The following is a 115,343-nucleotide window of genomic DNA, read 5'->3' as shown; positions in this document are numbered from 1 at the left end:
GTCGTAGCCGTCGCGGATCAGGCGGATGGCCTTGGCGATGCGGTTCATCTGGCTATCCTGCAGCACGGTCTGGCGCAGCAGCGCGCCCTGGCCGTTCATCAGCAGGCGATAGAGGATCTCGCGCCGTATCATCGGCGCCAGGATGGGGACGTCGCGTGGCGTCTCGTGCAGCCGCAGCAGTCGCAGCACCGCGTCCAGCAATTGCACGTCGAGCCGGTTCACATACAGGCCGCGCGCGGCGCTGTCGGTGCTGACCGTACTGGCGGCCAGCGGCAGGTTCTCGTCGCCGATCAGGGCGCCGATTTCCAGGGTATCGAGTTCCAGCCGCAAACCCAGGTAGGGTTCCTCGGGGCTGCTCACCATCACCTTGCCCACCACCGGCAGGTCCACCGAGGCCACCAGGTAGTGCATGGGATCGTATTCGTAGACCTCGTCGCCGATCAGCAGGCGCTTGGAGCCTTGCGCAATGACCGCGAAGACCGGGTTCTGCACTGCGTGCTTGGGGCCGGTCGGGCAGGTGATGCGGTAGATGGCCATGCCGGGAATGGCCGTATCGAGGATGCCCTCGGTGCCGGTGGTATAGCGGTCCAGCAATTGCAGCAGTTCCTGCTGCATGGCCTCGAAGCGGGGATCGTCGCCGGCCTGGGCAGGCGGCGTGGTAGCCGCGGCAAGGTCCAGGGCAGGATCGGCCAGCGGGGCAGTGTCGTGGACGGCGTGCAGGTTCAGATCCATGTGGCTCTTTCAGTCAGGGGGTGGCGCGAGCTTAACGCGGCCACCGGCTTGCCTGATTCTCCACCCGGCACCCCTGGAGGATCAGGCAATAAATCAGCAGGATTAGGTATGCCGCCATGCCTGCCCGGCAAGCCGACCGCTGCAAATCCACCACGCTGGCTGGCACACCCGGTGGTGCAAAGCAGCATCAACGGAGAATCGGGCAGGAAATCGGCAGCTTTCGGCACGCGAAAAATGCGACTGGCGTCGCATAATCCACAGCATCACGACAAACCCATCCCACTCAGAACACGCTCTCGGCGATGTTGTACTGCTCGACCACGGTACGCACCGTGGTCTGCTCGGACTTGTTGACGAAGCGGCACTCGTCGTCTTCCATGCCCATGGTGCAAGCCTTGTGCAGCGGGCAGGTGGAGAACAGCTCGGCCACCCAGTCGACGAAGGCACGCACCTTGGGCGAGAGATGGCGGTTGTGCAGATAGACCACCGAGATCGGCAAGGGCGCCGGCTTCCATTGCGAGAGCAACTCGACCAGGCGGCCTTCCTCGATGTGACGCGTGACCATGTAGAGCGGCGCCTGCACCATGCCGAATCCCTGCAGGGCGCATTCCACATAGGCATCGCCGTCATTGACCGAGAGCTTGCCATCCATCTTCACCTCGCGCGTGACGCCATCGACCACGAAATCCCAGTCGATGGTGCGGCCGGTGCGGCTGGAGAAATAATGGACCGACTTGTGCTGCGCCAGGTCCTCGATGGTATGCGGCACGCCATGGCGCTCTAGGTAGGACGGCGCGGCACAGGTGACGGTCTGGAAGGTGCCGATGCGGCGCGCCACCATCGACGAATCCTGCAGCTCGCCGATGCGGATCACGCAGTCGACCGCCTCCTGCACCATGTCCACCGGGCGATCCCCCATGCCCATGACCAGTTCGATGTCGGGGTACTTGGTATAGAAGTCGCACAGGTTGGGCAACAGCAACAGGCGCCCCACCGAGCCCGGAACGTCGATGCGCAGTCGCCCTTGCGGGCCGCGCGTGACGTTGCGGAAGGATTGTTCGGTTTCATCGACGTCGGCCAGGATGCGCACGCAACGCTCGTAGTAGGCCGCGCCATCGGGGGTGAGGCTGATGCGGCGGGTGGTGCGGTTGAGCAGGCGCACCTGCAGCATGCTCTCCAGTCCCTGGATCAGGGTGGTGACGGTGGTACGCGGCAAATTCAGGTTGTCGGCAGCTCGTGTGAAGCTGTTGGCATCCACCACGGCGGTAAATACCTGCATGGCCTGGAAACGGTCCATCGCTCTCTCCTTGGTGCCATCTCCCCGGAGATGACCGGGGCGGCAGACGGGGGCAGGACAAAACGCGGTATGGAACGAGGCGCCGCCCCCGGCGCGCCGACTTGCCATGCTGGATGGATACGGCAAAAAACCGCCAAATCCACTTCAATTTAAACCAAATTACATCAATTCCAAGGAAATTCGCTGTATCGCCCCAATACCGGGACTGCCTTTTCACAGGCCACCCGGACGGGCTGCAGCGGCATTTCCATCGCTATCGGGAGCCCTATTGTGAAGAATTTCCTGGCCTTGATTGTTCTGAACTACCGAACAGTGTTGTTGGATTATAGGTGTTTATTTGAGTCCCTGCTGTGGCGCACAATCCGGTTCAATCTTGGACAAGTGGCTTCGGCCCAGGCGCACATCATGCAAGGCTCGCATTCCGTCAACATCCGCAATTTCTTCGTTCCCGGCCCGCTGGGGCGCATTCCGGTGCGCCTCTACCAGCCGGCGCGGGAGGCCGCCGATGACAGCAAGTTGCCGCTGGTGATGTACTTCCACGGCGGCGGTTTCGTCAGCGGTTCGCTGGACGACGCCGATACTCCGGCACGCTTCATCGCCCAGCACGGCCAAGCCGTGGTGTTGTCGGTGGGCTACGCGCTGGCCCCGGCCAAACCCTTCCCGGCCGCGCCCGAAGATGCCTTCGCCGCCGCCACCTGGGCCTGCAAGCATGCCGCCGAGATCGGCGTGGACCTGGCCCGCATGGTGGTCGCCGGTGACGACGCCGGCGGCGGCCTGGCCGTGGCCCTGACGCTGATGACCCGCGACCGCTGCGGCAAGCCGCTGGCCGCGCAGATCCTGATCAGCCCCATGCTGGACCCGAGCATGCGCATGATCGGCGACGCCGGCCGCCTGCAATCGGACCTCACCGCCGAGAAGTGCGCCGCCAGCTATCGCCAGTACCTGCCGCAGACCATGCAGCGCCTGCATCCCTATGCCGCGCCGCTGGAAGTGAGCCGCCTGGCGGGCTTGCCAGCCGCCTTCATCGCCACCGCCGAACGCGACGTGCTCTGCCCCGAGGCGGAGAAATACGCCTCCAGCCTGATCCGCGCCGGCGTGCCGACGCAGGTCTCGCGCTTTGCCGGCATCACCCATGGCGCCTTGAGCACGCATCTGCCCCTGCTCAAGGAAGTCGTCAATTTCCTGCGTTGCCGCTTCGCCAGCCTGCAAGGCAACGATGACCACCACCCTTACCTGCCCTTCAAGCTCACCCCCTCCACTGCCCTCTGAGGATAAGAACATGCAAACTCCAGCTCCCCTGCGCAAGCGTTTCGCCCTTACCGCCACCGTCCTGGCCGTCATCGCCCTGTCGGTCGGCGGCGCCATCTCGGTGGTCGGTCTCTCGGCCAATGCCAGCACCGGTCCGGCCGCCGCCCCGGCGGCACCGGTCGATGTGGCCGAAGTCGTCAACCGCCAGATCATCGACTGGCAAGCCTATTCGGGCCGCATCGAAGCGGTCGACCGCGTCGAGGTCCGTCCCCTGGTGGGCGGCACCCTGACGGCCGTGCATTTCAAGGATGGTGCCCTGGTCAAGAAGGGCGATGTGCTCTTCACCATCGACCCGCGTCCCTATGAGGCCGAAGTGGCCCGCGCCGAAGCGCAACTGGCCGGTGCCGAAGCGCGTGCCGGCTATACCGCCTCCGACCTGGCGCGTGGCCAGCGCCTCTTGGGCGACAACGCCATCGCCAAGCGCGACTTCGAGGAAAAGCAGAACGCCTCCCGCGAAGCCAGCGCCAATGTCGCCGCCGCCCGCGCCGCCGTACGCGCCGCCCGCCTGAACCTGGAATACACCCGCATCACCGCCCCGGTCTCGGGCCGCATCTCGCGCGCCGAAGTCACGGTGGGCAACGTCGTCAATCCGGGCGCCGCCAATGCCCCGCTGACCACGCTGGTCTCGGTAGCCAAGGTGTATGCCTCCTTCGATGTGGATGAGCAGAGCTTCCTGAAATACGTCAACCCGGCGCGTGCTGCCGGCACCACCGTCCCGGTGGAGCTGGGCCTGGCCAATGAAGACGGCTACTCGCGCAAGGGCCGGGTCGGCTCGGTGGACAACCGCCTCGATACCGCCTCCGGCACCATCCGCGTGCGCGCCGTGTTCGACAACGCCGACGGCCAGCTGGTCCCGGGCCTGTACGCCCGTGTCCGCCTGGGTGGCGGCGAGCCGCATGCAGCCGTGCTGATCGATGAAAAGGCTGTCGGCACCGACCAGGACAAGCGCTTCGTCATGGTCGCCGACAAGGACAACCACGCCAACTATCGCCAGATCCACGTCGGCGCCGGCCAGGATGGCCTGGTGGTGGTCGAGAGCGGCCTGAAGGCCGGTGAGCGCATCGTCGTCAACGGCCTGCAGCGCATCCGTCCGGGCGACGCCATCACCCCGACGGTGGTCCCGATGCAGCCGCAGGCAGCGGCCACCCCGGCCGCCAACACCGCCGCCGGCAAGGCCTGATACCGCACCAGCCCTTTCGCATTCAAGCAAGAACAGGTCGCAGGGGATGCAACGCCCGCTGCAAGGGCGCTTGCATCCTGACGACTGACAAGGAACCTACATGAACATCTCAAAATTCTTTATCGACCGCCCGATCTTCGCGGGCGTGCTGTCGGTACTGCTATTGCTGGGCGGTGTGCTGGCCATGTTCCAGCTGCCCATCTCCGAGTACCCGGAAGTGGTGCCGCCCTCGGTGGTGGTGCGCGCACAGTATCCCGGCGCCAACCCCAAGGTGATCGCCGAAACGGTGGCCTCGCCGCTGGAAGAGCAGATCAACGGTGTGGAAAACATGCTCTACATGCAGTCGCAGGCCAATAGCGACGGCAACCTCACCATCACCGTCAACTTCCGCCTGGGGGTGGACCCCGACAAGGCCCAGCAGCTGGTGCAGAACCGCGTCTCGCAAGCCCTGCCGCGCCTGCCGGAAGACGTGCAGCGACTGGGCGTGACTACGCTCAAGTCCTCGCCGACGCTGACCATGGTGGTGCACCTGATCTCGCCCGACAACCGCTACGACACCACCTACCTGCGCAACTACGCGGTCCTGAACGTCAAGGACCGCCTGGCGCGTATCCAGGGTGTGGGTGAAGTGGGCCTGTTCGGCTCGGGCAACTACGCCATGCGCGTCTGGCTCGACCCCAACAAGGTGGCCCAGCGCGGCCTGACCGCCTCCGACGTGGTGCGCGCCATCCGCGAGCAGAACGTGCAGGTGGCCGCCGGTGTGATCGGCGCCTCGCCCAGCTCGCCGGATACCCCGCTGCAGCTGTCGGTGAACGCACAAGGTCGCCTGAAGACCGAAGGCGAATTCCGCGACATCATCCTCAAGGCCTCGCCGGATGGCGCCACCACCCGCCTGGGCGACGTCGCCCGGGTGGAACTGGCGGCCTCCGAATATGGCCTGCGCTCACTGCTGGACAACAAGCCGGCCGTGGCCATCCCCATCTTCCAGGCACCGGGCGCCAACGCGCTGGATGTCTCGACCCAGGTGCGCGCGGCGATGAAGGAACTGTCGGCCGACTTCCCCGCCTCGGTCAGCTACAGCATCGTCTATGACCCGACCCAGTTCGTGCGTGCTTCCATCGAAGCGGTGGTGCATACCCTGCTGGAAGCCATTGCCCTGGTGGTGATCGTGGTGATCATCTTCCTGCAGACCTGGCGCGCCTCGGTCATTCCACTCCTGGCCGTGCCGGTGTCCATCATCGGTACCTTCTCGCTGATGCTGGGCTTCGGCTACACCATCAATGCGCTGTCACTGTTCGGCATGGTGCTGGCCATCGGTATCGTGGTCGATGATGCCATCGTGGTGGTGGAGAACGTCGAGCGCAACATCGGCGCCGGCCTCTCCCCGCGTGACGCCACCTATCGCGCCATGCAGGAAGTGTCTGGGCCCATCATCGCGATCGCCCTGACGCTGGTGGCGGTGTTCGTGCCGCTGGCCTTCATGACGGGCCTCACCGGCCAGTTCTACAAGCAGTTCGCGATGACCATTGCGATCTCTACCGTGATCTCGGCCTTCAACTCGCTGACGCTCTCGCCGGCGCTGGCGGCCATGCTGCTCAAGGGCCATGGCGAGAAGCCGGACTGGCTGACGCGCCAAATGGACCGCTTCCTGGGTGGCTTCTTCATCCGCTTCAACCGCTTCTTCCAGCGCGCCTCCGACAGCTACGGTGGCGGCGTGACCGGCGTGATCAAGCGCAAGGGCGCCACCATGGGTGTGTACGCCGTGCTGCTGGCAGCGACCCTGGGCGTTTCCTACATCGTCCCCGGCGGCTTCGTGCCGGGCCAGGACAAGCAATACCTGGTGGCCTTCGCACAACTGCCCAACGGTGCTTCGATCGACCGCAGTGAAGACGTGATGCGCAAGATGAGCGAGATCATGTTGAAGGAACCGGGTGTGGCCAGTGCCATCGCCTTCCCCGGCCTGTCCATCAACGGCTTCACCAACAGCTCCTCGGCCGGTATCGTCTTCGTGGGCCTGAAGCCCTTCGAGGAACGCAAGAGCAAGGAACTGTCGGGCAATGCCATTGCCGCGTCGCTGAACAAGAAGTTCGGTGGTATCAAGGAAGCCTTCACCGCCGTCTTCCCGCCGCCGCCGGTGATGGGCCTGGGTACGCTGGGTGGCTTCAAGATGCAGATCGAAGACCGCGATGCACTGGGCTATGCCGAGCTGGACAAGGCCGCACAGGCCTTCATGAAGGCCGCCGCCAAGGAACCGGCACTGGGCCCGATGTTCTCCAGCTACCAGATCAACGTGCCGCAGCTGGACGTGGAACTGGATCGCGTCAAGGCCAAGCAGCTGGGCATCCCGGTGACCGACGTCTTCAACACCATGCAGATCTACCTGGGTTCGCTGTATGTGAACGACTTCAACCGCTTCGGCCGTGTCTACCAGGTCCGTGCCCAGGCTGACGCGCCCTTCCGCGCCAAGGCCGAGGACATCGCCCAGCTGAAGACCCGCAACGATGCCGGCGAGATGGTGCCGCTGTCCTCGGTGGTGAAGGTCAAGCAGACCTTCGGCCCGGAAATGGTGGTGCGCTACAACGGCTACACGGCCGCCGACATCAACGGTGGTCCGGCCCCGGGCTACTCGTCCGACCAGGCCCAGGCCGCCGCCGAGCGCGTGGCTGCAGCGACCCTGCCGCGTGGCATCAAGTTCGAATGGACCGACCTGACCTACCAGAAGATCCTCGCAGGCAATGCTGGCGTGTGGGTGTTCCCGATCAGCGTGCTGCTGGTGTTCCTGGTGCTGGCAGCGCTCTATGAAAGCATGACCCTGCCGCTGGCCGTGATCCTGATCGTGCCCATGAGCATCCTGGCGGCGCTGACCGGTGTCTGGCTCACCCGTGGCGACAACAACATCTTCACCCAGATCGGTCTGATGGTGTTGGTGGGTCTGTCGGCCAAGAACGCCATCCTGATCGTGGAGTTTGCCCGCGAACTGGAGATGCAGGGCCGCACCGCCGTGCAAGCCGCCATCGAATCGAGCCGCCTGCGTCTGCGCCCGATCCTGATGACCTCGATCGCCTTCATCATGGGTGTGGTGCCGCTGGTGACGTCCTCGGGCGCCGGTTCGGAAATGCGTCATGCGATGGGTATCGCGGTGTTCTTCGGCATGCTGGGCGTGACCCTGTTCGGCCTGTTCCTGACACCCGTGTTCTACGTGCTGCTGCGTACCATCAACCGCCGCAAGCTGCACTCGGCCTCGCATCACGAAGCCCCGATGACCGCTGGCTCGCACGTGGCACCCACCACGCACGCCCTGCCCGGTTCGCAGGATGACCGTTGATCCCCGCGATCAGCCAATGAATGGAGCAAGAAAAATGATGACTCAATCGATGACCCGCCTGCTGCGCCCCGTGCGCATCGGCTCGGCCCTGCTGGCAACGCTGCTGGTGCTGGCCGGTTGCTCGGTGGCACCGACCTACGAGCGCCCGTCGGTGGATACACCGGCCGCCTTCAAGGAAGCCGCCCCCGCCACGCAAGCCGGCGAGAACGGCAGCCAGTGGAAGACCGCCCAGCCCGCCGAAGACATTGCCCGTGGCCAGTGGTGGAAGATCTTTGGTGACGACCGCCTCAATACCCTGGAAGAGCGCGCCCAGCAAGCCAACCAGGACCTCAAGGCCGCCGCTGCCCGGCTGGGCCAGGCCCGTGCCCTGACCCGCGATGCGCGCTCGGGCTACTTCCCGCAGGTCGATGCCGGCGTGGGCGCTACCCGCCAACGTCCGTCCCCGGCCTCGCAAAGCCTGCCGGCCGATGCCAACACCCAGCCCTTCACGCTCTACCGGGCCCAGGTCAACGTGGCCTATGAAGTGGACCTGTTCGGCCGCGTCGCCTCCACGGTGGACGCCGCCACCGCCGACGCCCAGCGCAGCGAAGCGCTGTTCCACTCGGTGCTGCTGGCCCTGCAGGCCGACGTCGCCCAGCAGTACTTCCTGGTGCGCGAACTGGATGCCGCCGCCGCGCTCTACCGTGGCACCGTGGATCTGCGCCAGGAATCGCTGCGCCTGGTACAACGCCGTTTCGATGAAGGCGACATCAGCGAAGTGGACGTGGCACGCGCCCGTTCCGAACTGGCCTCGGCGCAATCGGAAGCACTGGGCATCGCCCGCCAGCGCGCCATCGCCGAGCATGCCCTGGCAATCCTCCTGGGCAGCACCCCGGCCGAGTTCTCGCTGGCGCCACAAGCGCTGGTCCGCATGACGCTGTCGGTCCCGGCAGGCCTGCCCTCGACGCTGCTGGAACGTCGTCCCGACATCGCCGCCGCCGAGCGCGCCATGGCCGCGGCCAATGCCCGCGTGGGCGTGGCCAAGTCGGCCTTCTTCCCCAGCCTGAACCTGACGGGTGGACTGGGTTACGAATCGGCGCAACTGGGTGATCTCTTCAACTGGTCCAGCCGCACCTTCCTGCTGGGTCCGCTGGTGGGCACGGCGCTGTCGATGCCGCTCTTCGATGGCGGCCGCCGCCAGGCCGGTGTGGATCGCGCCCGCGCCAGCTATGAAGAGCAGGTGGCGACCTATCGTGGCACGGTCTTGAACGCCTTCCGCGAAGTGGAAGACAACCTGGCCAACCTGCGCATCCTGGACGACCAGAACCGCGCCCAGGACGAAGCCGTCGCCGCCTCGGCACGTGCGGCCAAGCTGTCGCATACTCAGTATCAGGAAGGCGCAGTCAGCTACTTCAGCGTGATCGACGCCGACCGCACCGTGCTGCAACAGCAGCGCGCCTCGGTGACCCTGGATGGCGAACGCGCCCGCTCCACCGTCAACCTGATCCGCGCACTGGGCGGCGGCTGGGGTACACCCGCCCCGCAGGCGACACCGGGTACGCAATTGTCATCCACGCAGTAAGAAGTACAGCAGCAAGCGATGCCCGTTCCCCTGACCGGGGGCGGGTACCGATCCAACCACTCCCGGAACAATCGAGAACGCCATGTCCATCACGCTCTATCAAGTCAGCATTCCGCTGCTGATCCGCGGTCTGAACAACCTCTCCAGCCTGCTGGAAAAAGCCGAACAACACGCCGATGCGCAAGGGCAGGAACACGCTGGCCTGCTGTCGGCCCGCCTGTACGAAGACATGTTCCCGCTGACCTCGCAGGTGCAACGCGCCAGCGACACCGCCAAGGCCACCGCCAGCCGTCTCTCCGGCGTAGCCGCGCCGCCCTTTGCCGACGACGAGACCAGCTTCGACGAATTACAGGCACGCATCAACAAGACCATCGTCTTCCTGGAGAGCATCCCCGCCGAGGCCATCGATGGCCAGGAAGCACGCCCGGTGACGATGAAGCTGCGCGGCGAGGAACGCACGCAAAGCGCGCAGCAATACCTGACGGAGTTCGGCCTGCCCAATTTCATGTTCCATGTCACCACGGCCTACGACATCCTGCGCCACAAGGGCGTAAAGCTGGGCAAGATGGATTTCCTGGGCCTGTGATGCCCATGCGCTAGCACCGACAAACGAAAACCGCCCGGCATCCTGCGATGCGGGGCGGTCTGCGGAAATGATTTCCCGTGGTACTTCAACCCGCCTCGCTCCCCCGATGGCGGGTTTTTTTCGCTCCTGCGCGTCAGGCCAGCTGCGGCAATCCCGCCCGCGCCAGCAACTGGCCGCAGCGTTGCGACAAGGCCGTCACGCGCAACTGTTTGCCGGCACGCTCGTAGCGCGTGGCCAGCGTCTGCACGGCGGCGATGGCCGAATGGTCGGCCAGGCGCAGGTGGCGGCAATCCAGCGTGACCTGCTGCGGATCGCGCTGCGGGTCGAACAATTCCAGGAAGTGCGTGGTCGAGGCAAAGAACAGCGTGCCGTGCGGCAGGTAGGTGCGGCTGCCATCGTCCTCGTCGGCGACGTCGGCGCGTATCTCGCGCGCATGTTGCCAGGCGAAGTTCAGCGCGGCGATCACGATGCCGCACAGCACCGCCACGGCCAGGTCGGTCATCACGGTGATGATGGTAACGGCGATGATGACCAGCGCATCATTCCTGGGTACCTTGCCCAGCACCCGCAGCGAACCCCAGGCAAAGGTCTCCTGTGCCACCACGAACATCACCCCGGCCAGTGCCGCCAGCGGAATACGCTCGATGGCCGGCGACAGGAACAGGATGAACAACAGGATCATCCCCCCCGCCACCACGCCCGACAGGCGCGAGCGCCCGCCCGAGCCGAGGTTGATCATGGTCTGGCCAATCATGGCGCAGCCCCCCATGCCACCGAACAGGCCCGAGACGATATTGGCCGCGCCCAGCGCCAGGCATTCGCGGTCCGGCTGGCCACGGGTGGCGGTGATCTCGTCGGTGAGGTTGAAGGTCAACAAGGTTTCCAGCAAGCCGACGATGGCCATCAGCACCGCATAGGGGCCGATGATGCGCAGCGTCTCCAGGTCCAGGGGTACCACCGGCAGGTGCCATTGCGGCAGGCCACCGGCGATGGCGGCCATGTCTCCCAGCGTGCGCGTGTGCAGGCCGCTGGCGTAGCTCAGTACCCCCACGCCCAGGATCGCGGCCAGCGCCGGCGGAATGGCGCGCGTCACGCGTGGCAGCAGCCAGACGATCAGCATGGTGGCCAGGGTCAGGCCGGCCATGATCAGCAAGGGCGTTCCCTGCAGCCATTGCGGGCCACCCGGACCGTTGGTACGGAAATGCTCCAGCTGCGCGGTGGCAATCACGATGGCCAGGCCGTTGACGAAGCCCAGCATCACCGGATGCGGCACCATGCGCACCAGCTTGCCCAGCCGCAGCGCGCCGAAGGCCAGCATGATCAGCCCCGACAGCACTACCGTGGCCAGGAAATACTGCGGCCCATGCTGCACCACCAGCGCCACGATCACCACGGCCATCGAGCCGGCCGCGCCGGAAATCATCCCCGGCCGGCCACCGAACAGGGCCGTGATGGTGCAGATGAAGAAGGCACCATACAGGCCCATCAGCGGATTCAGTTGCGCCACCAGGGCGAAGGCGATGCACTCGGGGACGAGGGCAAAGGAAGTGGTCAGGCCGGCCAGGACGTTCTGGCGCAGCGCGCGCAGGCGCGAAGAGGTGGTGGTCATGGTGCTCATGGGCTGGACAAGCAGGCAGGCTCGGCAGGCCTGCCGGAACGACGGATGCTTCAGGGAAGGGCCTGGCGCCAGGAACCGCCAGGGGAGCGGCGCGCAAGCAGGGATGGCGCTATTTTACCGCATCGCAACATCGACTGCTGGCCGCCTCGCCGGGCTCACTGCCGCGAGTACAGCACCCGCAGCGCGACCCGGCGTGTCTCCGGTGGCAACTGGTTCAATGCACGCAGGTAGGCGATGGAGGCGTCGCAGGTCCCTTCCGGATCCTGGGCCCGGCGCATCGGCGAGGACAACAGCTTGAGCTGCTCCTGGGTCAGCGGCGCCAGCGCCTGGCGGATCACGCGGGTACGCTCGGCCAGCGTGAAGCGCGCCGCATTGGCGGGATCGGCGTCGCGCATGAGGTGCTGGGTCATCACCTGCTCGCGGTTGGCGAACTCCTGCGGCAGCACCGCCTGCGGTGCCTCGCGCCCGGCGGCGGCGTCGGCCCGCGAACGCGGATAGATCAGTTCGGTGCAGGCCGCCACGCTGATGCCACGCAGGGCCACCGCCTGGTCCAGCAGCAATTGCTGGAATTCGGCCAGCGATTCGTCGGAGGCTATCGGCAACAGCCGGCGGCTAAGGATGCCGACCTGCTCGCGCCCGACCGCCAGGATCGCCGCATCCGAGGCGTGCGCCTGGACCTTGGCCCAGGCCAGGTCGATGGTGTGGGCAAATTCCCTGGGGTGGTAGCGCGCCATGATGTCGAACAGCGCGCCCTTCTTGAATTCGGCTTCCAGGATGTCACGCGAGGTGGCGATGGTGGCGATCTGCGCCGTCTCCCCGCCCGGTGCCAGGCGGGTGAGCACGCCGGCCTGCAGCAGCTGGCCCAGTTCCGGATACCAGCTCTGGCTGGCCGGCGTATCGGCGATGCGTGCGATGAAGTCATGCGGCAAACCCAGCTTGCCGTAGGTATCGAAGGTCAGCTTGCGGTCGAAGCTCTTGTTGATGCGATCGTCGCCGCCCACCGTATAGAGCGTGTGGAATCCGATATGCGCGCGCGGATCCATGGCACGGTCGCGCCCGGCCATGAAGGCCAGGGTGCAGGAGGACGAACATTCCTGCTCCACATAGGTATTGAGCTGGTGACGGCGGATCACGTCACCCACCAGACGGCCTTCGCGCACCCAGCCACCGGCCGAGTACAGCACCACCGTCTTCACCGAGGGCGACTGCTGCAGCATGCGCTCCAGGCCATCGGCAGCGCCGTCGTTCATGCCCCCCTGCAGGAGGATGGACTTGCCATCCACACGTAGCTGATACACCACCGGCGGTCCCAGCTGCCGGCCCAGGGCGATGTCCAGCTGCTCGTGCAGCGAGGGAATCGCGCGCAGGGTGCTGGTGACCATGCTGATGACGCCGCAGACGATGAGAAACTTGACCGCTACTTCGGCCCAGCGCCGGCCGCCGCGCGCCACATGGTGACTGGCCGAGCGCCAGCAGCCGCATACCCCCCAGGTCCAGGCCAGGTAGCTGAAGGCGGCGATGCCCAGCACGCCGGCCATGCCGTAGCGCGCCGGCATGTCGTTGGTCAGCCGTGCCAGTACCGAGATGGCCAGGGCCGGCACCAGCGAACTGAGCAGCACCGTATGCAGCCAGTAGGAGCGGCCCAGCGAGTAGTCGCCGCGCCAATGGCGGCGGAAGAAACTGGCGGAAGGGCCGGCGGGGGGAGATGTGCGGATTACTGCCTCAGACACGTGTTGCTTTTCCTCGATGCGCTGTCATGCCCGCGGCCAAGGCCGCTGGTCCAGGCACAAGCATACCCCATGTCGGCCGCCCGCTTCAGGGCGCATGCCCCGGGATGCGCGACAGGTCGACTTCGTCGATCTGGCTGGGATGCATGAATTTCTCGGCGTACTTCTCGTAGATACGCTCGCGCACGAACAGGTCGAAGAGGTCAGGATCAATGTGGTCGCGGGCCTTGAAACCGGCCAGGATCTGCACCGCCTCGTTGAGCGAATTGCCACGCTTGTAGGGCCGGTCGGCGGCGGTGACGGCCTCGAAGATATCGGCCACGGCCATGATGCGCGCCTGCACCGACATCTGCTCGCGCGTGAGTCCCTTGGGATAGCCCTTGCCATCCATGCGCTCATGGTGGCCGCCGGCGAACTCGGTGACACGGGAAAGCTGCTTGGGCCAGGGCAGCGACTCCAGCATCTTGATGGTGATCACGATGTGGTTGTTGATGATCTGGCGCTCGGCATCGTTGAGGGTCCCGGCGCGGATGCGCAGGTTGCCCGATTCCTCATCGTCCAGCAGTGCGCGCAACTGGCCGTCCGGACCACGCCACTGGCGTGCGGCGATCTCCAGGACGCGTTGCTGGTCTTCCGGCTTCATGCCTTCGGTACCGATGTTGATCTTGCGCAGGAAGGCACGCTCGTCGTCCAGCTGCAGCAGCTGCGCCTGCAGGCGCTCATCCAGTGCGCCCGCCTGCGCCGGCGTCAGCGCCGCGCCCAGGGCCAGCTTCTCCTGCAACACAGCGATCTCGGCATCGCGCTTGAGGACTTCGATACGGGTATCGACCAGGTGGATGCGATCGAAGATGGTTTCCATCTTGGTCGACTTTTCCACGATATGGGTCGGCGTGCTGATCTTGCCGCAATCATGCAGCAGCCCCGCCAGCCACAGTTCGCGGCGGTCGGCCTCGTTCATGCGGAACTCCGCCAGCGGCCCCTCGGTCGCCGCGTGGGCGGCTTCGGCCAGCATCATGGCCAGTTGCGGCACCTGCTCGCAGTGACGGCCGGTGTGCGGCGATTTCTCGCCGATGCCGATGTTGATGAGCTTGATCAGGCTTTCGAACAGATGTTCCAGGCGCTGGATCAGTTGCTGGTTGGTCATCGCCATGGCCGCCTGCGAGGCCAGCGCTTCGATGAAGTGCTGGTCGGTCTCGGAGAACGGCACCGCCTCGCCGCTGGCCGGATCGATGGCGTTGATCAGCTGCAGCACCCCCACCAGCTCGCCCTCGTGGTCCTGCATGGGGACCGTCAGGATGGACTTGGAGTGGTAGCCATACTTCTCGTCGAACAGCCGCATGCCGTTGAAGTTGAAGCCGCTGGCCTGGTAGACGTCGGCGATGTTGACCGACTTGCGGGTGTTGGCTGCATACGCCGCCACCGCCGCCAGGTTGGGCTGACCATCGGGCAGCGTCAGGGCGATGTCGGGAATCGAGATCGGCTTGCCACTGCTGCCGCCCTGGTGCATGCCCAGGGTATCGTTGACCGAGATATAGAAGCGCAGGCTGCGGCCGCTGTCGTCGGCGCGGTAGAGCGTGCCGCCATCGGCTTGCGTGATGTCCTTGGCGGTCAGCAGGATGCGTTCGAGCAGCAGCGGGATATCGCGACTGCTGCCCAGCTCCCGGCACAGTTCGGTGAGGCGTTCCAGCCGGAAGGCGATATCGCGCTGCGGGCCGGGAGTCGAAGTCTGGTCGGGATGGTTCATGCAGCAATCTCCGCAACGCGGCAGGAAGCGCGAAGGCAGGCGTAAGCGGCGTCATTGACTGCTAACAACATTCTGCTCCTGATGCGTTGACGTGGGCAAAGTGGACTGCGCGGTCACGCCCGGACTACGGCAGACCTGCGCTTTTGACAGATGCTTTTTCGGCATTGTCGCGATTCTAAGGCGAGCCAGCAGAGCGTCTTGCCGCGAGCTTGAGGGGATTTGGGCTGCAATTCTGCGCTTGCAACAGCCCCGCAGAATGGCTGGCGGAGACGGCAAGGCAGGCCCGCGAGAACCCGATTGATTTGAATGCCTGAATCCCTTAACATCCCGAGCTGTTGCATAATTCGCCACATTTCCCGACAACGCAGCACTGGCGCGGGTTTTCAGGCTACCCCCGGGCGCTGCAGGTGGATCCCACGGAGCGCTGGCGGGCAGGTCCAACCATTTGAGTGGCATTGATGATGCGTGTAGAAATTCTCGGCTGCAGTGGCGGCATTGGTGGCAATGGCATGCGCACCACCTCGCTGCTGGTCGATGGCGATATCCTGATCGATGCCGGCACCGGCGTGGGCGACCTGTCGCTGGAGCGACTGGCTGCCATCGACCATGTCTTCATTACCCATGCCCACCTCGACCATATTGCCTGCCTGCCCCTGATGATCGACAGCGTGGGCGACATGCGCAGTACCCCGCTCACCATGCATGCCACGCCGGCGACGCTGGAGATCATCCGCAAGCACATCTTCAACTGGCACATCTGGCCTGATTTCAGTGTGATCCCGACGGCCGAGCAGCCCTTCCTGCGCTTTGCCACCATCGAACCCGGCCAGACGGTGAGCATCGGCCAGCGCAGCATCACACCGCTGCCGGCCCTGCATACCGTACCGGCCGTGGGCTACCAGTTGCGCAACGACGCCAGCGGCGCGTCGCTGGCCTTCACCGGCGACACCACGGCCTGCCCGCCGCTGTGGACGGCACTCAACCAGATCGGGCAATTGCGCCACCTCATCATCGAAGCCGCCTTCGCCAATCGCGAGCGCGAACTGGCGCTGCTGTCCAAGCACCTGTGCCCCAGCCTGCTACTGGACGAATTGCAGCAGCTGCAATCCCGGCCGGAGGTATGGATCACCCATGCCAAGCCCGGCCAGTTGCAGCAGATTGCCGACGAGATCGCATCCGGCAGCGGACCACACCGCCCCCGCATGCTCGACACCGGTACCATCCTGGAATTCTGATCCGGGCCCGGTGGGCCCGGACGACAAGGGCGCCGGCACGCAAGTGCAGGCGCCCTTTCTCATGGCGCTGGCCGTGCCGACTGGCCTACTGGGTCACGCACGCATCCAGCTTGGCCGCACCGATCTTCTGGGTGCCGTTGTTGCCATTGCTGCTGATGGCCTGGGGCATGGTCACCGAGAATCCCTGGCCCTGTGGCAGGATCACCGGCGGCTGCGTCGGTCCCGGCACAAAGCCGAACTGGCCTGCGCTGAATATCGCACTGCCACCGGCATTGCTGACCAGGATCGCCCCCGTCGCCACATCCACATGCAAGCCATTGTTGAGTGGCTGGCCGTTCGGTGTTGGAATACCGCCGCAATCGTTCTGGCAATACAGCGCCCCGAAATGGGTGCCACGGATGCCGATGGTGGCCGTGGGCGTATCGAAGTTGACCGCATCGTGGTTGCGCTTGCCGACCAGACCGGTCACCGCGCGCAAGCCGCCCTTGACCAGGCCGATGGCCACCGAGTCGTTCTGCGGCTTCTTCTCGTCATAGACATACTTGCTGACGGCCACTTCGGTCCCCGGGCGCAGCACGATCTCGGCATCGTCCACGAACTTCACGCGGGCATAGGTCTCGCGCTCGGTGATGAGGCTGTCGCCTTGCTGGATGGCCGACTTCACCGCCAGCACCGCGCGCGTGCCATCGGCATGACGCGCGGTGAGCACGCCCGAGAGATGGGTCACCTGCCCCACCACCTGGGCCTGCGCCAGTTGTGCTGCACCCAGCATGAACAGGGCCAGGCCCAGGGAAAGCAGGCCATGACGGAGCGCCTGCGACAGCTTCGGTATAAACGAATTCATGGTGTCGTCAATCTCACTGGCTCAGGTGCACATGGGCAGGGGTTTCTTGGCTTGCTTCTTGTCGCTGCCCTCATCGCCGAAATTGCCCGAGGTACCGCCCACGGTCTGTCCACCGACACTGTTCTGCTGCACCACATTGCCCGCCGACTGCGCTGCCGTATCGGACAGCTGTGCACCGTTGAGCGTGCTCTGCAGGTTCTGGGTCTGCTGGTTCTGTTGCTGCTGCACCGCCTGGTCGGTCTGGCTGGTGCTGCCGGTCGTACTGAGCGGCACCGGAATGCGCGTACCGTTGGCATCGGTGATGCTCACGCCCTGGGCGTAACCGATCACTGCTCCCGAATCCACCGACAGCAGCGCCACGCCCGGTGGCGAGGTGGAGATATTGGCGTTGATGGTCATGGAATCGCCGGCACTGAGCGTGATGTTGCCGCCCAGCGAGACCAGCACGCCATTGACCACCAGGTTGTCATTGGTGCCGTTGGAACTCCCCGCCGTGAGCACGATATTGCCCGAGGCGCTGACGCCACCGCCACCGATGGTCAATGGGCTGTGCGTGACCAGGCTGACCGAACCGTTGGCGCTCTTGACCTGGCCGTTGGTCGTGATCCCCAGCATGGCAAGCCGGCTGGCGACCGTCACGGCAGACCCATCGGGATTGGAGGGCAGGCTGCCCAGGAAGTTGGCGCTGCTGCCCAGCGCCGCCGTCGCCATGCCGCCGGTATTGTCGACCGTGATATTGCCGCGCGCCGTGTAGAGGCCATTGAGCGTCACCACGCTGGCATCGGTGGTGTTGAGGTGATTGGTCAGCGTGATGTCACCGGTGCCACGGTTGTAGGCGGCAAAGCCTGCGATCTGGTTGCCGGACTGATTCAACGAGATGCCGGTGGAGGCCGAGGCCAGCAATTGCGTCGTCACGTGCAAGCTGGTTCCGCTGTTTTGCGTGATGTTGCCGTTCTGCGCCTCCAGCACCAGATGGTTGGCGCTGATGTTACCCACTGCCAGCGCGCCGCTGGACTGCGACAGGGCCGCATCGGCCAGGGTCAGGGTGCCACCGGTCTGGGTAAAGCTCTCCGAGACCGACAGTTGCGAGCCGGTATTGCCGGTGACCGTACCGTTAGCCACGTTCAGGGTGGCGAAACGGGCGCCGCCGGCCAGGGTCAGGTTGCCATTGTTGAGCTGCACGTTCAGGCTGGCCTGCGAGGCATTGGCGATGGTGACATTGGCGTCGCCTACCGGCATCTCCACGTTCTGGGCATTGGGCCCGTCATCGTTGTTGTTGGGCACACTGCTGCTGCCGATCGTAATGGTGCCATTGCCGGTGCTGTTGCCGTTGAGCGTGACATTGCCGGCGGACACATTGAGCGTCCCGGTGATGTTGGTGGTACCACTGGTGGTCAGCGAGCCGCCGCTGAGGATCACGCTGCCGGCCAGGGCGTTGACGCCATTGAGGGTCAGGGCGCCACCGCTGACATTGGCGGTCCCCGCGATGGTGGAGTTGCCCGACACCGTGAGGTTGCCGGCCTGCTGCTGCAATTCACCGCCGCTGTTGACCTGCAGCCCGCCAATCACGTCGTTGCCGGCGTCGTGCACGGCCACCACGCTGCTGTTGACGACGACCGTATCGACCTGGGTCGGGAGGTAGGTACTGATGCGCTGGCCGTTGGCATCCTGCCAGGATGCGCTGCTCCCCCATCCGCCCTCGGAGTTGACCGCGTAGAAGTTCTGGCCGGCCATCAAGGACAGGCTCAGTCCGCCGTCGCCACCGTAGACCGCCTTGAACATGCTGGCCGCGCCATTGGCGGTGACCACATCGCCGGTCACATAGCGGAAATAGCTGCTACCGAAACCATTGGTGGAGAGTAGCGGCCTGACACTGACAGCCAGGGTCGGCACATAGTTGGCCAGCAGGCGCGTCTTCAGGGTGCCACCCAGATTGACCGAGGCGCCCGTGAAGGTGATCCGGTCGGTGATGTCGTCGGGTGCGATGTCGATCATCATCACCCCCGTGGCGCCCTGGCTAAAGTTGCCGGCGATGGTCATGTTGCCGGTGGTGCCGTCGCCACCGGGAGCCAGGTTGCCATTGTTGCTCACCAGGTCCGACGCCACCAGGGTGCCGTTGCCGGCGATGGTCGCGTTCTGGTTGTTGGTGATGTCATAGAAGGACAGCGTGCCGCCGCTCAGGGTGACCGTGCCATTGTTGGTCAGGCTGCCGGTGTCGGTGGCCAGCAACGTCGCGCTGTTGCTCACGGAGAGGTTGCCGTTGTTGATCAGCCCCCCCTTGCTGGACAGGCTCACCGTCTGGCCGCTGCCACTGACGTTGATGGTGCCGTTGTTGACCCACTGGCCATTGCCCGCGGTCGTGAAGGTGGTATCGGCGCCGTTGAAGAGGATCTGGCCGCCGCCATTGTTGTTCACGCCCAGGCTGGTCTGCAGCCGGCCACTGGCATTGACGTAGATGGTGCCGTTGTTGTCCAGGCTGTTGGCCACGCTGATGTTGTTGTAGCCACTGGCCAGGCGCACGGTGCCGTCATTGCTCAGCGAATTGAGGCTGACCTGGGCGTTGTCCAGCGTCAGCGTGCCGGCGCTGCCCACTTGCAGGCTACGCGCCGTCAGCGCGCCACCAGTTCCCAGGCTGAGCGTGCCGTTGGCGATGGACAGGTTGCCCGAGCCCTCGATGCCATCCCACACATTCAGGGTGCCGCCATTGAGCAGCACCCGCGCGCCGTTGCCGATGGTGCTGATGCGCGTGGGGTCATAGCTGACATCCTCGCCGGCGCCGGTATGCAGGGTCAGGCCCAGCGTACTGTTGGTGCTGGTGATGTTGGCGTTGATGCTGATGTTGTTGGCGGCATTGAGCGTGAGCGTGCTGCTCACGTTGCCGGTCTTGGCGATGTCGGCACTGACGGTGATGTTGCCCGCCTGGCTGCCGCCGGCCCCGGTAGCCAGGGTCACGTTGACGCCGGCATTGAGCTGACCGGTGATGGTGTCGGCACCGATCTGGGAGACGCTGCCCGAGGAGCTGACGGCGTAGCAATTGCAGTCCTCCTGGGAGGCATCCACGGAGGCGCCGCCGGCCACGACCTGCAGGTCATAGGGGTCGATCAGCCAGCTACCGCCCGAACCGACCTTGGGTACCTTGACCACATCGAGCTTCTTCAGGCCGGAGGTCTCCACGTAACCACCCTGGCCCGCTGCGCCGGTGGCCGAAACGTCGCCGTCGATGAAGGCCTGGTTCTGCGCCACCAGGCTGATGTTGCCACCGCTGGTGCCATCGGCGCTGATGTTGGAACTGGCCGTGGTCGTGAGGTTCTGCGACGCGCGCAGGAAGATCCGTCCACCCTCGCGCACCACGCTGGAGGCGTTGATGACGCCGCTATTGGTAATCAGGCCGGCGGCCACGCCAATACGGCCGGCCTCTGCGGTGATGCTGCCCAGGTTGGTGACGGAGGCTGTGCTACCGGTCACATTCACCGTCACGCCGGGCGTGGCCGTGTCGGCCAGGGTCACGGTCTGGCCCGCGGCCAGGATGACCTCGCCCTGGGGGCTGCGGATCACGCCGCTGTTGGACACGTTGGCGCCGATCAGGTAGACGCTGCCACCGGTGGCCGACTGGATGGTCCCCTGGTTATCCACCAGGCCGGCGCCGCCCTGGCTGGCGAAATTGAGCTTGCCGGCCAGGAAGTCGCTATCGCTGATGGCCAGCGAGGTAGCGATGAAGCGCCCCGCATCGATGGTCCCGCTGGGACCGACCACCACGCCATTGGGGTTGTACAGCACCACGGTGCCGTTGGCACTCAGGCGGCCATAGATCTGCGAGATATCACCGCCGCTCACCTTGGCCAGCAAGGCCGAGGTCGTGCTGGGCTGACTGATGTTGACCGCCGCGCCCGAGCCGATGCTGAAGGAGACGAAGCCGGCAATGGCCTGCGGCGAAAGCTGGTTGATATTGAGCGTGGTGCCGTTCTGGGTGAAGGTGACATTGCCATTGATCACGCTCCAGCCGGTAGGCAGGGTGCCGGCAGCAGGCGCGGCCGCCAGCACCGGCGCCTGCCAGGCGCCACACACGGCCGCTGCCGCAATCGATATGCGCAGGGCCGGCGCCAGCAGGCTACGCCATGAACGACGCAACAGGCCCGCCAGCAATTGCGGCAAGGGCTTGCGCGCACGCCAGGACAAGGTCAGCCGACGCCTGCCCACGCGCACGATCATGGACGGCGGCAGCAGCTCCACCACCGGCGGTGACTTTGGCTGTGGCTGGAGCAAAGTGGATGTCGGTGTCATGTCAGAACCCCAGGGTTGCACTCAGGTGGGCGTTGAGATCGCCTCTCTGTTCGGTCGCGGAATTACCATTGAGCAGTACCCGCGCCACGTCCAGGCGCAGGTTGAAATCGCGTCCCAGTGCATAGCGCAGGCCCGCGCCGATGCTGGCCAGCGTCAGCGTGGAGGGGACCGATGAACTGGCCGTGACATTGTTGTTGGCGCCACGACCAGCATCGACGAAGGCCAGCAGGCGCATCGAGCCCTTCAGGTCGCGCTTGGCCAGCAGGTCGGGCGTATAGAGTTCGCTGTTGATCACCACGCCGCTGTCGGCCGCCACCGCGCGCTCGGTGAAACCGCGCACCGCATTGGCGCCGGCCAGGCCGAACTGCTCCACCGGCGGCAGCGCATGAGGCGACACCTGCATGGTGCTGGCCAGGCGCATCTGCCAGTCATCGGCCAGGCCCTTGAACCACGACGCCCCGCCACGGATGACGATGAAGTTGTCCATCGATTGGCGCCCACCGGTAAAGAGCGAATAGCGATCGGTGACCTGCAGGGTATCGCTGTAGCGCGCCTGGCTGATGGCCATGTTGCGGGCGATGCCGATGTTGTAGTCGATGATCTGGCCCACGCCCTGGCGCTGCGCGCTGTAGGCCACCGACAGGGGCAAGGTGGAATACGGCTGGCAGGTATTGATCGATGCCCCCGTCAATGCGCCGCCATTGATGGCGCAGGACGAATCGACCTTCTTGTAGTCGGCCCCGAAGACCAGCTTGCTGCCCCACTCGCCGCTGCGGGCGAAGTAGTGGTTCCAGCGCAGCGCATAGACCTCGCCGCGGCCGGTGATATCGAGGGTGGAATTGACGGCCAGGGTCTGGCCCGAGCTGACGTTGGACTTGCCGTAGATGAAGTCGATGCTGTCGCCCATCGCATAGAGCGGTACGCGATAGCCCAGCGAGTACAGGTCGACCTTGGCGCCGGAGGGGCTATCGGGCGAGGTGGTATAGGCCACGGTCGCCACCTGGTCGCGATCGAACAGGTTGGAATGTTGCAGGGCCACGCCGGTGCGCCAGTGGCCGGTGTCACCGGTACCGGTATTGTCGATGTTGACCATCAGCCGTACTGGCGGGTCATCCTTGACCGACACGGTGGCATCGATCTGGTCGGTCGCCTCGACGGCAGTCAGCGTGACATTGAGCTGCTTGGCCGGATTGTCGTTGGCCAGTTGCACCGACTCGGAAATGCGCCGCAGGTTGGGCGCCTCGCCCTCCTTCAGACTGGGGATGCTGGCGCGGATGTTCTTTTCGCTGAAGTGGTGGTTGTCGCTGACGATCACCTTGCCGATCACGGTCTCGACCACGTCCAGGCGCACGTCGCCCGAGGTCAGCTCCTGTTCCGGCACGCGTACCTGCACGGCGGTATAGCCGGCACTGCGATAGGCGTTCTCCAGCGCCTCCAGCGCGCGCTGGATGTCACCGTAGACACGCCCCTTGCCGCTGAAGGGTGCCACTGCTTCCTGTACCTGCGCGGCCGACAACAGGGTATTGCCCTGGACGACGAAAGCACGGATATCGAAACGCTCTTCGGTTGTGGCTGTCACCGCCGGTGCGGGCTGCGCCGCCACACCTGCGGTCGTGGCGAGCAAGACCATGCCCACCACGTAATGCTGCAAACATCGTTTCATCTGCTATGCGGAGCCGCCCCGGCGCGGCCCTCCCCCGATTATTCAATCTCCCCACGCACCGCCGGAAAGCGATGCACCTGCCCTTGCGATCTCCCTGCGCCCCCTGACGCGAAGATGGAAAGATCGCCAAGAATCCCCTGCCACCACCTTGTCCCGATGTCGATGCGCCTCTTCTTGGAGAGGGACATGCAGTCACCGGAAAAGCCTTGTCAGCCGCCCGTCAGTTTCGGTCAGACTATGTCAGCTTGATGGCAATTAAAGCTTGTAAAGTATAGTGATTCAGCCTGTGTGCGTCGATAATAATTGCTGGAAAACCGCCTCCAGTGGGCGTTTGCGCGATATTCCCCACACTTCGATTTCCACCTGGAAATAATTTTGCATGCGGGTGTATGCAATTTCAGCGCAAGGCCATCGAGCTGCACACTTGTCCAGTCGGCAGTCCCCGCGCTTCAGCAACAAGCGGGGGGAATGACCCGGCGAAAGCTGCTTACCCCCTGCGGCATCACTTGCTCTCGAACGTCGTCACCCCATCCCAGTCCGCCGGCGGCGGCGCATTGCGGTAGTGCGCGATGCGTTCCAGGTAGAGCACATACAACCCGCGCGGCTGGCGCGCCTGCAAGTCCTGCAGGGCCGCTTGCGCCTGATCCCATTGCTGCGCGCGTACCTGCACCAGCGCCGCATGCCATTGCGCCACTTCCTCGCGCAGCGCGGCGTCGAGTTCATTCTCCAGGGCCAGCGGCTCATAGATGGGCACCGGCTCGTTCTTGCCCTTGACCCGGACCCGGTCCAGTTCGCGATAGGCAAATTGCGGCGCGGCCTGGCGCGTGGCCTCGCCAACCAGCACGCCCACGCCATAGACCTTGGTGATCGACTCCAGGCGCGATGACAGGTTGACCGCGTCACCCATGACCGTATAGGCCCGACGGATCTTGGAACCCATGTCGCCCACGCGCATCTGGCCGGTGTTCAGGCCTACGCCTATCTTCAGCGGCGGCCAGTTGCGGCGGATGAATTCCTCGTTCAACAGCAGCGTGGTCTGCTGCATCTTCAGGGCGGTGGCGACCGCCCGCGCGGCGTGGTCGGACAGTTCCAGCGGCGCGCCCCAGAAGGCCATGACGGCGTCGCCGATGTACTTGTCCAGGGTGCCGCGGTTGCCGCGAATGTCTTCCGACATCGCGGTCAGGTAGACGTTGATGTATTCGCGCAGCTCGTTGGGCTGCAGGCTCTCGGAGATGGTGGTGAAGCCGCGCACGTCCGAGAACATCACGGTCAGCTCGCGGATCTCGCCATCCATGTTGTAGCTGGCCGGATTGGCGGCCATCTCGGCGACCAGTTCAGGCGCCACGTATTCGCCGAACAGGTTGACGATGGCTTTGCGGTTGCGATATTCGAACAGGTAGCCCCAACCCAGGTTGCAGATGAACAGCAAGCCCACCAGCAACAAGGCAGTGGCCAGCGGCAGCACCAGGCCGGCACTGTTGTAGAGCCAGAAGTTGAGACCACCCAGCCCGGCCGCCGTGGCCAGGGTCAACACGATGGACCACAAGGGCCCCAGCATGGGCAGCAGCAAACCCAGCACCAGCCCCACCGCCAATACCTGCAGGAGATCGAAGCCCTGGGCGAAATCGGGGCGGGCCTTGAAGTCTTCGTCGAGGATGGAAGCCACCAGGTTGGCGTGGATCTCCACGCCCGGATAGACCGGGCTGACCGGCGTGGCCCGCAAGTCGTTCAGGCCCGGCACGGTGGTGCCGACCAGCATGATGCGGCCATCGAGCTGGTCGTGCGGATAGGTGCCGCGCATCACGTCGATGGCCGACACGTAGCGGAAGGCCCCGCCATTGGGACCACCATGTCCGCGATAAGTGACCAGCGTGGTCAGCTTGCGCTCGACCGGGATGAACAGCGGCTGCGGCCTGACCTCGACGGCAATGCCGGCCAGCGCGCCGTAGTCGCGTACCTGGTCGCCGGAGAACACGGTTTCGTCCTGCAGGAAGATGGGCTTGACGCGCTTGCCGTTCAAGGCCACCCGCGCCGTGGCCAGGGCCAGCGATTCATAGAAGTGCTCGCCCAACTGGGAGATCAGCGGCACGGCGCGGATCACGCCATCGTCGTCGGTCACCGGATTGAAGAAACCACCGGCGCGCGCCGCTGCCTGCAGTTGCGGCAGGTTGGCGCCGTAGGCGCGCCAGCCGATCGCTTCCAGCCTGCGTCCGCCCAGGTCGGCAAGATTGAAGACGGGGGCAGGCAATTGCCCCTTGGCGATGGCACCGGGATCGTTGGAGAGGTTGTAGCCCAGCACCACCGGCTGGCCTTGCAAGGCCTCGGCCAGGCGCGCGTCGTAGTCCATCTCGGGCTTGAGCCGCTGCAGCTGGCGGGCCAGTTGCGGCACGTCCTTCAAGGCCCCGTGGGCCAGGTCTTGCAGGCGGCCATAGCCGGAACTCGTATCAGGCTCGGCAAAGACCACGTCGAAACCGACCGACTGTGCCTGGTAGGTCTGCGTCATCTGCCGCACCAGTTGCGCCACCACATCACGGCTCCAGGGCCAGCGCCCCAGTGCGGCAATGCTCTTCTCGTCGATGTCGACGATGACGATGCGCGGATCGAGGTCGGGCTTGGTTACCCGCATGCGCAGGTCATAGAAGAACAGGTCCAGCCGCTCCACCAGTGCACGGGGCAACATGCCCGTGACTTCGGCCCCCGCCACACCGGTCAGCACCAGCGCCAGCAGCCAACGGGCCCAGTGCCTGGCAAAGGCGGTACGCAGACGACGCAGCATGGATTTCCCCCCGGAATCTGATAGTGGCAGCGATCATGCCAGTAGTTGCCGCCCGCCACAATGTACCGGCGAAGCGGGTCGCCGCATTGCCATCGGGCATCATCTGGTCACTATGTGCGCTGCGTGATGATGCGAAGGCAAAAATGCGTTCTAATGATCCCCCGCCCTGTCCACGCCGAGAAGACTCATCCATGAAGCCGATCCCGCTGATCACGCTGCGCAATGGCGACCGCGTGCCTGTCCTGGGACAGGGTACCTGGAACATGGGGGAATCCCCGGCGCAGGCCGCCGCCGAGGTGCGCGCGCTGCAAGCCGGGATGGCGCTGGGCATGACCCTGATCGATACGGCCGAGATGTATGGCGAGGGCGGGGCCGAGCGCATCGTCGGGCGCGCCATCGCCGGGCGCCGTGATGAGGTCTATCTGGTCAGCAAGGTCTTGCCGCACAACGCCAGCAAGCGCGGCACCATCGCTGCCTGCGAGGCCAGCCTCAAGCGCCTGGGGACCGAGCGCATCGACCTCTACCTGCTGCACTGGCGTGGCACGTATCCGCTCGCGGCCACCATCGAGGGCATGCAGGCGCTGCAGGCACAGGGCAAGATCGGTGGCTGGGGGGTGAGCAACCTCGATGGCGACGACATCGATGAATTGCTGGAAGAACCGCAGGGCGACAAGTACCTGTGCAACCAGGTGCTCTACAACCTGTCGCGGCGTGGCATCGAATTCGACCTGCTGCCGCAGTCGCTGGAGCGGGGAGTGGCCGTGATGGCCTACTCGCCCATCGAACAGGGCCGCATCCTCGGCAACGCCGCGCTGGCGGCGGTGGCGCAACGGCACGCAGCGACGCCGGCCCAGGTGGCGCTGGCCTGGGTGCTACGCCGGCCGGGGGTGATCGCCATTCCCAAGGCCGCCGACGAGGCGCATGTGCAGCTCAATCGCGGCTGCCTGGACATTGCACTCACCGATGCCGATCTCAAGGCACTGGACGCCGCCTTCCCGCCGCCCCGGCGCAAGCAGCCGCTGGCAATGCTGTAGGCGCGCGGCCTCAGGCGGCCTGCTGCCTCTGCAAGGCCTTCAATACATGGCGCACGGCGGCCGGGATGGGGGCAATCACCGGCACCGTGAAGCGCCGCGCCAGCGCAATGGCCGCCTGGCCCAAAGGCCCGCCGCCGATCACCACGGCCTCGGCGCCATCGATTTCCACGCACTCCCGCACCGCCTGGGCCAGCGCGTCTTCCAGGGCTTGTGGATCACCCGCCAGCACGCGCGGATCACCCGCGGTCAGGCGGATGCCGGTATAGAGATGGCCCACACCGGCCTGTACCGCCTTTTCGCCAATGACGCCGGCCAGCTCCGGCGTCACCGTCGCCACGCCGAAGCGGCGTCCGCCCTGCGCTGCCTCCAGCATCGACGCTTCGCACAGGCCGGCTATCGGTCGGGCATCGAGTGCACGCAGCCGCTCGATACCGGGGTCGCCAAAAGCACTGATGATCGCTCCCGCACTCTGCCGCCCTGCCTCGCGCCAGTTACGCTCGACCTCGGACGCGGCGGCGTCGAGCTCGGCGGCATTGACGATCATCCCCGGCCCCTGCCCCGCGCTCACACCGGTGATGCGATAGCCCGATGGCAGTTCGGCGCTGGCGATGGCCACCATCATGGCGGTGGTGGCCTCGGACGAATTGGGATTGATCAGCAGGATATGCGGCATGCCAGTCTCGGTAGAAAAAAGGGATCAACTGCGCGCCGCGACCACCTGCACCGGCGCGCTCGGGGCGTCGTCCTGCAGGGGCGCGTCGGGCGACTTGCCGTAGGTTTCAGGCACGGTGCGCACAGCCAGCGTGAAGATGCAATACATGGCGGCGATCATGCCGAACACACCCGCCAGGCCGAAGGCATCGAACAGGCGCCCCGCCACCAGCGGCATGAAGGCGCCGGCAGCAGTCCCGGTGGCCAGGATGAAGGCCGTGCCGAAGGCGCGCACCCGGGTCGGATAGAGTTCCGGCGCATAGATCCAGATGGTGGTGTTGAGCAGCAGCACGAAGAACTGGAACACCGCACCGGCAGCCAGGATCAGCACGATGCTCTTGGCCAGGAAACCGATGATCAGCGCCGCCAGGCAAGCCCCGATGGCACCCGCCGTCAGCACGGGCTTGCGCGGCAGGTGGAAGCCAAAGGCCGAGGCCGCCAAGGCGCCCAGGAGGCTGCCGCTCTGCATCACCATGGTAAACAACAGGCTCTTGGACATGCTGTAGCCCAGGCTCACCAGGATGGTGGGCATCAGGGTCAGCACCGAGATCTGCGCGCCATAGGTCATCCAGATGGCGATGCACAGCGGCAGCGTGCGGCGTGCCAGCGGCCCCCGGAAGATTTCCATGGAGCGCACCTTGACCGGCGCGGCCTGTTCGCGGCGGCCATCGTCGCTGATCCAGGCCTGGCCTTGCGGTGCCGGGCCAGAGAGCCTGCCGCTGGCCAGGCGCGCCAGCACCTGATTGGCTTCGGCGATCTTGTGACGCGACAGCAGGAAGCGCGGGGTCTCCGGGATGTAGCGGCGATAGAAGGCACCCAGCAGGGCCGGCAACATCAGGCAGAAGAACAGCCAGCGCCAGCTGCTCTCCCCCGGGAAGAGGGTAAAGACCAGGAGGCCGAAGGCCGGCGCCAGGAAATTGCCCATGCCGCCGGCGCCGACATTGACCAGGCCCACGGCCGTGCCACGGAACTTGCTGGAGCAGAACTCGGCCAGCATGGTCACGGCAATGGCGATCTCGCCGCCCAGGCCGAAACCGACGATGGCGCGACCGATGGCCATCACCGTCAGGTCCGGCGCCAGCGCGCAGATGCCCGCGCCCAGCGTGAACAGCAGCAGGTCCAGGCTGAGCATGACGCGACGGCCATAGCGGTCGGCTACCAGACCCGAGACGATGCGGCCGATGGCCGCGCTGGCGAAGGTGACCGTATTGAGCAAGCCGATGTCGGTGGCGGTGAGCCCCCATTGCTGCTTGAGCAGCGGGCCGACCAGGCCGATGGCGTTCTGTTCGAAGCTGTCGAACAGGCAGCCGATCAGGATCAGGAAGATGATGGTGTGGTGCGAGCGGGTGACGCCGATCTTCTCCAGCGCGCCATCCAGCTCGGCGACGCGCGGCGAATTCGGAATATCCGGTGACGACAGTGTGGGTCCAGCCATGGTCTGCTCCTCTTGCGTGGGGACGGCAAATGAATGCTGCTCGTTGGGCGGATGGTGCAAGGCTGTGGAACCCGGTGGGTGTTGTACGTCACCGTATTGATAGCGTAGTCCAGCATGCCCATGAATGGAATAGAGATTTCAAATTATATTAATCATTGAAATCGTAATTTCACTCTGCAGAGGCATTAGCAATCGTCATGCCAGCACAGGATGCAGTCGGACATCAACATGGCATGGCAAGATCCGTCGGCCGCAAACCGGCCATGGACAAGGGAGAAGCCGCATCGCCACCGTCTTGTAGCGGCCAGCCGGCACTTGTCTATCAATCCACTGCGCGACCGCTGGACGCGCCTTGACAGGGAGGCTTCAGGGATAGACGCACCGGCAAGGAGCGCCGCGCGCATGAAAACAGGGCGCCAGGAAGATTGCCATCACGAAATCAGGATTTCCTGCTTGCATGCCGGCAAGTCAATCGAAATCGCCCAGCTCTTCGTGCTCCTGCTCCACCGCCGCCAGGCGTTTGCGTCCCGCCGCACCACTGGCGTCGATCACCAGCGTGGACAGCAGGTCGCACAGGGCCATGACGGCAACGTGGTTGTCCAGCGGTCCCGGGCCACGGCACTGCGCCTGCAGTGACCAGGTGGCATCGGCATAGTCCGGCGAGGCCTGGTCGCTGATGTAGAGGACGCGGGCGCCGGCCCGCGTGGCTGCCTGCAGCAGGCGCTCCATCTGGCCGGTCTGGCGCCGCGTGCCGAAGACGATGACGCAATCGCGCTCGCCCAGGCCGGCCGTGTATTCGGCCAGGGTCTCGCCGGCGCCGGGCAAGGTCGTCACGCGCGGCAGGACCTGGATGATCTGCCAGCGCAGGTAGAGCGCAAAGGCCTGGCTGCTGCGGCTGCCGAAGATCAGCACATGGGGCGCGCCGGCAATGGCGCGGGCGATCTCGGCCATGACGGCATCGGACAGGCGCTCGAAGGTCGCTGCCAGGTTCTGCTGGGATTGCTGGAAGTGCGTCGTCACCGAGCGCAGCTGGCGTGCCGTCCCGGTGCTGCTGCTGTGGAACAGCGGCGAGCCCGCCTCCTGTTCCTCGCGCACATGGCGACGTGCCTCATCGTAATTCTCATAGCCGATGCGGCGGATGAAGCGACTCACGGTAGAAGGGGATACCCCGGCCAGCTGGGCCAGTTCGTTGCCCGCGTAGCTGGCCAGCTCGCCCGGAAACTCCAGCAGGAAGTCGGCCAGCTGGCGCTCGGTGCTCGACAACTCGTCCAGCTTGCTGCGCACGCGGCGCACAAAGGATTCGGAAGAAGGTCTCATGGTGGTGCGGGCCGGGCCCGCGCTGTCGTTCGGTTCGGTCAGGATCGCCGCATTGTATAGCAGCGGCCCGCCTCAGCCGAACTTGCGCGCGGCATCGATGGCCAGGCCACTGCCGATGCTGCCGAACAGGTCGCCTTCCACATGGCGCGCGTTGGGGGCCAGTGCCGCGATGCGTTCGCGCAGCAGGCGCACGCCGCTGGAGCCGCCGGTAAAGAAGACGCTGTCGACATCGTCGGCCTTGAGACCGGCCTGCTGCAGCAGCGACAGCACGGTCTGCTCCACCGATTGCACCAGGTGATCGACGGCGGCATCGAAGTCGGTGCGCTGCAATTGCAATTGCTCGGGCTTGCGCAGGCGTTCCAGGTCCAGCAGGGTGCTCTCGGCGCTGGACAGTGCGATCTTGCCGCTCTCCACCTGCAGCGCCAGCCAGTGGCCGCAGCGTTGCTCCACCACGTCCAGCAGGCGCGCAAAGCGCTCGCGGTCGGCCACTTCGCGGCCCACATCCTGCAATTGCTGCCAGACCTTGCGGGTATAGAGCTGGTTGATGGTGTGCCAGGTGGCCAGGTTGTAGTAGTAGCTGGAGGGGATCTCGGCATTGCCCTGCAGGCGGCCGCCCAGGCCCAGCAGCGGCATCACGCAGGCCAGGCTGAAATACTTGTCGAAGTCGGTGCCGCCGATGTGCACGCCGCCATTGGCGAGGATGTCGTCGCGGCGCTCCTGGCGTGCGGCACGCTGGGGCGAGAGGCGCACCAGCGAGAAGTCGGAGGTACCACCGCCGATGTCGACGATCAGTACCAGTTCTTCCTTGCTGATGCGCGACTCGTAGTCGAAGGCGGCGGCAATCGGCTCGAACTGGAAGGCGATTTCCTTGAAGCCGACGTCGCGGGCGATCTCTTCCAGGGTGTCCTGGGCCAGCTGGTCGGCGGCGGCGTCGTCATCCACGAAATGCACGGGACGCCCCAGCACCACCTTGGAGAACGAGGTGCCGGCGGCACGCTCGGCGCGTTTCTTGAGTTCACCGATGAATTGCGAGAGCAGACCGCGATAGGGCAATGCCCGGCCGCCCACCTCGGTCTGGCCATCGATGGCGCCGGAGCCCAGCAGGCTCTTGAGCGAGCGCATCAGGCGGCCCTCGTAGCCCGCCAGGTATTCGCCCAGGCCGGCACGGCCATAGCTGAATTCGTTCTCGTCGGCGTTGAAGAACACCACCGATGGCAGCGTCGCACGGCCTTCTTCCAGCGGCAGCAGCAGGGAATCCCCGGCATCGGGGCGCAGCCAGCCGACGGTGGAGTTGGAAGTGCCGAAATCCACACCGCACGCATTCGCCATCGATTACTCCTTCTTTTTGGGCCGGCAATCATATAGAAAAGCACCGTGCTTGTCTGCACGGCGCACTGGCAGCGTTTGAAGCAAGCAACATGCCTTGCGGGAATCATTGCCTAACAGACAACGCAGACAATTCAGACAATGCAGACGATGCCAGAACGACAAAAAACGCCGGGCGGCATCGCTGCCGTCCCGGCGCCTCTGCGGCAGCCTGTGGAAAACTTAGAATTCCTGGGCCACCGGGCGCAGTACCACCTCGCTGATATCCACGTTGGCCGGCTGCTCGATGGCATAGGCGATGGCGCGTGCCACCGAGTCCGAGGAGATCTGGTTGGCCTCGTACCAGGCCAGCACGGCGGCGGAGGTCTCGGCGTCGCTGCTGTGGGTCTTCAGTTCGGAGTCGACTGCACCCGGCGAGATGATGGTGGTCCGCACGCCCTGCGGTGCCTCGGTACGCAAGCCTTCGGTCAGGGCGCGCACGGCGAACTTGGTGGCGCTGTAGACCGTGCCCATGCCGGCGAAGACCTTGATCCCGGCCACCGAGGCCAGGTTGATCACATGTCCCGAACCCTGCGCGGCAAAGCGCGGCAGCACGGCGGCCACGCCATAGAGCAGGCCCTTGATGTTGACGTCGATCATGCGGTCCCATTCATCGACCTTGGTCTTGATCATCGGTGCCAGAGGCATGATGCCGGCATTGTTGACCAGCACGTCGATACGGCCGAAGTGCTGCTCGCCCTTGGCCACCAGGGCTTCCACATCCTCGCGGCGCGCCACGTCGGTGGTCACGGCGATGGCCTGGCCGCCGGCGGCGGTGATCTCGGCCACCAGTTGCTGCAGGCGTTCGGTGCGGCGTGCACCCAGCACCAGGCGGGCGCCCCGGTCGGCGAGATGGCGTGCGGTGGCTTCGCCCAGGCCGCTGCTGGCGCCGGTGATGACGACGACCTTGTCCTTGATGTTGTTGCTCATGATGTAGTCCTTTCCAGTGGATGAATGCAGCGCGCCATCGGCAGTGCCGCGGGTTGATGGAAAGGATTATGGGGAGCGCAACTATGCCAAACAATGGAAATGTTAGACTTTCACAATTCCATTTTCTGGAACCATCATGCTGAACCGACTGGAAATGTTGCGCATCTTCTGTACCGCCGCCGAGACCGGCAGCTTCAAGGATGCGGCCATCCGCCTGGGCATTTCACCGCAGGCCGTCACCCGCGCCATCCAGGAACTGGAGCGTCTGCAGGGCGAGATGCTGTTCCACCGCAATACCCGCCAGGTGCGCATCACCAGCTTCGGCGAGGCCCTCGCCGAGCGCGCCCGCGCCAGCCTGCGCGAACTCGACGGGCTCTTCGACGACCACTCGCCCGACCCCGCCGATGAGATGAGCGGGCTGGTGCGGCTGGCCGCGCCCTCGGCATTGGGACGCAATCGCCTGTTGCCCATCGTGGAAAGGCTGGCCAACGAGCATCCCGGCCTACGCTTCGACCTGCGTTTTACCGACCAGCGTGCCGATGTGGTGGGCGAAAAGATCGATATCGGCATCCGCGTCGGGGCGCTGCGCGACAATCGCTTCGTGGTGCGGCGGCTGGGCAAGACCCGCTTCCACGTCGTGGCCACGCCGCGCTTCCTGCGCCAGCATGGACGGCCATCGACCATCCAGGAACTGCAGGCCCTGCCCTGCACCGGCATGCTCGATCGCGGTACCGGCCGGCTGTGGCCGTGGATGTTTTCAGGGGAGCGCCAGATGAGTGCCGAGCAGGCCCGCTTCCAGTGCGACGACTCGGACGCCGAATACCGGCTGGTGCGCGATGGCGTGGCCATCGGCCAGATCGCCGGTTTCCTGTGCGACGACGACATCGCCGCCGCACGCCTGGTCCCGGTCATGAGCGACCACGAGCCCGAACCCTGGGACATGTATCTCTATCGTCCCCAGCGCGGCCCGGTGCCGCCACGGCTGCGCCTGGTGTTCGACCGGCTGGTGCAGGAACTGTCGGACTGACGCCACGGCGACAGGGCGTGCGCCTACCAGCGGCAGTCGTGATCCATCAGCACTTCGGCGCTGCCCTGCTCCTGCTGGTCGAAGTTCACCGGCATGTTGATGAGGAAGAAGCCGGCGCTGCCATCGGCGAAGCGCGCCCCGGTCAGCAGCAGCGATTGCGAAGCCATGTTGGCCGCCGCATAGTCGCTGCGGCCGGCCGCCAGCTTGAAGGGATCCTCGTGCGCCAGCGCATCGGCGGGCAGGCGCATGACCCAGTAGCGATGGCCTTCGAAATACCAGGCACGCCATTGTCGCCAGGGATCATCGCGATGGTCGCCCAGGCTGGCCGCCACATCGCGGCGCATGCAGTCGATGTGCAGGTGCAGGTGCAATTGCGAGCGGCCGGCGGCGGAATTGACCTCCACGCCCAGTTGTTCATCGCTGCGCGCACGCCCCAGTGTCTGCGCCACGCGCGTGCGCTGCTGCCAGGCATAGGCCCAGTAGTTGGGCGCATCCGGCGCCAGCAGTTCGGGACTCTCGATACCGCTCAGGCGGCGGGTGGGCATGAGCAGATACTGCGCCGGGCCGATGATGTCCTTGAGGATCACGAAGCCATGTTCCAGGTCGACCAGCGCGCAGGGCCTCGGCTGGCCCTGGGCCTGCATGCCAGGCACGCATTGCTGGCTGACGATTTCCCACAGCTTGTGCGGATCGGCGGCGCGCGCCGGCAGCACCAGGGCGGAGAGGGCCAGCAGGCCGGCAAGCAGGAACAGGTGGACGATGCGCATGGAAAAATCCGGTGGCAGCCCGCCGGTGCGGCAGGCCAGGCCGCAGCTTAGCGGCCTTGTGTGTCCGGGTGATGACAGCCCCGGTCGTGACGGACCAGGATTACTTGTCGCGCGTGGCCTGCAACAGGCACTTGGAGAGCTTGTCGAAGTGCAGCCACGCGGCCTGGCTCAGCTCGACCTGCTTGCGGCGCGGGTCTTCGGTATCGGCCAGCACGATCCAGCCCTTCTCGCGCATGGATTTCAGGCGGGCATGCAGCATCGCCGGCGAACCGAACTCGCTTTGCGCCATCAGGTCACGCACCGACAGGCGCTGCTGCTCCTGGCCGGCGCGGGCGATGAAGGCCAGGATCCGGTCTTCCAGCGGGTCCAGCTTGGGCAGCGATGGCAAACCCCGCAATGCTTCGGCGAGTTGCAGAAAACGCAGATAGATATCTGCCGGCCTCTTGTTTTTACCCATGGCGATGGCGTTGGTTGTCGTTATCTTTATCGTTTCGCTCCGCGCATCAGCGCTTCAGCGATGGGACAACCTGGAGTCAAATTCACTGTTCCAGATTTGATAGCGAATCATACGCCCAGCCTGCCCGAAAGCGCAATATCCCGGCGCACGGGAGGCCTGCGCGACACACTGCGACGAGGCCGGCGCACCACACTTGCAAAATGGCAAGCTGCACAGCCGGGAGGAAATGGGTAACATACGCGCCGTTCCGAATGCTCCGCCATCGTCGCCATCGCAGCTACCGTCGTCAACGCCGCCAACGCCGTCATGCCAGCCCAGCCCGACTCCCGCACCACTCTGCGCACCCATCTTGCCGCCGCGGCCGGAACGGCACTTTGCTATTTCATTTTCTACACGCTCAACGAGTGGTTGTTCCGCCAGACCGAATTCTCCGAGGGCATTGCCTGGGTCTACCTCCCGGCCGGGGTCAGGCTGATCTGCACGCTGCTCTTCGCCGAAGCCGGTTGCCTCGGTCTGCTGGTGGGCTCGCTGCTCACCGCCGCCACCTATCGCCTGTTCCCGCATGATATGGTCACGGCGGCCGGCTATTGCATCATCTCGGCCATCGCCCCCTACCTGGCCTATCGCCTCACCCTCTCGGGCATGGAACTGGGACGCAACCTGGGCAAGCTCACCGCCACCCGCCTGATGGCCTGCATCCTCCTCTACGCGCTCTCCAATCCGCTGCTCCAGCTGACCTGGTTCGTCATGCGCGGTGTCTACCCCCACTTCTGGAGCGGCCTCATCGTCATGTCCATCGGCGACCTGTGCGGCTCGCTGCTGGTGGTCTACCTCTGCAAGATGCTGCTGTCGCTGCTGCCCCTGCCACGTCGTTAACAGCGTGACAAGCACGCCTGTCGCAAGGACAGGTGCCTCCCCTCGCAATCCGAACTTCTTAACAAAATCCCGCAAGGTGTAATACGCACGACACAATTCCTCGTTACGCTGCGCATCGCTATAAAAACTATAGCGCTATGAATCGTATAACGAAGCTTAGAGGAGTTGCAGCATGCGCAGCTGGGATGAACCCAAGAAACGTAAGGCCCGCGTCGAGATCATTCCCATGATCGACGTGATGATGTTCCTGCTGGTCTTTTTCGTACTGATCAGCCTGAACGTGATTCCGGCATTGGGCCTGAAGACCCAGCTGCCCAGCTCGTCCACTGCCCAGGATCTCAAGCCGCAGAGCAAGGCCGTCATCACCATTGCCAAGGATGACGTGATCCAGGTCGATGGCGAGAACACGCCCCTGGACGCGCTCACCACGCACCTGGACAAGCTGCGCAAGGAGGGCGAAAAACTCAACCTCATCATCAACAGCGACCGCGGCGTGGAAGTGCAACGCCTGGTCGACGTGATGGACACGCTCAAGAAGGGCGGCTTCGATTCCATCTCGATCGCCACCCGTAAGCCGTGATCATGGGAACACCTTTCCTTTTCCGCTTCCGTGAGCCGCTGGCGACCCTGCCCTCGCTGCTGGTGCTGCTGACCCTGGTCATCGCCGGGGTGCAAAAGGCCACCGAGCTGCAGCGCCGCCAGGAGCCGCAGCCGGTACAGATCGCCCTCATGGAGTTGCCACCACCGCCGGTGCCCCAGCCCAAAGTGGAGACCCCACCGCCGCCCAAGCCGGTACCACTGCCCAGGCAGCAGGAAACACCCAAACCGGTCAGCAGACCCACCCCGGCCAAACCGGTGAGTGCGCCCGTCGAGCCAGCCACGCCATCCACCGAGGCCCCGATGCTGTCTGCAGCCAAGCCGCAGCCCAGTGCACCGGCCACGCCATCGGCCGCACCGGTGGCAACACCCGCGATGCCGGCAGCACCGGCACCACTGACACCACCGGCGCCGCCGCCCAGCACCGCCAATATCGAATCGCAGTACGTGGCCCAGTTGCGCGCCCATCTCAACAGCATCAAGCGCTATCCCACCGGTCGCGAAGCCAGCCAGTTGCGCCCGCAAGGCCGGGTGCGTGTGTGGTTCGTGCTGCGTCGTGACGGCAGTGTGGTCGAGCAGGGCATCGACAGTTCGTCGAACTCCATGCTGCTCGATGACGCCGCCCGCAAGACCATCAACCGCGCCAGCTTCACCGGCTTCCCGGACGGCGCATTCGGCGGTGCCGCCACGCACCGCTTCACCGCGGACCTGGAATTCGTTCCGGGCTGATGCCGGGCCGACCGCGCCGCCCATACCAGGCATCACTACGTTCCATCACGCAGTCCAATAAACTCAGGGGAATTCACATGCAATGCAAACTCACCCGGTTATCCTTGCTGATATCCGGGCTATTCGTGGCCGGTGCACCGGCCTTCGCACAGACCACCGACGTCGGCACCGTGACCGTACAGGGCAGCAGCGGCACCGCTGCCGCCACCGGCCTGATCCAGGCCGAGGAATCGCCCAAGGCACGCAGCTCGGTCAATCGCGACTACATGGACAAGCAGTCGCCCACCGGCAATCCGTACCAGATGATCAACCTGCTGCCGGGCGTCAATACCTACGACAACGACGGCAGCGGCCTCTTTGGCGGCAACATCCGCGTGCGCGGCTTCAACAGCGACCAGCTCGGCTTCACCATCAACGGTGCACCGGTCAACGACTCGGGTAGCTACGCGGTCTATCCGCAGGAATACACCGACGCCGAGAACCTGTGCAACATCTTCGTCACGCAAGGCTCGACCGATACCGAAGCCCCGCACGTGGGCGCCACCGGCGGCAACATCGGCATGACCACCTGTGCACCGGAAGACGAGCAGCGCATCCGCGTCACCAACGCCTTCGGCTCCAACAGCCTGTGGAAGCGCTTCGTGCGCTTCGACTCCGGCAAGCTCCTGGACGGCCGTCTCAAGTTCTTCATCTCGTATTCCAAGACCACCGCCGACAAGTTCAAGGGTGCGGGCGGTGCCATCAAGGACCACGTCGACGTCGGCGCCAACCTCGATCTCGGCCAGGGCAGCTTCATCAACGGCAGCCTGCTGTACAACAAGGCCATCAACAACAACTACCGCTCGCTGACCAAGGCGCAGATCGCCCAGTACGGCACCGGCTATGACTTCGGCACCAAGGCGCCGGTGCACCAGCCGGCAGTCGCCGGCACGGCGCAGAACGACACCACCTATGGCCCCAACGCCAGCATCGCCAACGACAACTACTACGCCTACAGCCTGAACCCGTTCAAGAACTGGCTGGCCACGGTCAATGGCCACTTCCAGCTGAGCCCGACCTCCAGCATCGATGTCGATCCCTACTTCTGGTATGGCTTCGGCACCGGCGGCAACCAGCTGCAGACCGTCAAGGAAGGTGGCGTCGCCGGCGCCAGCCAGGTCGGTGGCGGCGTACGTGACATCAATGGCGATGGCGACCGTCTCGACACCGTCTACGCCTACGAAGGCAGCCGCACCAAGACCTTCCGCCCGGGCGTGACCTTCAAGTTCAACCAGCAGCTGGAGAACCACAAGCTCATGGCCGGTTACTGGTACGAGCGCGCGCGCCACCAGCAGACCGGCCAGTTCAGCCCGATCGACAGCAACGGCAACATCGCCGACCTGTGGCAGGAAAACTCCGACGTCTGGCTGCGCAACGCCGATGGCTCGGTGCTGCAATACCGCGACACCATGACCATCAGCACGGCCCAGTCGATCTTCCTGCAGGACAGCATCAACCTGATGAACGACAAGCTCAACGTGCAGGTGGGCGGACGCTACTCCTCCATCGACCGCGACTTCACCAACTATCCGAGCACCGGCTCCACCAGCGGCACGGCCAGCAACGCCAGCGCCGGCTACTACAAGGTCAAGAAGTCCTATGCCGACTTCCTGCCCAGCCTGGGCCTGCGCTTCCAGCTCGACGAGAAGCAGTCGGTGTTCTTCAACGCCGCCAAGAACTTCAAGGCGCCGGGCAACTTCTCCTACTTCGGCCTGCTCTCGGGCGGCACCATGGTCAACGGCCAGCTGGTCGGCGCCACCCAGCGCGCCGTACCGGTGGACAAGGAAACCTCCTGGAACTACGACCTGGGCTATCGCTACAACACCGACAAGTGGATGTTCTCCAGCTCGGTGTTCTACATCGACTATCACAACCGCATCGCCAGCGCCTTCAACGCCGACACCAACAGCAAGACCGACTACAACGTCGGCGACTCGACCTCCAAGGGCTTCGAGCTGGAGTCTGGCTATGCGCTGACCCGCAACCTGTCGATGTACGGTTCGCTGTCCTACATCAAGAGCAAGATGAAGGATGACATGCGCAACAGCGCCACCCAGGTGCTGCCGACCTCGGGCAAGGAATTCCCGGATACCCCGAACTGGCTGTCGGCCCTGTCGCTGCAATACCAGCGGGATGGCTGGTATGTGTTCGGCCAGGCCAAGTACACCGGCAACCGCTACACCACGCTGGTCAACGACGACAGCATTGGCGGCTACACCGTGTTCAACGCCGGTGCCGGCATCACCCTGCCGTCGACCTCGTGGATGAAGAAACCGACCATCCGCCTCAATGCCTACAACCTGTTCGACAAGCAATACCTGAACCTGAGCAGCGGTAGCGGCAGCCAGTTCACCACCAATGCCAACACCGTCAATGGCATCAGTGGCAGCGCACCGTCGTTCTATGTGGGTGCCCCGCGCACCTTCACCGTCACCCTGACCGCGGACTTCTGATCGCGGCAAACCCCGGGGGCGGCGCCAAAGGCAAGCGGTGCCGCCCCGTTACTGCAAGAGAGGCAAGCATGAACATGCAACTACTCCACGAACTGGCTTTCTACCTGATGTACGCCTGCGCCGCGCTGGCCATCTTCGTCATCGCCGAACGCGGTCTGTTCTTCGGCTACACGATGCGCCAGGCCACCGGTCTGGAAAAGGCCATGACCCACGCCGTGCAGCACGTGCAGGAACTGCCGGCCGAGCTGACCGCGCGTCCCAGCCTGCCGCTGGCGCTGGTGACCGACATCCTCTCCGAGAAGCACCACCTGCATTCGGAGAAGGACCTGGAAGACTTCAGCGAATCGGTCTACATCGCCAAGCGCGGCGAAGTCCAGCAACGCCTGTGGATCCTGGACACCATCGTCACGGCAGCGCCCCTGCTGGGTCTGCTGGGCACCATCCTGGGCATCATCGACACCTTCAAGGCACTGGCCGTCTCGGGTGTGTCCGATCCCGGCCAGGTGTCGCAAGGCATCGGTACGGCCCTGTATGCCACGGCGCTGGGCATCGGTATCGCCGTGATCGGCATGTTCTTCTTCAACCTGTTCCAGGAACGCATCGAACGCATCAACGATCATCTGAAAGTGTTGATGCTGCGCGCCTGCGTGGGTCGTGGCGGCCAGCCGCAATCCAGTCCGCAACCCCACAGCAAGCTGCACGTCGCCTGACTCATTTCCATACCCATCATGACCGCTCCCCGTCGCATGACCCTGCGCCTGGCCGCTGCCGTCGGCCTGACGCTCTCCCTGCATGGCACGGCCCATGCCGAATTCGCCATCCCCGGCTTCGAGCTGGTGCACACCGTCCCGCGTGAGACCACGCTGGCCACCCCCGACCTGCGCGATGCCGCCCTGGTCTGGAAGGAAATGTTCGACAGCGCCCGGCGCGAGATCGTCTTTGGCCAGTTCTATGTGGCCGGCCAGGATGGCGAGGCGCTCGACGACATCATGGCCCACCTGGACGCCGCCGGACGGCGCGGCGTGAAGATCCGCTTCCTGATGGAAAAGAAGGGCGAGTTCGCCTCGGTGCCAGCCACGATAGACAAGCTCAAACGCATTCCCAACCTGGAATTCCGCCAGATCGACTACGCCAGGATGACCGGCAACGGCATCATCCATGCCAAGTACTTCGTGGTCGATGGGCAGAGCGCCTTTGTGGGCAGCCAGAACTTCGACTGGCGCTCCTTCTCGCACATCCACGAGACCGGACTGAAGATCAGCGATGCCGCCATCGCCGCGCAGGTGCAGGCGATCTTCGAGATCGACTGGGCGGCACAGGCCGCCATCGCCGCTGGCCAGCCGCCGACCCTGACCAACCGGAGCATCGTGCCGGCCGATCCCAAGGCGGGCAACTACCTGGTGGCCAGTCCGAACGCCTTCAATCCGCCCGGGGTGGGTGATTCGCAGAGCGAGCTGGTGCGCCTGATCGGCCAGGCCCGGCAGGAAGTACGGGTGCAGTTGCTGGACTACGCGCCGCTGTCCTACGGGCCCAGCCATACCCGCCCGTACTACGCGGTGATCGACGACGCCCTGCGGGCGGCGGCCACGCGTGGCGTGAAGATCAAGCTGATGGTATCGAACTGGAACACCGAGCAACCGGCCATCCGCTACCTGCAGAGCCTGGCCCTGCTGCCCAACGTGGAGATCCGCATCGTCACGCTGCCGCAGGCTTCCAGTGGCTTCATCCCCTTTGCCCGGGTGATCCATACCAAGGCCATGAGCATCGACGGCGAAGTGGCCTGGATCGGCACCAGCAACTGGGCCGGCGGCTACCTGGACAACTCGCGCAATCTCGAAGTGGTCCTGCACGACGCGAAGATGGCACGGCGCGTGGCCGAGTTGCATGAGCAGACCTGGAGCTCTTCCTACGCGCAGCCCATCGATGTGCTGCGGGTCTATCCACGCCCGGCCAAGGGCAAGCCGGCCTCGGAATAAGACGAGACCCGGCCCGAAAAGCGGCGTCTCCTGCGGGCGCCGCTGATGTTTTCCGCTTCCTGGACTACACTGACGCAATGTAGCGACATTTCGTCATTGTGTAGCATCTACTGGGGAGAACGGACATGATCAGGCTGGACCAACTGGACGACATCGACCGCCAGCTCCTCTCCATCCTGCAGCTGAACGCCCGCGAGCCGGTGGCCGAGATCGCCCGCCGCCTGGGCGTGGCGCGTACCACGGTAATCGCCCGCATCGCCCGCCTGGAACAGGCCGGCGTCATCGGCGGCTATACCCTCAAGCTGGGACGCGACCTGGTCGATCCCAGCCTGCAGGCCTATGTCGGCATCACCGTGCAGCCCAAGGCCGGGCGCGACGTCATCCGCCGCTTCAGCCGTATTCCCGAAGTGCAGCAGCTGTGCGCCGTCAGCGGCGAGTTCGACTACGTGGCCTGGCTGCGCGTGGGGACGCCGGAACAGCTGGACAAGATCCTCGACCAGATCGGCGAGATGGAGGGCGTCATCAAGACCACCACCTCCGTGGTCCTGGCCCGCAAGATCGACCGGGGCGATGTGGCACGAACCGGCTGAACCTGCCGACGCTACATAGCGTCAGTGAAGCACTGCAGATCGTCGAAAAATCCCCTACTTTCTGACGATTTGCCAATTTATTCTGTCGTGCCTGCTCCCTAGAATGAAGCCATGGTCCGCCACGCGACCACGACTTCGGGAGAATCATCATGCGCACCGTCCTGCTCGGCGCCGGCCACATCGGCCAGACCATCGCCCGCCTGCTCTCCGAGAGCGGCGACTACAACGTCACCATCGCCGATCGCGACGCCCGGGCGCTCCAGGCTGCCGCATCGCTGCATGTGGAAAAGACACTGCTGGACTCCACCGACCCGGCCTCGCTGGCTGCGCTGCTGGAGCGCGCCGACATCGTCATCAATGCCCTGCCCTATCACATGGCGGTGACAGCAGCCACGGCCGCCTACCTGACCGGAACCCACTACTTCGATCTGACCGAAGACGTGCACGCCACCCAGGCCATCGCGGCCCTGGCGGCCGATGCGCGCGTTGCCTTCATGCCGCAATGCGGCCTGGCGCCGGGCTTCATCGGCATCGCCGCGCATCACCTGGCGGCCGGCTTCGACGAGGTACACGACATCAAGATGCGGGTGGGCGCGCTGCCGCAATTTCCCACCAATGAATTGAAGTACAACCTGACCTGGAGCGTGGATGGCCTCATCAACGAGTATTGCCATCCCTGCGAAGCGCTGCGCGATGGCGAACGGGTCAAGGTCGATGCGCTGGCCGACCTGGAGCACTTCTCCCTGGATGGCGTGGAGTACGAGGCCTTCAATACCTCCGGCGGCCTGGGCAGCCTGTGCGAGACGCTGGCCGGACGGGTCCGCAACCTGGACTACAAGTCGGTGCGCTATCCGGGCCACCAGGAGCGGATGAAGTTCCTGCTGGCCGACCTCGACCTGCGCCACGACCAGGAGTTGCTCAAGACCATCCTGCGCCGGAGCGTGCCCTCGACGATGCAGGATGTGGTGCTGGTCTTCGTCACCGTCAGCGGCTTGCGTGAAGGCAAGCTGATGCAGGAAGTATTTACCCGCAAGATCTTCGCCAACCACGAGGGCGGGCACGAGCAGAGCGCCATCCAGCGCACCACGGCCGCCGGCGTGTGCGCAGCGGTCGATCTGTTTCGCAGCGGCAAGCTGCCCCGCCACGGCTTCATCCGCCAGGAACAGATCGCCTTGCCGGATTTCCTGGCCAACCGCTTCGGCCAGGTATATGCCTGATCCGGCCCGGGCCGCCAGGTGAGCAGGTGGCCTGTGGATAAATCAGCACTTGCCAGGCAGTGAGGGGCGGGATTTTCTATACATAAAGTCTAAATTTAGATAATATGTATTTCATGAAATCCCGCCCCCGCCAGAAAAAAGTCACCCGTCCCGACCATGAACTGCTGCTGTCCCAGCTGCAACAGGTGGCCCAGGGGCTGGGCGATACCTTCGCGCCCTTCTGCGAGGTGGTCCTGCACGACCTGCGCGACGCCGACCATTCCATCGTCGCCCTGCACAACAACCTGTCCGGCCGCGCGGTGGGCGACGCCACCACCGAACTGGGACTAGCACGCATCGCCGACCACAGCTATCCGCAAGTGCTGTCCAACTACGCCAACACCCTGGCCGACGGTCGCCAGGCCAAGAGCACCTCGATCGGCATCAAGGATGCCGATGGCAAATACGTGGCGGCGCTGTGCATGAACATCGACCTGACCCTGTTCGGCGCGCTGCAAGGCATGCTGCGCCAGTTCGGCGGCATCGACGGCGCGGTGCGCGTGGCCGAGACGCTGGAGCCGGCCGGGGCCGACGCCCTGCGCAGCCGCATCGATGCCTTTGCCGCGCGCCTGTCGACCACCCCGCGCAGCCTGAAGGCCGATGACCGCCGTAGCCTGATGCGCGAACTGCGCCAGGCCGGCTGCATGGATGTACGACGCGCCGCCGAGATCGTGGCGGCGCATCTGGGCGTCTCGCGCGCCACTGTCTACAACGACGAGAAGCCCTGAGCCGGCTCGTCACCCGGTTCCCGATTTTCCATTGCCCTCCTCTTTGCCCATCCCCAAGGAAGCCCCATGATACCTCTCTCCTCCGCCACCGAATCCCCCACCTTCGCCGACGTCCTGCTGGCCGCCGAACGCATCAAGCCCTGGGCGCACCGCACCCCGGTGCTGCGCTCGCGCACGGCCGATGCCGAGGTCGGCGCGCAACTGTTCTTCAAGTGCGAGAACTTCCAGCGCATGGGTGCCTTCAAGTTCCGTGGCGCCATGAATGCGCTCTCGCAGTTCAACGAGACCCAGCGCAAGCATGGCGTGATCACCTTCTCCTCCGGCAACCACGCCCAGGGGACGGCGCTGGCGGCGCAGCTGCTGGGCATCCCGGCAGTGATCGTCATGCCGCTGGACGCCCCTGCTGCCAAGGTGGCGGCCACGCGCGGCTATGGCGCCGAGGTGGTGACCTATGATCGCTACACCGAAGACCGCGAGGAAATCGGTGCGCGCCTGGCCGCCGAACGCCAGATGACCCTGATCCCGCCCTACGATCACCCGCACGTGATGGCCGGCCAGGGCACGGCCACGCTGGAACTGCTGCAGGAAACCGGCCCGCTGGATGCCCTCTTCGTCTGCGTGGGCGGCGGCGGCCTGCTCTCGGGTGCGGCGCTGGCCGCACGCGCCCTGTCGCCCGCCTGCAAGGTCTATGGGGTGGAACCGGAAGCCGGCAATGACGGCCAGCAATCGCTGCGCAGCGGCGAGATCGTCAGCATCGCCACCCCCAAGACCATCGCCGACGGCGCGCAGACGCAACACCTGGGCCACTACACCTTCGATGTCATCCGCCGCAACGTGGACGACATCCACACCGTCAGCGACGCCGAACTGATCTCCTGCATGCGCTTCTTCGCCGAGCGCATGAAGATGGTGGTCGAGCCGACCGGCTGCCTGGGCCTGGCAGCGGCACGCAAGCTCAAGGACCAGCTGCAAGGCCAGCGCGTGGGTGTCATCATCAGCGGTGGCAACGTCGACCTGGGCAAGCTGGCGGGATTCCTCGCCGACTAATTGTTTCTACCGATTACGCCCTCGGGCGTTTTGGCTTACATTGCCCTTTTTCACTCAACAACAAGGACTGGAACCGCCATGCCTCATCTTGTTCTGGAATACAGCAGCAATCTCGCCCTGGAAGTGCAGCCCACCCTGCTCAGGCTGAACCAGGCCCTGGTGGCCAGCGGCCACTTCGAGGAGAACGCCATCAAGTCGCGCGCAGTGCGCCGGGAAGACTACCTGGTCGGTACCCAGCCGCAGGCACGTCGTGCCTTCCTGCACCTGCGCCTGGCCATCCTGACCGGCCGTACCCTGGAAGAAAAGAAGCAGGTCGCCGACATCCTCGGCGCAGCCGTGCAGAAGGAACAGCGCTGGCCCCAGGATACCCAGGTACAGGTAACGGTGGATGTGGTCGACATGCAGCGCGAGACCTACTTCAAGCTCAGCCTGCCATGAGTGGATGCGACTGCTAGCGCCGGCCAGACGGCCAGGCGCACGCATGCGAGCCGACCGGTGCTATCCCGGTCGGCTTTTTTTTCTGCGGATGAAAAAGAGGGAGGCTCAGGAAGCCAGGGCGACCTCGGGCAAGGCTTCGCGGAACTGCACCACATTGCCTTCCGGATCGAAGCCATCGCAGGCCCGGAAACCCGGACCATCCCAGGCTGCCGCTTCCGCTTTCATGCCACCGCCCAGCCGCTCGGTGCTCAGGCGCGCCTGCGCCAGCGAGCGCACCGGCAGGAACAGCTTGACCGGTACATTCTCACGCAACACCGGGGGCGTCGTGATCTCGACACCGGCGGACACGGCCGGGGGAACGGCATGGATCACCAACAGGAAATCCCCTGTCTCGATCACCACCTTCTCGGGATGGGCATGCTTGGGAACCACCGCCAGCACCTGCGCGTAGAACGCTGCAAGGCGGGCGACATCTTTGGCGAACAGGACTGCGCCTGCTTTGGGCTGGGTCGACATCTCTGCTTTCAAAAACGTTGAACGGATCACATACGGAACGGCAGAGTTTATTTTCCATGGCAGCGCTTGGCAAGCACTAATCGTCACCTGGCGGCGACAGCCTTTTGTCGCCATGCGGCGACGCCCATCGACCACCTGGTGCGGGGCTATGTAGGAAAGCGCTGACAGGCCAAACCGGCAGTCTCCGATATTAGTTTTCAGCGCATTTCGCTTATCCTCATGACGCCAGCAGGCGACGCTGCCAGCTCATCAATTGTCATCATATTCACTCAAGATCGGTCATTGTGATCTTAATGGCATTATTTGCTGGCAGAAGGCGATCTAAATTGTAAGAGGATGTTCCAAAGGTGTTTACTTAGGAACCCGATCTGCTAACTTGATGTCGCAGGGCAACAGGATGTGCGTGTGACGAAGAACAAGAACAATACCGGACATGTGCATCGAGATGCCACGCCGTCCTCCCTCAGCATTGCGCGGTACGCGTGATGCGGACGACACCTCATGACAACGACTCGACACTATCGAACAACACGCGCCATGACCATTCGAGACCTGCACACACCGTACAAGCCCGGATCCTCCTCACTGCGACGAGCGATGACCGGCTCGCGCGTCACGCTGGCCCCCGTCGACAGCTCGGCCGATGCCTGGCTGGAGCCGACCCTGGCCGACTTCATCTCGCTGGCCACCAGCCTGTGCGACATGCCCATGGGCATGATCAGCCAGCTGCACGCCGACATCGGCCTGCAGCATCCCAGCATCTCGGTGGTCAATGGCCACGGCGACCTGCGCAACCAGTGGTGGCGCTTCCCCGGCCAGAATGGCGTGGCGCGCACGGTGGTCGATTTTGCGCTGTGCCAGTACGCGGCAACGCACCCGCGCGAACTCACCGAACTGACCGACCTGCAAGCCCATCCGCGCTTTGCCGAAAGCGCGCTGGCCAATGGCAATCCGCGCGTGCGCTTCTATGCGGCGGTGTCGCTGGTGTCGTCCAATGGCGACGTGCTCGGCACCTTGTGCGTGATGGATACCCGGCCGCGCATGCTGACCGCGCCGCAGCGCGATGCCTTCCTCAAGCTCGGCCGCCAGCTCGAAGCGCAGCTGGACAGTCGCCGCGCCATGCAGAAGCTGGAGCAGCAGACGCTCACCGATGCCTTGACCGGCATCGGCAACCGCCGCAGCTTCGACCTGCGCCTGCGCGAGGAATGGACGCGCCATCTGCGCAATGCGCAACCGCTGTCGCTGCTGATGGTGGACGTGGACTATTTCAAGCAATACAACGACACCTACGGCCACCCGGCCGGCGATGCGCTGCTGTCGCGACTGGCCGGGGTGCTGCGCTCGCCGCTGCGCGCCAGCGACTTCCTGGCGCGGTATGGTGGCGACGAGTTCGCACTGATCCTGCCCAATAGCGACGAGCTTGGCGCCCACCACGTGGCCGAGCGCATCAAGCAGGCCGTGGCGCGGGCGAAGTGGCCGCATACCGACATCGAGATCAGCCTGGGCGCGGCCACTGTCACGCCATCGGCGATGTGCGATTTCAGTGCCTTGCTGCAGGCCGCCGACCAGGCCATGTACCAGCGCAAGCACGGGCGTAACCCCGGACATGCCTGAGCCTCTGGAGCTATCGGCCTGCTGGTGACACACTGGACGAACCCGAAAAAGCGCCGCTGTCATCCTCGATGACGGCGGCGCTTGCATTCAGGGCAGGTTCATCGGCCTGGCTCACCTGGCGCGGCACTGCGCATGAGCTGCAAGGCCACCACCATGGCCAGGCCGACCGCGACCGTGCCGAGCAGATAGACCGCCGCTACCCCACGGGCGCTGGCCAGCGCACCGGCCAGGGGACTGGTAATGCCCAGCGAGAGATCGAGGAAGGCGACATACGCGCCCATGGCCAGACCGCGGGTCTGGGGCGGTGCGCGGCGCATCGCCTCCACGCCGAAGCCGGGGAAGGCCAGCGAATAGCCGAAGCCGGTCAGCGCAGCGCCAAGGTAGGCGATGGCCGCCGTATCGGCCTGCCAGATCAGCAGCTGGCCCAGCGCTTCGATGACCACGCACACCAGCGCCACGCGCGCACCGCCCAGCTGGTCGGGCAGGTGGGCAAACAAGAGCCGGGCGACGATGAAGGCCACACCGAAGGCCGAAAAGGCCAGCGCGGAATCACCCCAGGACCTGGCCGCAAACAGCAGCGCAATGAAGGCCGTGATGACGCCAAAGCCGACACTGGCCAGCGCCAGTCCCATGCCCGGCACCCACACCGCCCCCAGCACCTGGTAGAAGGGCGTGCGACGACTGGCACTGGGTGGCAGCGGTCGCAGACCGGCCACCACCAGCAGGGCCAGCAGCGGCAGCAACAGGCTCACCGTCGCAATGCCGGCAAATCCATAGGCGCGGCTGATTGCCACGCCCACCGGTGCGCCTGCGCCGAAGGCCGCATAGATGGCAATGCCCAGCCAGGCCATCACCTTGCCGCCATGCTGTGGACCGACCAGGCCGATGCCCCAGCTCATGGTGCCGGTGACGATCAGGCTTTCACCCAGTGCCAGCAACAGGCGTCCGACCAGCAGCACGCCCACCGAGGCGCCAGGATGATCCAGCAGCCTCAGGGAAGCCAGGTACACCAGCCCCGACAAGGAGGCGGCGATGAAGCCGGCGACCACTGCACGCTTGGCGCCGCGCAGGTCGGCGAAGTTGCCTGCCCAGGCGCGCGTGAGCAGGGCGGCGGCAAACTGGGCGCCTACCACCGTGCCGATCACGGTGGCATCCATGCCCAGGGCATCGTGCAGATGCAGGGGCAGTACCGGCAACTGCAAGCCGATGGTGAGGAAGGCGACGAAGACGGCCAGCGTCAATGGCGCCAGCTTGAGGAAGACAGTAACGCCGGGACTGGCCAGCGGCGTTACGGGAGAGGGCTTGTCAGCCGGTTGCGTGCTCATGGGAATCCTGTGGAAAAAATGCGGAAACGGGAGATCGATGGATGCCATGGCACCGATCCGGTTAGAATGCGACGAATTCGTCACATCGCGTCGAACGGCAGTATGCGACGAATCCGTCAGGTTTCCTATTCGCGTTCCTTATGGCCAATTCCATCCCCATGTCCAAAGCCCGCCGCCCCCAGATTTCCCTGCGCAAGCAGCCACAGCAGGCCCGCTCCACCGAGCTGGTCAGTGCCATCCTCGAAGCCGCTGTTCAGGTTTTGACCAAAGAGGGCGCGCAGCGCTTCACCACGGCCCGCGTGGCTGAGCGGGCCGGTGTATCGGTCGGGTCGGTGTACCAGTATTTCCCCAACAAGGCGGCCATCCTGTTCCGCCTGCAGGCCGACGAGTGGCAACAGACCACCGCGATGGTGCGCCGCCTGCTCGCCGACGACAGCAAGCCACCGCTGACGCGGCTGCGCGAACTGGTACACGCCTTCATCCGCAGCGAGTTCGAGGAAGCCCAGGTGAGGCTGGCACTCAATGACGCCGCGCCGCTTTATCGCGACGGGGTCGAGGCCCAGGAAATGGACCATGCCTGGGATGACATCATCGCCAGGTTCATGCGCGAGGCCTTGCCAAAAGTCGCGCCCGGTCGGCGCAAGCTGGCCGGTGAGCTGGTGCTGACCAGCCTGGCCACGGTGGGTGAGCATCTCTCGCGCACCGAGCGCACGCCACGCGCCATCACGGCCTATGGCAACGCCATGGCCGACATGTTCTGCGCCTACTTCGCCAGCCTGCAGGCCGGCTGACCTGCCTACCGGCGTGGCGCCGCCGTGGAGGCACGCTCCACCAGCTGCGGCGTGGCGGTGACGCGCATCACCGGCGAAGCGCTGCGGCGCTCGATCAGCGCCAGCAGCAGTTCGATGGACATGCGGGCCGCCTCATCGGTGGGCACCGCCACCGTAGTCAGGGCTGGTCGTGAAAACCTTGCCCACTGGATATCGGTGATGCCGATGACCGAGATATCGCCCGGCACATTCAAGCCCAGGTCGGCGATGGCATTCATCGCCCCCAGCGCCGGCAAGTCGTTGCTGGCGAAGATGGCGGTCAGTTGCGGATGCTCGCGCAGCAGCTCCATGGTGGCCTGGTAGCCGGCTTCCACGGTATCGCGGATGTAGCGGGTGCGCTGCAATGGGTGCTTGTGGCCAGCGTCGGCACAGGCCCCGGCAAATCCACGGTAGCGCTCGGCGTGGATGCCGCTCTTCTTGCTGCCGACCAGCGCGCCGAACTGGCGATGTCCCAGCGCCAGCAGGTGGCGCCCGGCAATCGCGCCGGCCTGGTGGAAGTCCACCGCGATGCAGGGCAGCTCGGGTGGGGCATCGGGCTTCTCCCACATGCACAACACCACCGGTGCGCCACGCTGCTCGGTCTTCTTCAGCTCATCCATGGGCAGGTTGGCATTCATGATCAGCATGCCGTCGGACAGCGTGCCGGCGATCTGGTCCAGGTAGGCGCGGCCAGTATCGGGATCGTCGTTGGTATTGCAGACAATCAGGAAGCGCCCATGCGCCCGCGCGGCGCGCTCGGCCGCCAGCGCGAACTCGGGATAGAAGGGGTTGGCGATGCTGGAGACCACCAGCGCCAGCGTCGGCGCCCGCCCCTCGGCCAATGCGCGGGCCGTCAGGTGCGGACGGTAGCCCAGTTGCGCCACGGCATCGAGCACGCGCTGGCGCGTCTGCTCGCCGACCTTGCCGCGCTGGCGCAGGACGTTCGATACGGTGGCCGAGGTGACACCGGCCAGACGGGCGACTTCGGATAGGGTAGTCATGGAGGCATGGAGTTGGAAGCCCTCGCATTCAATCCTCTAATGCAGGGCTTGTCAACGCACCGGCAGCGCGTAGCCACAGGGCGCTCGTGCCGCGCCGACGCCTGTGGACGCGGCTTCCCTGACAAAATGCTGGCACCTTCCCGTTACAGGATTCTTGTTGCGCGCCCTATCCAAGATGGGTATGATCAATCCACAAATTTTGCCGCCCCGATGTGGCAACACGATCAGAACAACGACGTGGAGACAACCCCGATTGCACTCAGGAACACCCAGGCGATCTTTTTTTTGGGTCGATTGATTAAGCGCTTAACCTTACGCCAGCCCTGCCTTAGCGGCTGCCTGATGTGTGATTCTTCTTGTTAGGAATACGTGATGGCCAGCATTACCTTGCGTGCAGCACAAAAAGCCTACGGCGATGCCCCGCCGGTGATCCGCGACGTCGACCTCGCCATCGGCGAGCATGAATTCTGCGTCTTCCTCGGCCCTTCCGGATGCGGCAAGTCCACGCTGCTGCGGGTGATCGCAGGACTGGAAGACCTCAGCAGCGGCGACCTCTACATTGGCGACAAGCGCGTCAATGACATCCCCTCGGCGCAGCGTTCGGTAGCCATGGTGTTCCAGAGCTATGCGCTGTTCCCGCACATGACGGTGTACGAGAACATGAGCTTCGGCCTGACGCTGGCCAAGCTGCCCAAGGCCGAGATCGAACAGAAGGTGCGCGAGGCCGCACGCATCCTGCAGCTGGAAGAGCTGCTGCAGCGCAAGCCCAAGGAATTGTCGGGCGGCCAGCGCCAGCGCGTGGCCATCGGCCGTGCCATCGTGCGCCGTCCCGGTGTGTTCCTCTTCGACGAACCGCTCTCCAATCTCGATGCCACCCTGCGCAGCCAGACCCGCGTGGAAATTGCCCGCCTGCACCGCCAGTTCGAACAGGCCAGCGTGGTCTATGTCACCCATGACCAGGTCGAGGCCATGACCCTGGCCGACCGCATCGTGCTGTTGCACGCCGGTGCCGATACCCAACGCTTCGGCAGCATCGCCCAGGTCGGCACGCCCATGGAGCTCTACCATCATCCGCGCAATCGCTTCGTGGCCGGCTTCATCGGTTCGCCACGGATGAACTTCATGCCCGCGCAGGTGGTGAGCCTCCATGACAACGGCATCCTGGTACGCCTGCCCGCCACCGGTGAAACCCTGCTGGTGGCCGCGCAGGGCAATGGTGTGTTGCCCGGCCAGGAGCTGACACTGGGCGTGCGCCCCGAGCACATGGAGATCGGCCAGCAAGGCAGCCACGCCATCACCCGCGAAGTGGTGCTGGTGGAACGCCTGGGCGAGCAGACCTATGTCCATCTCGATGAGCCCGCCGGCCAGCCGCTGGTGGCCAAGGCGCCGGGGGATGCCCGCATCGCCCGGGGCGAACGCTTGCGCGTAGCCATTGCACCGGCCTGCGCCTACCTGTTCGATCGCGACGGCGTGGCGCTGACGCGCACGCAAGTCCACGGCGCACTGGCGGTGGCGGCCTGAACGCCGCAACCACTCCCCCCTCTTCCACGCATCACCAGACAAAGGAATCAACATCATGTCGTTACGATTGGGCGTTTGCTATTACCCCGAACACTGGCCCGAGACCATGTGGGACAGCGACGCCCAGCGCATGAAGGCGCTGGGCATCAAGCAGGTCCGCATCGGCGAATTCGCCTGGAGCCGCATCGAACCCTCGCCCGGCGACCTGCGCTGGGACTGGCTGGACCGCTCCATCGAGGTGCTGGCCCGCCATGGCCTGGAGGTGGTGATGTGTACGCCCACCGCCACCCCGCCCAAGTGGCTCATCGACCGTCATGACGACGTGCTGGCCATCGATGCCAACGGCCGCGCGCGTGCCTTCGGCTCGCGCCGCCACTACGATTTCTCTTCCGACTCCTACTTCGAGGAATCGCAACGCATCGTGCGCCTGCTGGGCGAGCGCTATGGCAAGCATCCCGCCGTCACCTCCTGGCAACTGGATAACGAATACGGCTGCCACCAGACCGTGGTCAGCTATTCGCCCTCGGCACTGCGTCGCTTCCGCCTGTGGCTGCGCCAGCGCTATGGCAGCATCGACGCCCTCAATAGCGCCTGGGGCACGGTGTTCTGGAGCATGGAATACCGCAGCTTCGAGGAGATCGACGCACCGGTGGGTACCGTCACCGAAGCCCATCCCTCGCATCGCCTGGACTATCGCCGCTTTGCCTCCGACGAGGTGGCGCGCTACAACCGCATGCAGGTCGAGATCCTGCGGCCCCTGTCGCCGGGCCGTCTGATGGTGCACAACTTCATGCAGATGTTCCTGGACTTCGACCACTACCCGGTGGCGGCCGACCTCGACGTGGCCAGCTGGGACAGCTATCCGCTGGGCGCACTCGAAGTGATGTGGTTCGACCAGGAGACCAAGGCGCGCTGGCTGCGCACCGGTCATCCCGACTTCGCCACCTTCAACCACGACCTGTATCGCGGCATGTCGGCCCAGCCCTTCTGGGTCATGGAGCAACAGCCGGGGCCGGTGAACTGGGCGCAATGGAACCCGCATCCGCTGCCGGGCATGGTGCGCCTGTGGAGCTGGGAAGCCTTTGCCCACGGCGCCGGTTGCGTCTCCTACTTCCGCTGGCGCCAGTGCCCGTTCGCCCAGGAGCAGATGCATGCCGGCCTGAACCGCCCCGACAACCGCCTCGACGTGGGCGGCAGCGAAGCCGAACGCGTGGCCCGCGAGATCATCGCCGTCGAACAAGCCAATGGCGCACTGGCCCAGCCGCGCGGCAAGGTGGCCCTGCTGTTCGACTACGATGCCAAGTGGCTGCTGGACATCCATTTCCAGGGCATCGATTTCGAATACCAGCGCTTCGCCTTCTCCTACTACTCGACCCTGCGTGGCCTGGGCCTGGACGTGGACATCCTGCCCCTGCACGCCAACCTGGAGGGCTACGCCATGATCGTGGTGCCGCCTCTGCCCATCGTGCCGGACGACCTGCCCGGTCGCATCGCCAGGAGCGGCGCGCAAACGATCTTCGGCCCGCGCAGCGGCTCCAAGACGGCGTCCCTGCAGATCCCCGCGACACTGCCGCCCGGCCCCCTGCAGCAATTGCTGCCCATGCGCGTATGGCGGGTGGAATCGATGCGCCCCAACATCAGCGAGCCGGTCTCGCTGGGTGGCCATGGCCGCCACTGGCGCGACCTCATCGAAAGCGATGGTCCCGGCCTGCAGACCGTGGCCAGCTTCGCCGACGGCCATCCGGCCATCGTGCGCAAGGAGCGCGTACACTTCCTGGCCAGTATCTTTGATGCGGCCCTGACGACCACTTACTTCGAACAGGTCGCCCGCGAAGCCGGCCTGGCGCCGCAACGCCTGCCGGACGGCCTGCGCCTGCAGCAGCGCGGCGGCCTGCAGTTCGCCTTCAACTATGGCGATGCACCGGTCACGCTGCCGCAGTCGGAAGGCGCGCAGTTCCTGGTCGGACAAGCCAGCCTGGAAGCGCAGGGCGTGGCCATCTACCGGATCGCGCAGCACTAGAAAAAAGCAACAAGCCGGCCTCACTCTGGAAGACTGCACGGCGGCTGACGCCGCCGCTGCACAAGCAGGCAATAGAACCTGCCAGGAACACCAATGACCAAGCTGTTTTGAACCCAACATTCGGAGACAACAATGAACAAGATGATTCGCATGGGTGTGATCGCCGGCTGCCTGGCCGCCACGGCCGCCTGGAGCACCCTGGCCAGCGCCGGCACCCTGGCTGTCAACATCGCCTACAAGGGCGCCGTGCAACGCGCCGTCTGGCAATCCACGCTGGATGAATTCAAGAAGGCCAATCCCGACGTCGACATCAAGGTCTCCTTCGTCGAGGAAGAAGCCTACAAGGTACAGCTGCCCGGCTGGCTCTCGACCCAGGCCCCGGACATCATCAACTGGCACAACGGCGAGCGCATGGCCTTCTATGCCAGCCGTGGCCTGCTGGAAGACCTGAGCGACGACTGGAAGAAGAACAACTGGGACAGCACCTACGCCTCCACCAAGGAAGCCTCGTCCTGGCAGGGCAAGCAATACTCGACCCCGACCGTCTATTACTCGTGGGGCATGTTCTATCGCAAGGACCTGTTCAAGAAGGCCGGCATCGCCGCCGAGCCCAAGAGCTGGGATGAGTTCATGGAGGCTTGCAAGAAGTTGAAGGCCGCCGGTATCGCCCCGGTCGCCGTCGGTGGACGCGACGCCTGGACCCTGGCCGGCTGGTTCGACTACCTGGACCTGCGCATCAATGGCAATGCCTTCCACCAGCAGTTGATGGCCGGCGACATCGCCTACACCGATGCCCGCGTCAAGAAGGTCTATACCGCCTGGAAGAGCCTGATCGACAACAAGGTCTTCATCGACAACGCCCTCTCCTATGACCTCGACGGCGCCCAGCCCTTCCTGTTCCAGGGCAAGGCCGCCATGATGCTCATGGGCACCTTCATCGCCAAGGGCTTCCCGGCCAAGCTGGCGCCGGAGATGGGTTACTTCCAGTTCCCCATCATCGATGCCGCCGTGCCGACCGCCGAGGAAGGTCCGACCGAATCCATCCACATCCCCGCCAAGGCACGCAACAAGGCCGAGGCCCATCGCTTCATCGCCTTCGTGGGAACGCCCGCCATCAGCGCCAAGCTGGCCGAGGGCCTGGGTTCGCTGCCGGCCAACAGCCAGTCGCCAGCCCCGACCGATCCGATCTCGCGCACCGGTTTCGAGATCCTCTCCAATGCCAAGGGCGGCATCGCGCAGTTCTATGACCGCGACATGACCAAGGAGATGGCCGACGAAGGCATGAAGGGCATGCAGAAGTTCATCAGCGATCCGAGCAAGATCGACGACGTGCTCAACGACCTGGAACAGAGCCGCAAGCGCATCTACAAGAAGTCGTGATCCCTGCCCGCCCATCCTGCCCCGGGCGGGGTGGGCGGCATGCCTGAACACCGCTGGCGTCTCGACGCGGTGAGATACAAGGAGTACCCGTCATGCTCTCTCCCAGTTCCACGATGCAGCCATCCACCGAGACCGTCGAAAGTCCGCCTGCCAGCACGACGGCTGCCCGCCAGACCGGCGGCCGCAGCGCCGCGCGCCGCAACCGCGCCGCCTTCTGGTTCCTGGCACCGGCCTGCCTGATGACGCTGGTCTATGTGCTGTACCCCATCCTCTACACGATCTATCTCAGCTTCTTCAGCTGGGATGGCATGACCACGCCCCAGTTCGTGGGCCTGGCCAACTATGTCGAGCTGTTCCATGCGCCGACCTTCTACACGGCCTTGAAGAACAACCTTGCCTGGCTGCTGATGTTCCTGCTGGCGCCACCCATGGGCCTGGCCATCGCCCTGTACCTGAACCAGAAAGTACGCGGCATGCGCGTGATGAAGTCGCTCTTCTTCGCCCCCTTCGTGCTCTCGGGGGTGGTGGTGGGGCTGATGTTCAGCTGGTTCTATGACCCCAGCTTCGGCCTGCTCACGCTGCTGCTGGGGCATGGCATCCCGGTGCTGGGCGATGCCCGCTACGCCACCTTCGGCATCATCTTCGCGGCACTCTGGCCGCAGACCGCGTATTGCATGATCCTCTTCCTCACCGGCCTGACCGCACTGAACAACGACCAGGTGGAAGCCGCGCGCATGGAAGGCGCCCGCGGCTGGAGCATGCTGCGCTACGTGATCCTGCCGCAGTTGCGCTCGACCACCTTCATGGCCTTCGTGGTCAGCATCATCGGCGCGCTGCGCAGCTTCGACCTGATCTCGGTGATGACCAGCGGCGGCCCCTATGAAAGCTCGACCGTGCTGGCCTACTACGCCTACGACCAGGCCATCAAGTATTACCGCCAGGGATACTCGGCAGCGGTGGCGGTGACGCTGTTTGCCATCATGCTGGTGTATATCATTTATCAATTGCGCCGCATGCTGCGCGCCGAACGCTGAGAAGAAAAGGGATCGCCATGTTTCCGATGCCGATAGAAAAATGGACGCCAACCCAGCGCCTGCTGTATCGCCTCTCCCTGCCGGTGGCGCTGGGGATCTGGCTGCTGCCGATGCTGGCCGCGCTGGTGACCTCGATACGGTCCAACGACGAACTGATGGCCGGCAACTACTGGGGCTGGCCGCAGGACTTCGCCATGCTGGAGAACTACCGCGAAGCGCTGACCGCCTCGCCCATGCTGCATTACTTCTGGAACAGCTGCCTCATCACCGTCCCCTCAGTGATGGGCGCCATCGCCCTGGCGGCCATGGCCGGCTTTGCGCTGTCGACCTACCAGTTCCGTGGCAATACGGTGCTCTTCGCCACCTTCGTGGCCTGCAACTTCGTGCCGCAACAGATCCTGATGATCCCGGTGCGCGACCTGTCGCTGTCGCTGGGCCTGTTCAACACCATCACCGGGATGATGCTGTTCCACATCGCCATGCAGACCGGCTTCTGCACCCTGTTCCTGCGCAACTTCATCAAGCAGCTCCCCTTCGAGATGATCGAGGCGGCACGCATCGAAGGTGCCAGCGAGTGGACGGTGTTCTACCGCATCGTGCTGCCGCTGATCCGCCCGGCGCTCGCCGCGCTGGCGGTGCTGGTCTTCACCTTCGTCTGGAACGACTACTTCTGGGCGCTGGTGCTGACCCAGGGCGATGACGTGGCCCCCATCACGGTGGGCGTGGCCGCCCTGCGCGGCCAGTGGACCACCGCCTGGAACCTGGTCTCGGCCGGCTCGATCCTGGCCGCGCTGCCCTCGGTGATCCTGTTCTTCGTGATGCAGAAACAGTTCGTGGCCGGGCTGACCTTCGGCGCCAGCAAGGGCTGAACCCGTCACCCACGAAAAAAGGGGATCGATGCTGCCATCGATCCCCAGGGAGAGCCACCACACAGAGGCAGCGTACTACTCAGGTCAAACAACAAACTACACAGAGAGAGACAACATCGGTGCTCAAGGCATGGGCTGGAACTTCAGTTCGCTCAGGGGCGCGATCTTGTCGCTGCGGGTGATGCCGTAGCGGGTGTCGGGACCGAGCCAGCGGTTCCAGATCTTGTCGAATTCGCCGCTGGCGTCCATCGCCATCAAGCCCTTGTTGACGGCGGCGGCAAAGGCCGGCTCACCCTTGCGCATGCCCGCGCCGATCGGCTCCAGCGCCATCGGTTCGCGCAGGATGGCCAGCTCGCCCGGCGTTCCCTTGGTCTCCTGCGAGTACTGGATGGCCGTCATCAGGTTGGTGACGAAACCGCTCACCTTGTTCTGCTGCAGGGCCAGGTAGGCCGAACCGGAATCCTGGAAGGTCACCGCCGCGCCATTCTTGACCGACATGTAGATCGACTGCTCCGAGGTCGATCCCTTGGCCGCGCTAATGCGCTTGCCTTCGAAATCGGCCAGGGTCTTGGCGGCATCAGCTTTCTTGACCAGCAACACCTCCTTGGTGCTGTAGTAGGCGTTGCTGAATTCGATCTGCTCGCCACGCGTCTTGGTATAAGCCAGGTTGGCGATGACCAGGTCGACCCGGCCCATCTTCACTTCCGAGATACGCGCTTCCACCGACAGCGGCTTCAGGGTCGGCTTGAGGCCCATTTCCTTGGCCAGGGCATTGCACAGGTCCACGTCCATGCCCACCAGCGCACGCGTCTTGGGATCGGGATAGGAGAACGGCACCACATCGGCATAGACGCCGCAGACGAGTTCCTTGCGCGCCATCACGTCCTGCAGCTGGTCGGCGTGCGCCTGCGCGATGAGGCCAAGGCCAAGCGGGCCGCTGAACAGGAAGGCACAGGCGATGCGTTTGAATTTCATGGGTAAGACTCCTCGGTTTTTTCTTGGAACGGTCTTGATGAATGCCCCGGCCCGGCCAGGGCTGCAGATGCGAATTCGCTTGATCAGGTCGAATCCCCAGATTTCTTGGTGTGCAAAAAATGACCTCAGTGCGAACGCAGGTCCGACAGGAAGCGCTGCGCACGCGGATGTTCGGGACGAGAGAAGAATTGCGCCGGCGCGGCTTTCTCCAGGATGGTGCCGGCATCCATGAACCAGACCTGGTCGGCCACCTCGCGGGCAAAGCCCATCTCATGGGTCACGCACATCATGGTCATGCCCTCGCGCGCCAGGCTCTTCATGACGTTGAGCACTTCGCCCACCATCTCGGGGTCGAGCGCCGACGTCGGTTCATCGAACAGCATGGCCGGCGGATCCATGGCCAGGGCGCGGGCAATCGCCACGCGCTGCTGCTGGCCGCCCGAAAGCTGGCCGGGATAGGCATCGGCCTTGGACGACAGACCCACCCGCTCCAGCAGGCCCATGGCCTTCTCGCGCGCGGCGGCGCGCTTGAGGCCATTGACGCGGGTGGGCGAGAGGATGATGTTTTCCATCACCGACAGGTGCGGGAACAGGTTGAACTGCTGGAACACGAAGCCGACGCGGGTGCGGAACTTGTTGAGATCCAGGCCCGAGGCATTGACGTCCTGGCCGTCGAAGGCGATCTGGCCCTGCTGGATGTCTTCCAGGCGGTTCACGGTGCGGATCAGGGTGGACTTGCCGGAACCCGACGGGCCGCACACCACCACCACCTCGCCGCGCTTGACCTGGGCACTGACATTGACCAGGGCGTGATAGTTGCCGTACCACTTGTTGACATCGCTGAAGATGATCATGAGTTTTCCTTGCTTGCCGCCGTTGCCGGCAGGGTGACGAAAGGCAGGCCGCCGGTGGCGTTGCCGCTGTTCTTGCGGGCCCGGCCGGCACGCTTGCGGGTGATGCGCCGCTCGATGTAGTCGGCCAGCTCGGTGAAGGAGAAGCACAGCACGAAGTAGATCAGCGCCAGCAGCGAGAACACCGCCAGTGGCTGGGTGAGCAGCTGGTTGTTGACCTGGTTGGCGGCGAAGGTGAGCTCGGGCACGTTGATCACATAGCCCAGCGAGGTTTCCTTGATGGTGGAGACGAACTGGCTGATCATGCTGGGCATCATGTTGTAGAGCGCCTGCGGCAGGATCACGAAACGCAGCGTGCGGAAGTAGCCCAGGCCCAGCGCCCGCGAGGCTTCCAGCTGGCCCTTGGGCAGCGCCTCGATGCCGGCGCGGATCACTTCGCACAGGTAGGCGCTCTGGTAGATCACCAGCGTACAGAGCATGGTGGTGAAGCCGGTGATGGTGCGGCCGATCAGCAGCGGCAGGAAGAAATACACCCAGAAGATCACCATGATCAGCGGGATGCCACGGATGGTATAGACCAGCATCGTGGCCGGCACGCGGAACATCGCCATCGGGCTGATGCGCGCCAGCGCCAGCAGGATGCTCACCGGGAAGGCCAGGCCCAGCCCCAGCAGCGACAGGATCAGCGTGATCGCCAGGCCGCCCAGCGCGCCGTGGGGGTATTGCCCCATCAGCAGCAGCTCCCAATAGTTATGCAGGATATCGAACATGATTTAGCGGCTTCCTGGAATCTTGTAGTGGCGGGAGAGCAGCGCGCCGGCACCCATCAGGGCCAGCGACAGCGCGAGATAGCCCAGGCTGGCAATCAGGTAGGCCTCGAAGGTACGGAAGGTGTAGTTCTCCAGCTGGCGCGTGGCGTAGGTCAGCTCGGCCACACCGATGGCCATGGCCAGGCTGGTGTTCTTGAACAGCAGCACGGTATGGTTGATCAGTGGCGGCACGGCGATGCGCATGGCCTGCGGCAGGATCACGAAACGCATGCTGCCGATATAGCTCAGCCCCAGCGCGCGCGAGGCCTCGAACTGGCCATGCGGGATGGCGCGCAGGCCGCTGCGGATATCCTCCGACACATAGGCCGCCATGCACAGGCCGATGGCGATGACCGAATACAGGAATTCGCCATTGAACTGGTTGATCCACATCTGCGCATCGTCGGGCAGCAGCGAGGGCAGTGCGAAGTACCACATCATGATCTGCACCAGCATCGGAACATTGCGGTGATAGGCCACGAAGGCCGACACCACGGCCGTGGCGCTGCGCTTGCCGCTCATGCGCAGCGTCGCCAGCAGCGTGCCCAGCGCCATGGCCAACAGCCAGGAGGCTACCGTCAGCTCCAGCGTGAGCACCAGGCCCTTGACCAGCAGGTCGGCATATTGCCCCTGCAGGACGGCGGCGAAATTGAGGTTCAGGTTAATGATCGTTCTCCCTTATCGATGCGACCGGATGCTTGCCTGCGACGAAGATGACTTGGTATCGGTACAGAATACGCGCTTCAAATTTGATAAGAAAAGACGCTTTTCCTCTGATCCGATAAGTTTCTGGCATGGTGGTGCAGGCACTGTCGCTGATGGTGCAGATAGCCCCGTTTTGGGGCTCGCGCGGCCGTCGCGATCCTGCTCATCCACGCCGCAGCGCGACCGGCCATGGCGCTCTGCAAGAATCGCGCATGGCCGGATGGCACCGGCTTCGGTCGTCCGGTTCAGGCGCGCAGGCGCGCAGGCTCGTTGAGCAACTGGGGATTGACGGGCGTCGGCGCAGCCGGCGCTACGGGGTGGACCGCGGCACAGACCGCCTCCAGGTTGCGCACCGCCAGCAGGGCCATGGCCTTGCGGGTCTGCACCGAGGCGCTACCGATGTGCGGCGTGAGCACGACATTGTCGATATCGAGCAGTTCGGGCCGCACATTCGGTTCGCCCTCGAACACATCAAGTCCGGCGGCGGCGATAACACCCTCGCGCAGGGCCGTGGCCAGCGCGCCATCGTCGATGACACCGCCACGGGCGATATTGACCAGGGTGGCGCTGGGTTTCATCAGGCGCAGTTCTGCCGCACCGATGGCGTGATGCGAAGAAGGAGAATAAGGCACTACCACGATCAGGTGATCGGCCTGGGCGAACAGGGTTTCCTTGTCGACGTAGCTGGCGCGGCATTCGGCCTCGATGGCCGGATCCAGGCGCGAGCGGTTGTGATACACCACACGCATGTTGAAGCCGTGCGCGCCGCGCCGGGCGATGGCCTGGCCGATGCGGCCCATGCCGAAGATGCCCAGGGTGGCACCATGGATATCGCCGCCCAGCAGCATGTCGTAGATGCCGGTCTTGTTCCACTGGCGCGCGCGCACATAGCGGTCGGACTCGGCGATGCGGCGGGCGGTCGCCATCAGCAGGGCGAAGCCGAAATCGGCGGTGGTCTCGGTGAGCACGTCGGGCGTGTTGGTCACCAGCACGCCGCGCGCGGTGCAGGCCTCCACGTCGATGTTGTTGTAGCCCACGCCCACATTGCAGACGGCCCGCAATTGCGGGCAGGCGTCCAGCAGGACGGCGTCGATGCGGTCGCTGCCGTGGGTGATGGCGCAGGTCTTGCCCTGCAGGCGGGCAATCAGCTCGGCCTGGCTCCACAGCACGTCATGCTGGTTGTCGAGCACGTCGAACTGGGCGCGCAGGCGCTCCAGCACGTCGGGAAAGGTCGCGCGGGTGATGGCGATGGATGGCTTCATGAGGTGGTCTCCAGTACTGTTCTAGTTGTCACCGCGCGCCGCGCCAACCAGAACGAAACGATGGTGGCGGCGTGCGCGCGGCGTGCGCGTCGAGGCGCTCAGCCTGCGCTGTTGGCTTCCAGGGCGTCGATCCAGGAACGGTCGTAGCGACCTTCGCGAATGGCCTGCATGGTATCGGCCTCGCGCTGGATCTGCTGCAGGGCTTTCTCGATGAGGTACTCGGCTTCCGATTGCGGGAAGGCGACGATGCCGTCATCGTCGGCCACGATGATCTCGCCCGGGTGGATCACCAGGCCATCGATGTTGACCGGCACGTTGATCTCACCCGGGCCACACTTGTAGGGACCCTTGTGGGTGGCGCCACGGGCGAACACCGGGAAATCCATCTCGCGGATGGCGGCCACGTCGCGGATGGCGCCATCGATGACCAGGCCGGCGATGCCAATGGTCTTGGCATAGGTGGACATGATCTCGCCCAGCAGGGCCTGGGTGGTGTCACCACCGCCATCGATGACCATGACGTCGCCGGGACGGCAGAAATCGAAGGCGCGGTGGATCGCCAGGTTATCGCCACGACGCACGCGTACCGTCACGGCGGTGCCGACCAGCGGTCCGCCACGATGCATGGGGCGCAGGTTGGAGGTGCCGGCGATGCGACGCATGTTGTCGCTGATGAGGGCCGAGGGAATCTTGCGCAGTTGCTCGATGATGGCCGGGGCGGCTTGTGCAGCCGAGGGATACTTGCGGGCGCCGATGTGTTCCATGATGTGCGGTTCTTTCGAAAAAAGGTGGGCTCAGGCTTCGGGCTTGATGGTGGTCAGGCCGCCCGGCACTTGCAGGGTCGGCAGGATCTCGATGTTGCTGATGTTGACGGCGATCGGTGCCGAGATCGCGAAGGCGATGGCGTCGGCAATGTCGGAGGCCTGCGGCAGTTCGAAGCCATCGATGAACTGCTTGCGCGCCGCCTCGATGTCGCCATGGACGTGACCGAAGATGTCGGTGGCCACGCGGCCCGGGCAGATCTCGGTGATGCGCACGCGCTTGCCGGTGGCATCCACCCGCAGCTGGCGCGACAGCGCATGGATGCCGGCCTTGGTGGCGTGGTAGATCGAATTGCCGTTGAAGTTGTAGATGGCGGCAATCGAGCTGATGTTGACGATGTGGCCGCGGTCGCGCGCCACCATGCCCGGCATGATCAGGCGCACCAGGTGCAGCACGGCCTGCAGGTTGATCTCGACCTGGGCATCGACATCGCTCTCGCTGGCGTTGAGGATGGACCCGGGGGTGGAGATGCCGGCATTGTTGACCAGGATATCGAACTCGTTCTCTTGCGCCAGACGGGTCAGCTCGGCCAGGTTGCGCACGTCGGCCACGTGCGGGATGCAGCCGGTACGCGCGGCCAGCTCCTTGAGTGCGCCTTCGCTGCGGGCCAGCGCATGCACCTGCAGGCCCTCCTTGCAGAAGCGCTCGACGATGGCCGCGCCCATGCCGGTGGATGCGCCGGTGACCAGGGCGGTCTTGTAATCGGAAAATGGCATCAGATGTCTCCAGTGTCAGCGAGGGAGGGACTGCCTCCCCCGGAAATCAATATAACTGCCCGCACGCCGCACCGATAAGAGGGATTGGCTTTGAGGGGATAAGCACTACTTATGCATGGCCCGGGCCGGCCTGTACCAGCCGGGCCACCGGCTCGACGCTGCCACCGGCATCCTCGATGGCCTCGCGGATGGAACGCGCCAGCGCCACCGCGCCGGGGGTATCGCCATGCACCAGGATCTGCTTGACCGGCATGGGCAATGTCTTGCCGTTGATGGAGCGGATGCTGCCCTCGCGCAGCAGTTCGATCACGCGCTGCAACACGGCGTCCTTGTCCTCGATCACCGCGCCCTTGAGCTTGCGCGACACCAGCGCGCCCTCGTCGTCATAGGCGCGGTCGGCCAGGAAGGCGGTGGCGCAGCGCAGGCCGTGACGCAACGCGGCACGCTCGATGGCGGTATTGGTGGAGACGCTGATGATGAGCTTGCTGTCGAACTCGGCGATGGCCTGGATCAGTGGCTCGGCCAGGGCGTCATCGGCGGCAGCCATGTTGCCCAGCGCACCGTGGAAGCTCATGTGGGTGACCTGGCAGCCGGCGGCGCGCGCCAGGCCTTCCAGCGCGCCCAGTTGGTAGACCACGTAGCGGGCCAGCTCGGCCGGGTCGGCCTGGATCACGCGGCGGCCGAAGCCCAGCATGTCGGGAAAGCCGACATGGGCGCCGATATCGATGCCCCGCGCCGCGGCCAGGCGGATGGTGCGATCCATGATCACCGGATCACCGGCGTGGAAGCCGCAGGCGATGTTGGCCGAGGTGATGATGTCCATGAGCGCTTCATCGTCGCCCATCTTGTAGTGGCCGAATCCTTCGCCGATATCGGCATTGAGGTCGATCTTCATCGGGATGTCCTTGTGGTGGCGTGCGCTCAGGCGGAGACGGCACGGATGTCGAAGAGCGGCGTGCCGTAGCCCACCAGGGTGTCGTCGGCAACCAGGCAGGTGGCGGCACCGGCGGCGGGGCTCAATACCGGCAGGTAGAGCTCGTCCACCCGGATCAGCCCCAGCACCTGGCCGGCCGCGACCTGCTCGCCATCGGCGGCCAGCGCGTTGCTGCGCACCGGATGGCGGCTGCTGAAATAGCCGAAACCTGCTGCCGTGGCTTGCACCGGCCCCGGCGCCGGGGCGGGGGCGGGAGCGGGCGTAGCCAGCGGCGTGAACTCCATGGCGGCCACCGCTACCGGCAGCGCCCCTTCCAGCCGCAGGCGCCCATCGGGACGGCGCAGTTCCAGCGCGCCCAGCCGGCCCTGCTCGGCCAGGCGAATCAGTTCGCGCACTTGTTCAATATCCATGCTCTTGCCTGTCAGTTGTTCCAGATCTTGCGTTGCAGTTGCACCGCCTGCTGCAACTGGACGAGGTAGCGTTCCTTCTCTTCCAGGGCCACCGTGGCCTGGGCATGGTCGACCTGCACGAAACGCAGCGACTGGCCGATGCGTGCCTGTCCCAGGCGCCACAGGTCGGCCTCTATCACGGTACCGACCTTGGGATAGCCGCCCGAGGGTTGCGCATCGCGCAGCTGAATGATGGGCTGGCCGCTGTGCGGCACCTGGATCACGCCCGGCACGATGCCGTGCGAACGCAGCTCCATGCTGCGCGTGGCCTGCAGGCCCGGTCCCTCCAGGCGATAGCCGTAGCGGTCGCTTTGCGGCGTCACCAGCCAGGGCTGATGCCAGAACTGCGCCAGCGATTCGGCGGTGTAGCTGTCGTACTCGGCCGCCGGCAACACCCGCACGGCGATCACATCCTCCTGGCCGGACGGCAGCGGCAGGCCCAGCTCGGGGGGACGCACACCGAAGCCACTGGCCGAGATGGCCGAGACCGGCGTGGCACCCTCGGCGCGCGCGACGATGGCCAGGGCATCGCCCTTCTTGAGCGGACGTCCTTCGAAGCCGCCGAAGCTGCCGCGCAATTGCGTGCTGCGCGAACCCAGCACGGCCGGCACATCCAGCCCGCCGCCCACGGTCAGGTAGGCACGCGCACCAGAGCGCGGTACCCCCAGGGCCAGCACCTGGCCACGACGCGCATGCAGGCACCACCACGGCGGGACCGCCTGGCCGTCGAGGGTGGCGGCGCAATCGGCACCGGTCAGCGCAAAATCGGTATCGGCATCGAAACGCAGGCGAAACGGCAGGATCGGCACTTCGATGCCCGCCGCATTGCCGTCATTGCCCAGCAGGATATTGCCCACGGCCAGCGCGATGTCATCCATCGCCCCCGAGGTGCCCACGCCAAAGCGCAGCACGCCGAAGCGGCCCAGGTCCTGCACGGTGCTCAGTGCGCCGGTGGCAAGGATTTCTATCATTTGATGACCTTCGCGATGCAAAAACGGATGGTGTCGCCCGGGGCCAGGAGCGCTGGTGGCTCGCGGCGGGGATCGAAGAATTCCATCTCGGCATGGCCGATGGTGTTCCAGCCGCTGGGGCCGGCCGAGGCCGACACGCCGGTCTGCTCGCCGCCGATGGAGACTGCGCCGCCCGGCAGGCGCACCACCGGCACCTTGCGCCGTGGCGTGGCGATACGGGGATCCATGCCGCCCAGATAGCAATAGCCGGGATGGCTGCCCAGCGCGTAGACGGTATAGAGCGGTGCCGCATGCAGATGCACGATCTCATCCACGCTCAGGCCGGTATGGCTGACCACGTCGGCCAAGTGCGGGCCGCCCTCGCCGCCATAGACCACTGGCAAGTCGATGTGGCGGCCTTCGATGGGCAGGCCGGCACATTCGTCCCAGGCCTGGCGCAAGGCATCCTGCAGGCGGTCGAGATCGGCGGGCGGCGTGCGGAAGGTCAGCATCAGGTTGCTCATGCCCGGCACGGTCTCGGCCACGCCCGGCCAGCGGTCGAAGCGCTGCGCCAGTTCCCAGATGCGGCGCTGGTGCGGCAGGTCCATGGCGCCGGGCGCCTCGAACAGGATGGCCTTGGCCCCCAGCATGCTGATGCGCATGGCGTGCGGCGTACCCTGCGGCGCCGGCAGGTCGGCGACTTTCTTCAAGTTGATCTGTCGATTCACGATGCGTTCCGTTGCCCCAGCCAGTGTTCCAGGTGATGGATGTTGACGCCGCCGGCGGCAAAGCCGGCTTCTTCCAGCAGTTCGCCATGCAGGGCCAGATTGGTGCGCACGCCCTCGACCCGCATCTCGCCCAGGGCGGTACGCATGCGCGCCAGCGCCTCGGCACGGGTCGGTGCATGCACGATCAGCTTGGCGATCATGGAGTCGTAGTAAGGCGGCACCGTATAGCCCACGCCGGCATGCGAATCCACCCGCACGCCGTTGCCGCCGGGCAGGTCCCAGACGCTGATGGTGCCGGGTGAAGGCATGAAGCTGTAGGGATCCTCGGCATTGATGCGGCATTCGATGGCATGGCCTTCGCAACGGATATCCTGCTGCCGCAGTGCCAGCGGCGCGCCCCCGGCGATGCGCAACTGCGCCTGCACGATGTCGATGCCGCTGGTCAGCTCGGTGACCGGATGCTCCACCTGCAGGCGGGTATTCATCTCGATGAAGTAGAAACGTCCCTGCTCGTAGAGGAACTCGAAAGTACCGGCGCTGCGATAGCCGATCTTGCGGCAGGCCTCCACGCAGCGTTCGCCAACCTGTGCCAGCAGGTCCGCGGCGATGCCCGGTGCCGGTGCTTCTTCCAGCACCTTCTGGTGGCGCCGCTGCATGGAGCAGTCGCGCGCGCCCAGCCACAGTGCATTGCCATGGTGGTCGCACAGTACCTGGATCTCGACATGGCGCGGCTGCTGCAGGAACTTCTCCATGTACAGCTCGGGATTGCCGAAGGCGCGCCGCGCCTCTTCGCGGGTCAGTGCCACGGCCTCGGCCAGCTGGCCGGGCTCATGCACCACGCGCATGCCCTTGCCGCCACCACCACCGGCGGCCTTGACGATGACCGGATAACCGATGCTGCGCGCCAGTTCCTGCAGCGCGGATTCCTCGGCCGGCAAGGCGCCTTCGGAACCCGGCACGCAGGGCACACCAGCGGCCAGCATGGCCTGCTTGGCGGCGATCTTGTCGCCCATGGTGCGGATGGCGCTGGCCGGCGGGCCGACGAAGACCAGGCCGGCATCCTCGATCATCTGCGCGAAGGCGGCATTCTCGGAGAGGAAGCCATAGCCCGGATGGATGGCATCGGCGCCGCACAATTGCGCGGCCTGCAGGATGGCTTCCTTGTTGAGATAGCTGCGGGTGGGATGGGCCGGGCCGATGCACAGGGCCTGGTCGGCCAGGCGCACATGGCGCGCGCCGGCATCGGCTTCGGAATAGACAGCCACGGTGGCGATGCCCAGCTCGCGGCAGGCGCGCTGGATACGCAGGGCGATTTCACCCCGGTTGGCGATGAGGACTTTGCTGAGCATGGCCATCCTCAAGCCAGGCGCAACAGCGGCTGACCCAGTTTCACCTCGGTGCCGGGAACCGCCAGGATCTCGGCGACGCGACCGGCGGCATCGGCTTCGACGGTGTTGAACATCTTCATGGCTTCGATGACGCAGATCACCTGCTCGGCACGGATCTCGTCGCCGACCTGCACGAAAGCTGGCTCGCCCGGGGCCGGGGTCAGGTGCAGGATGCCCTGCATGGGCGCATGGATCACATGGCCAGTGGCGCCCGATTGCTGCGGCACCTGCGGCTGCAATTGCGGCTGCGGCTGCACCGGCACCGGTGCCTGCGCCACGGACGTTGCCGCTACCGCCGGCACCGCACCCCCCTGCCGTTCCAGGCGCAAGGTATGCTCCCCTTCGGCCAGTTCCAGCGCACTGAGGCTGGAGCTGTTGAGCAGGTCGATCAAGGCTTTAATCTTGGGGAGATCCATCGCTTTCCTTGCCTTCGTGGCGGCGTCTGTATTCGGGAGTCCAATATAACTTCCGCTCCGGAAATGGGATAAGACGGATTGGCTTTGAAGGGATAAGGGTGTCTTATGGATTCCCCGGCCCGCCCGCAATGGGCGGGCCGAATGCCGCGTCAGGCATCGAAGGCCAGCGGCTGACCACTGTCGCGGGCCAGGTCCTCGACCAGTTCCAGCAGGATCTCGCGCACGGCGTGTGCCGGTTCGGACAGCGGCAGGTGGTCCGATTCGCACAGCGACAGCGGTGCCAGGATGACCGGGTCGATGATGCGCGAGAGCGTCGCATTGCCCGAGGACGCGATCACCCGCGCCGCCGACACCGGCAGGATGGTCGCGCCCAGGCCGGCGCCGATGGCTGCCGACAGGGTGGCCGCCGATTCGATCTCGGCCACCACGCGCGGCACCATCTGCGCGCCCATGAAGGCTTCGTTGACGTACTTGCGCACATAGTTGTAGGGACGCGGCAGCAGGAGCTCGACATCGCGCAGCTCGCGCAGGCTGATTTCCTTTTCGGGGAAATGCAGGCAGGCCGGCGCCACCAGGTACAGGTCTTCCTTGAGCAGGGGCTTGTAGGACAGGCCCGGAAAGGATTTCTCGCCATACAGCACGGCCATGTCCATGCGGCCGTTCATGATCAGCTCGCTCAGGGTGGTGCCGAAGTTCTCATTGATATAGAGCAGCACGCCGGGATGGCGCGCGCGCACCGTCTGCAGCAGCGGCAGCGACAGCGCCGAGGCCGCCGTGCCCGGTGACAGGCCCACCGAGACCTGGCCGGACAAGGCCTGGCCGGATTTCTTGACGTCGTTCTGGGCCTGCTCGACCTGGCGCAGGATGATCTGGGCATGGCGATACAGGGTGCTGCCGGCTTCGGTCGGTGTCACACCACGCTTGGTGCGCACCAGCAGCTGCTGGCGGCACTCGCCTTCCAGCGTGGCCAGTTGCTGGCTCAGGGCCGGCTGGGCGATATGCAGGATCTCGGCGGCCTGGGTCAGGCTGCCGATATCGACGATCTTTACAAAGTACTTGAGGCGGCGCAGGTTCATGATTCATCTCCTTCATGCGCGGGGCCGGATGCAAGAATCACGCCATTGTCTCCTTCCATCTCGCGACCCCGGTTTTTATTATTCGCTTTTGCAGCGGGTCCAATGATAACGCTATCACGGCAGATGAATTTTGTATGATGCGCGCCGTTGTGCGATCCACACACTGCCCTGCGGAAACGATTTACCCGCCGCCACTGCCAAGCCCGCGCCCATGCTGGCGCAGCGACCAGGGGCAACAAACCATCCATAAGGCGAGGTTATTTTGCCAGACGAAAGTCGTCTTATCGGAAAAGGACCCGCACGCTTACCGTGAGCGCTCTTATTCGTTTTTGGAGAGCCAGTGTGACTTCCTCACGTATCGCCGACCGGGTCCGCCGCATCAAACAATCCCCCAGCAGTGCCGCCGCCGAGCGCGCGGCCGAACTGCGGCGCCAGGGCAAGGACATCGTCAACCTGGTGGTGGGCGAACCCGACTTCGACACGCCGGCCCATATCCGCCACGCTGCTGCCGCCGCCATCGAGGCCGGCCAGACCCGCTACACCGCTACCGCCGGCACGCCTGCACTGCGCCAGGCAATTGCCGCCAAGTTCAAGCGCGAGAATGGGCTGGACTACGCCCCCAATGAAATCATCGCCACCTGCGGCGCCAAGCACGCCATCTTCAATGCCCTGGCCATCACGGTGCAAAGCGGTGACGAAGTGCTGGTACCGGCCCCCTACTGGGTCTCCTATCCGGACATGGTGCTGGCCTGCGATGGCACGCCGGTAATCGTGCCCTGCGTGGAAGCGGATGGCTTCAAGCTCACCCCCACCACGCTGGAACGCGCCATCACGCCGCGCACCAAGTGGCTGATCCTCAACTCGCCCAGCAATCCCACCGGCGCCACCTACACCATCGACGAACTGCGCGCGCTGGCGACCGTGCTGGAACGTCATCCGCAGGTGCTGGTGATGACCGATGACATCTACGAGCACATCCGCTTCGGCGACCAGCCCACGCCGCACCTGCTCAATGCCGCACCGGCACTGCGCGAGCGCACCCTGCTGGTCAATGGTGTCTCCAAGACCTATGCCATGACTGGCTGGCGCATCGGCTATGCGGCCGGCCCGGCCGATCTGGTCGGCGCGCTCGACATCCTGCAATCGCAATCGACCAGCAATCCCAGCTCGGTGAGCCAGGCCGCCGCGCTGGCGGCGCTGACCGGCGACCAGTCCTTCGTGGCCGAGTTCGCCGAGGTCTACCGGCGCCGCCGCGACCGTGGCCTGGCGCTCATCAATGCCATCCCCGGCCTGAGCTGCCGCACGCCCGATGGCGCCTTCTATCTGTTCATCAACTGCGGCGGCCTGCTGGGCCGCACGACGCCGGAAGGGCGCGTGCTGGAGAGCGACATCGACGTCGTCATGTACTTCCTGGAGAGCACCGGCGTGGCGCTGGTGGCCGGCACCGCCTATGGCCTCTCGCCCTACATGCGCATGTCCATCGCCACGTCGGTGGAGACCATCGAGGAAGGTTGCCGCCGCATGGCCGGCGCGGTCACCGCGCTGCGCTGATCCAAAGAACAAGGGCCGTTAAGACTGACATCCTGGCGGCCATTGCCGGGAGGCGGCGCCACGCCGGCTCCCGATGAGTCTGAGGTAGAGGGTGTAGTTCCAATCAACCACTAAAGGGAGTCGTCAATGAAAAGAATAGCCATGTCGGCCGCGGTCCTGGGGGCCGTCAGCTGTGCCGCGCAGGCCCAGAGCACTGTCACGATCTACGGTATCGTCGATTCGTCGATCCGTTACAGCACCAATGAAAACGCCGCCGGCGGCAGCAAGGTGCAACTGGCCGGTGGCCCGCTGTCGGGCAGCCGCATCGGTTTCAAGGGGACCGAGGACCTGGGCGGCGGGCTGGCCGCGCTGTTCTCGCTGGAAACCGGCTTCGGCACCGATACCGGCGCGCTGCAGCAGCAACCGACCAGCGGCACCCGCCTGTTCGGTCGCGAATCGCTGGTGGGCCTGCAAGGTGATTTCGGCAAGGTGACGCTGGGTCGCCAGTACGCGGTGATCCACGACATGGTGGTCAGCTACGACGTCTATGCCCTCTCCAACGTCACCCAGACCATCGGCTTCCAGGGTGGCAACTACACCATGGGCGCGCGCCTGGACAACAGCGTGCGCTACGCCGGCACCTACAAGGGCGTGACCGCCACCGTGGGCTACAGCGCCGGTGAAGTCGCCGGTGACATCCACAACGGCGAATCCAGGGCCGTCAGCCTGGCCTATGACGATGGCCCGTTGCACGTCGGCGGCGCCTGGCAGGTGCTCAACAACTCGACCACCTATTTCAGCTCGGCCATCAGCGCCAACAGCAAGCAGACCGCCTGGTCGCTGGGCGGTACCTACACCGTCGGCCCGGTCAAGTGGTACCTGGGCTATATCAACAACAAGCTCGATATCGCCGACTACCAGAACAGCTCCTACTCGGCCGGCTTCAAGTGGAACATCAGCGGCCCGTGGAGCCTGTGGAACGCGGTCTACTTCGACCGCCTCAAGCACGCCGGCACCAGCGGCAATCGCCTGACCATCGCACCGACCGCGTTGTATGCCTTCAGCAAGCGCACCGACGTCTACCTGACCGTGGACTACACCAAGCTCACCGATGCCTGGAAGACCCTGGGTTCTTCTTCCGGCACGCTGTTCGGCAACCGCCTGGGCGTGACCACCGGCATTCGCCACCAGTTCTGATGCAGCACATGGGGCCTCTGTGGCTCGACCGCGCCGCGGGCGCCCCACCGCGCTTGATCGCAGGCGCAGACCAAGAACGATAACAGCAGGAGCAAGCAATGATCATAGGCATTCCCGTCGAAACCCGGCATGGCGAAACGCGCGTGGCCGCGACCCCGGAGACGGTGAAAAAACTGATAGCCGCTCGCCATGAAGTGCGGGTGCAATCCGGCGCCGGTCTCACCGCCAGCATCACCGACGAGGCCTACCTCGCCGCAGGTGCCGGCATCGACAACGCCGAGGCCGTCTTCGGTGCAGACATTCTCCTCAAGGTACGCGCCCCCAACGAAGCCGAGCGCGCCCGCATCAAGCCGGGCACCGTCGTCATCGGCATGTTGAACCCCTTCGACGCCGACAACATCGCCGCCATGGCCGCCGCCGGCCTCACCGCCTTCGCCCTCGAAGCCGCGCCGCGCACCACCCGCGCACAATCGATGGATGTGCTGTCTTCGCAGGCCAACATCGCCGGCTACAAGGCCGTGCTGATGGCTGCCAACACCTACCAGCGCTTCATGCCCATGCTCATGACCGCCGCCGGCACCGTCAAGGCTGCGCGCATGCTGATCATGGGCGCCGGCGTGGCCGGCCTGCAAGCCATCGCCACGGCCAAGCGCCTGGGGGCGGTGATCGAGGCGTCCGACGTGCGTCCGGCAGTCAAGGAGCAGATCGAATCGCTGGGTGCGAAATTCCTCGACGTGCCGTTCCTGACGGACGAAGAAAAAGAGATCGCCAAGGGTGTGGGCGGCTATGCCCGCCCGATGCCGCCGGACTGGATGAAGCGCCAGGCCGAGCTGGTGCACGAGCGCGCCAAACAGGCCGACATCATCATCACCACCGCCCTGATCCCGGGCCGCAAGGCGCCGGTCCTGATCAGCGAAGACACCGTCAAGGCCATGAAGCCCGGCTCGGTGATCCTGGACATGGCGGTCGACCAGGGCGGCAACTGCCCCCTGTCCGAACCTGGCAAGACCGTCATCAAACACGGCGTGCACATCATCGGCGAAGGCAACCTGGCGGCCCTGGTGGCGGCCGATGCGTCGGCGCTGTATGCACGCAACGTGCTGGACTTCCTGAAACTGGTCATCGATGCCGAGGGCAAGCTGCTGATCAACCGGGAAGACGATATCGTCGCTGCCACGCTGCTCTGCCAGGGCGGCGCGGTCTTGCGCAAATAAGGAGGAGAACACAAGCATGGAAGTCAGCCATACCATCATCAACCTGATCATCTTCGTGCTGGCCATCTACGTCGGCTACCACGTGGTCTGGACCGTGACCCCCGCCTTGCACACGCCGCTCATGGCCGTGACCAACGCCATCTCCGCCATCATCATCATCGGCGCCATGCTGGCCGCCGGCCTCACCGAAGGCACGGTCGGCCGCATCGCCGGCACGCTGGCCGTGGCGCTGGCCGCCGTCAACGTCTTCGGTGGCTTCATGGTGACCCAGCGCATGCTGGAAATGTTCAAGAAGAAAGAGCCCAAGGCCAAGTCGGGAGCGCAAGCATGAGCATGAACCTGGTGACCCTGTTGTACCTGATCGCATCGATCTTCTTCATCCAGGCCCTGAAGGGCCTGTCCCATCCCGCCACCGCACGGCGCGGCAACAGCTTCGGCATCGCCGGCATGCTCATCGCCGTGCTGACCACGCTGGCCCTGATCGTCAAGCTCAAGGGTGAAGGCACCAACTCCTCCGGTGACATCGGCTACCTGCTGGTGGCCGCCGGTGTCGTGGTCGGTGGCGGCATCGGCGCCTACCTCGCCCGTAGCGTCGAGATGACCAAGATGCCCGAGCTGGTCGCGGCCATGCACTCACTCATCGGCCTGGCCGCCGTCTGCATTGCGGTGGCTGCCGTGGCCGAACCGTGGGCGCTGGGCATCTCCGGACATGGCCAGGCGATCCCCGTGGGCAACCGGGTGGAACTGTTCATCGGTACCTTCGTTGGCGCCATCACTTTCTCGGGCTCGGTGATCGCCTTCGGCAAGCTCTCGGGCAAGTACAAGTTCCGCCTGTTCCAGGGCGCGCCGGTCAACTTCTCCGGCCAGCACTTCCTGAACCTCCTGCTGGCCATCGCCATGATCGGCTTCGGCATCATCTTCGTGCTCACGCAGAACTGGCTACCCTTCATCATCATGGCGGCGATCGCCTTCGCGCTGGGCGTGCTCATCATCATCCCCATCGGCGGTGCCGATATGCCGGTGGTGGTCTCGATGCTGAACAGCTACTCCGGTTGGGCTGCAGCGGGCATCGGCTTCTCGCTGAACAATGCGATGCTGATCATCGCCGGTTCGCTGGTGGGTTCCTCGGGCGCGATCCTGTCCTACATCATGTGCAAGGCCATGAACCGCTCCTTCTTCAACGTGATCCTGGGCGGCTTCGGCGGCGAGGCCGCTGCAGCGGGCGGTGGCGCGCAGCAGCAGCGCAACGTCAAGTCGGGCTCGGCCGATGATGCGGCCTTCCTGATGGGCAATGCCGAGACCGTCATCATCGTGCCCGGCTATGGCCTGGCGGTGGCGCGCGCCCAGCATGCCCTGAAGGAACTGACCGAGAAGCTGACCCACAAGGGCGTGACCGTGAAGTACGCGATCCACCCGGTGGCCGGCCGCATGCCGGGTCACATGAACGTGCTGCTGGCCGAGGCCGAGGTGCCCTACGACCAGGTCTTCGAGATGGAAGACATCAACAGCGAGTTCGCCCAGGCCGACGTGGTGCTGGTGCTGGGCGCCAACGACGTGGTCAACCCGGCGGCCAAGGATCCCAAGTCCCCCATCGCCGGCATGCCCATCCTGGAAGCCTACAAGGCCAAGACGGTGATCGTGAACAAGCGCTCCATGGCCGCAGGTTACGCCGGCCTGGACAACGAATTGTTCTACATGGACAAGACCATGATGGTCTTCGGGGACGCCAAGAAGGTCATCGAGGACATGGTCAAGGCCACCGAAGCATAAGCACAAGCATAGGCACAAGGAGAAACACAGATGCAGACAAGCACCCTGCCCGGCGGCCTGGCCGCCTTCAACCTCACCGGCCGTATCGCCCTCATCACCGGTTCGGCCAGCGGCATCGGCCTGGCGCTGGCACGCGGGCTGGCCCAGGCGGGCGCCCACGTGGTGCTCAATGGACGCAACCGCGACAAGCTGGAGACCGCTGCCAGCGTGCTCACCGAGGAAGGCCTGCGGGTCAGCGCCGTGGCCTTCGATGCCACCGACGCCCAGGCGGTGCAAGAGGCGGTACGCCGCATCGAGGACGACATCGGCCCCATCGAAGTGCTGGTCAACAATGCCGGCATCCAGCGTCGTGCCCCGCTGGAACAGTTCGACCACGAGGACTGGCACGAACTCATGCGCACCAACCTGGACAGCGTCTTCTACGTCGGCCAGGCGGTGGCGCGCGCGATGATGGAACGCGGCCACGGCAAGATCATCAACATCTGCTCGGTGCAGAGCGAACTGGGCCGGCCCGGCATCGCGCCCTATACCGCCAGCAAGGGCGCGGTCAAGATGCTGACCAAGGGCATGGCCATCGACTGGGGCAAGTACGGCATCCAGGTCAATGGCCTGGGGCCCGGCTATTTCAAGACCGAACTGACCGCGGCGCTGGTGCAGGACAAGGTCTTCACCGACTGGCTCGTCAACCGCACCCCCTCGCGCAAGTGGGGCGATGTCGAGGAACTGGTGGGGGCGGCGGTGTTCCTCTCCAGCGCTGCGTCGAACTTCGTCAACGGCCATGTGCTGTACGTGGATGGCGGCGTGACCGCCGCCCTGTGACGCCTCTCCCTCTGCCCCCACACCTGTCAAGGAACACACCATGCAAGCCATCATCGTCCATGCTCCGCATGACCTGCGTATCGAAGAACTGCCCACGCCGACGGCGCAAGCCGGTCAGCTGACCGTACGCATCAAGGCCGGCGGCATCTGCGGCTCCGACCTGCATTACTACCATCACGGCGGTTTCGGTACCGTGCGCATCAAGGAACCCATGGTGCTGGGCCATGAAGTCTCGGGCGTGGTCAGCGCATGCGGTGCCGGCGTCGACGACATTGCCGCCGGCACCCGCATTGCCGTCAGCCCCAGCCACCCCTGCGGCCTGTGCCGCTACTGCCAGGAAGGCAAGCAGAACCACTGCCTGGACATGCGCTTCTATGGCAGCGCCATGCGCATGCCGCACGTACAGGGAGCCTTCCGCGAAGAGATCGTGATCGAACGCCACCAGGCCCATCCGGTGGCCGACCACGTCAGCGATGGCGAGGCCGCCATGGCCGAGCCGTTGTCGGTGGCACTGCATGCGGTACGCCGCGCCGGACCGCTGGTGGGCAAGCGGGTGCTGGTGACCGGATGCGGACCGATCGGTGCGCTGGTCATCATCGCCGCGCGCCATGCCGGCGCCAGCGAGATCGTAGCCACTGACATCGCCCCCAAGGCCTTGCAGACGGCGGCAGCCGTGGGCGCCGATCGTGTCATCGACATGGCCGGCACGCCCGATGGCCTGCAGGACTATGCGCAGGGCAAGGGAAGCTTCGATGTACTGTTCGAGGTCAGCGGCACCGAGCGGGCGCTGCGCAGCGCGCTGGAGGCCATGCGGCCGGGCGCGGTGGTGGTACAGGTCGGACTGGGTGGCGAGATCAGCTTCCCCACCAACCTGCTGGTGGCCAAGGAACTGGAATGGCGCGGCGCGTTCCGCTTCCACGAAGAGTTCGCCATGGCCGTGGAGCTGATGAACCGCCGGCTGGTCGACGTCAAGCCGCTGATCTCGGCCAGCTTCCCCTTCACCCGTGCCGTCGAGGCCTTCGACGTGGCCGGTGACCGCAGCAGCCAGATGAAGGTGCAGCTGAGCTTCTGATCCTGGCTACTTGGCCGCGACGTCCTCGCCCGCCGCTTCCTTGGGCGGCGGCGGCGGGACATCGGTGTGGATCATGACCACCGTGCACAGGCGCGCGGTCTTGCCTCTGGTGGTCAGCATCGCCCCCTTGCCGGTATAGATCTTGGCATTGCCGGTGAAATTGCCATCGATCTTGAAGGTCCAGGGAGCATTGGGACGCTCGAAACGATAACCCATGCCATCCAGGGTCAGGGCCTCGTCGTGTATCGTGCCCGACAACACTTCCTCGGCCAGCTTGTTGGTCCTGTGCAGGGTGACCCGGTCACCATTGACGTCGGCGATGAAGTTGGCCTGATAAGGCGTGGTATCGGTACGCAGAAGGTTGGCGTCGCAAGACATCACGGCGCGCCAGCGTCCATCGGCCACCTTCGCCGCAGCGGTTCCGGCGGCGGGACGCGTGAGCGCACCCAGGGTGCTGTCGAGCCTGATCGTCACCGCTTCCGGATAATCGAAACCGGCACCGCTGTTACGGTCGATGGCGTAGCCGATCAGGCCACCTACCAGGATATTTCCCCAGACATTGGTATTGGCCTTGGAGGCCACGCTCTGCTGCCCGGCGGCTTCGTCCTTGGCACATTCCACCAGCAGATCGGCGGTACTCTTCTTGATCGAGACGCTGCCTGGTGTCTTGACATACCACTTGCCCGCATCGTTGCTGAGCGTACAACTGGCCCCGGAGATGATCTGGTTGCCCTGCGTGGCCTGAATCGAAATGGGCTGCGTCTGCGAGCCCGTGATGGAAGCACAACCACCCAGCAGCAGCGCCGCCAGGCACACCAAGATCTTCAACATGGATTCCCCGATTGTTCTGGTTTGTTCTGGTTTCTTGTCGTTGTCGACGGCAAAGGTCATGCATGCCATCTGGTGAGAATATAGCCCAGCAGCATCCAGCTTGACTGACAAGGCACTGACAAGCGCGCAGCGATGCAAAATATTGCCGTCGCGCGCCTGTCGCCAGGCGTGGGGAGACCAACGCGATGAACGTGTGGCGCGCCTGGACGCGCCTACTTCGCTGCCACTTCGGCGCTGGCCGGCGCCTTCTGGGCCTGCGGCTCGACATCGGTCAAGACCATCACCAGCGTGCAGGTGCGCGTGCTTTGCCCGGTCTTGGCCAGCATGTCACCGTTGCCGGAGTAGATCCGGCCGTTGCGGGTAAATTGCCCGTCGAACTTGTAGGTCCAGCTGCCCAGCGGAGCTTGCAGGCGATAGCCCACGCCATCGAGCACCAACTGCCTGTCGCGCACGACACCGGAGAGCACTTCTTCGGCGACCTTGTTCTTGCGATGCAGGGTGACCCGGTCGCCATTGACCTCGGCGATGAAACTCACGTGAAATGGCTTGGAGTCGTTGAAGTAGCGATTGACGCCGCACGACATCATGGCGCGCCAGCGGCTGCGGTCTTCCGGCCGGACAGCGGCTGGCTGGTAGTTCTGGCCGCTGGTGGCGGCGGACCGGGCCTGCTCAAGCCGGACGGTCACCGCGCCGGGGTAGTCGAAACCCGCGCCGCTGTTGCGGTCCACCGCATAACCGATGATGCCGCCCAACAACAGGTTGCCCCAGACATTGGTGTTGGCCTTGGAGACCACGGTCTCGAATCCGGCCAGGTCATCGCGGGCGCATTCCACCAGCAGGTCGCCGGTACTCTTCTTGATGATGACGCTGCCGGGGCTCTTGACGAACCACTTGCCGGCATCGTTGGAGAGCGTGCAGCTGGCCCCGGAGATGATCTCGCTGCCTTGCGTGGTCTGCACCGACACGGGTTGCTGATGCGTTCCGGTAATGGAGGCGCAGCCTCCCAGCAGGAGTGCCGTCAGGCACGCCGACATCTTCAACATGGATTTCCCCCGAACTGGATTGGTGATTGGTACTTGTACTTGTTGCCAGCTGTTTGTCAGGAATATATCCGAGCAACGTAAGGATTGACTGACAAAAAGCTGACAACATCAACAAACACCAGATTTCGACGGAAATGATGCGTGCTAGGGCGTAGCGCCTGCCTGCGCGGGTGCCGCCTCCATGCCCACCCCCATGGCCTGGAAGAGGGTTGCGGTATTGCTCATGCGGCTGGCGGTGGCGCGGATCTCACCCAGGCGGGCATTGAGATACTGGCGCTCGCCGGCGCGCTCGGCGCTGGCCGCATAGGCCCCCAGGCGCGCGCGCTTCTGCGCATTGCGCCAGCCCTGCTCGCTGGCCTGACGCGCCGCTGCCGCGGCCTGCAAGGCATCGGCATCATGGCCCAGGGCCACCAGGCTATCGGCCACGTTCTGGAAGGCATTCAACACGGTCTGGCGATAATTGGCCTCGGAGGCGAGATAGGCTTCCTTGGCCGCCTCCCTGCGCGAGCGCAAGGCGCCACCATGGAAGAGCGGTTGCGTCAGCGAGGCACCCAGTCCCCATACCGCCCCCGCGCCACCGGTGGCCTTGGCCCAGGTAAAGCCGGACTGGCCAAACGATGCGCTGATGGACAGGCTGGGGAACATCTCGGCCGTGGCCACGGCTTCCTGGGCCGCCGCTACCTTCAGCGCCGCATCGGCGGCGAGGATGTCGGGACGCTGGCGCAGCAACTCCGAAGGCACCGACAGGGGCACTTCCGGGGGCAGGTGCAGGGCGTCGATGTCGAGATCGACCGGGGCCTGGTCGGGCGTGCGCCCCATCAGTACCGCCAGTGCATGGCGCGCCCCCAGCCACTGCGCCTGCAGGCCCGGCAGCGTGGCGCGCAGGGATTGCGCGGAGGCGCGAGCGGCCAGCACGTCATCACCCGATACGGCACCCAGGGTGGCGCGGCGCTCCAGGTCGGCCACATCCCCCTCGGCCAGTGCCACCAGGCGCTCGGTCTGGGCTACCTGGGCATGCAACGAGGCGGCATTGATGGCCGTGATCACCACATTGGCCACCACGGCGCGGCGCGCGGCGTCGAGCTGGTAGGACTGCGCATCGACCTCGGCGGCCAGCGCCGAGTTGGCGTAGCGCTCCACGCCGAACAGGTCGAAGGTATAGCTGGCGCGGATCTGGCCGGCAAAGACGTTGTACAGGTTGGTCGGTGCGCCCAGGTTGGGCAGGCCCAGCGCACGCTGGCGCGAGGCCTGGCCGACCGCATCGATGGTGGGCCAGAGCGACTCGTTGATCTGGGCACGCAGCTGCAGGCGGGCGCTGGCCAGGTTGCGGTCGGCCTGGGCCAGCGAATGGTTGTTGCGCAAGGCTTCCTCGACCCAGGCCGACAGCTGCGGCGAGCCATAGGCCTGCCACCATTGCGGCACGGCACGCTGGCCCAGCACGAACTTCTGGCGCGCCTGCTCGGGACCCAGGGTGGCCGGCGTAGCCTCGGCGGCATAGCCGGCCGGTTGCGGCATGACCGGGGCCTGGCCGCTGGGGCCCAGCGTGCAAGCGCTCAGCGTCAGTGCCGCCAGCGCGGTCATGGCAGCCAGCCATGCCGGTGATTGCGGCTTGAATTGGACATCACGCATCAGTGGCTCCCTTGTGCGGCATCGTCGCGATGATGGGTTTCGTCTGGCTTGACCCGGTAACACAGCGCATACAAGGCCGGCAGGTAGAACAGGGTCAGGATGGTGGCGATGGTGATGCCGCCCATCAGGGCGGTGGCCATCGGACCGAAGAAGTTGCTGCGCAACAGCGGGATCAGCGCCAGCACGGCGGCGGCGGCGGTCAGCGTGATCGGGCGGAAGCGGCGCACGGTAGCACCGACGATGGCGTCGAAGCGGCCACGACCAGCGGCGATGTCCTGCTCGATCTGGTCCACCAGGATCACCGAGTTGCGCATGATGATGCCCAGCATGGCGATGGTGCCCAGCATGGCGACGAAGCCGAAGGGCTTGTGGAACAGCAGCAGTGCGCCGACCACGCCGATCAGGCCCAGCGGGGCGGTCATCACCACCATCATGGTGCGGCCGAAACTCTGCAACTGCACCATCAGCAGCAACAGCACGGCGATGATCATCAGCGGCAACTGCGCCGAGATCGAGGACTGGGCCTTGGCGTTTTCCTCCACCGGGCCGCCCACATCGATGCGATAGCCCACCGGCAAGCCGGCGCGCAAGGCATTGAGTTTCTCGTTGACGGCATTGGTCACGTCGATGCCTTGCACGCCGGCATGCACATCGGCCAGTACCGTGATGGTGGGCTGACGGTCACGCTCCCAGATCACCCCGTATTCCAGCGTGTTGTGGAACTGGCCGAGGGTGGCCAGCGGCACCGCGCCATTGGCCGTGGGCATGGACAGCGTCGCCAGGCGGGCCGGATCGACACGCTCGGCCTGCGGGGCGCGCAGGTCGACGCTGATGAGCTTGTCGCGCTCGCGGTACTGGGTCACCGTGACGCCGGAGAGCTGCATGGCCAGGAAGTTGGAGATCTGCAGCGAACTCAAACCCAGTTCGCCAGCGCGTTTCTGGTCGATCTCGAAGCTGACCGAACGCTGCGCGGGTTCGTCCCAGTCCAGCTGCACGTTGGTCGCGCGGCTCTCCTTGCGGATCTCGGCGGCCACCTGTTCGGCAATCTCACGCACCTTGGGGATCTGTTCGCCACTGACGCGGAACTGCACCGGGAAGCCCACCGGCGGGCCGTTCTCCAGGCGCGTCAGGCGGGTGCGCAGGCCACTGAACTGGGTGCGCAGCGGTTCTTCCAGCGCACGCGCCAGGGCTTCGCGGTCTTCCACCGACTTGGCGGTGACCACGAATTGCGCAAAGTTGGCACTGGGCAGCTGCTGGTCAAGCGGCAGGTAGAAGCGCGGCGCGCCGGTACCCACGAAGCTGATAACGTGGTCGATCTGCGGGCGGCCCTTGAGGACGGCTTCCATGCGCACGGCTTCGCGCTGGGTCGCCTCGAAGGAAGCGCGCTCGGGCAGGCGCAGGTCGATCAGCAGTTCGGGCCGGTCCGAGCTGGGGAAGAACTGCTGCGGGACCAGGCCGAAGGCCGCCAGCGAACCGATGAAGAGCAGCGTGGTGGCGATCACCACGCGCCCACGGAAGGCCACGCACCAGGCCACCGTACGTCGCAGCAGCTTGTAGATGCGGGTCTGGTAGATGGGATGGTCGTGGTCTTCCTCGTCGTGGCCGGCATGCGGATTGGCGGCGAGCTGCTCGTCGGTGAGCGCATCCGGCTTTTCCTTGAGCAGGTGATAGCCCAGCAGCGGGATCAACACCACCGCCGCCAGCCAGGACAGCAGCAGCGCAATGGCCGAGACCTCGAAGATGGAGCGCGTGTATTCGCCGGTACCGGACTTGGCCAGGGCGATCGGCAGGAAGCCGGCCACCGTCACCAGGGTGCCGGTCAGCATCGGGAAGGCCGTGCTGGTATAGGCGAAGGCGGCGGCGCGACGGCGGTTCCAGCCCTGCTCCAGCTTCACCGCCATCATCTCGACGGCAATGATGGCGTCGTCCACCAGCAAGCCCAACGCCAGCACCAGCGTGCCCAGCGAGACCTTGTGCAGGCCGATGTCGAACACGTACATGAACAGCGAGGTCACCGCCAATACGATGGGAATCGAGATCACCACCACCATGCCGGTGCGGATGCCCAGCGATACCAGGCTGACCACCAGCACGATGGCCACTGCTTCGGCGACGGCTTCGAGGAAGTCATCCACCGACTTCTCCACGGCGTGCGGCATGCTGGAGACCGCCGTCAGCGTCAGACCCGCCGGCAGGCGCTTGCGCAGTTCTTCGGTACGTTCATCGAGGGCGTTGCCCAGGCGGATCACGTCACCGCCCGGTTGCATGGTCACGCCGATGCCCAGCACAGGCTGGCCGTTGAAGCGCATGGATTGCTCTTGCGGTTCATCGTAGCCACGGGAGATGGTGGCGATATCACCCAGGCGGAAATTGCGGTTGTTGATGTGGATGATCTTGTCTTCGATAGCCCGCAGGTTCTCGAACTGCCCGGTGGGCCGCACATAGACGCGATCGCTGCTGGTGGTGATGAGGCCGCCCGGCACCACGCCATTCTGGCCGCCGATGGCATCGGCCAGCTGTTGCGGGCTGATGCCCAGGCTGGTCATGCGGGCATTGCCGATGTCGATGTAGATGTGTTCCTCGCGGTCACCGAAGTAGTCGATCTTGGCCACGCCCGGCACATGCAGCAGTTCGCCGCGCAACTGGTCGGCGTAGTCGTGCAGTTGCGCCGGTGTGAAGCCGTCTCCGGAGAGTGCGTAGATGTTGGTATAGACGTCGCCGAATTCATCGTTGAAATACGGTCCCTTGACGCCCTGCGGCAAGTGGGCGGCCATATCGCCGACCTTCTTGCGCACCTGGTACCAGGTCTGCGGCACCTGCGCGGCCGGGGCCGTGTCCTTGATGGTGAAGAACAGCTGCGATTGTCCCGCGCGCGAATAGCTGCGCAGGAAGTCCACGTCCGGCGTCTCCTGCAGCTTGCGGGCGATGCGGTCGGTGATCTGCTCCTGCACCTGGCGCGCGGTGGCGCCCGGCCAGTCGGTCTGGATCACCATGACCTTGAAGGTAAAGGGCGGATCCTCGGACTGCGACAGGCGCGAATAGGAACTGATGCCCAGCAGCGTCACCAGCGCCAGGATGAAGGTCACCAGGGCCTGGTGCTGCAGCGTCCAGGACGAGAGGTTGAATCGGCCGGGCGCGCTCATAAGGCGAAGTCCTCGGCATGCAGCGGCGCTACCGGCTTGACCTTCTCGCCGGCGGTCAGGGTATGCACGCCCTGCACCACGACCTTGTCGGTCGCGGCCACGCCCTGGCTGATGCTGATGCTGCGCTCGCCATAGGCCGCCACGGTCACGACACGCAGCTCGAGCTTGCCGTCGGCACCGACGACCCACAGTGCTGGCTTGTCACCCTGGTGGAACAGCGCGGTGGCCGGCAGCAGCATCACCGGTGCGGATTGCGCTGACTGCCCGGGCTGTACCGGCGTGATCACCACGTTGCCGGTCATGCCCAGGCGCAGGGCCGCATCGGCTTGCTCCAGCGTGACCTTGACGCGATAGGTGCGGCTTTGCGGATCGGCCGCCGGGCCGACCTCGCGCACCTTGCCGGTAAAGCTGCGGCCGGGCAAGGCCGACAGCGTCACCGTGGCGGCGGCGCCCGGTGCGATACCGGCGACCTGGCGGTCAGCCACGTCGGTGACCACATCGACCGCCCCCGACCAGGCCAGCGAGAAGACCGGCTGGCCGGCCGCGAGCACGTCGCCGGTATTGGCCTGTTCGGCGCTGATGACGCCATCATGCTGCGCCACCAGCGTGGTGTAATCGCGCTGGTTGCCGGCCACGGCGGCTCGCGCCTGGGCGGCCTTGAACTGCGCCTGCGCGGCGGCATGCGCATCCTGGCTCTGCTCCAGCTGCTGGGCGCTGACCAGGTGTTCGCGGGCTTGTTCGGTATCGCGCTGCAACTGCTTCTGCGCGGCCTTCAGATGCTGACGCGCCGCTTCCAGATCGGCACGGGCGGAGGCGGCATTCTGCTCGGCATCGGCCGGATCGAGACGGGCCACCACCTGTCCACGGCGCACCGCATCCCCCAGGTGCACGCGGCGCTCCACCAGCTGGCCGGCGATGCGGAAGGACATCGCCGTCACGTAACGCGACTGCACCTCGGCCGGCAGCTGCAGCGGCAGCGCGCCGGCGCGTGACTGCGCCTGCAGGACCACCACTTCGCGCGGCGCATCGGCCACCGGTGCGGGCTTGCTGCAGGCGGCCAGGGCCAGGCTGAGCGCGAGCAGGGGGATGGCCCGGCTGCGCAGACGGGGATGGGAGACAGGCTTCACGGCTTTCCTTTCAGGAAGGTGGGTCGCATCGGCGGACGTTCCACATCCTCGATGAGCATCTTTGCAAGAGTTCAGGGATTCTAATCCATACATGAATTCAGATGCAACACTGTATTTGAATACAACGGTGTTAGAATATTGCCCCATGACACGCCAACGACTCAGCCGCGAGCAAAGCCGGGAGCAGACCAGGGAAAGGCTGCTGGCGGCGGCGCACGCCGTGTTCATGCAAAAGGGATATGCGCTGGCCAGCGTGGAAGACATTAGCACAGCAGCTGGCTATTCACGGGGTGCGTTTTACTCAAACTTCGATGACAAGACCCAGCTTTTCTTCGAACTGCTGCGCAGCGAGGGCGAGGGCATCGACCGCGAGTTCCAGCGCATCCTGGGCGGATCGGCGACCGATGCCGCCAGCTTGCAGGAGGCACTGGCGGACCAGTATTCGCGTCTGTACCAGGACGACAAATGCAGCCTGCTGTGGATGGAAGCACGCATCGTGGCCTTGCGCGACGAGAAATTCCGCGTGCAGTTCGACGGTTTCCTGGAAGAACGCTATCGCCAGATCACCCACTTCGTCGAAGCCTATTGCCACCTGACCGGCACGCCCCCGGCCGCGCCACCGCGCGAGATCGCCATCGGCCTGATGGCCCTGTGCGAGGGGGTCAGCTTTTCCTATCGCTGCGTGCCGCACATCGTCGACGGCAAGACCGCCGAATCGGTGCTGGCGTGGTTCCTGAAGGCTTCCATTGCGGTACCAGCGCCGACGCCGGCACCCGCACCGGCCGTGGCCTCCCCTAGCGCCAGACCGGCGACGCGCAAACCCGCCGCCGGCAGCAAGAAGAACGACTGAACCCGGCCGCCCCGCTCAGGGCGCCACCAGCCAGCGCGCAATCTCCGGCCAGACATCGGCCAGCGTACGCCCCCCCATGAACAAGCCGATATGCCCGCCCGGCACCACCCGCTGGGTGATCTGCGCCGCCGGCGTGCCCACCAGGCGGGCCGCATTGAGCACCTGCTCGGGGGTGGTGATGTCATCACGCTCGCCGGCCAGCAGATAGAGCGGGCAGCTGATGTCCTTGAGGTCGAGGATCTTGCCCAGGGCCTGATACTTGCCCCTGGCCAACAGGTTGTCCTTGAAGATGTTGCGGATGGCCTGGAGATACCAGCGCCCCGGCAGGTCGATGGGGGTCTCGTACCAGGCTGCGAAGGTCTCGCGCTTGGCCACGTAGATAGGGTCGTCGATGTGCTGGAACAGGTCCACGTGCTCGGTGAAGTAGTGCTCGTCCGGGTGCATGTTCTTCCAGCCCTGCAGCATGAAACTGCCGCGCATCAGGCCGCCCCCGGTACGCACCAGGTCTTCGTAGAAACTCAATGGCGTGCGGTCCACCATCTGCTTCAAGGGGCCATCACCGGCACCGGCATCGATGGGTGAGCCCGCCAGCACCAGCCGCGCCACCTTGTCGGGGAAGCGCGCGGCCATCATCGCCGAGATCCAGCCCCCCTGGCACAGGCCCACCAGATTGACCAGGCCACCGAGCTCATCGATGACCACGCACAGGTCGGCCAGGTAGTTGTCGATCTCCAGGTCCCTCATGTCCTCGGTGGCGCTGTGCCAGTCGGTCAGCAGCACATGGGCCACGCCATTGGCCAGCAGTGTCTCCACCAGGCTCTGGCCGGCGTAGTAGTCGGCGATCACCGAGGTGTGGCCGGCATAGGGTGCCACCACCAGCGTGGGGATGCCGCCATCGGCGCGGCCATATTCGCGCAGGGTCAGCGTGCGCAGCTTGATGCGCTCGGTGTTGCGGGTCGCCATCCTGGGATGGTGGATGGCATGCAGCCGGGCTTCTTCTTCCAGGAAGCGCAGGTTCTTGTCCACCAGCTGCTGGCCCTGCTTGAAGGCTTCGGCGGCCAGCGCCATGGGCCAGAACAGGGGAACGGCACTGGGCATGCGCGCACTGTCGTGCTGGGTATGTTGGGTGTGCTGAGTATGCTGGGTGTGGCTGGTGCTGGTCATGGTCATTTTCCTGTGTGGGAAGAACTAGGTCGTCGGCAAGGCCGCGACGAGTCGGGCCGCGTCGTCGGCGATGACCTGCTCTTCGTTGGTGGCGATCACCAGCACGCGGATGCGGCTGTCGTCGCTGCTGATGCATTCGGCATGGCGCGCATTGGCCTGCTCGTCCAGACGCACGCCAAGCCAGTCGAGCCGGCGGCAGATGGCCGTGCGCATATGGGCGTCGTGCTCGCCGATGCCGGCGGTAAACACCAGGGCATCGATGCCGCCCAGTGTCGTGGCCAGGCGCGTGGCTTCGCCGGCACAGCGCAGCGCGAACAGTTCCAGCGCCTCGCGGGCGGCCGGCTCGCTGCTCTGCTGCAGCGTACGCACATCGGCGCTGATGCCGGAGACGCCCAGGAGGCCGCTGCGGTGGTAGAGCAGGTCTTCCAGATCGTCCAGCGACATGCCCTGGCGCAGCAGGTAGAGCAGCACGCCCGCATCGAGCGCACCGCAGCGCGTACCCATGGGAACGCCTTCCAGTGTCGAAAAGCCGGTACTGGCGTCGACGCTGCGACCGTTCTGCAGGGCGCACAGGCTGGCGCCATTGCCCAGGTGGGCGACGATCACGTTGCCGTGCGCCTCGGGCAGCGCACGCCGGCGCAGTTCGGCGGCGATGTAGCTGTAGGAGATGCCATGGAAGCCATAACGCACCACGCCCTCGTCGTGCAAGGCGCGCGGCAGTGCAAAGCGGCGCGCCAGGGCATCCTGGCTGGCATGGAAGGCGGTGTCGAAGGTGGCGGTCTGCGGCAGGCCCGGTCGCAGGCGCGCGATGGCGCGGATCAGGCGCAAGTTCTGCGGCTGGTGCAGCGGCGCCAGTGGAGCCAGGGCCTCCAGCTCATCCTCGATGTGCGCATCCAGCAGCATTGCCTCGGCCAGGTGCAGGCCGCCATGCACGACGCGATGGCCAACGGCGCACAGGGCGCCCTGCTCGTGACCGACTTCGAGCTGGTGCAGGACCTGCTCCAGCACCCGCTCCATGGAAGCGGCCGGATCGGCGTCGATGGAGATCGACGAACTTTTGCCTTCGATCTCCAGGCGCAGCTTCAGCGGCGTGAGATGGAGGTCGAGCTGCCCCTGGCCGATCCGGCTGGCGCGCGCGCCATCGAGGCGGAACACCCCCAGCTTGATCGAGGAGGAGCCGGCATTGAAGGTCAGCAGCCAGCGGTTCATGCGTCCTCCTTGCCGAGCGCCTGCACACCGCCGCGCGCGGCCACCAGACGGGCCAGCGCGGACGACGCCAGGCGCACGCGCAGGCTGTCGGCGCGGCTGGTGAGGATGATGGGCACGCGCGCCCCCAGCACCAGGCCGGCGGCATCGGCCTGCGACAGGTAGATCAATTGCTTGGCCAGCATGTTGCCGGCTTCCAGGTCAGGGACCAGCAGGATATCGGCACTGCCGGCCACCGGTGAGACGATGCCCTTGATGCTGGCTGCCTCCAGGCTGATGGCATTGTCGAAGGCCAGGGGGCCATCGACCAGGCCGCCGGTGATCTGGTGACGTGTGGCCATGACGGTCAGCGCCGCCGCATCGAGCGTGGAGGGCATGGCCGGATTGACCGTCTCCACCGCCGCCAGCACCGCCACATGCGGACGCGGCACGCCCATCACGTGCAGCAGGTCGATGGCGTTCTGGCAGATGTCGCGCTTTTGCGCCAGGTTGGGGGCGATATTGATGGCCGCGTCGGTGATGATGAGCGGCTTGGGATAGGCCGGGAGAGACATGGCATAGACATGGCTGATGCGCCGCTCGGTGCGCAGGCCGGAACCGGAGCTGACCACCGCGCCCAGCAGTTCGTCGGTGTGCAGGCTGCCCTTCATGAGCGCGCCGACCTGGCCTGCGACGGCCAGCTCGACCGCGCGGGCAGCGGCGGCATGGCTGTGCTCGACCGGCTCGATGGGCAAGCCCTGCAGGGACAGCCCGGCCTGATCGGCGATACGGCGGATCTTCGCTTCTGGCCCCACCAGCACGGGCTCCAGCAAGCCTTCGTCACGCGCCTCCAGCGCCCCCTGCAACGCCTCTACCGAACATGGATGCACTACCGCCACCCGCATCGGCCGGGCCCCGACGGCGTCCCGGATCAACTGCTCATAACGTGCTGCAGGCGTGGCCTGCACCAATGAATTCATGTCTTCCTCCTGGATGGGCTGGCATGCTCACGCACGCATGCTGTAGTGCAGCATAGCCCCAGGGCAGGGCGAACTCAATTGTCAGGATGACTCTATTTCTTGTTCAAAAAACCAAAAGTTGATCTGCTTCAATCTTGTCAGTCGATGTCACCGGCTTGTCATGATGAACTCGCCCGGTGGACAACTCAGACTTGCGCCATCGCCAGGATCGTCTGGCGTGCCGCGTGGGCCGGCATGGGCTGTGCAAAGTAGTGGCCCTGCATTGCGTGGCATTGCATGGCTTGCAGGGTCTGCAGGTCTTCGGCGCTTTCCACGCCCTCGGCCACCACCTGGAAGCCGAAGGAGTCCGCCAGTTGCAGCACCGCCGACACCAGGGCCTGGTTCTCGGTCTTGTCGGCCAGGCCGGTGACGAAGCTGCGGTCGATCTTCACCCGCGAGACCTGCATCTGGCGCAGGAAGCCCAGCGAGGAATAACCGACGCCGAAGTCATCGATGGCGATGCTCACACCCTGGATGGCCAGCGCCACCAGGGTCTGGGTGGCGGCTTGCAGGTCGATGGCGGTTTCCTCGGTGATCTCGATCTCCAGCATGCGCGCCGGCAGCTGCCGCGCCTTCAGGGTGGAGGCCACCAGCTCTTCGATGACGATGCGCTCCATCTCGCGCGGGGAGATGTTCATCGAGATGCGCAGGTCGCAACGTCCGCTGGCCTGCAGGAACTGGATCATGGCGGCCACCTCGCCCATGATGAAGCGCAGCAGCTCTTCCGAGTGGCCGGCCAGGGCGGCGATCTCGATCAGGTCGGGGGGCGCGATGGCGCCGTGGCGGGGATGGGTCCAGCGCAGCAGCGCCTCGAAACCGTCCAGGGTGCGGCCGTCGTGCTGCACGATGGGCTGGAACCAGACCTCCAGCTCGCCCCTGGCCAGGGCATGGGCCAGGTCGCGTTCGACGTCACGCTTCATCTGCAGATGGGCGTCCAGGTTCTGGTTGAAGACATAGAACTGGTTGCGCCCGCGCCGCTTGGCTTCGTACATGGCGGCGTCCGAGCAGACCAGCATCTCGTTGATATCGTCCCCGCGTGAGAGGTAGATACCCAGGCTCAGGCCGATGTGACGATGCGCCAGCCGCGCAAAGGGTTGCTTGATGGCGGCGATGAGCCGCTGGGCCAACTGCTCCGGCAATTCGGCGCGGGCGTCGAGCGGATAGAGGATCACGAATTCGTCGCCGCCCAGCCGCGCCAGCGTAGCGCCCTCGGGCAGGCCATCCTGCAGCCGCCGCGCCACTTCGATGAGCAACTGGTCGCCGGCCTCGTGGCCGTAGGCATCGTTGATGACCTTGAAGCCATCCAGGTCCAGGAACATCAGGCAGAGCTGGTGCTCCTGGCGCGCCACCACCTGCGCCGCCACCTGCATGAAACCGGCGCGGTCCAGCAGGCCGGTCAGCAGATCGTGCTCGGCCTGGTATTGCATGCGGGTGGCGAACTGGCGCAGGTCCTCGTGGGCCACGGCCAGGGCCTGGTTGGCAGTGGTGGCTTCGTGCTTGAGGGCGCAGGCCCCCAGGAACATGCGTTCGCCGACGCGGGCGCCGCGGATCAGCCCGGCCAGATAGATCACGGCCGTCGCCGCCAGCGCCAGGCGGGTCGGATTGTGATCAAAGGCGAACAGGCAGTAGATCACCGAGAGCAGGGGCGGCGTGATGAAACCGATGGGAATGCGCGAGAAGGCAAAACCGTGAGTGACCGCACCGGCCGTGATGCCGCAGATGCAGGTGAGGTAGAACACGGTTTCCGGCGTGGTGTAGCCCTCGCTCAGCCAGGGCATGCCCGCCCAGGCAATCCCCGACGCCAGGGCCAGGATCCAGTGCAGGCGCAGGTTCAGTTCCACCTCGGCGCCGTCGCGGCCGGCCGCGCCGCGTGCATGCATCCACGGCACCAGCTGCGCCACGCGCTGCGGCGAGAGGCGGCACAGGGGAATGCGCACCAGATTGATCAGCGTGGCGCAGGCCAGCCAGGAGAGCGCGATCCCTAGCCTGCCGGAACGCCAGGCCACGAAGGTCGAAATCAGGCTCAGCACGAAGGCCACCGGTATCGACAGCATCACCGTGTGGCGTGCCGCCGTCAGCTGGTCGGCACGGATCAGTTGCCGTAGCGAAATACGGGAAACCTCATCAATGGCGCCCGCTTGTGTCTTGAATGCGTTCAAATCCCGTCCCGTCATACCCGTCTACGCTGCGCGCCGAGCGGCGCAGCAGAACCAGCACGACATCCCGCCTGCCGGGATGTACGACCTGTTGCTCGTATTATCCAACGAATGAGAAGAATTCCTATCAAATCAATGTACGCATTGCGATGTATCAAGGAGTTGTTGGCGTGAAAGAGACAAGCTGCGAATGTAAAAAACCCGTCGCAACGCAAGGATAGTCATCATGAGCCAAGACAATGGAAGCTGGTTATCAGCCGAACAGGCCGTCATGCCCGATGGCAGCGAACGCCACAACCTGCCGCTGGTGAAGAAGAAACTGCCGCAGTTCTCGCCCGAGCAGGCCGCCCACGCAGAACCCATACCGGAGGCCCCAGAGCGCCCCGCCACCTCCCCTGCCACGCCGGATCAGGGCTGAATCCCTTCCTGCTGAGGTAACAAACGCAGCAAAAACGCAGGACAACCGTGCGGAGTTGCCCGGCAACACGGTGCCGGACGCTAAAATAGGGGCGCTTTCCACTGCGCGGCAAATGTGCGCTGCTCCTGTCCATGGCTCTCGATCCCTCCACCATCCTCATCCTCTCCATTGCGCTGGCCACCGCCGCCGCGCTCTATCTGGCCGTGGAATGGGGCAGCGTACGCGAACGTTCGCTGCTGCTGTGGAGCAGCGGATTTGCCATCATCGCCGTCGGCTCCTTCCTGGCCCTGCTGCGCTCGCGCGGCTACCTGGTGGTGGGCATCTGGTTCGCCAATGGCCTGCTCATCGCCGCCCACGGCATGTTCCTGGCCGGCGTGGCGCGCTTCACCGGCACCCGGCTGTCGCGCGCCTGGTGGCTGATCGCGGCGCTCTGGCTGCTGATGTTGTTGCTACCTAACCAAGTCTGGTGGTCGCGGGTGATGCTGGGGACCCAATCGCTGCTGATTGCCTTGATGACGCTGCGCGCCAGCTTCCTGCTGCGTCCGCATGGCGTGTCACTCAGCGTGGGCGCGGTGCAATTGCGCTATGTGTTGCTGCTGCACGGCCTGTTCTACTTCGCCAAGGCAATCTCGGCGGTGACACTGGATGCCCTTCTGGACCTGGCCGCCTTCCGTGGCGTGGTGATCCAGGTGTCGCTGGTGGAGGGGGCCATGGCCATCATGCTGATCGCCCTGTCCATGACCGGCACCGAGCGCCACCGCCGCGAAGAGCGCATCGCACAACTGGCCGCGCGCGATCCGCTGACGGCCCTGCTGAACCGGCGCGCCCTGGACCGGCGCGCCCCCGGCCTGATGGCGCAGGCCAGTCCCGCCAATCCCGGCGCCCTGCTGCTCATCGATATCGACAATTTCAAGCAGGTCAACGACCTGCACGGCCATATCGCCGGCGACAAGCTGCTGGTCGCCCTGAGCGAGATCATCCGCGAGGCCCTGCCACCCGGCGCACTGGCCGCGCGATTGGGCGGCGATGAATTCCTGATCCTGCTGCATGGCCTGGCCATCGACGATCTCCGCCAGCTGGGCGACGGTTTGCGCCAGTCCTTCGCCCAGGTGGCGCACCAGTCCTTCCCCACACCGGATGCGGTGAGCCTGAGCGTGGGCGGCACCCTCTTCGAGGAAGCGCCGGCCGACCTCGCCACCCTGATCGCGCGTGGCGATGCAGCGCTGTACGACTCCAAGCGCGCCGGCCGCAACCGCATGATGATGACGCCGGCCAACGCCGCCAGATCCCCGAGCTAGGCGACCTGGCCCGCCTGCGCCAGCAGCCACTGGCGAAAGCGCAGCACGGGCCGGTCTTCGTAACGTTGATCGGGCGTGAGCAGGTAGTAGTGCCCGGCACTGGGCAAAGGCCCATCGAAGAGTCGGCGCAGCCGATGCCCGGGATCGATGCTGTCGGCCAGGACGGTCGGCGCCAATGCAATCCCCTCCCCCTCCAGCGCCGCCTGCAAGGCCATCGCGTACTGACTGCAGGTGATACCCGGCTGCCCTGCCGCCAGCCGGCCACCCTGCTCATGCAGCCAGTGCGCCCAGGCATCGGGACGCACGGCGGTGTGGATCAGGCAATGCTGGCGCAGGTCCGCCAGGGTGCGCACCGGATGCCGGCGCCACAGGCGCGGATGGCACACGGCCACCAGGGCGTCGGCAAAGAGCGCATCGGCGCGCACGCCCTGCCAGTCCACCGCCATGCGGTTCTTCAGGGGCAGGCCCCGGGGCCGCATGCCCGGCAACGCGCCGACCTGGATCGCCATGTCGATCTGGCCGCCGCTGAAATCGGCAGCCGCCGTGGAGACCACGATGCGCACCTCGATATCCTTGTTCTCGCGCCAGAACAATTCCATGCGCGGCATCAGCCACAAGGCCGCCACTCCCGGCAGCACCGCCACCGTCAGGTGCGCACGCCGACGCCGGCCCTCCAGGCGTTGCCCGGCAGCGCTGATCTGCTCGAAGGCCTGGCTGATCTCGCGATAGTAGAGGGCCCCCTGCGCCGTCAATTCGATGCGCCGGGTCAAGCGCACGAACAGCGCATGGCCCAGGTGCTCCTCCAGCAGACGCACCTGCCGGCTGATCGCACTCTGGGTCACATGCAACTCATTGGCCGCCTCGGTAAAAGAGAGCCGGCGCGCGGTCGCCTCGAAGGCACGCAGGGCGGTCAGTGGAGGGAGCTTGTTCATGGAATGGAGACCGTCCGATGGAAAAAGAACGCATGACTTCAATGCATGCATGACGCCATTCTAATCATTTGTCGGCGCCCCTGGCGCGCTCTAGCATGGAGGCATCATCTGAATCGGGAAACGAGATCATGCACACCATCGCCCTTGCCGGCCTGGGCGCCATCGGCCGCAGCCTGTTGCAGGACATGCCGGACGGCATACGGATCAGCGCCGTCGCCGCACGCAATGAAGAGGCCGCACGCGCCTATCTCGCCACGGCAGCGCCATCGGTAGCAGTGGTACCGCTGGCGCAACTGGCCGGGCAGGCCGACATCGTCATCGAATGTGCCGGACCCGGTGTGCTGGAACAGATCGCCGCCCCCGCGCTGCACGCCGGCAAGCACCTGGTCGCCATGAGTGCGGGTGCCCTGCTGCTCGCGCCTGGACTGCTGGCGCTACGGGAGCAGTATCGTCATCGCTTCCATCTGCCCAGCGGCGCCATCGGCGGCCTGGACGCGGTCGCGGCGATGGCCGAGGGCGAGATCCGCAGCGCCCGGCTGGTGACGCGCAAACCGCCGGCTGCCCTGCGCGACGTCGCCTGGCTGGACCAGCAAGGCATCGTCGTGGCGCAGCTGCGGCAGCCGCAGCGCGTATTCAGTGGCACGGCTGCCGAAGCGGTGCGCCACTTCCCGGACAACCTCAACGTGGCCGCCGCCCTGTCGCTGGCCGGCATCGGTCCGCAGCGTACCCGGGTGGAGCTGTGGATCGATCCGGGCATCAGCAGCAACTGCCACGCCATCGAGGTGGAGTCCGACAGTGGCAGGCTGCAATTCACGATACAGGCGCAGCCGTCGGTCAATCCCGGCACCTCGTCGCTGGCGGCACGCTCGGCGCTAGCCTTGTTGCGCCGGCTGGCGGGGTCACGCTGAACTCGATTTCCGTGGGCGACGATGGCATCATGGGGGGCGAATTGGCCTGCCTGTCGATGCCGGGAGCGCCCCGGCTAGTCCTCACCTACCAACCTGCTATCGGGAGTGTTGCCCATGAGTCCGGAATTCCTGTTGACCACCCTGGTCATCGTCGCCTCGCCGGGTACCGGCGTGGTCTATACCTTGTCGGCCGGACTCTCGCAGGGCGCGCGCGCCAGCGTGCTGGCGGCGCTCAGTTGTACGCTGGGCATCGTGCCACATGTGGCGGCGGCGGTGCTGGGCCTGGCGGCCCTGCTGCATGCCAGCGCGCTGGCCTTCAACCTGGTCAAGTACGCCGGCATCGCCTATCTGCTGTACATGGCATGGATGTCGCTGCGCGAATCCGGCCCGCTGCGCATGGACAAGGCCAGCGGCCCGCCGCGCTCGGGCGCGAGGATCCTGCTCGATGGTGTACTGGTCAACATCCTCAACCCCAAGCTGTCGATCTTCTTCGTCGCCTTCCTGCCGCAGTTCATGCCCGCCAACGACAGCGCGCCGCTGGCCAGCATGCTGGAACTGTCGGGCGTATTCATGTTGATGACCTTCCTGGTCTTCGCCGTCTATGGCGTCTTTGCCGCGGCGATGCGTGACCAGGTGATGGCGCGTCCCAAGGTGATCACCTGGCTGCGCCGCAGCTTCGCGATGGCGTTTGGAGCGTTGGCGGTGAGGTTGGCGTTGACGGGGAGGGATTGAACACTTAGTGATGAGCGGCTTGGGAGGATTACTCGTCGACCAAATGGCCTTGCCAAATCGTGTTAAACATTACCGCCGATGATGGCTGCCGCACTCGCCTGTCACCTCCAGTCGAAACAGATAACGCATAGCTGCAAAAAGTGAGCAGGTTTGGCTAGGTCGTTACATGCTTTTATAGGATCAAACATCTCTTATTCCTCAGCATGGTAAACGACTGCAAAATCTAACAGTTGTCGAGGCAGCCGTCGGACGTCAGTGGACAGCAGTCAAATGGAGAGGGTCAATTCCGCGAGCAAATCAACACAACCATCTATATAACCGAACCTGTCTCAGAAAAGTGTTTTTTTAGTACGGGCAATACGGCGATGATCTTATCGAGTTCCACCGTGCGCTTCGGGAAAATTGTCCCAAAGGCTTCACTTCGATAATTTTCAACAAAATCAAAATCACCATACAAGAGATGCACTAAGCAGAGCATAACGCCCTTCATTTTCTCCTGTTGATCGTATGGTGAATTGACGTGACGCGTAGTGTACTTGACCGGCAAGCCGCTCAGCATGTTAGCTTCACTACTCAGATCGTAATGGCCTTCGATAAAAGAAATCGCATCCTTCATGACCGCCATCAATACCGTAGAAGCATTCAAAATATCTACGGTGACACTTTCTACTGATTGATCACCTCCATCCCGCAGATAAGAACTATCTTTGTTCTTTTCAATCCAGAACCCTGTTCTCAGTTTTTCTGGAGTATGACTAAGTGTACGCGCAATTACCTGCATACTTACGCTAGATGCATAACCATCAGCTCCTAAAATCTGCTTAGAAAGTTTAGAAAGTCGTTTATTAGAGATATTAATGCTTGGACACACCGGAGTTGTATCTTTCTCAAAGCCAAATCCCAGATGAACAATCAAATCCGTGTGCTTTAAAGATTTATTTTTAAATTTCCCCGATTCAAAGCGCCATCCCGGAAAAACGGCCGCTACATCGTTACACACACTATAAAGTTCTTCTTTTAAAGTCTTCATCGTTATCTCATTGTTTACGAATGACAACCACTGGCGTCTTAGGGAGGGATCCACTCATACCCGCCTCGCCAGCATTGGTACCTACCTTCGTTCCAGTTGCAGTACCGGACTGGATCCCGGGATATACAACGTTCTGGTTTTTAGTCAGAGAAGCACCTCCGGTTTTTACTTCGATAACCGCTTGACCTTGTTCGTTCAGGTTGAAAGATGTTATCGGTCTTCCGTTTGAATCAAGTAGTGGCGCCCCATTTAGATCCTCAGCCACATAACCTGATGGTATCTTAACGATCGCTCCAGGCGTTCCGTTCACGGCAAAATCGGCAACCGCACGGGTAGCACCGCTGGTGAAACTAACCTGAGGTTGAATCTCAAAGCCTTGCGACGACAAGTTGCCAGCAACATCTTTTTCTGCAGATTTTCCAGCACGATTATTGTCAGCCACTGATGCAATAACCGATGGTCCACACATTGCTGCGAATGCGATACATAGGCTGGGACTGATCTTCACACTATCCATCCACTGTCCGGCTTGGTTCGGCAAACCGATGATGGAGTTATAGATATCATCCAAAGTCGCCGGTAGGCTTGTTCCCCAGTTAGTAAATTGCCCCGACTGGTTGGGCGTCCCCTGAAGCGAGTATTCGTCGTCCAGCCCAAACTGGTTCGGCTTACCAGGCAACGGAGAGGTCATCCCTGGCGGCGGCATGCGCATCAACGCCGACAATACCGAAGTCATCATCGAGTATGCCCCCATAGGACCTGGCAACGTGTAGACCGTAACTACCTTCGGTGACGTCGCGTTATTAGTCGCTTCGTTCTGTGCGGCATTGGCCGCACTCACTGCATCACGCCCAAGCAGCGCTGCGAGACTGCCTCCCGTCATCAGCGACAACGCGGTTATCGCCGCGTTGTAATCCCGATTGTTATAGGAAGTAATGACCGTTGCTGATCCTTTTCCATCGGCAATCGTATTGACGCTCTCGCTACCAGCATAAAGACCATCACGAATCAGCGGCGCCACCAGCGCACTAGCCGCACCACCGATTGCCCCGCCAGCGCATTCGCTATCACGCAATGCCGCAGCAGCGCATCCCAAGAGAGCGTGACCAAGTACGTTCTGGATTGAGTAGGCAGTTGAGTTCGCTCCGATACCGTTGGCCCCGATAGCAGCAGCATCCGCCACGACGCCATTCAGGAACGCGGTCCCAAAGCTCCCCCCATAGACCGCAGAATTGATGGCCGCGCTGATGCCACTACGAATCGCCGTGTTGGCAGCGTACGATCCCGGATTCTTCACAAAATCCGCCCAGCTACCCTGGCTAAGCTGCGTCGCGCCATTGGTACCTGGCGTCACGGTAGCAGCGCTGCCTGTAGTGCCATCGGCCAGCCCTGATCCGCTGCTCGACCCAGGCGCATTTCCCAATACGCCGGACGTAACACCTGCGACCAGACCCGAGACCGCCCCAGATTGAAGAGCACTGCCAAAATCAACGCGGCCAGTAGTAATGACCTGCGTCGCGATGCTCGACAGCGTACCTACGATCGCAGCGTTGATCCCGGCGGCCACGATATTCGAACTCCGGCCAGTGCTGGTGCATTGGCCCAGACGATCTCGTTTCTGGAATAGGCCCCGCGATCGCCGCTCACGCCGCTCTCGCGAAATCCCCGGACAGATGACATGCCGCCGACAAAAATCTGTTCGGATCCGAACAGGGCCTGTCGTGTCCACTGACCATTGACCTGTGTGCGCACGATGAATTGGGCCGCATCGGGAGAGGGCAATGCAAAAGAGAGCGCCCCGTTGAAGTCGAGCTTGGTGAACTGGCCATGCGCCTCGCCCTCCTGGATCTGCGGGCTATCCCTGTCGGCACCGAAGGCCGTCAGGCCACGCGATACGCCCGCCTCCAGCGTCAGGCTGGCCGGTCGCTTCTCGACGAGAAAGCGCCACAGCTTGCCAAGCCCGACACGCGCCACCGTGAGCTTCTGAGGTGCAAGCGGAAGGTTGTTGATATCGCGCTCCGCGCGGCGCAGGGACAGGGTCACATCCAGCGCCAACCTGGACGCCTGGCTACGGGAGAGGACGCGATTCCAACCCCAGGTACTGGCGACCGTCTTGCCATAGAGAAGCGCGGTGTCGCTGATGAGCGTCTGGTATTCCGACAAGGAAGTGGTATAGCTGAACGTGTCATATCCAAACGGTACCGAAGCCGATCCCACGAGGGCATTGGTTTCGCGACTGCCGCTGTAGTTGAACGAGACGATCTCCTGGAATCCCAGCAGGTTGTCTGCCTCGACGCCAAAACGGGTACGGTTCAGGCCGGTCTGCTGGCTACCGTAGTTGTCGATGCCGGCACTGAACCAGAGCCGATCGCCGGCCTCGTTCTTGATGCCGATGACAGAGTCCCCCGGCGCGCTGCCAGGCAGGATCTGCATTTCAGCTTTGTTTCGTCGCATCCTGTTGATCTGTTCGACCCCCTGCTCCAGGTCCGCCAGGTGGAGCACCTCTCCAGGAGATGCCGGGATGGCCATGCGTATCCCGACGTCGGTGAACCAACCACCACTATCAGTCTGGCTAGCTGGATCCCATGGCGAGATCTGCTGGCCATTCAACCGGATGGCTTCGATCTTCCCCGATACCAGGGTGATGACCAGCACCCTTGATCGCAGGTTCTGCTCCCCCAGATAGGCCCGGCTAGTGATCAGGCCCTCATTGACGAAGTGCTCGGTCAGTCGGCGCAATATCTGGTTGATGCGCGCGCTGCCCAGTCTCTTGTTCAGGAATGGCCGGGTAATCTCGTGCAGCGCTGATGCTGGCAATACCTGGTCGCCTGCGAAATCGATGCGCTCGATGAAGAAGGTCGGCCCGGATTCGGGGACTTTCTCTATGTCTCCCGCCTCACCCGTGGACACCTCCGCCTGGGGTCCCTGGATCCTGGTTGGCGGCTGCTCTACCTCGCGCTGCCGTTCACGCTCACGCTGTTCCTGGAGCAGTCGCTGTGCCGGATCCTGTTCCACGCGCGGCACCTGCGCGATCGCAGATGCCGCCATTGACAGGAGCGCCACGCACAGCACTCGCTGCAGCCTGTCCATGGGGAATGCCCTGCCTATCCCACCGACGAAGCGTGGCTGTCTACGCATCACCATAGACCACTCCCCAACCCCAGGCTGCTTTCAATGGAGACGGGATCCCGGTGCGCAGGACGAACAGTCAAGATGCCATTGCTTGCGACCAGCTGGCTCGTCCCTGTGAAACTGCCCCCGTTGATCACTCCCTGGCCGTTCAGGATCAGCTTGTTGGCAGCCAGCCATGATCCTCCCGTATCGGTGGCATAGAGACGTGCCCAGCTACTGCCGAACCATGTCTTCATTCCACTCTGCGAATAGGCCCTGTAACCCAACACGCCTTGCGCGTAAATCAGGGGAGCCGTAACGGTCAGATCGCCCAGTGCGGTCACATCTCCGCCGATGTTGGCCGCTTCCGTGCCAGCACGGATGACGATATTGCCGCTGGCCGAAAGAATGCCGCCGTGGCTGGCAATGTTGCTGGAAACGGAGGAGCGGCACACGAGCATGCATGTCCTCTGCAAATGGGCGCTGCCATCGAACAGCGCCTCGTTGCGGAAGCGATCACTGACAGCAATGTCCATGCTGCCGCTGTTGACCAGGCCTATGCCCCCCTGATTGATGAAGTTTGCGGCCTGCACGCGCAGGCCGGTTTCGGCCACCAGATAGGCCAGTTGATCTGGCATGGTGACCCGGCCGTAATCGACATCGAAGCCCGTGCTGCGCTCGGTGAAAAGTACCCACCGCTTGCTGCTATTGACATAGCTGACGGCTTGCTCCCCATTGGCGCCTGCGACCTTGTCAATGATATTGGAGATGGTGCCACCACCAATGAGGCTAAGCGCTGCGTTGCTGATGATGCGGGCGTTGCGATTGGAAATATCAGTACCGGCCTGGATGGATACGTCATCGTCCTTGCCGAAGATGGCCCCCAGCATGGACGGCGAAGGTGACTGGTTCAGGACACTGCCCGCAGCGTGCAGAGTGACGGCACCTAGCGAATCGGTGTTGCCGACAATGCGTACCTGTCCCTGGAGCAGGCTGCCGATATTGACAAGATCACCGCCGCTGTTGATGAGCAAGCCACCTGCGGAGGCCACGACGGAACTGCCTTGCTGGCCGGCATTGCTCGCGGAGAAGCCGGCATTCTGCAAGACGATGTTTCCGGCAGCGGCCAGATCCGTTGCGATCAGACTGGTCGTCGCGGTCGTCGTGATTCCGATGTCCCCTGCCGCCGAACGGATCAGACTCTTGTTGGATGTAGTAGCTTGCACATCGTTGGTCGCGGAAAGACTGATCGCATTGATCGACACGCCGGCCATCCCGTCCACGGATGCTCCTGCCATCGTCATTGCACCGCTCAGGGTGGCCGTGACGGTACCGCTGCGGGAAATCACGCTGGAACCAGTCGTACCACCTGGTGCTGAGATCATGCTCAGCTTGCCCGCTTTGATGATCAGGTCTTGATCTGCACCAAGCCGGGTTGATGCCAATTGCAGATCCTGTCCCAGGTTGTAGATGCCTATGCCGCCGGTTGCATCGAACTGGCTGCGCACTGCTGTGATCAGGTTGGTGGCGGCTACCCCGTCGGCCCCCACTAGAATGTTGCCGCGCTGGGCAATGTTGACATTGCCGTTTGCATCTATCGTGCGACTACCCGCGCTCACCGCGATATCAGACAATGCAATCTGCTGGCTGCGGATGTCGATGGTACCGCCAGCCTGTATCGATGATCCTGCGGTGCCGGCGTAGCTCATCAAGCCAGTGCTGGCGATGATCACGTCATTGGTCGCCTTGATGTTTCCGCCCGCGATCTGCAGATCGCCATTGCTGCTGATGCTGAAGTCACCCACGTTGGCATAGATCGATCCCGCATGACGCACCCCGGCTCCCCGGTCGGTGATGATCAATTCGACCTTGCCCGCGCTCAGACTCCCCAGGGCCGTGATATCAAGAGCCGTGATGCCGGGGCTGCCGGCACCGCTCGCGGTATGTCCGATCCATGTGCTGAGCAAATCCGTCGGAGATACGCTGCCATCGATCTCCGAATGTGTCGCTCCCGTCACGGTCCTGATTCGCGACGCCGTATTGGCGACAGTGTTCTGTACCGGTCCGTTGATCGAGATCTGCTTGGCAATCAATTCCAGATCCAGCATCGCACCGCTCAATCCGTCGGGTCCGATCGCGATCTGGCCTGCGATAGTGTTGAGGACGATGTTGCGCTGGACGTTCCCAGGTGAGAGCGCTATGTCATTGAAGCTGACCTGGCCTGTCGTCAACGCCACGTTGCCGGTGTTGACGAAGCTGCCCCCATTGACCGTGATGCCGTTGGGGTTGGCGATGACGACATTGGCGCGCGGGCCGAGAACGGTAATGTCGCCCTGGATCAGGCTTGGATTGGTACTGGTGACCTGGTTGACGATATTGCGCGCATTCACACCGACGTTGTTCAAGACCGCGCCCGCCTTGCTTACGTTGAAATCCGTGTAGGTGTTATGTGAAACACCCGACACGGCCGGCGCGATATTGATCGTCGTTCGTCCTGCGGTCGTCGTGACACTGGTGGCGGTAGCGCCATCGGGCGTAATGCCTGCACCATGGACCGGCAGTACTGCGCCGCTGATCAGCGCAGCCAATACCCGGCCAATGGGGGCATTGTGGATGATCCCCATGAATTGCTTTCGAATTGTTCTAATTGAACCTGCCGCGACTTCAGCCCGATCTGCATGTCGGATTTGCTGCTCGTCTACGCCCCTGATAACGCGTCTTTACATCTGTAAGGCATAGTTATAAGACATAAATTTCCACTTGGAAATATCTCGAATGGCAACTTTTTCCCGATTTGCGAGACTTTTTTATGACAGAAGTTGACTTTTTTTGCCGCTTTCCAGAGTGGAAAGGGAGAGTTGGCGCAGCCCGTCTTGGGCGGTCCCTAGGGTGAGGCGATGGTAATGCGGCTACCAGCTTGAACCGCTATTGCGCAGGAAACTGACGGTGAAAACAATGCCGGGACCAGCCCGGCATCGCTCTGTCGACGTGTTCAATCAAACCGACTGAAATCCGGCTTGCGCTTCTCAAAGAACGCCGTGAACGCCTCTTTGGCCTCGGGCGCGGTCAGCATGCGTGCGAAGTGTTCGATCTCGGCCACCATCTGCTGCTCGGTGGCGGTGACGCGGTTCTTCTTCATCAGCTGCTTGGTCACGCGGATCGAGGCGGCCGGCAGGGCGGCCAGCTTGGCGGCTTGCTTTTGCGCATAGGGCAGCAACTCCTCCACACTCATCACACGATTGACGAATCCGACCTGCAAGGCTTCCTCGGCACCGAAGGCTTCGCCCAGCAAGAGCTTCTCGGCTGCGCGCTGGTAGCCGGCGATGTGGGGCAACAGCAGCGAAGACGCGGCCTCCGGGCACAAACCCAGCTGCGTGAAGGGCATCGAGAACTTGGCATTGTCAGCCGCATAGACCAGGTCGCAATGCAGCAGCATCGTGGTGCCGATGCCCACCGCCACCCCCGCGACAGCGGCCACGATGGGCTTGCTGGCGTGGCTGATCTGCCACAGGAACTGGAAGACCGGGGCATCCTGGGTCTTGGGCGGGTTCTTCAGGAAGTCTTCCAGGTCGTTACCCGCCGAGAAGGCCTGCGCCTTGCCGGTGAAGAGGATGGCGCGTACCGCGTTGTCGGTCTCGGCTTCCTTGAGGGCATCGGCCAGTTGCTGGTACATGGCGGCGGTGATGGCGTTCTTCTTGTCCTCGCGATCGAAATGGATCGTCAGGATGCCATCGGCCTTGCTCAGTTGGATATCCATCTGCTCGGGTCTCCTTGTATTTTTATAAACAATTTAAATGATTCATGAAAAAAGCCGCACGGCGCGAGCAGTGCGGCTTCGGGTCGGATCAGCTCAGGTCGGGCCTGGCGTGTGCCGCTTAGACGCGTTCGAAGATGCCCGCCGCGCCCATGCCGGTCCCCACGCACATGGTCACCATGCCGTACTTCAGGTTCTTGCGGCGCAGTGCATGGATGGTGGTGGCAGCGCGGATGGCACCGGTGGCGCCCAGCGGGTGACCCAGGGCGATGGCGCCGCCCATGGGGTTGACCTTGCTGGGGTCCAGGCCGAGGTCGCCGATGACGGCCAGCGCTTGCGCAGCGAAGGCTTCGTTCAGTTCGATCCAGTCGATCTGGTCCTGGGTCAGGCCACCGGCCTTCAATGCGGCAGGAATCGCTTCCTTGGGGCCGATGCCCATGATCTCCGGCGGCACGCCGCGCACGGCGAAGGAGACAAAGCGCGCCAGCGGGGTCAGGTTGAATTGCTTGAGGATCTTTTCGGAGACGATGATCAGCGCACCCGCGCCATCCGAGGTCTGCGAGCTGTTGCCGGCGGTGACGCTGCCCTTGGCGGCGAAGACCGGCTTCAACTTGCCCAGTGCGGCCAGGTTGGAATCGGCACGCGGGCCTTCGTCCAGGCTGACGGTGCGGGTCTTGATGTCGATCTCGCCGGTGGCCAGGTTGGGGAAGCGCTCGACGATGTCGAAGGAGGTCATCTCGTCGGCGAATTCACCGGCCTGTTGCGCGGCGATGGCCTTCTGGTGCGAGGCCAGCGAGAACTCGTCCTGCGCTTCACGCGAGACCTTCCACTGCTGCGCCACCTTCTCGGCGGTCAGGCCCATGCCATAGGCCATGCCGACGTTCTCATCCTTGAAGGCATTGATGTTGATGGAGGGATGGAAGCCCATCATCGGCACCATCGACATCGACTCGGCACCGGCGGCGATCATCACATCGGCCTCACCCACGCGGATGCGGTCGGCGGCCATGGCGATGGCGGTAATGCCGGAGGCGCAGTAGCGGTTGATGGTGACACCGCCGATGGTGTTGGGCAGGCCGGCCAGCAGCACGGCGTTACGCGCCATGTTGAGACCCTGCGCACCTTCGGGGAAGGAGCAGCCGACGATAGCGTCCTCGATCAGCTTGGGGTCCAGGCCCGGCACTTGCGCCACGGCGGACTGGATGGCGCGCACCAGCAGGTCATCCGGACGGGTGTTCTTGAACATGCCACGCGGTGCCTTGCCGATGGGGGTACGGGTGGCGGCGACGATGTAGGCGTCTTGCAGTTGTTTGCTCATTACAAAATCTCCTTGGACTCTCCCTCCCCGTCGGGGGGAGAGAGGTTTCATTAATTGCGCACAGGCTTACCGGTTTGCATCATGCCCATGATGCGTTCCTGGGTCTTGGGGTGGTTGAGCAGCTCCATGAAGAACTTGCGCTCGATGTCGAGCAGCCATTGTTCATTGACGATGCTGCCCTCTTCCACTTCGCCACCGGCCACGGTCTCGGCGATCATCTTGCCCAGCTTGAAGTCGTGTGCCGAGATGAAGCCGCCGTCGCGCATGTTGACCAGCTGCGCCATGATGGTGGCCAGGCCGTTGCGGCCGATCACCGGCACCTGCGGCGACAGTGGCGGACGGTAGCCGGCGTCGAACAGCGCGCGCGCCTCGACCTTGGCCACGTGCAGCAATTCATACGGGTTGAAGACGATCACGTCGTCCTCGCGCAGATAGCCCAGCTTGCGCGCTTCCAGTGCCGACTTGGAGACATTGGCGGTGGCCGCGGCCAGCATGTATTCCTTCAGGAATTGCAGGATGTCGTTGCCCTTGGCCTCACGGGCCGCGCGCACGGCCGCTTCCTTCAGGCCGCCGCCGGCCGGGATCAGGCCCACGCCCACTTCCACCAGACCGATGTAGGACTCGATGGAGACCACGCGCTTGGCGGTATGCAGCAGCAGTTCGCAACCACCGCCCAGGGCCAGACCGGCCACGGCGGCGATCACCGGCACGCTGGCGTACTTCAGGCGCTGGTGCGCCTGCTGCAGCTGGTGCACCACCGGTTCGATGGCCTTGACGCCACCGGACATGAACAGCGGCAGCATCGATTGCAGGTCGGCACCGGCCGAGAAGGCACCGCCTTCGGCGGCATCCGGATGCCAGATCACCAGGCCCTTGAAATTCTGCTCGGCTTCGGTGATGGCCTTGTTCATGCCGTCGATGACGCCCTGGCCGATCACGTGCATCTTGGTCTTGAAGGACAGGATCAGCACGTCGTCGTTCTGGTGCCAGATGCGCACGGCCTCGTCTTCGAAGAAGGTAGTGCCGGCGCTCTTGCCGTCGGCAGCACCCTCGCCCACCAGCGGTGCGCGGAAGGCCTGGCGCTGGTAGACCGGCAGTTCGGAACGGGCCACATCGGCCTTCTTCGAGGGCGACCATGAACCGCTCGCGGAGTGCACGCCGTCGCGGCCATCGAAGACCCAGTCCGGCAGCGGTGCATTGCACAGCGCGCGGCCGGCGTCGATGTCTTCCTTGACCCACTGGGCGATCTGCTTCCAGCCGGCGGCTTGCCAGGTCTCGAAGGGACCGACGCTCCAGCCGAAGCCCCAGCGCATGGCGAAGTCCAGGTCGCGGGCATTGTCGGCCACCGACTCCAGGTGGACGGCGATGTAGTGGAAGGCGTCGCGGAAGATGGCCCACAGGAACTGGCCCTGCGGATTGGTCGAATCATGCAGCGCCTTCATGCGCTTGACCGGATCCTTTTCCTTGAGGATGCGGGCGATGATGTCATCGGCCTTGCCGCCGCCCGGCACATACTCGCCCTTGGCGGCATCGATGCGCAGGATGTCCTTGCCCACCTTCTTGTAGAAACCGGCACCGCTCTTCTGGCCCAGCGCGCCCTGCTCGACCAGCTTGGCCAGCAGCGGCGGCGTGGCGTAGGCGGGGAAGAAGGGATCGTCCTTCAGGTTGTCCTGCATGGTGCGGATGACGTGGCCCATGGTATCCAGGCCCACCACGTCGGCGGTACGGAAGGTACCGGACTTGGCACGACCCAGCTTGGCACCGGTCAGGTCATCGACCACGTCCACCGACAGGCCGTACTTCTCGGCTTCGATGACGGTAGCCAGGATGCCGAACACGCCCACGCGGTTGGCCACGAAGTTGGGGGTGTCGAAGGCACGCACCACGCCCTTGCCCAGGGTGGTGGTGAGGAAGGCTTCGAGCTGGTCGAGGATGTGCGGCTCGGTCGATTGGGTCGGGATCAGTTCGACCAGGTGCATGTAGCGCGGCGGGTTGAAGAAGTGCACGCCGCAGAAGCGCGCCTTCAGGCCGGCATCGAAACCTTCGGAGAGGGCATTGATCGACAGGCCCGAGGTATTGGAGGCGAAGATGGCCTTGGGGCTGATGTGCGGGGCGACCTTCTTGTAGAGGTCGTGCTTCCAGTCCATGCGCTCGGCGATGGCTTCGATGATGAGGTCGCAACCTTCCAGCACGGCCAGGTCGTCTTCGTAGTTGGCGACCTGGATGAGGGCGGCATCATCCTTGTTGCCCAGCGGCGCGGGGCTGAGTTTCTTGAGGTTCTCGATGGCGCGCAGGACCACGCCGTTCTTCGGGCCTTCCTTGGCCGGCAGGTCGAACAGCACGACCGGGACGCGGGCGTTGATGCAGTGGGCGGCAATCTGGGCCCCCATGACGCCGGCGCCGAGCACGGCCACTTTTTTGACGATGAAATTGGACACGCAAATCTCCTTTGCTGGTGCTTCAAACATGAAACATGAATTCGGGGCCGGGCAAGATGCTGCGCCGCTGGATGCGAACGCCTACTGTACGCCTACTCTGCGGTTTCCCGCAGTTGCTCACAGCATGCCTTGCGGCGGTGACACGGACGTGACGCCCTGCCGGGCCGGATTGCGGTAGATCAACGCCGCCCGCAGGCACGGGCCTGCGGGCGGCGCGGGTATTGCGATCAGAACAACTCTGCGTCCAGCGCCATCAGGTTGGCCGCGCCCGAACGGGCTTGGCGGATCAGCATGGCGGTTTCCGGCAGCAGGCGCGCGAAGTAGAAGCGCGCCGTGGCCAGCTTGGCGGTGTAGAAGCTGTCGCCGCTGTCCTGCTTCTCCAGCGCGATCTTGGCCATGCGGGCGAACAGGTAGGAGAACACCAGGTGACCCACCACACGCAGGTAAGGCACGGCGGCAGCGCCGGCCTCGTCCTGGTTGGCGAAGGACTTCATGCCGATCTCCATGGTCAGCTTGCTGACCTTGTCGCCGATGTCGGCCAGTGGCGTGACGAATTCGGACATGGACTCATCGGTGCCATGCTCTTCCACGAAGGCCTGGATCAGGGCGCCGAATTTCTTGAGCTTGGCGCCGTTGTCCATCAGGATCTTGCGGCCCAGCAGGTCCAGCGACTGGATGGTGTTGGTGCCTTCGTAGATCATGTTGATGCGGGCGTCGCGCACGTATTGCTCCATGCCCCATTCGGAAATGTAGCCGTGGCCGCCATAGACCTGTAGGCACTCGGAGGTGGCCGTCCAGGCGTTGTCGGTCAGGAAGGCCTTCACCACCGGGGTCAGCAGGGCGACGATATCGCCGGCATCCTTGCGTACCTGTTCGTCGGGGTGGCTCAGTTCCTTGTCCAGCTCCAGCGCGACATAGGAGGTGAATGCGCGGCCACCTTCGGCGAAGGCCTTGGCGGTCAGCAGCATGCGGCGCACGTCGGGGTGCACGATGATCGGGTCGGCCGGCTTGTCGGCGGCCTTGATGCCGGACAGGCTGCGCATCTGCAGACGGTCCTTGGCGTACACCAGGGCGTTCTGGTAAGCCACTTCGGTCAGGCCCAGGCCCTGCATGCCCACGCCCAGGCGGGCCGCGTTCATGAACACGAACATGGCCTGCAAACCCTTGTGCGGCTGGCCGATCAGCCAACCGGTGGCGCCGTCCAGGTTCATCTGGCAGGTGGCGTTGCCGTGGATGCCCATCTTCTCTTCGATGGCACCGCAGAAGATCGGGTTGCGCGCGCCCAGCGAGCCGTCGGCATTGGGCAGGAACTTGGGCACGATGAACAGCGAGATGCCCTTGGAGCCTTCCGGTGCATCCGGCAGGCGCGCCAGCACCAGGTGGACGATGTTGGCGGAGACGTCGTTTTCACCGGCGGAGATGAAGATCTTGTTGCCGGTGATCTTGTAGGAACCGTCGGCCTGCGGCTCGGCCTTGCTGCGCAAGAGGCCCAGGTCGGTGCCACAGTGCGCTTCGGTCAGGCACATGGTGCCGGTCCACTCGCCCGAGACCAGCTTGGGCAGGTAGAGCTGCTTCTGCTCGTCGGAACCGTGCGCGTGCAGGCACTCGTAAGCGCCGTGCGACAGGCCGGGGTACATGGTCCAGGCCTGGTTGGACGAGTTCAGCATCTCGTAGAAGGAGTTGTTGATCGTCAGCGGCAGGCCCTGGCCACCGAATTCGGTATCGCAGGACAGCGCCGCCCAGCCCGCATCCACGTACTGCCGGTAGGCATCCTTGTAGCCCTTGGGGGTGGTGACGCTCTTGGTCTCGCGGTCGTAGTGGCAGCCTTCGCGGTCACCCGAATGGTTCAGCGGGAACAATACGTGCGAAGCGAACTTGCCGCCCTCTTCCAGCACCTGGTCGATCAGTTCGCGGTTGGTGTCGCTGTGCGGCGGCAGCTCCTTGAAGACTTCCTCGACATTGAGCAGTTCGTGCAGCACGAACTGCATGTCGCGCAAGGGGGCGTTGTATTGGGGCATGGATGTCTCCGGACGGGTTAGGCTGCCTTCCTGGCGGCCGATTTTGAATTCTTGGTGTTTGCTGCGGGGCTGGCGCTGTCGCCGGCCAAGGGGCGATAGCTGTCGATGAGGCGGCGGAAGCTCGCCTCGGCGCGCTCGACGCTGCCGGGAATGTGCAGGAAGCGCGCATCGTGATGCAGGGCCAGGATCAGGCCATACATTTCATAGACCATCTGGCTGACATCGATGTCGCTGCGCATATGGCCGGCTTCGATGGCCTGCTTGATACAGCGCTCCAGCGCATCGCGCCAGGCCTGGACCATCGCCACCAGATGGTCGCGGATGGCACCGGGACGGTCGTCGTACTCGACCGCACCGCTGATGTAGATGCAGCCCAGCGCGATTTCCACGGTGACCTGCTTGATCCAGCGCGCGAACATCCCCTCCAGGCGCGGCAAGCCGCGCGGCTCCTTGATGGAGGGATAGAAGACGTCTTCCTCGAAGCGGTTGTGGTACAGGCGCACGACCTCGATCTGCAGGTCTTCGCGCGAGCCGAAATGGGCGAAGACGCCGGACTTGCTCATCTTCATCTTCTCGGCCAGGAGGCCAATGGTCAGCCCTTCCAGGCCGTCACGGCTGGCCAGTTCCAGCGCCACATCGAGGATGGCGGCGCGGGTCTGCTCACCCTTGCGCAGGAATTTGGGCCGGGCGGGCGCGGAGGTCACCTTGCTTGTCTCTGTCATCGTTATCTCTTTGGTATCCGTCGCCAGGCCGCGACGGGATGGAACCGGTTCGACGGGTGCGGCTCCCTGGCGGCATCCCGGTCCATGTGAACATATCTTCACGCAGAATTAATTCGAACGATCGTACTATTATCCATCGCGCCGCAAAAGTCAAACACAAAATCAGAACGGCTTGCGGGAGCGGATTTGCCTGCCGGCAAGGGCTCAGGCCTGGTCCGGCGGCTGCGTTGCAGCGCCCAGCAGGTCGTGGGCATCCAGCAGGGTATAGACGATGGTGGGATTGTTTTCCAGGCACTTGCGAATCGCGGCCGGGATGGTATCGCGGGTCTTGCGGCACAGGCCGGGTTGCTCGGCCAGCTGGATCTGCAGGCCGCGCACGGTACGCACTTCGTTGGGGCCGGGGCTGATGTGCAGGCGGATGCCGAGGTTCTTGTGCATCAGGTGGCCCACGTGCAGCAGTTCGTCGTAGGTGGTGACACGGCTGATGCGCTCGATCAGGCGCTTCTCCTCCTCGCGGGTCAGCCACAGCACGCGCGCCTCGGGCGCATGCAGGCATTCCAGCAGCGCTTCGCGCTGGCAGTCGCAGGCGCCGGGCGGGCATTCCTTGCGGACGGGCCGCAACGCCGGCTGCTGCGCTTCAGAGGGGACGACCTGGGACATCTGCACCTTCGCAACCTCGCTGGAGAAAAGACAGGCCTTGGGGATCGGCCCTCATCTTACAACGAGCCACCGCGCACGCGGTAGCTGCCGCAGCAGCTGACGATCAGGAGGAGGAGCGATCCAGCAGGCGCCGATCGCGCTTGGTCGGACGTCCCTTGATCTCGGCCGAGGGTTCGCGGAAGAGCCGGTGGCGTTCGGCCTCGGCGTTGCGGCGGGCGATGCTCTGCTCGGTCTCGGCATAGAGGGTGGCGGCGATGGCGGCCGAGCCGCGCTTGTCGGCAATGCCGGTGACCAGCACTTCCCATTCGGTGGCGCCGTTGTCGATCTCCAGGCGGTCACCGGCCCTGACATTGTGGGCTGGCTTGGTGCGCTCGCCGTTGAGCTTGATGCGACCGCGATCCACGGCCTCGGTGGCCAGCGAGCGCGTCTTGAAGAAGCGTGCGGCCCAGCACCATTTGTCGATGCGGGTGGTGTCCATGTTGTCCTTTGCGTCGGTCTTGTTTCCGGTTACGGGGCGCTGACGGCCTGGCTCAGCTCAACTGCTTGCGCGTCATGGTGCGCCTGAGCGACAGCTTCAGATGGCGCTGCATCGCCGCCTGTGCCTGGATGGCGTCGCGCGCCTCGATGGCTTCGAGGATATCGCGGTGCTCGTGCAGGGCGATGAGCCAGCTGTCTTCCGGTTCGTAGTGATCCAGCAGCTTGGCCGAGATCGGGTCCTGCCGTTCGTCATAGAGCCGGGCCACGGTCTGCACCAGCACCTCGTTGGCGGCCATCTGCGCGATGCGCATGTGGAAGTCGCGGTCGGCGGCAGCAGGACTGTGTCCGCCCTGGCATTGCTGCTCCATGGTTTCGTAGATGGCGCGCAGGGCCTTGAGATCCCTGGGCTTGGCCAGCGGCGCCACCAGCGCCGCGATCGCACCTTCGAAGAGGACGCGCGCGCCCATGATGTCGGTGAGGCTGTTGCCCATCTCGCCGGCTGGCGCCGCTGTCTCGTGCGCACCGGGCGCCGCCATCTGGGTCAGGTAGACACCCGAGCCCATGCGGATCTCCACCCGCCCCTCCAGCTCCAGGGCCACCAGCGCCTCGCGGATCGACGGGCGCGATACCCCCAGCTGTTCGGCCAGCGCCCGCTCGGGTGGCAGGCGCCCCTGGGTGGTGAAGTCCGGCTGGTACATGACAGTACGCAGGCGGTCCGCGATCTGCAGGTAGAGGCGGCGGGAATCGGTCGGTGTCGAACTGGCCATGGTCGGGCTGGGCTGGGGAGTCTCGCTGATCGGGCCGATTGTCTCACAGCCCGATCGCTTAATTGGCTTTACCAATTCACATTAATAAAATTAAATTGATTTTGGCTTGACCAATTTATACACTGCCGTGCAGGTCATCGCGGCAGGCCGGCATGCGCTGTAAGCATTCAAAATTAAGCTGAAGCCCGAATCCAAATGAATCAAAGGCTTAAGAAATTTCAGCTTAACTTTTGGCAGTCTCCCCTCCTCTAACGACTCCGCCGGCGCCGCAAAATAGGTCAAAGACTTATGTTCGCCGAGGGCGACTCACTGGCAAGCAGCAAGCTGCTCCATAAGCTTGTCTCTCTGAGCCCGAAGGTCGGCGATTCGAGACGCCCGTGTTTCGGCGTCCTCGCGATTGAAACCATCCAAGAGATTGGTATTGAGCTTCACGGATAACTCCATATCCACTTTCCCCAGCCGCGCCTTCAAGAATTCGACCTCACTCTGGCGGTTCTGCGTGTAGCGCTGCCCCTGTGCTCGGGCCGTCCTCAGTTCTTCGTCCCTGGTAACCAATTTATCTTGCAGGGAGCGATTGTCATTTTGAGCGCCCTTTAACTGCGCCTCGACGTCCAACAACTTGTGCTTAAGGCCATCGATGGTTTGGCTAGCTTCCCGGTCGCTGTAGTAGGCGCCGGCCTTATAGACACCGCCGCATATGCCCAACATTCCAGCCACAGTAAAGCCCGCGACGAATCTTTGGAAAGTGGTCCATCCAGCCGGGCTTGCCGGCGGCGGTAGATTTGAATGTGTCGGCGGATTCTGGTTTTGTGCGTGCGTGGTGGTCATGTATCACTCCCTCATAGTTGTTGATAATCAACTATGCGAAGTTAGCACATGCTCTTAGGCGTGGTTGCACCGTGAATTCGCGCTAGGTTAGTGCTTTTTTGACCTTTTAGACTTGGCATTAGCCGCCTTAGCGGTCTCCATCACGGTCTTAACGACGCTGGGATTGGCCTGCACCAGCCTTGCGTCTTCAGCCTCGTAGCCGTACAGCTCCTTCAATGCCTTTACAACGCCGGCCGACCTGGAGAATCCGCCTTCACAGTGGACTACTAAGGTGTGCACTGTCTCCGGAAGCGCCTTCACAAACTCAAGAATCTCCTCGGCATCGACTTTGGTCATAGCGTCCGGAAGATTTTCGGCCGCTCAAGCGGACAGCTCCCCGAGGAAATCGACATCTGCGAAGCTGAGTCGCAACAAATATTCGTATTCCGGCAACAGCGCAGGTCCCTTCTCCGGCGCCGTAATGGAAATCATGGCCACACCGGGAATCAGGGGTATCCGTTCGGCGTCACCTCGACCCAGCGCGAATATCCGTCGGCCTTGCGCAGGGGGACGGTACAGCTTGGAAACGACGTCTTTGACTCTAGTGTTCATAAGATGAATCTACTCCACTGGTGTGGAGGTGCGTCAAGTCCTGGCCGGCCTTATTTCCCTTCGTTGTGCCCAGTTTCCTTTGATTCATTTTTCCGTTGGCGCCCAACACGTGCTTCAGCCGAGGCTATCGACCTTTTCCTACCAAGCTCCATCGCCTTACGGACGTCCCGGTCAATGGCGCCCAGGTCTTGTTCAGGATTCGCTAGTTGCGCCAGTTCATGGTCCCGCCGGAGGAGCCACAGTGCGGTAGCGAGGATGCCGACGCTTACGGTTGGGTCACCGGCCTCGAGGCGTTGCAGGGTGGGGATTGAGACGCCCATGCGACCTGCCCAGACCTTGAGGGACTCTTTACGGCGCAGGCGTGCGACGGCGAGGTCGGCGCCAAGCTTTTCGAGGGCGGTTTGTGTCGATGGAGGGGGCTGCCAGATGGCGCGGGGACGCGGAGGCATATATATAGATGTGTACGTAAGTACGGTCTACGTATAACTATACTTTCACTTTCTGCGACTGGCATCTTTCGAAAGCGAACACGGCTCATCATCTGAGCCGTGTTCGGTTACTAGGTCAGCTCGCCACCGGCATAAAGAGTGGAGCCGACGCCTGTGAGCAGTCCGCCGAGGAGTGAGAGCAGTGGTATCCATGGGATGTTGCGCTTAGGGCCGGCGGGTGGCGGCGATGTGGGACCACCAAGTGATGCGATAAGGGTGAGTGGTTGCTGTGTCGTCATGTTGATGCTTTCGAAAATTAATAAAGAGGGTTTAACGAACCCGCCTGAAGAGCTTACAAGGCGTTTTGCCGTACGCAACTTTTGGCAAGTGGCGTTTCGCAAAGGCAAGACTACGGGCTTTCCGCTTCGCAAAATGGTCACGAAGTACCCTCCAGGAGGCGTTATCTCTGTTAAGCGACGCTTTTTATTCACTTTCTTGTGGATTGTTTGTTTGGCGAGCAACGGGTGTTGTCGCCCGGGCAGATAAGTTGTTGCTGGATGTAAGAGTTGCCATTCCGCTCAGATAAACTCATCCGCGTCAGGCTATAGTTATGGTGTGGTAGCACCCAGCATGCATCTCTGCTGGTTGCGCTGCGCGTTATCTTGTCACCGGCCACGTTCCCAATCCTCGAATCAACTTGCTAATGAACGAGGTGATATGTGATATCTCGGATGTTTATCTCTCGGTCCTGAAAGATGATGGGACCTATCTAACCAAGAAGGAGACCATCCGCTGGGTTATCGATGACTATCTCATCGGCAGGTTGATTTTTTCCATTCATAAGCACATCTTGCGGTTCAACGTGGCATCCGAAGGGCTGGTGACGCCAACCGGATACTGGTATTTACCTGACTTCCAAGACGGCAAAGTCGTGATGCCGTTAGCGAAAGTCATGCGCTGGATTTATGAGGAAAGTGGTATGTCGCAGACCGGCTTCCATAGTCTTCAGCCTAAGGTCGTAGAGGAAGTTTTTGAGACGGACCGCCGGTTAAATAACGCGCAGAACTGGATTAAAGGAAATGGCCTGCCATCTTTGTCTAGTTTGATGATGAACTTTAGCCGACCTTGTGAAGGCGGGACTTGTGGAAAAGCATGGATATGCCCGAGCCAAGGCGCTATCCCCCTCCCAGTCCACGATAACTCGCCGAACTATGGCCTTTTTTGGCGCCTATGAAATCTGTAGGCGCAACGAGTGTTGATTTGCATTGAAAACTGACCCACTTTCCCAGGAAATTTGCATCCAAAGTTGACCCATGTTTAGACCACAATCCTGCTCATCACAGCG

At 64.2% G+C, this 115,343-nt stretch carries 97 protein-coding genes (1 of these 97 running past the window's edge); 39 read left to right on the top strand and 58 right to left on the bottom strand.

What is annotated here, in order from left to right:
• Both ACIPHN_RS18870 and ACIPHN_RS18865 read right to left on the bottom strand, forming a co-directional pair.
• Positions 1-732: the 5' portion of an AraC family transcriptional regulator N-terminal domain-containing protein gene (locus ACIPHN_RS18870; protein WP_400438547.1), read on the bottom strand. The gene continues 291 nt to the left of window position 1, outside the view; only the first 732 of its 1,023 coding nucleotides appear in the window; the start codon lies at positions 730-732; its stop codon lies off the left edge, out of view.
• Positions 733-1,015: 283 nt separating this feature from the next.
• On the bottom strand, positions 1,016-2,029 hold the full coding sequence (locus ACIPHN_RS18865) for a LysR family transcriptional regulator (RefSeq protein ID WP_400438544.1): 1,014 nt from the start codon (positions 2,027-2,029) through the stop codon (positions 1,016-1,018).
• 405 nt (positions 2,030-2,434) lie between these two features.
• Between ACIPHN_RS18865 and ACIPHN_RS18860 the strand changes: the two genes are divergently transcribed.
• From ACIPHN_RS18860 to ACIPHN_RS18840, 5 genes are all read left to right on the top strand, one after another.
• Positions 2,435-3,298, top strand: coding sequence for an alpha/beta hydrolase fold domain-containing protein (locus tag ACIPHN_RS18860; protein ID WP_400438541.1), 864 nt, complete (start codon positions 2,435-2,437; stop codon positions 3,296-3,298).
• A gap of 10 nt (positions 3,299-3,308) precedes the next feature.
• Positions 3,309-4,517 carry an efflux RND transporter periplasmic adaptor subunit gene (locus ACIPHN_RS18855; RefSeq protein WP_400438538.1) on the top strand — a complete coding sequence of 403 codons (1,209 nt, stop codon included), beginning with the start codon at positions 3,309-3,311 and terminating at the stop codon, positions 4,515-4,517.
• A gap of 100 nt (positions 4,518-4,617) precedes the next feature.
• Positions 4,618-7,842 carry an efflux RND transporter permease subunit gene (locus ACIPHN_RS18850; RefSeq protein ID WP_400438535.1) on the top strand — a complete coding sequence of 1,075 codons (3,225 nt, stop codon included), beginning with the start codon at positions 4,618-4,620 and terminating at the stop codon, positions 7,840-7,842.
• Between the two features lie 34 nt (positions 7,843-7,876).
• Positions 7,877-9,403, top strand: coding sequence for an efflux transporter outer membrane subunit (locus tag ACIPHN_RS18845; RefSeq protein WP_400438533.1), 1,527 nt, complete (start codon positions 7,877-7,879; stop codon positions 9,401-9,403).
• Between the two features lie 82 nt (positions 9,404-9,485).
• Positions 9,486-9,989 (top strand): DUF1993 family protein, encoded by a 504-nt coding sequence (locus ACIPHN_RS18840; RefSeq protein WP_400438530.1) that lies wholly within the window; start codon positions 9,486-9,488, stop codon positions 9,987-9,989.
• Positions 9,990-10,122: 133 nt separating this feature from the next.
• Here the strand turns inward: ACIPHN_RS18840 and ACIPHN_RS18835 are convergent, their stop codons facing one another.
• The 3 genes from ACIPHN_RS18835 to ACIPHN_RS18825 form a co-directional block, all read right to left on the bottom strand.
• Positions 10,123-11,607, bottom strand: coding sequence for a SulP family inorganic anion transporter (locus ACIPHN_RS18835; protein WP_400438527.1), 1,485 nt, complete (start codon positions 11,605-11,607; stop codon positions 10,123-10,125).
• 155 nt (positions 11,608-11,762) lie between these two features.
• Complete coding sequence (locus ACIPHN_RS18830; protein ID WP_400438524.1) at positions 11,763-13,337, bottom strand: hypothetical protein; 1,575 nt, start codon at positions 13,335-13,337, stop codon at positions 11,763-11,765.
• An 85-nt stretch (positions 13,338-13,422) separates the two neighbouring features.
• Positions 13,423-15,078 carry an HD domain-containing phosphohydrolase gene (locus tag ACIPHN_RS18825; RefSeq protein WP_400438521.1) on the bottom strand — a complete coding sequence of 552 codons (1,656 nt, stop codon included), beginning with the start codon at positions 15,076-15,078 and terminating at the stop codon, positions 13,423-13,425.
• Positions 15,079-15,539: 461 nt separating this feature from the next.
• Here ACIPHN_RS18825 and ACIPHN_RS18820 point away from each other — a divergent pair, with 461 nt between their 5' ends.
• Positions 15,540-16,313, top strand: coding sequence for an MBL fold metallo-hydrolase (locus ACIPHN_RS18820; protein WP_400438727.1), 774 nt, complete (start codon positions 15,540-15,542; stop codon positions 16,311-16,313).
• Positions 16,314-16,398: 85 nt separating this feature from the next.
• Here ACIPHN_RS18820 and ACIPHN_RS18815 read toward each other — a convergent pair whose 3' ends face one another.
• The 4 genes from ACIPHN_RS18815 to ACIPHN_RS18800 all read right to left on the bottom strand — a co-directional run bounded on the left by ACIPHN_RS18815 (position 16,399) and on the right by ACIPHN_RS18800 (position 25,877).
• On the bottom strand, positions 16,399-17,157 hold the full coding sequence (locus tag ACIPHN_RS18815; protein ID WP_400438518.1) for a FecR domain-containing protein: 759 nt from the start codon (positions 17,155-17,157) through the stop codon (positions 16,399-16,401).
• A 21-nt stretch (positions 17,158-17,178) separates the two neighbouring features.
• On the bottom strand, positions 17,179-21,438 hold the full coding sequence (locus tag ACIPHN_RS18810) for a beta strand repeat-containing protein (RefSeq protein WP_400438516.1): 4,260 nt from the start codon (positions 21,436-21,438) through the stop codon (positions 17,179-17,181).
• Position 21,439: 1 nt separating this feature from the next.
• Positions 21,440-23,101 (bottom strand): ShlB/FhaC/HecB family hemolysin secretion/activation protein, encoded by a 1,662-nt coding sequence (locus ACIPHN_RS18805; RefSeq protein WP_400438513.1) that lies wholly within the window; start codon positions 23,099-23,101, stop codon positions 21,440-21,442.
• 502 nt (positions 23,102-23,603) lie between these two features.
• On the bottom strand, positions 23,604-25,877 hold the full coding sequence (locus ACIPHN_RS18800) for a CHASE2 domain-containing protein (protein WP_400438510.1): 2,274 nt from the start codon (positions 25,875-25,877) through the stop codon (positions 23,604-23,606).
• A 191-nt stretch (positions 25,878-26,068) separates the two neighbouring features.
• On the opposite strand from ACIPHN_RS18800, the gene ACIPHN_RS18795 reads away from it, so the two are divergent.
• Complete coding sequence (locus tag ACIPHN_RS18795; RefSeq protein WP_400438507.1) at positions 26,069-26,911, top strand: aldo/keto reductase; 843 nt, start codon at positions 26,069-26,071, stop codon at positions 26,909-26,911.
• Between the two features lie 10 nt (positions 26,912-26,921).
• On the opposite strand, the gene ACIPHN_RS18790 is transcribed toward ACIPHN_RS18795, so the two are convergent.
• The 5 genes from ACIPHN_RS18790 to ACIPHN_RS18770 form a co-directional block, all read right to left on the bottom strand.
• Positions 26,922-27,584, bottom strand: coding sequence for an aspartate/glutamate racemase family protein (locus ACIPHN_RS18790; protein ID WP_400438504.1), 663 nt, complete (start codon positions 27,582-27,584; stop codon positions 26,922-26,924).
• 24 nt (positions 27,585-27,608) lie between these two features.
• Positions 27,609-29,057, bottom strand: coding sequence for an MFS transporter (locus tag ACIPHN_RS18785; RefSeq protein ID WP_400438501.1), 1,449 nt, complete (start codon positions 29,055-29,057; stop codon positions 27,609-27,611).
• A gap of 468 nt (positions 29,058-29,525) precedes the next feature.
• Positions 29,526-30,374 carry a MurR/RpiR family transcriptional regulator gene (locus ACIPHN_RS18780; protein WP_400438499.1) on the bottom strand — a complete coding sequence of 283 codons (849 nt, stop codon included), beginning with the start codon at positions 30,372-30,374 and terminating at the stop codon, positions 29,526-29,528.
• A gap of 72 nt (positions 30,375-30,446) precedes the next feature.
• Positions 30,447-31,703: an Hsp70 family protein gene (locus ACIPHN_RS18775; RefSeq protein WP_400438496.1), complete on the bottom strand. Its 1,257-nt coding sequence runs from the start codon at positions 31,701-31,703 to the stop codon at positions 30,447-30,449.
• A gap of 219 nt (positions 31,704-31,922) precedes the next feature.
• The gene (locus tag ACIPHN_RS18770) at positions 31,923-32,669 is read right to left on the bottom strand and encodes an SDR family oxidoreductase (protein WP_400438493.1); all 747 of its coding nucleotides are present in this window, start codon (positions 32,667-32,669) and stop codon (positions 31,923-31,925) included.
• 136 nt (positions 32,670-32,805) lie between these two features.
• Here ACIPHN_RS18770 and ACIPHN_RS18765 point away from each other — a divergent pair, with 136 nt between their 5' ends.
• Entirely contained in the window at positions 32,806-33,696 is an 891-nt protein-coding gene (locus ACIPHN_RS18765) for a LysR family transcriptional regulator (RefSeq protein ID WP_400438490.1), read from the top strand.
• Positions 33,697-33,719: 23 nt separating this feature from the next.
• Here ACIPHN_RS18765 and ACIPHN_RS18760 read toward each other — a convergent pair whose 3' ends face one another.
• Both ACIPHN_RS18760 and ACIPHN_RS18755 read right to left on the bottom strand, forming a co-directional pair.
• Positions 33,720-34,463 carry a CDP-diacylglycerol diphosphatase gene (locus tag ACIPHN_RS18760; RefSeq protein WP_400438489.1) on the bottom strand — a complete coding sequence of 248 codons (744 nt, stop codon included), beginning with the start codon at positions 34,461-34,463 and terminating at the stop codon, positions 33,720-33,722.
• Between the two features lie 100 nt (positions 34,464-34,563).
• Complete coding sequence (locus ACIPHN_RS18755) at positions 34,564-34,920, bottom strand: helix-turn-helix domain-containing protein (RefSeq protein ID WP_198983685.1); 357 nt, start codon at positions 34,918-34,920, stop codon at positions 34,564-34,566.
• Positions 34,921-35,226: 306 nt separating this feature from the next.
• On the opposite strand from ACIPHN_RS18755, the gene ACIPHN_RS18750 reads away from it, so the two are divergent.
• From ACIPHN_RS18750 to ACIPHN_RS18700, 11 genes are all read left to right on the top strand, one after another.
• Positions 35,227-35,796 carry a hypothetical protein gene (locus ACIPHN_RS18750; protein WP_400438486.1) on the top strand — a complete coding sequence of 190 codons (570 nt, stop codon included), beginning with the start codon at positions 35,227-35,229 and terminating at the stop codon, positions 35,794-35,796.
• Positions 35,797-35,968: 172 nt separating this feature from the next.
• Positions 35,969-36,376: an ExbD/TolR family protein gene (locus tag ACIPHN_RS18745; RefSeq protein ID WP_400438483.1), complete on the top strand. Its 408-nt coding sequence runs from the start codon at positions 35,969-35,971 to the stop codon at positions 36,374-36,376.
• A 2-nt stretch (positions 36,377-36,378) separates the two neighbouring features.
• The gene (locus ACIPHN_RS18740) at positions 36,379-37,122 is read left to right on the top strand and encodes a TonB family protein (protein WP_400438481.1); all 744 of its coding nucleotides are present in this window, start codon (positions 36,379-36,381) and stop codon (positions 37,120-37,122) included.
• Positions 37,123-37,199: 77 nt separating this feature from the next.
• Positions 37,200-39,614, top strand: a complete 2,415-nt coding sequence (locus ACIPHN_RS18735; protein ID WP_400438478.1) for a TonB-dependent receptor — start codon at positions 37,200-37,202, stop codon at positions 39,612-39,614.
• 68 nt (positions 39,615-39,682) lie between these two features.
• Positions 39,683-40,324, top strand: coding sequence for a MotA/TolQ/ExbB proton channel family protein (locus tag ACIPHN_RS18730; RefSeq protein WP_400438476.1), 642 nt, complete (start codon positions 39,683-39,685; stop codon positions 40,322-40,324).
• A gap of 15 nt (positions 40,325-40,339) precedes the next feature.
• Positions 40,340-41,590, top strand: a complete 1,251-nt coding sequence (locus tag ACIPHN_RS18725; protein WP_400438724.1) for a phospholipase D-like domain-containing protein — start codon at positions 40,340-40,342, stop codon at positions 41,588-41,590.
• Positions 41,591-41,715: 125 nt separating this feature from the next.
• Positions 41,716-42,180 carry an Lrp/AsnC family transcriptional regulator gene (locus ACIPHN_RS18720; RefSeq protein WP_400438473.1) on the top strand — a complete coding sequence of 155 codons (465 nt, stop codon included), beginning with the start codon at positions 41,716-41,718 and terminating at the stop codon, positions 42,178-42,180.
• Between the two features lie 149 nt (positions 42,181-42,329).
• Entirely contained in the window at positions 42,330-43,397 is a 1,068-nt protein-coding gene (locus tag ACIPHN_RS18715; RefSeq protein ID WP_400438470.1) for a saccharopine dehydrogenase family protein, read from the top strand.
• 104 nt (positions 43,398-43,501) lie between these two features.
• Positions 43,502-44,164, top strand: coding sequence for a transcriptional regulator (locus ACIPHN_RS18710; RefSeq protein WP_400438467.1), 663 nt, complete (start codon positions 43,502-43,504; stop codon positions 44,162-44,164).
• A 66-nt stretch (positions 44,165-44,230) separates the two neighbouring features.
• The gene (locus ACIPHN_RS18705; RefSeq protein ID WP_400438464.1) at positions 44,231-45,211 is read left to right on the top strand and encodes a threo-3-hydroxy-L-aspartate ammonia-lyase; all 981 of its coding nucleotides are present in this window, start codon (positions 44,231-44,233) and stop codon (positions 45,209-45,211) included.
• Positions 45,212-45,289: 78 nt separating this feature from the next.
• Complete coding sequence (locus ACIPHN_RS18700; protein WP_400438462.1) at positions 45,290-45,649, top strand: 5-carboxymethyl-2-hydroxymuconate Delta-isomerase; 360 nt, start codon at positions 45,290-45,292, stop codon at positions 45,647-45,649.
• 105 nt (positions 45,650-45,754) lie between these two features.
• Here the strand turns inward: ACIPHN_RS18700 and ACIPHN_RS18695 are convergent, their stop codons facing one another.
• Positions 45,755-46,165: a VOC family protein gene (locus tag ACIPHN_RS18695; protein ID WP_400438459.1), complete on the bottom strand. Its 411-nt coding sequence runs from the start codon at positions 46,163-46,165 to the stop codon at positions 45,755-45,757.
• Positions 46,166-46,702: 537 nt separating this feature from the next.
• Here ACIPHN_RS18695 and ACIPHN_RS18690 point away from each other — a divergent pair.
• A complete protein-coding gene (locus ACIPHN_RS18690; RefSeq protein WP_400438456.1) occupies positions 46,703-47,779 on the top strand; it encodes a GGDEF domain-containing protein in 1,077 nt (358 codons plus the stop codon).
• 98 nt (positions 47,780-47,877) lie between these two features.
• Here ACIPHN_RS18690 and ACIPHN_RS18685 read toward each other — a convergent pair whose 3' ends face one another.
• Positions 47,878-49,104: an arabinose transporter gene (locus ACIPHN_RS18685; protein WP_400438453.1), complete on the bottom strand. Its 1,227-nt coding sequence runs from the start codon at positions 49,102-49,104 to the stop codon at positions 47,878-47,880.
• Between the two features lie 158 nt (positions 49,105-49,262).
• On the opposite strand from ACIPHN_RS18685, the gene ACIPHN_RS18680 reads away from it, so the two are divergent.
• Positions 49,263-49,895, top strand: a complete 633-nt coding sequence (locus ACIPHN_RS18680; RefSeq protein WP_400438451.1) for a TetR family transcriptional regulator — start codon at positions 49,263-49,265, stop codon at positions 49,893-49,895.
• Positions 49,896-49,900: 5 nt separating this feature from the next.
• On the opposite strand, the gene ACIPHN_RS18675 is transcribed toward ACIPHN_RS18680, so the two are convergent.
• Positions 49,901-50,914, bottom strand: a complete 1,014-nt coding sequence (locus tag ACIPHN_RS18675; protein WP_400438449.1) for a LacI family DNA-binding transcriptional regulator — start codon at positions 50,912-50,914, stop codon at positions 49,901-49,903.
• A gap of 372 nt (positions 50,915-51,286) precedes the next feature.
• Here ACIPHN_RS18675 and ACIPHN_RS18670 point away from each other — a divergent pair, with 372 nt between their 5' ends.
• The 5 genes from ACIPHN_RS18670 to ACIPHN_RS18650 all read left to right on the top strand — a co-directional run bounded on the left by ACIPHN_RS18670 (position 51,287) and on the right by ACIPHN_RS18650 (position 57,738).
• The gene (locus tag ACIPHN_RS18670) at positions 51,287-52,435 is read left to right on the top strand and encodes an ABC transporter ATP-binding protein (protein WP_400438447.1); all 1,149 of its coding nucleotides are present in this window, start codon (positions 51,287-51,289) and stop codon (positions 52,433-52,435) included.
• A 55-nt stretch (positions 52,436-52,490) separates the two neighbouring features.
• On the top strand, positions 52,491-54,455 hold the full coding sequence (locus ACIPHN_RS18665; protein WP_400438444.1) for a beta-galactosidase: 1,965 nt from the start codon (positions 52,491-52,493) through the stop codon (positions 54,453-54,455).
• A gap of 141 nt (positions 54,456-54,596) precedes the next feature.
• A complete protein-coding gene (locus tag ACIPHN_RS18660; protein ID WP_400438721.1) occupies positions 54,597-55,835 on the top strand; it encodes an ABC transporter substrate-binding protein in 1,239 nt (412 codons plus the stop codon).
• A 92-nt stretch (positions 55,836-55,927) separates the two neighbouring features.
• Positions 55,928-56,869 carry a carbohydrate ABC transporter permease gene (locus tag ACIPHN_RS18655; protein WP_400438441.1) on the top strand — a complete coding sequence of 314 codons (942 nt, stop codon included), beginning with the start codon at positions 55,928-55,930 and terminating at the stop codon, positions 56,867-56,869.
• A gap of 17 nt (positions 56,870-56,886) precedes the next feature.
• Positions 56,887-57,738, top strand: a complete 852-nt coding sequence (locus ACIPHN_RS18650; RefSeq protein ID WP_400438438.1) for a carbohydrate ABC transporter permease — start codon at positions 56,887-56,889, stop codon at positions 57,736-57,738.
• 123 nt (positions 57,739-57,861) lie between these two features.
• On the opposite strand, the gene ACIPHN_RS18645 is transcribed toward ACIPHN_RS18650, so the two are convergent.
• The 14 genes from ACIPHN_RS18645 to nac form a co-directional block, all read right to left on the bottom strand.
• Positions 57,862-58,713, bottom strand: a complete 852-nt coding sequence (locus tag ACIPHN_RS18645) for an ABC transporter substrate-binding protein (RefSeq protein ID WP_400438435.1) — start codon at positions 58,711-58,713, stop codon at positions 57,862-57,864.
• Between the two features lie 125 nt (positions 58,714-58,838).
• A complete protein-coding gene (locus ACIPHN_RS18640; RefSeq protein ID WP_400438432.1) occupies positions 58,839-59,567 on the bottom strand; it encodes an amino acid ABC transporter ATP-binding protein in 729 nt (242 codons plus the stop codon).
• Positions 59,564-60,334: an amino acid ABC transporter permease gene (locus tag ACIPHN_RS18635; protein WP_400438429.1), complete on the bottom strand. Its 771-nt coding sequence runs from the start codon at positions 60,332-60,334 to the stop codon at positions 59,564-59,566. Before ACIPHN_RS18635 ends, ACIPHN_RS18640 begins: the two co-directional genes overlap by 4 nt.
• Before the next feature lie 3 nt (positions 60,335-60,337).
• Positions 60,338-61,039 (bottom strand): amino acid ABC transporter permease, encoded by a 702-nt coding sequence (locus tag ACIPHN_RS18630; RefSeq protein WP_400438718.1) that lies wholly within the window; start codon positions 61,037-61,039, stop codon positions 60,338-60,340.
• Between the two features lie 284 nt (positions 61,040-61,323).
• A complete protein-coding gene (locus ACIPHN_RS18625; RefSeq protein ID WP_400438426.1) occupies positions 61,324-62,340 on the bottom strand; it encodes a 2-hydroxyacid dehydrogenase in 1,017 nt (338 codons plus the stop codon).
• Positions 62,341-62,438: 98 nt separating this feature from the next.
• Positions 62,439-63,104 carry an RraA family protein gene (locus ACIPHN_RS18620; protein ID WP_400438423.1) on the bottom strand — a complete coding sequence of 222 codons (666 nt, stop codon included), beginning with the start codon at positions 63,102-63,104 and terminating at the stop codon, positions 62,439-62,441.
• A gap of 30 nt (positions 63,105-63,134) precedes the next feature.
• A complete protein-coding gene (locus tag ACIPHN_RS18615) occupies positions 63,135-63,878 on the bottom strand; it encodes an SDR family oxidoreductase (RefSeq protein WP_400438421.1) in 744 nt (247 codons plus the stop codon).
• Between the two features lie 109 nt (positions 63,879-63,987).
• The gene (locus tag ACIPHN_RS18610) at positions 63,988-64,773 is read right to left on the bottom strand and encodes a LamB/YcsF family protein (RefSeq protein ID WP_400438418.1); all 786 of its coding nucleotides are present in this window, start codon (positions 64,771-64,773) and stop codon (positions 63,988-63,990) included.
• A gap of 26 nt (positions 64,774-64,799) precedes the next feature.
• Entirely contained in the window at positions 64,800-65,222 is a 423-nt protein-coding gene (locus tag ACIPHN_RS18605; protein WP_400438416.1) for a hypothetical protein, read from the bottom strand.
• An 11-nt stretch (positions 65,223-65,233) separates the two neighbouring features.
• Entirely contained in the window at positions 65,234-66,232 is a 999-nt protein-coding gene (locus tag ACIPHN_RS18600) for a biotin-dependent carboxyltransferase family protein (RefSeq protein ID WP_400438413.1), read from the bottom strand.
• Positions 66,229-66,873 (bottom strand): 5-oxoprolinase subunit PxpB, encoded by a 645-nt coding sequence (pxpB, locus tag ACIPHN_RS18595; protein ID WP_400438715.1) that lies wholly within the window; start codon positions 66,871-66,873, stop codon positions 66,229-66,231. Before pxpB ends, ACIPHN_RS18600 begins: the two co-directional genes overlap by 4 nt.
• A 62-nt stretch (positions 66,874-66,935) precedes the next feature.
• A complete protein-coding gene (accC, locus tag ACIPHN_RS18590; protein WP_400438411.1) occupies positions 66,936-68,288 on the bottom strand; it encodes an acetyl-CoA carboxylase biotin carboxylase subunit in 1,353 nt (450 codons plus the stop codon).
• Positions 68,289-68,296: 8 nt separating this feature from the next.
• Positions 68,297-68,743 carry an acetyl-CoA carboxylase biotin carboxyl carrier protein gene (gene accB, locus ACIPHN_RS18585; protein ID WP_400438410.1) on the bottom strand — a complete coding sequence of 149 codons (447 nt, stop codon included), beginning with the start codon at positions 68,741-68,743 and terminating at the stop codon, positions 68,297-68,299.
• A 149-nt stretch (positions 68,744-68,892) separates the two neighbouring features.
• Positions 68,893-69,819: a nitrogen assimilation transcriptional regulator NAC gene (gene nac / locus ACIPHN_RS18580; RefSeq protein ID WP_400438408.1), complete on the bottom strand. Its 927-nt coding sequence runs from the start codon at positions 69,817-69,819 to the stop codon at positions 68,893-68,895.
• A 342-nt stretch (positions 69,820-70,161) separates the two neighbouring features.
• Here nac and ACIPHN_RS18575 point away from each other — a divergent pair, with 342 nt between their 5' ends.
• From ACIPHN_RS18575 to ACIPHN_RS18545, 7 genes are all read left to right on the top strand, one after another.
• The gene (locus ACIPHN_RS18575; RefSeq protein WP_400438406.1) at positions 70,162-71,370 is read left to right on the top strand and encodes an aspartate transaminase; all 1,209 of its coding nucleotides are present in this window, start codon (positions 70,162-70,164) and stop codon (positions 71,368-71,370) included.
• Between the two features lie 126 nt (positions 71,371-71,496).
• Positions 71,497-72,546 carry a porin gene (locus tag ACIPHN_RS18570; RefSeq protein ID WP_400438404.1) on the top strand — a complete coding sequence of 350 codons (1,050 nt, stop codon included), beginning with the start codon at positions 71,497-71,499 and terminating at the stop codon, positions 72,544-72,546.
• A gap of 98 nt (positions 72,547-72,644) precedes the next feature.
• Positions 72,645-73,760: a Re/Si-specific NAD(P)(+) transhydrogenase subunit alpha gene (locus ACIPHN_RS18565; RefSeq protein WP_400438402.1), complete on the top strand. Its 1,116-nt coding sequence runs from the start codon at positions 72,645-72,647 to the stop codon at positions 73,758-73,760.
• Between the two features lie 16 nt (positions 73,761-73,776).
• Positions 73,777-74,091: an NAD(P) transhydrogenase subunit alpha gene (locus ACIPHN_RS18560; RefSeq protein WP_198982939.1), complete on the top strand. Its 315-nt coding sequence runs from the start codon at positions 73,777-73,779 to the stop codon at positions 74,089-74,091.
• Positions 74,088-75,530, top strand: coding sequence for an NAD(P)(+) transhydrogenase (Re/Si-specific) subunit beta (locus ACIPHN_RS18555; protein ID WP_400438400.1), 1,443 nt, complete (start codon positions 74,088-74,090; stop codon positions 75,528-75,530). The genes ACIPHN_RS18560 and ACIPHN_RS18555 overlap by 4 nt, the downstream gene beginning before the upstream one ends.
• A 30-nt stretch (positions 75,531-75,560) precedes the next feature.
• The gene (locus ACIPHN_RS18550; protein ID WP_400438398.1) at positions 75,561-76,349 is read left to right on the top strand and encodes an SDR family NAD(P)-dependent oxidoreductase; all 789 of its coding nucleotides are present in this window, start codon (positions 75,561-75,563) and stop codon (positions 76,347-76,349) included.
• 40 nt (positions 76,350-76,389) lie between these two features.
• Entirely contained in the window at positions 76,390-77,421 is a 1,032-nt protein-coding gene (locus ACIPHN_RS18545; protein WP_400438397.1) for an L-idonate 5-dehydrogenase, read from the top strand.
• Positions 77,422-77,427: 6 nt separating this feature from the next.
• Here ACIPHN_RS18545 and ACIPHN_RS18540 read toward each other — a convergent pair whose 3' ends face one another.
• The 5 genes from ACIPHN_RS18540 to ACIPHN_RS18520 all read right to left on the bottom strand — a co-directional run bounded on the left by ACIPHN_RS18540 (position 77,428) and on the right by ACIPHN_RS18520 (position 85,194).
• Positions 77,428-78,252: a hypothetical protein gene (locus tag ACIPHN_RS18540; protein WP_400438395.1), complete on the bottom strand. Its 825-nt coding sequence runs from the start codon at positions 78,250-78,252 to the stop codon at positions 77,428-77,430.
• A 212-nt stretch (positions 78,253-78,464) separates the two neighbouring features.
• Positions 78,465-79,295, bottom strand: coding sequence for a hypothetical protein (locus ACIPHN_RS18535; protein ID WP_400438393.1), 831 nt, complete (start codon positions 79,293-79,295; stop codon positions 78,465-78,467).
• Between the two features lie 144 nt (positions 79,296-79,439).
• Positions 79,440-80,924, bottom strand: coding sequence for an efflux transporter outer membrane subunit (locus ACIPHN_RS18530; RefSeq protein ID WP_400438391.1), 1,485 nt, complete (start codon positions 80,922-80,924; stop codon positions 79,440-79,442).
• Positions 80,924-84,067 (bottom strand): efflux RND transporter permease subunit, encoded by a 3,144-nt coding sequence (locus tag ACIPHN_RS18525; RefSeq protein ID WP_400438389.1) that lies wholly within the window; start codon positions 84,065-84,067, stop codon positions 80,924-80,926. Before ACIPHN_RS18525 ends, ACIPHN_RS18530 begins: the two co-directional genes overlap by 1 nt.
• Positions 84,064-85,194: an efflux RND transporter periplasmic adaptor subunit gene (locus tag ACIPHN_RS18520; protein ID WP_400438387.1), complete on the bottom strand. Its 1,131-nt coding sequence runs from the start codon at positions 85,192-85,194 to the stop codon at positions 84,064-84,066. Before ACIPHN_RS18520 ends, ACIPHN_RS18525 begins: the two co-directional genes overlap by 4 nt.
• 145 nt (positions 85,195-85,339) lie before the next feature.
• On the opposite strand from ACIPHN_RS18520, the gene ACIPHN_RS18515 reads away from it, so the two are divergent.
• Entirely contained in the window at positions 85,340-86,044 is a 705-nt protein-coding gene (locus ACIPHN_RS18515; RefSeq protein WP_400438385.1) for a TetR/AcrR family transcriptional regulator, read from the top strand.
• 15 nt (positions 86,045-86,059) lie between these two features.
• Here the strand turns inward: ACIPHN_RS18515 and ACIPHN_RS18510 are convergent, their stop codons facing one another.
• From ACIPHN_RS18510 to ACIPHN_RS18495, 4 genes are all read right to left on the bottom strand, one after another.
• Positions 86,060-87,112, bottom strand: a complete 1,053-nt coding sequence (locus ACIPHN_RS18510) for an alpha/beta fold hydrolase (RefSeq protein WP_400438712.1) — start codon at positions 87,110-87,112, stop codon at positions 86,060-86,062.
• Positions 87,113-87,232: 120 nt separating this feature from the next.
• Complete coding sequence (locus tag ACIPHN_RS18505; protein ID WP_400438383.1) at positions 87,233-88,417, bottom strand: acetate/propionate family kinase; 1,185 nt, start codon at positions 88,415-88,417, stop codon at positions 87,233-87,235.
• Entirely contained in the window at positions 88,414-89,373 is a 960-nt protein-coding gene (locus ACIPHN_RS18500; protein WP_400438381.1) for a bifunctional enoyl-CoA hydratase/phosphate acetyltransferase, read from the bottom strand. The genes ACIPHN_RS18505 and ACIPHN_RS18500 overlap by 4 nt, the downstream gene beginning before the upstream one ends.
• 185 nt (positions 89,374-89,558) lie before the next feature.
• Entirely contained in the window at positions 89,559-91,571 is a 2,013-nt protein-coding gene (locus tag ACIPHN_RS18495; RefSeq protein ID WP_400438379.1) for a putative bifunctional diguanylate cyclase/phosphodiesterase, read from the bottom strand.
• 223 nt (positions 91,572-91,794) lie between these two features.
• Here ACIPHN_RS18495 and ACIPHN_RS18490 point away from each other — a divergent pair, with 223 nt between their 5' ends.
• Positions 91,795-91,986 (top strand): hypothetical protein, encoded by a 192-nt coding sequence (locus ACIPHN_RS18490; RefSeq protein WP_400438377.1) that lies wholly within the window; start codon positions 91,795-91,797, stop codon positions 91,984-91,986.
• A gap of 131 nt (positions 91,987-92,117) precedes the next feature.
• Positions 92,118-93,284, top strand: coding sequence for a GGDEF domain-containing protein (locus ACIPHN_RS18485; RefSeq protein ID WP_400438375.1), 1,167 nt, complete (start codon positions 92,118-92,120; stop codon positions 93,282-93,284).
• On the opposite strand, the gene ACIPHN_RS18480 is transcribed toward ACIPHN_RS18485, so the two are convergent.
• A complete protein-coding gene (locus ACIPHN_RS18480; protein ID WP_400438373.1) occupies positions 93,281-94,216 on the bottom strand; it encodes a LysR substrate-binding domain-containing protein in 936 nt (311 codons plus the stop codon). The genes ACIPHN_RS18485 and ACIPHN_RS18480 overlap by 4 nt on opposite strands.
• 128 nt (positions 94,217-94,344) lie before the next feature.
• On the opposite strand from ACIPHN_RS18480, the gene ACIPHN_RS18475 reads away from it, so the two are divergent.
• Together ACIPHN_RS18475 and ACIPHN_RS18470 are read left to right on the top strand one after the other, a co-directional pair.
• Complete coding sequence (locus tag ACIPHN_RS18475; RefSeq protein WP_400438371.1) at positions 94,345-95,124, top strand: aspartate dehydrogenase; 780 nt, start codon at positions 94,345-94,347, stop codon at positions 95,122-95,124.
• 114 nt (positions 95,125-95,238) lie between these two features.
• Positions 95,239-95,856: a LysE family translocator gene (locus ACIPHN_RS18470; protein ID WP_400438369.1), complete on the top strand. Its 618-nt coding sequence runs from the start codon at positions 95,239-95,241 to the stop codon at positions 95,854-95,856.
• A 310-nt stretch (positions 95,857-96,166) separates the two neighbouring features.
• Here ACIPHN_RS18470 and ACIPHN_RS18465 read toward each other — a convergent pair whose 3' ends face one another.
• The 15 genes from ACIPHN_RS18465 to ACIPHN_RS18395 form a co-directional block, all read right to left on the bottom strand.
• Positions 96,167-96,886 carry a hypothetical protein gene (locus ACIPHN_RS18465; RefSeq protein WP_400438367.1) on the bottom strand — a complete coding sequence of 240 codons (720 nt, stop codon included), beginning with the start codon at positions 96,884-96,886 and terminating at the stop codon, positions 96,167-96,169.
• 7 nt (positions 96,887-96,893) lie between these two features.
• Positions 96,894-98,453, bottom strand: a complete 1,560-nt coding sequence (locus ACIPHN_RS18460; protein WP_400438365.1) for a DUF637 domain-containing protein — start codon at positions 98,451-98,453, stop codon at positions 96,894-96,896.
• Complete coding sequence (locus tag ACIPHN_RS18455; protein WP_400438363.1) at positions 98,423-99,976, bottom strand: ShlB/FhaC/HecB family hemolysin secretion/activation protein; 1,554 nt, start codon at positions 99,974-99,976, stop codon at positions 98,423-98,425. The genes ACIPHN_RS18460 and ACIPHN_RS18455 overlap by 31 nt, the downstream gene beginning before the upstream one ends.
• Positions 99,977-100,023: 47 nt before the next feature.
• Positions 100,024-102,621: a filamentous hemagglutinin N-terminal domain-containing protein gene (locus ACIPHN_RS18450; RefSeq protein WP_400438361.1), complete on the bottom strand. Its 2,598-nt coding sequence runs from the start codon at positions 102,619-102,621 to the stop codon at positions 100,024-100,026.
• A 368-nt stretch (positions 102,622-102,989) separates the two neighbouring features.
• On the bottom strand, positions 102,990-103,754 hold the full coding sequence (locus ACIPHN_RS18445; RefSeq protein WP_400438359.1) for an enoyl-CoA hydratase: 765 nt from the start codon (positions 103,752-103,754) through the stop codon (positions 102,990-102,992).
• Between the two features lie 118 nt (positions 103,755-103,872).
• A complete protein-coding gene (locus ACIPHN_RS18440) occupies positions 103,873-105,069 on the bottom strand; it encodes an acetyl-CoA C-acyltransferase (protein ID WP_400438357.1) in 1,197 nt (398 codons plus the stop codon).
• Positions 105,070-105,119: 50 nt separating this feature from the next.
• The gene (locus ACIPHN_RS18435) at positions 105,120-107,507 is read right to left on the bottom strand and encodes a 3-hydroxyacyl-CoA dehydrogenase/enoyl-CoA hydratase family protein (RefSeq protein ID WP_400438355.1); all 2,388 of its coding nucleotides are present in this window, start codon (positions 107,505-107,507) and stop codon (positions 105,120-105,122) included.
• A gap of 227 nt (positions 107,508-107,734) precedes the next feature.
• The gene (locus ACIPHN_RS18430) at positions 107,735-109,525 is read right to left on the bottom strand and encodes an acyl-CoA dehydrogenase C-terminal domain-containing protein (RefSeq protein WP_400438353.1); all 1,791 of its coding nucleotides are present in this window, start codon (positions 109,523-109,525) and stop codon (positions 107,735-107,737) included.
• Positions 109,526-109,542: 17 nt separating this feature from the next.
• On the bottom strand, positions 109,543-110,247 hold the full coding sequence (locus tag ACIPHN_RS18425) for a TetR/AcrR family transcriptional regulator (RefSeq protein WP_400438351.1): 705 nt from the start codon (positions 110,245-110,247) through the stop codon (positions 109,543-109,545).
• A 204-nt stretch (positions 110,248-110,451) separates the two neighbouring features.
• Complete coding sequence (locus ACIPHN_RS18420) at positions 110,452-110,907, bottom strand: hypothetical protein (protein WP_400438349.1); 456 nt, start codon at positions 110,905-110,907, stop codon at positions 110,452-110,454.
• Positions 110,908-111,010: 103 nt separating this feature from the next.
• Positions 111,011-111,385 (bottom strand): RNA-binding S4 domain-containing protein, encoded by a 375-nt coding sequence (locus tag ACIPHN_RS18415; RefSeq protein WP_400438347.1) that lies wholly within the window; start codon positions 111,383-111,385, stop codon positions 111,011-111,013.
• A gap of 52 nt (positions 111,386-111,437) precedes the next feature.
• Entirely contained in the window at positions 111,438-112,151 is a 714-nt protein-coding gene (locus ACIPHN_RS18410) for a FadR/GntR family transcriptional regulator (RefSeq protein WP_400438346.1), read from the bottom strand.
• Between the two features lie 306 nt (positions 112,152-112,457).
• The gene (locus ACIPHN_RS18405; RefSeq protein WP_400438344.1) at positions 112,458-112,979 is read right to left on the bottom strand and encodes a hypothetical protein; all 522 of its coding nucleotides are present in this window, start codon (positions 112,977-112,979) and stop codon (positions 112,458-112,460) included.
• Positions 112,980-113,066: 87 nt separating this feature from the next.
• Positions 113,067-113,315 (bottom strand): hypothetical protein, encoded by a 249-nt coding sequence (locus tag ACIPHN_RS18400; protein WP_400438342.1) that lies wholly within the window; start codon positions 113,313-113,315, stop codon positions 113,067-113,069.
• A gap of 24 nt (positions 113,316-113,339) precedes the next feature.
• Positions 113,340-113,570, bottom strand: coding sequence for a hypothetical protein (locus ACIPHN_RS18395; protein ID WP_400438340.1), 231 nt, complete (start codon positions 113,568-113,570; stop codon positions 113,340-113,342).
• Positions 113,571-114,701: 1,131 nt separating this feature from the next.
• Here ACIPHN_RS18395 and ACIPHN_RS18390 point away from each other — a divergent pair.
• Entirely contained in the window at positions 114,702-115,232 is a 531-nt protein-coding gene (locus ACIPHN_RS18390) for a hypothetical protein (RefSeq protein WP_400438338.1), read from the top strand.
• Positions 115,233-115,343: the final 111 nt, after the last annotated feature.

Origin of the sequence: Herbaspirillum sp. NPDC087042 (assembly GCF_044745245.1) — a bacterium.
Lineage (GTDB): Bacteria > Pseudomonadota > Gammaproteobacteria > Burkholderiales > Burkholderiaceae_D > Herbaspirillum.
This window is presented reverse-complemented; position numbering and strand designations above follow the sequence as displayed.

What these genes read in the sequence shown, in the direction of transcription:
- ACIPHN_RS18855 (WP_400438538.1), top strand. Translation starts at nt 3,309, where the DNA reads ATGCAAACTCCAGCTCCCCTGCGCAAGCGTTTCGCCCTTACCGCCACC.
- accC (WP_400438411.1), bottom strand. Translation starts at nt 68,288, where the DNA reads ATGCTCAGCAAAGTCCTCATCGCCAACCGGGGTGAAATCGCCCTGCGT.
- ACIPHN_RS18505 (WP_400438383.1), bottom strand. Translation starts at nt 88,417, where the DNA reads ATGAACCGCTGGCTGCTGACCTTCAATGCCGGCTCCTCCTCGATCAAG.
- ACIPHN_RS18425 (WP_400438351.1), bottom strand. Translation starts at nt 110,247, where the DNA reads ATGACAGAGACAAGCAAGGTGACCTCCGCGCCCGCCCGGCCCAAATTC.
- ACIPHN_RS18475 (WP_400438371.1), top strand. Translation starts at nt 94,345, where the DNA reads ATGCACACCATCGCCCTTGCCGGCCTGGGCGCCATCGGCCGCAGCCTG.
- ACIPHN_RS18620 (WP_400438423.1), bottom strand. Translation starts at nt 63,104, where the DNA reads ATGGAACACATCGGCGCCCGCAAGTATCCCTCGGCTGCACAAGCCGCC.
- ACIPHN_RS18780 (WP_400438499.1), bottom strand. Translation starts at nt 30,374, where the DNA reads ATGAGACCTTCTTCCGAATCCTTTGTGCGCCGCGTGCGCAGCAAGCTG.
- ACIPHN_RS18525 (WP_400438389.1), bottom strand. Translation starts at nt 84,067, where the DNA reads ATGAGCGCGCCCGGCCGATTCAACCTCTCGTCCTGGACGCTGCAGCAC.
- ACIPHN_RS18390 (WP_400438338.1), top strand. Translation starts at nt 114,702, where the DNA reads ATGAACGAGGTGATATGTGATATCTCGGATGTTTATCTCTCGGTCCTG.
- ACIPHN_RS18670 (WP_400438447.1), top strand. Translation starts at nt 51,287, where the DNA reads ATGGCCAGCATTACCTTGCGTGCAGCACAAAAAGCCTACGGCGATGCC.
- ACIPHN_RS18410 (WP_400438346.1), bottom strand. Translation starts at nt 112,151, where the DNA reads ATGGCCAGTTCGACACCGACCGATTCCCGCCGCCTCTACCTGCAGATC.
- ACIPHN_RS18420 (WP_400438349.1), bottom strand. Translation starts at nt 110,907, where the DNA reads ATGTCCCAGGTCGTCCCCTCTGAAGCGCAGCAGCCGGCGTTGCGGCCC.
- ACIPHN_RS18545 (WP_400438397.1), top strand. Translation starts at nt 76,390, where the DNA reads ATGCAAGCCATCATCGTCCATGCTCCGCATGACCTGCGTATCGAAGAA.
- ACIPHN_RS18490 (WP_400438377.1), top strand. Translation starts at nt 91,795, where the DNA reads ATGAGCCAAGACAATGGAAGCTGGTTATCAGCCGAACAGGCCGTCATG.
- accB (WP_400438410.1), bottom strand. Translation starts at nt 68,743, where the DNA reads ATGGATCTCCCCAAGATTAAAGCCTTGATCGACCTGCTCAACAGCTCC.
- ACIPHN_RS18455 (WP_400438363.1), bottom strand. Translation starts at nt 99,976, where the DNA reads ATGGACAGGCTGCAGCGAGTGCTGTGCGTGGCGCTCCTGTCAATGGCG.
- ACIPHN_RS18850 (WP_400438535.1), top strand. Translation starts at nt 4,618, where the DNA reads ATGAACATCTCAAAATTCTTTATCGACCGCCCGATCTTCGCGGGCGTG.
- ACIPHN_RS18550 (WP_400438398.1), top strand. Translation starts at nt 75,561, where the DNA reads ATGCAGACAAGCACCCTGCCCGGCGGCCTGGCCGCCTTCAACCTCACC.
- ACIPHN_RS18675 (WP_400438449.1), bottom strand. Translation starts at nt 50,914, where the DNA reads ATGACTACCCTATCCGAAGTCGCCCGTCTGGCCGGTGTCACCTCGGCC.
- ACIPHN_RS18730 (WP_400438476.1), top strand. Translation starts at nt 39,683, where the DNA reads ATGAACATGCAACTACTCCACGAACTGGCTTTCTACCTGATGTACGCC.
- ACIPHN_RS18565 (WP_400438402.1), top strand. Translation starts at nt 72,645, where the DNA reads ATGATCATAGGCATTCCCGTCGAAACCCGGCATGGCGAAACGCGCGTG.
- ACIPHN_RS18810 (WP_400438516.1), bottom strand. Translation starts at nt 21,438, where the DNA reads ATGACACCGACATCCACTTTGCTCCAGCCACAGCCAAAGTCACCGCCG.
- ACIPHN_RS18790 (WP_400438504.1), bottom strand. Translation starts at nt 27,584, where the DNA reads ATGCCGCATATCCTGCTGATCAATCCCAATTCGTCCGAGGCCACCACC.
- ACIPHN_RS18615 (WP_400438421.1), bottom strand. Translation starts at nt 63,878, where the DNA reads ATGCCATTTTCCGATTACAAGACCGCCCTGGTCACCGGCGCATCCACC.
- ACIPHN_RS18720 (WP_400438473.1), top strand. Translation starts at nt 41,716, where the DNA reads ATGATCAGGCTGGACCAACTGGACGACATCGACCGCCAGCTCCTCTCC.
- ACIPHN_RS18445 (WP_400438359.1), bottom strand. Translation starts at nt 103,754, where the DNA reads ATGGATATCCAACTGAGCAAGGCCGATGGCATCCTGACGATCCATTTC.
- ACIPHN_RS18825 (WP_400438521.1), bottom strand. Translation starts at nt 15,078, where the DNA reads ATGAACCATCCCGACCAGACTTCGACTCCCGGCCCGCAGCGCGATATC.
- ACIPHN_RS18500 (WP_400438381.1), bottom strand. Translation starts at nt 89,373, where the DNA reads ATGAATTCATTGGTGCAGGCCACGCCTGCAGCACGTTATGAGCAGTTG.
- ACIPHN_RS18540 (WP_400438395.1), bottom strand. Translation starts at nt 78,252, where the DNA reads ATGTTGAAGATCTTGGTGTGCCTGGCGGCGCTGCTGCTGGGTGGTTGT.
- ACIPHN_RS18860 (WP_400438541.1), top strand. Translation starts at nt 2,435, where the DNA reads ATGCAAGGCTCGCATTCCGTCAACATCCGCAATTTCTTCGTTCCCGGC.
- ACIPHN_RS18430 (WP_400438353.1), bottom strand. Translation starts at nt 109,525, where the DNA reads ATGCCCCAATACAACGCCCCCTTGCGCGACATGCAGTTCGTGCTGCAC.
- ACIPHN_RS18480 (WP_400438373.1), bottom strand. Translation starts at nt 94,216, where the DNA reads ATGAACAAGCTCCCTCCACTGACCGCCCTGCGTGCCTTCGAGGCGACC.
- ACIPHN_RS18645 (WP_400438435.1), bottom strand. Translation starts at nt 58,713, where the DNA reads ATGAAATTCAAACGCATCGCCTGTGCCTTCCTGTTCAGCGGCCCGCTT.
- ACIPHN_RS18835 (WP_400438527.1), bottom strand. Translation starts at nt 11,607, where the DNA reads ATGAGCACCATGACCACCACCTCTTCGCGCCTGCGCGCGCTGCGCCAG.
- ACIPHN_RS18805 (WP_400438513.1), bottom strand. Translation starts at nt 23,101, where the DNA reads ATGAAACGATGTTTGCAGCATTACGTGGTGGGCATGGTCTTGCTCGCC.
- ACIPHN_RS18400 (WP_400438342.1), bottom strand. Translation starts at nt 113,315, where the DNA reads ATGACCAAAGTCGATGCCGAGGAGATTCTTGAGTTTGTGAAGGCGCTT.
- ACIPHN_RS18795 (WP_400438507.1), top strand. Translation starts at nt 26,069, where the DNA reads ATGAAGCCGATCCCGCTGATCACGCTGCGCAATGGCGACCGCGTGCCT.
- nac (WP_400438408.1), bottom strand. Translation starts at nt 69,819, where the DNA reads ATGAACCTGCGCCGCCTCAAGTACTTTGTAAAGATCGTCGATATCGGC.
- ACIPHN_RS18740 (WP_400438481.1), top strand. Translation starts at nt 36,379, where the DNA reads ATGGGAACACCTTTCCTTTTCCGCTTCCGTGAGCCGCTGGCGACCCTG.
- ACIPHN_RS18450 (WP_400438361.1), bottom strand. Translation starts at nt 102,621, where the DNA reads ATGGGGATCATCCACAATGCCCCCATTGGCCGGGTATTGGCTGCGCTG.
- ACIPHN_RS18465 (WP_400438367.1), bottom strand. Translation starts at nt 96,886, where the DNA reads ATGAAGACTTTAAAAGAAGAACTTTATAGTGTGTGTAACGATGTAGCG.
- ACIPHN_RS18555 (WP_400438400.1), top strand. Translation starts at nt 74,088, where the DNA reads ATGAGCATGAACCTGGTGACCCTGTTGTACCTGATCGCATCGATCTTC.
- ACIPHN_RS18650 (WP_400438438.1), top strand. Translation starts at nt 56,887, where the DNA reads ATGTTTCCGATGCCGATAGAAAAATGGACGCCAACCCAGCGCCTGCTG.
- ACIPHN_RS18785 (WP_400438501.1), bottom strand. Translation starts at nt 29,057, where the DNA reads ATGGCTGGACCCACACTGTCGTCACCGGATATTCCGAATTCGCCGCGC.
- ACIPHN_RS18535 (WP_400438393.1), bottom strand. Translation starts at nt 79,295, where the DNA reads ATGTTGAAGATGTCGGCGTGCCTGACGGCACTCCTGCTGGGAGGCTGC.
- ACIPHN_RS18395 (WP_400438340.1), bottom strand. Translation starts at nt 113,570, where the DNA reads ATGAACACTAGAGTCAAAGACGTCGTTTCCAAGCTGTACCGTCCCCCT.
- ACIPHN_RS18665 (WP_400438444.1), top strand. Translation starts at nt 52,491, where the DNA reads ATGTCGTTACGATTGGGCGTTTGCTATTACCCCGAACACTGGCCCGAG.
- ACIPHN_RS18745 (WP_400438483.1), top strand. Translation starts at nt 35,969, where the DNA reads ATGCGCAGCTGGGATGAACCCAAGAAACGTAAGGCCCGCGTCGAGATC.
- ACIPHN_RS18625 (WP_400438426.1), bottom strand. Translation starts at nt 62,340, where the DNA reads ATGAAGCCATCCATCGCCATCACCCGCGCGACCTTTCCCGACGTGCTG.
- ACIPHN_RS18755 (WP_198983685.1), bottom strand. Translation starts at nt 34,920, where the DNA reads ATGGGTAAAAACAAGAGGCCGGCAGATATCTATCTGCGTTTTCTGCAA.
- ACIPHN_RS18750 (WP_400438486.1), top strand. Translation starts at nt 35,227, where the DNA reads ATGCCAGCCCAGCCCGACTCCCGCACCACTCTGCGCACCCATCTTGCC.
- ACIPHN_RS18510 (WP_400438712.1), bottom strand. Translation starts at nt 87,112, where the DNA reads ATGGCGCTGGCCGCCGAAGCCTTCAAGCAGGGCCAGCAGCTGGTGGAC.
- ACIPHN_RS18605 (WP_400438416.1), bottom strand. Translation starts at nt 65,222, where the DNA reads ATGGATATTGAACAAGTGCGCGAACTGATTCGCCTGGCCGAGCAGGGC.
- ACIPHN_RS18765 (WP_400438490.1), top strand. Translation starts at nt 32,806, where the DNA reads ATGCTGAACCGACTGGAAATGTTGCGCATCTTCTGTACCGCCGCCGAG.
- ACIPHN_RS18530 (WP_400438391.1), bottom strand. Translation starts at nt 80,924, where the DNA reads ATGCGTGATGTCCAATTCAAGCCGCAATCACCGGCATGGCTGGCTGCC.
- ACIPHN_RS18685 (WP_400438453.1), bottom strand. Translation starts at nt 49,104, where the DNA reads ATGAGCACGCAACCGGCTGACAAGCCCTCTCCCGTAACGCCGCTGGCC.
- ACIPHN_RS18840 (WP_400438530.1), top strand. Translation starts at nt 9,486, where the DNA reads ATGTCCATCACGCTCTATCAAGTCAGCATTCCGCTGCTGATCCGCGGT.
- ACIPHN_RS18600 (WP_400438413.1), bottom strand. Translation starts at nt 66,232, where the DNA reads ATGATAGAAATCCTTGCCACCGGCGCACTGAGCACCGTGCAGGACCTG.
- ACIPHN_RS18655 (WP_400438441.1), top strand. Translation starts at nt 55,928, where the DNA reads ATGCTCTCTCCCAGTTCCACGATGCAGCCATCCACCGAGACCGTCGAA.
- ACIPHN_RS18690 (WP_400438456.1), top strand. Translation starts at nt 46,703, where the DNA reads ATGACCATTCGAGACCTGCACACACCGTACAAGCCCGGATCCTCCTCA.
- ACIPHN_RS18770 (WP_400438493.1), bottom strand. Translation starts at nt 32,669, where the DNA reads ATGAGCAACAACATCAAGGACAAGGTCGTCGTCATCACCGGCGCCAGC.
- ACIPHN_RS18815 (WP_400438518.1), bottom strand. Translation starts at nt 17,157, where the DNA reads ATGAATTCGTTTATACCGAAGCTGTCGCAGGCGCTCCGTCATGGCCTG.
- ACIPHN_RS18635 (WP_400438429.1), bottom strand. Translation starts at nt 60,334, where the DNA reads ATGTTCGATATCCTGCATAACTATTGGGAGCTGCTGCTGATGGGGCAA.
- ACIPHN_RS18415 (WP_400438347.1), bottom strand. Translation starts at nt 111,385, where the DNA reads ATGGACACCACCCGCATCGACAAATGGTGCTGGGCCGCACGCTTCTTC.
- ACIPHN_RS18660 (WP_400438721.1), top strand. Translation starts at nt 54,597, where the DNA reads ATGATTCGCATGGGTGTGATCGCCGGCTGCCTGGCCGCCACGGCCGCC.
- ACIPHN_RS18695 (WP_400438459.1), bottom strand. Translation starts at nt 46,165, where the DNA reads ATGTCGACCCAGCCCAAAGCAGGCGCAGTCCTGTTCGCCAAAGATGTC.
- ACIPHN_RS18820 (WP_400438727.1), top strand. Translation starts at nt 15,540, where the DNA reads ATGCGTGTAGAAATTCTCGGCTGCAGTGGCGGCATTGGTGGCAATGGC.
- ACIPHN_RS18700 (WP_400438462.1), top strand. Translation starts at nt 45,290, where the DNA reads ATGCCTCATCTTGTTCTGGAATACAGCAGCAATCTCGCCCTGGAAGTG.
- ACIPHN_RS18515 (WP_400438385.1), top strand. Translation starts at nt 85,340, where the DNA reads ATGACACGCCAACGACTCAGCCGCGAGCAAAGCCGGGAGCAGACCAGG.
- ACIPHN_RS18440 (WP_400438357.1), bottom strand. Translation starts at nt 105,069, where the DNA reads ATGAGCAAACAACTGCAAGACGCCTACATCGTCGCCGCCACCCGTACC.
- ACIPHN_RS18570 (WP_400438404.1), top strand. Translation starts at nt 71,497, where the DNA reads ATGAAAAGAATAGCCATGTCGGCCGCGGTCCTGGGGGCCGTCAGCTGT.
- ACIPHN_RS18775 (WP_400438496.1), bottom strand. Translation starts at nt 31,703, where the DNA reads ATGGCGAATGCGTGCGGTGTGGATTTCGGCACTTCCAACTCCACCGTC.
- ACIPHN_RS18610 (WP_400438418.1), bottom strand. Translation starts at nt 64,773, where the DNA reads ATGAAGATCGACCTCAATGCCGATATCGGCGAAGGATTCGGCCACTAC.
- ACIPHN_RS18715 (WP_400438470.1), top strand. Translation starts at nt 42,330, where the DNA reads ATGCGCACCGTCCTGCTCGGCGCCGGCCACATCGGCCAGACCATCGCC.
- ACIPHN_RS18640 (WP_400438432.1), bottom strand. Translation starts at nt 59,567, where the DNA reads ATGATCATCTTCAGCGATGTCAACAAGTGGTACGGCAACTATCACGCC.
- ACIPHN_RS18680 (WP_400438451.1), top strand. Translation starts at nt 49,263, where the DNA reads ATGTCCAAAGCCCGCCGCCCCCAGATTTCCCTGCGCAAGCAGCCACAG.
- ACIPHN_RS18845 (WP_400438533.1), top strand. Translation starts at nt 7,877, where the DNA reads ATGATGACTCAATCGATGACCCGCCTGCTGCGCCCCGTGCGCATCGGC.
- ACIPHN_RS18760 (WP_400438489.1), bottom strand. Translation starts at nt 34,463, where the DNA reads ATGCGCATCGTCCACCTGTTCCTGCTTGCCGGCCTGCTGGCCCTCTCC.
- ACIPHN_RS18865 (WP_400438544.1), bottom strand. Translation starts at nt 2,029, where the DNA reads ATGGACCGTTTCCAGGCCATGCAGGTATTTACCGCCGTGGTGGATGCC.
- pxpB (WP_400438715.1), bottom strand. Translation starts at nt 66,873, where the DNA reads ATGCGCATCAGCATGCTGGGGGCCAAGGCCATCCTGTTCGAGGCGCCC.
- ACIPHN_RS18735 (WP_400438478.1), top strand. Translation starts at nt 37,200, where the DNA reads ATGCAATGCAAACTCACCCGGTTATCCTTGCTGATATCCGGGCTATTC.
- ACIPHN_RS18705 (WP_400438464.1), top strand. Translation starts at nt 44,231, where the DNA reads ATGATACCTCTCTCCTCCGCCACCGAATCCCCCACCTTCGCCGACGTC.
- ACIPHN_RS18470 (WP_400438369.1), top strand. Translation starts at nt 95,239, where the DNA reads ATGAGTCCGGAATTCCTGTTGACCACCCTGGTCATCGTCGCCTCGCCG.
- ACIPHN_RS18560 (WP_198982939.1), top strand. Translation starts at nt 73,777, where the DNA reads ATGGAAGTCAGCCATACCATCATCAACCTGATCATCTTCGTGCTGGCC.
- ACIPHN_RS18485 (WP_400438375.1), top strand. Translation starts at nt 92,118, where the DNA reads ATGGCTCTCGATCCCTCCACCATCCTCATCCTCTCCATTGCGCTGGCC.
- ACIPHN_RS18710 (WP_400438467.1), top strand. Translation starts at nt 43,502, where the DNA reads ATGTATTTCATGAAATCCCGCCCCCGCCAGAAAAAAGTCACCCGTCCC.
- ACIPHN_RS18405 (WP_400438344.1), bottom strand. Translation starts at nt 112,979, where the DNA reads ATGACCACCACGCACGCACAAAACCAGAATCCGCCGACACATTCAAAT.
- ACIPHN_RS18800 (WP_400438510.1), bottom strand. Translation starts at nt 25,877, where the DNA reads ATGCTGCGTCGTCTGCGTACCGCCTTTGCCAGGCACTGGGCCCGTTGG.